Origin of the sequence: Citrobacter sp. NCU1, from assembly GCF_010231475.1 — a bacterium.
GTDB lineage: Bacteria > Pseudomonadota > Gammaproteobacteria > Enterobacterales > Enterobacteriaceae > Citrobacter_D.
The window spans coordinates 172,771-280,222 of sequence record NZ_NRDO01000006.1 but is presented as its reverse complement, the minus strand read 5'-3'; the positions used below and the strand labels follow the sequence as shown (position 1 = coordinate 280,222).

Here is a 107,452-nt window from a genome sequence, read left to right as displayed (position 1 = left end):
CAGCGCCGCCAGGTCCGCTGCCGGCACCGTGACTGCCCAGCGCATATCTGCCGTCACCGTGGCAGTATAGGTTTTGCCGTTCAGCGTAATGATGACGCGGTCGCCTTCCGCAGCACCGGTCACGTTACCGCTCAGGGTCTGGTCTGCCGCCACTTCGGCAGCATTGAGAATGTCATCACCCAGCGCATCAATGGTGATAACCGGGTTCCGGCTGTCCACGCTGAACGCATGCGTTGCCGTCGTGCTGTTACCCGCCGCATCCGTCGCCGTGGCCGTCAGCGTCAGGCCGCCTTCCGGCAGTTTCGCCACATCAGCCGCCGGAACCGTGACGGACCAGCTGCCGTTGCTGACGGTCGCGGTATATTCTTTGCCATTAAGCATCACGTTGATGCTGGCGACGTCAGTACCGCAGGTACCGCTCAGCGTCAGGTCAGCCCCTTTCTCCGCCGCGTTGACGGTATCGTCCGCCGTGACAGTATTGACCGTCAACGCTGGACCGGCCAGGTCTGTCGTAATGTTATGCGTCGCGCTGCCGCTGTTTCCCGCCACATCGCTGACAGCCGCCGTAATGCTACCGCTGTCGGCCAGCAGCGCCATATCCGCAGCCGGTACGCCCACACGCCAGTTTCCGCTGGCATCCAGCGTCGTGGTATACGTCTTGCCATTCAGCGTCACCGTCACAATGGCACCGGCCATCGCGCCTGTCGCGCTTCCGCTGATAATCTGCGCCACACCGTGCTCAGCGCTGTTAATCACATCATCGCTGGCAAATTTATCAATCGTAATGACCGGGGCACTGATATCCACCGTAACATTGCAGGGCTGGCTTTGTCCGGTCGCGCCATTACTGGCCGTAACCTGAGCACTGACACTGACGGTGCTGCCCTCTGTCAGTAAGGCTAAGTCGGTCTTCGGAACCGTGACCGACCAGGTAAAGTCAGCGTTTACCGTCGTGGTATATTTTGTGCCATTGAAAGTGACTTCTACGGTATTGCCCGGCGTGGCATTAATCACCTGCCCCGTGATAATTAAATCACTGGCCGCTTCTGTCGCATTAATACTGTTATCCGTCGCAACAGGGTGGATAACAATCGCCGGCGCGGTGTCATTATCCACCTGCACAGGATGCGGCGTAGCGTTTGTGCTGTTGCCCACAGCATCAGTTGCCACTGCAAAAATGGTGATATCCCCGGTCGGTATTGCACCGATTTCGCCTGGATTGAGCGCCACTGACCAGGTCGTGCCATCCACGACTGCATCATGTGAAATACCCGCAATAATCACCTTGACGGTAACCGTACCCGCTTCGCAGGTGCCATTAATCGTCAGAGTCTGTTCTTTTTCCACCGCATCAATCACATCATCGCCAGAAACCGTGCTGATAGTGACGGCCGGCCCGGTCAAATCAATGGTGATGTCATGTGAACCCTGCCCAATATTACCCACAGGGTTGACGATATCCACCGTGATAACCTGCATGCCATCCGCCAGTGCGGTGATGTCTTTCGCCGGGAGACCCACGCTCCATGTGCCGTCAGCTTTGGTAGTGGTGGTGTAATCTTTACCGTTCAGGTGAACTGTCACCAATGAACCGGCTGGCGCATTCGTCGACGAACCACTGATAATCTGGGCAGTTGCGTGTTCCGTGGCGTTGATGATGTCATCGCTGGCTACCGTGTTAAGGGTGACCGTTGGTCGGGTGGTGTCTACTGTTAGCGTGAGGGAACTCTGTGCAGTAATATCACTGCTGTTGGTGATGGAGGCCTGAATAATCTGAGTACCCTGGGACAGCGCCGACAAATCAGCGGAAGGAATGGAAATCGTCCAAACCAGCGCACCTTGTGCGCTTTCCGTCACTGTAGTGGTGTACTCACGCGCGCCGATTTTCACCGTTACGATATCGCCAGCCTTCGCGTTGAACACTTGACCGGACAGCACCTGACTCTCTCCAGCCTCGGAGGCGTTGAGGATATTGTCACCCGCAAAGGTATCAATAGAGATGGCTGGGGTAATGAAACTGTCAACATGCAGCAAACGGGAGGAGACGGTGCTGTTCTCTGTACTGTCGGTTGCTGTGGCAACAACGATCAGATCGCCGGAAGGCAGCGCGGCGGTTTGGGCTGCGCTCAACGTAACCGACCAGGTATTTCCGCTTACCGTGGCGGTATAGACTGCCCCCCCGATCAGAAGCGTAACACCGATGACGTCCGTCCCGCAGGAACCACTGATGGTCAGTGGTTCCTGTTTTTCAATAGCATCAATGATGTCATCTGTGGCCAGGGGATCGATGGTGACAGCGGGTCCCATCAAATCGACCTGTACATCATGGGTTGCCGTGCGAGTGTTACCTGCAGCATCCGTCACGGTGGCGCTGAGGGTAATTTTCCCCTCAGCAAACGCCTGCATATCCTCGGCGGGGACCCCCACTTGCCACTTGCCGTTGGCATCTACCGTGGTTGTGTATGTTTTACTGCCAATTGTGACACGAATACTGTCGCCAACCATTGCACCAGAAGTTGTACCGCTGATGACTTGCGCCTGCTGATGTTCATTTTTGTTGATGATGTTATCCGCAGTGATACTGTCAATCGCCACGGAAGGCGCCAGCGTGTCAATCATAAAGGAACCTGCGCCCTCACCACAGTTTCCGCAGTAGTTGACTACGCTGGCGGTATAGGACTGGTTGCCTTCAGCCAACGTGGCAAGATCCGCTGCAGGAAGAACAATCGCCCAGCTCAGGTCGTCCTGAATCACCGCCTGATAGGTATGTCCATTGAGTGTAAGAACCAGAATATCGTCTGGTCGCGCGCCAGCTACGCTCCCTGAGAGCGTTTGTCCCTGATGGATCTCTTGCGCGTTTAAAATATTGTCGCCGATACCTTTGAACGTAATCACTGGTAGACAGGTATCAACCACAAAAGAGGTTCCCGTCTGTGCGATCACTGTACTGGAATTCTGCGCGTCGAATGCATGTACGCTGACAGTACAAAGCCCATCAGAGATAGCACTGACATCCGCAGCAGAAAGCGTGACACACCACGATCCATCCGCACCCGACACGCAGCGATAGTCCTTACCGTTGACTGTCACGACAATAGGGGTACCTGCGGCTAAGTCGCTGGTGCCATTAAGAGTCAGCGGCTGATGCGAGAGCTCCGCATTGATGATACCGCCATGTTCAACCGAATTAACCTCAATCAGGTAAGCCTTACTCGTGCCGCCATTGTCCGGATCTTCATGATGATTATCACTGCTGTCACCACCACCGCCGCCACTACCGCCTCCAGCCGCAACCCCGACCGCGCCGCCAGCCAGAAGCCCCAAACCACCCCACAACCACATGGGGTCGATGCCACTATGTCCCGTTTCCATCAGGGGCGATAAGCCCTGAATAGTCTCCGTTTCAGACGGTAATGTGAGATTCCCTGTAACGGAATCTGGGACATCCGTTTTGAAAACAATCTGCTCAAATTCGGCATTCTGAGACTCAAAAGCCAGTCGGTTATCTTCAGACGCAAAGTAGTCCCGACACTCAATGACAGAACCATCTTCAAGATAAATGAGCAGGTCGCTGCCGCGACGCTCATAACGCAACACAGCCCCGGATAAAGCATGAACCAGCACAATGCTGTTAGGCGATACTGCCAGGGTGATGTCCCTGCCTCCTTCGAAATGGGTCACTTTCGCGCCATTACGCGGTACAATATCAACGAGATGTTTAGCCATTGCAGGTGAGGTTTTCATCATATTCATTTTCCGAATTCTGTGCTGAGTTCAAACGGTACGAGCCCTTAGGGCTCAATACGCAGTTGTTTGAGCAAGGTATTTGTGTTGATTGAGTAAGAAACAGCGGCTTGTTCAACGTCGAAAGTGGCTGAGGTCACCGCCTGTTCGGCCTGAAAGACATCCTGCTCCACGCTGAGCAGATCGTTCAGACTGCGCGCGTTCAATGTGTATTCATTACGGTAAACTTCCCGAGTCTTCAGGGCCGCTTTCAACTGTTGTTCGCTATTCGTTTTGCGTGCGATAGCACCTACCCAGTCATCGTGAAAGCTGTCAATACGTTGTTTTGCGTCCATTTTTTCCTGATTAACTCGGGCTTCCGCGCCCAACACATCACCTTGTGCCTGCTCAATCTGAGAAGAAACAATGCCTCCCTGATAGAGAGGGACGCTCACGTTTACCGTTATGTGGTCATCCCAGGAAGACTCTGAAGAAGAGCCGTTCTGACCATAGGAGTGATCGGCGCGAAGAGAAACGGACGGCATGTGCCCTGCTTTGGCGCGGTCGACGCCATATTCGGCAGATTTTTTGTCTGTTAGTGCCGCTTTTACCGCAGGCAACGTGTCGTAGTCGTCAGTATTGAAAGGGACAAGAGGGGTATTAAATACCTCGGGTATCGATGAAAGGCTCACAGCATTAATGCCGGTCAGGATGGCCAGTTGACGCATCGCCAGCACATGCTGATAACGAAACTCTTCCAGCGAGGTCTGCATGGCAATGGCGCGGGTCTGGGCCTGAAGGACATCGGAGGATGAACTCAACCCCGCGCCAGCACGCAATGTAGCCATTTTTTCAACGCTTCGTAATGAAGCGATATTTTCTTCCGCAACCTGAATAAGCTTCTGATAACGGTTTGCTCTTACATAGAGCAAGGTCACTTTTTCGGCGATGGTATTTAATGATGCCTGCAGTCTAAAGGTGTCCGCAGCCGCTGTCGTCTCAGCCTGTTTAATGGTATTTGTGGTTCGTCCAAAATCATAAAGTAGCTGAGAAACACTCACGCCATAACTTTCAGTATCCTGGTTGTCACTGGACACAAGATCGCGGCTGGCGCCATTAACAAACACCTGTGGCAACCATGCGCCCTTACTCTCGCTTATCTTTGCCGTATCAACATCCATGGTCGCCCTAATTTCTGCCATTTCAGGGCTTATGCTGATGGCTGAAACGATGCTGTCCTGCAGGGATATTGAGGCGGATTTGGGCTGATGACTCGCGGAGGAGGTGCAGTCAGGCAGGCACTCGTCAGATGGCAAAGAAGCGGCATGCGCTCTGCATGTCAGCACCAGACATAATGTAAATGTTGCAAGTGTGAAATTATCTTTAATAGCCTTAAAGATAATCCACCCAGTTTTCACTTTAATATTCTTCACTAAAGATTTCCAACATGAATTTATTACCGACATTAACCCCTCAATGCAACCTTTAAAAAACAAATGCAGTTATCAGGTAATGATATGTCGATGCAGGGCTTGTGCCGATGATTAACGTTTATTAGACATTCTCTGTTGGCGAATCTCAAACAATGGAGAGTCCAAAAATAGACAATTAACGAACCTAAAGAGTCCAAAAAAAGACCATAAAAAAATATTGTTCAGTGTTTCTATAAAATAACATTACGCTCCTGAAGAATAGTAAAAGCACCACCGACACATTAATATGTATTGTCAATTAATCAAATACAGTCACCCCGACTCAAAAAGAGCGTTCCGGGCAGGAAACGCCTTTTGCCTCAAACAGTAAAAGGTTCCACTAATGAATCAACACACTAGCCTGGTCGAGTCCTGGCTCACTGCAATGGTTTTTGTCGCAAGACATTACCGCCTGGATTATTCAGAAGAAAATGCCAGAGTGGCAATGCAGTGGGATAAGAGTCACGCCATCGGTTCAACGCTGGAAAATATGGCACGCCAGTTAAGTCTGGCTATCCATCTGACCGCCTTCAAACCCAAAATGCTTGATCCCTGGCGTATGCCGCTTGTGGTTGAGTTTTCAGAGGGGCAAGTTGGCGTTCTGACCAAAATGGATAATCAGGGAAACGTCAGTATCATTTTTGATGAAGACAATAGTCTGGAAAGTAATTTTAGTGCACAGGAAATCGCGTCCAGAATTAAAAGAGTCGCCATTCTCCGCCCGCTAACGTCCATCCCTGATGCACGCGTTGACAACTATATTAAGCCTTATCGCAGTAACTGGTTCTGGAAACTGGCATTGCGGGACTGGTCACGCTATTTTGATATTTTTGTAGCAGCGCTCGTAGCAAACGTGTTGGCACTGGCTGGAACCCTGTTCTCCATGCAAGTGTATGATCGGGTTGTACCGGCACAGTCGGAACCGACACTCTGGGTTCTTTTTTTCGGTGTTTTATTAGCTCTGGGTTTCGAATTTATGATGCGAATTATTCGTGTTCATATCGCCGATGTTATCGGTAAGAGAGCAGACTTAAGAATATCCGATCAGGTTTTTGGTCATGCATTACGCATCAAAAATAGTGCGCGGTCAAAATCAACTGGATCGTTTATTTCACAAATCCGCGAACTGGAATCCGTACGTGATTTAATTACCTCAACGACGATCAGTACCGTTACCGATCTTCCCTTCTTCTTTTTATTTTTTGCTATTATCTGGAATATTGGCGGTCCGCTTGCTTATGTTGTGTTAACAGCCCTACCGTTATTAATCATCCCTGGGATTATAATTCAATTTCCGCTTTCAAAATTATCCAGCGAAGGGATGCGAGAGTCCGCCATCCGTAATGCGGTTCTTGTTGAATCCGTTCAATGTATTGAAGATATTAAACTTCTGCGCGCCGAGCAACGTTTTCAAAATCAGTGGAATCACTCCAATAATGTTTCTTCATCCATCGGGATGCGACAACGCTTTCTGACCAGTCTTTTGATGACCTGGACCCAGGAAGTTCAGTCCATTGTCTATGCTGTTGTGTTGCTGGTCGGTAGCTTCCTGGTCATAAAAGGTGATATGACAACAGGGGCGCTGGTAGGTACATCCATGCTGGCCTCAAGGGCGATTGCCCCCCTGGCGCAAATTTCGGGAGTCCTTGCACGTTGGCAGCAGGCAAAAGTCGCGAGAAAAGGGCTGGACGAATTAATGCGTCGTCCTGTCGATCAGGAAGAAAGTAATAAGTTTGTTCATAAGCCTCTTCTTCAGGGACACTATCAATTACAGGACGCAGTATTTTATTACGATGAAGAGACCAAAATTCCTGACATTGCAATTTCTAAGCTGAATATTAATGCAGGAGAACGTATCGCCATTCTTGGAAAAAACGGTGCGGGAAAATCCACATTACTGCAGATACTATCGGGAATGCAGACCATTCAGCAGGGTGAACTACTTATGGACAATATTTCCATGCGTCACCTTGATCCTGCCGATGTTCGTCGTGACGTTGGCTACCTGAACCAAAATGCCCACCTCTTTTTTGGGTCGATTTACGAAAACCTGACGATGGGACGCCCGCAAGCAACAGATGAAGAAATTCACCAGGCTTTGCAGATAAGTGGAGCCCTGCCTTTTGTTCAACGCCAAAAAAATGGTTTGAACTACATGATTATGGAAGGCGGTTACGGATTATCCGGCGGCCAGCGTCAGGCATTGTTACTGGCCAGAACGCTGCTTTGTCAGCCCGAAGTCTTGCTGCTGGATGAACCGACGGCAGCCATGGATGAGGTATGCGAGCAGCATGTTATCGATCAACTGACATATTGGTTAGGGCATCGCACACTCATTGTTGCAACACATCGCCTGGCACTACTGCGCATGGTTGACCGCATTATTGTCATTGATAATGGTCGCGTCATCATTGATGACAGCAAAGAGAAAGTACTGAATCAATCGCAGTTGTCTGCCGCGGCAGCCAGCAATGTTGCTCTGCGGGGAGGAAAAAAATAATGGCGCAATCTTCTGCCGTCTCTCAGGATTTGATGACTCAGCCGAAGCTGGGGCGCTCAACATTGCTGGTATGGACAATTTTCATCATGCTGGCCGGTTTTCTTTTGTGGGCAAAATTTTTCACCCTGGATGAGGTCAGCACGGGAAGTGGTAAAGTTGTCCCTTCTTCACGTGAACAAGTCGTGCAATCTTTAGAAGGTGGCATCATTTATCAACTGAACATCCGTGAAGGCGATATTGTTGAACGTGGACAATTGTTGGCTGAACTGGACAGAACCAAAACGGAATCCAGCGTTAAAGAGAGTGCTTCTCGCCTGAAGGCGGGTATCGCACGCGCCGCACGTCTTGACGCAGAAGTGAATAGCCACGCGTTAATTTTTCCGGCTGAAGTGGCTGACGATGCCGTGCTGATCAAAACAGAAACCGATCTGTATAACACGCGAAAAGCAGCGCTTGAAGAGGGGGTGAGCGGATTAAAAGAAGGCATCAGCCTGGTCAGGCAACAATTGAACATGACTGAACCGTTGGTCAGGCAGGGGGCCGCGAGCAGTGTTGAAGTTCTGCGCCTTAAGAGCCAGCTAAACGATATGCAAAATAAAGCCTTAGACCTTAAATCCCAGTTTTTTGTCCGTGCCCGCGAAGAGCTAACCCGTGCGAATGAAGAGGTGGAAGCGCTGAGACCCGTGATGCGGGGTCGTGAAGATTCACTGACACGCATGAAGCTCTATTCCCCGGTTCGGGGTGTGGTAAAAAATATAGAAGTCACCACCGTTGGCGGCGTCCTCCCACCTAACGGCAAGTTACTGACATTAGTGCCGATCAATGATCAGATGCTGATTGAAGCTCGTATATCACCACGTGATGTGGCATTTATCCACCCAGGACAACAGGCCACCGTAAAAGTCAGCGCGTACGATTATTCCATCTATGGTGGATTGCCGGGGGAAGTAACGATGATTTCTCCTGATACAATTCAGGACGACGTCAGACGTGATGTTTATTATTATCGTGTCTATATTCGCACAAAAGCGAATTATCTTGAAAATCGTAAAAAGGAACATTTCCCTATATTCCCTGGTATGGTTGCAACCGTCGATATCAAGACAGGTAACAGAACCGTTCTGGATTACCTCATCAAACCGCTGAATAAAGTCGGAGAAGCACTCAGGGAACGTTAAGATTACACCTCTGCACACGCCGGTGAAGTTTGAGTGAGCGATCCTGCCTGCGCAATGTGGACACAGTCCTCTGCGAGGCTCAGGTTTTCAAACTGTTCCGGCTGAGATTCATACAGACTAAGTTGACGGGCTGCGGCGACAACACTCATGCGCTTCGCGAGTTTCCTGACGAAACTCTGGCAGGTGCTGCTTTTAGGGGGACTTATTGGTTGATACGGGTTTGCCATGAGCCGCCTCTGATTGAGAGTTTACTCATTGAGTCCTGTGTCCACTATTGGCGGGTAAGATAAGATCATTTCATCATATTCAGTGCTGGAACAACGGGATGGAATACGATCATGGCAAGCTGAAACGGATAATCAATGCGTTGTATGGGCATTCAAGAGACTTGCTCACATCCTGAGATCAACATCCATCCACGGTGAATGACAGTGCGATGAATTGACCATCGATACCTAATGGTGAAATTAACATTGGCTGGACTGAATGATATGTTCCTGTTTTCGACTTATCCGAGAAACAGATGGTGTAATCAACAACACCGTCTCTGTTCTTGTCTTTTTTCTCTATAACGCTAAATGTATAGATCCAGTCATTATTCTCCAGCGAGAACCCATTACTAAAATACTCAGGAGCAGGGAGCCCTGCCTGACGTAAATAGACCATTTCTTTCGTTCTCTTTGGCATCAGAGAACTTCGAAAAGTCGAGATGTTTAATTTATCGTATAGAGTTTGCAGTTCTGGCAGTGTGAGTATTTGATCTTTAGCTATGGCAGGAAATGAAAGCAGCAAAAAAGCGACACTTATAATTTTCATAGCAATCCTTTAAAGTATTTTTCTCCACACGAGTCTGATCGTAAGTTAAAAAGAAAAATAGGGCAAGCAGGATAAACCAGTGCATGCCCTACCCGTATGTGAAACGTCGGATTGCCATGATGTATAGCGTACCGCCATAAAGACACTAACAACCGCCGTTTCTTAAAAAATCATGATTTTTTTACCCCGCCACACCATTGCAACTCACGGTATACCAGGCAGGAAATGCTGATCAGCGCTGCACAATAGTGACGTTATTTTGTGAACCACTTTGACTCACATATGCTGAAGCTGCTGTATTTTGAGTAATATTCACGGAACTGCCTGTCGCACCGATTTGTTGAACGTGAACTGTTCTTGCATCACGAGAATCAGTACCTAAATCCATAGACCCCTGATTAATGGTAATATCACTGTTTGAGGTTGCGATATCCTGTTGCACATCAGCCATATCATTTCCACCATTCTGGGAGATCGACAGGCTATTATTATTACCATTTTGCTTGATATCTGCCGTATTCCCTGCATTTACCTGAGTAATCGAGACACGGTTATTTACGCCCCCCTGCTCGACAGTTGCCGTATGGCGAGAAGCGCTTTGCATATGGGTAGCTGCTCCACTCTGATAAATTTTAGTCGTTTTAACTACCGCCGGAGTCACCGTAAAATCTGCTGCCAATACACTGCCAGAAATAACAAATAAAAAAGCTGCAACCAGTTTAATAAAATGCATTGCTAATACCTGTCTGTTGACTGTTAGTAAATAGAAAGTGATGTTACTTTTCAAATGATATTATTTATACCTGATAAACAATATAAATTAACATAATCAAATACGCTTGACCAATCCATAATTAAAAACAAACTCAGTATTGCCGGGCGTTATTTTATTTATCAGGAATATTTTTATATGAGGGTACAACAGTATGAGAACGTCTTGTTAACTCATGTCGTTATATATTGAATTAGGTGGCTGAAGGTCTTGACCAATCACTTTTCATGATGGGAATAATATCACACTTTTTATTTTTTGCTCAAAAATAACACAGCACATGATGCGAAAACACTCTGAAAGTAGTATTGCCTTAATTAAATTAACTGAAAAATTGAAATAATTTACGCCCCATCGCTCGGATATCAGTGACTCAATGAAAATCAGCGTATAACTTCAGTTAAATATATCGCCACTCAACACTAAATTCCGTAATTTCAAGGGGGATGCTATTCCGGGATTGGGAATGCCACATCAACATGCCCACCAGGAGGTCGTTTTTCGCGTGTTGAGATTGAAACCACCTTTATGAATCAGCGGCGGCAAACAACCACCGCTGATTTCTCTTAAAACGCGAAACTATGCCTTCACAACGATCAAGGGTTCTATATCGCTCTCTTTCTTAATCACCAGTGATTCGTCGCCACGCAGGCAGGTGCCGCCATAGTTGCCACCAACGGTGAACGTACAGACCTGAATGTACTTACCCGCTACGTTTGGCAGACACCAAAGCTGCTGGTAAATGTTCTTCTGCTCTGCAAATTTGCCGCTGGTTTTATCCAGTAGCTCTTCCTGATGACTGACCAAATCGATGTTGCTGCCACAGCGGCCTGCGATCGGCTTCACCGCATATCCTGTCTGTACCAGTTCATCGTTAACAGTGAAATCTGTATCAAGCAGATAGCGATGATGTGGGAACAGTTGCCACAGAATCGGCAGGATAGCTTTGTTGCCGGGAATCATTGTCCACAACGGCTCGAAGACTAAAACTTCCGGGCGCAGTAGCACATCAATCAGTCGAACTTCCTGATGGGTATGTCCGGTGCGGATCGGTACCGCAGCGTATTCGGTTTCACTGACCTCACGCACCTGTTCAATGGCCGTTTCCCACGCCCAGGTTTTCCAGACACAGTTCACCAACCGATTATCGCCATCAATCAACTGACCGGCATCATCCCAACGCAGTTCATCCAGACCACGCAGGATCTTGCTTTCAAACCCCGCCTGATGCAGCGCTTGCTGCATAAACTGCGCATGATAGTTCTCCTCAATATCCTTATCCTGCATGATATGCACAAAAGGACGCGCATGGCTGTGCTTCCAGGCTCCCGCCAGTTCGTTGATCAACCCCTCCGCCGGATTATGCCCCGTCCCTTTATAGCCCTGCTCTGCCCATCTTTCGAGGATCAAACCGGCCTCGGTATGACACGACGCGGAATCAGCGTTGTATTCGTATACCTTCAGCCCACGTTCATCCATGCAAAAATCCATACGACCGGTGATCATATGGTGGCGACGACGTTGCCAGGAGAGCCGCAAACGCGGCCAGAGGATTTTCGGGATATCAAACAGTGCCAGCAGGTTGTCATCTTTCAGCACTTTGTCAGTCGCATGCAGGTACATCAAATGTAACTCATTGGTCGCTTTGATCAGCTCCTGCTCTGCGCTCTCAGTAATGGTGAAATACTGGTGCGGATCCTGATTGATCACATGACCGTTCGCCTGCACATAGGCTTTCTGCAGCGGATCCAGTTCATTGAGCCATTTACCGTCAAACTGCCCTGTGTCTTCCAGACGCGCACCACGGATCTTCAACGCGTCGTTGGCGATCTCAGGTTGCGGCAGGCTATAGCTCGTATCATCCGTTTGGATCATCCAGCCCAGAATGGTGGTGTCATCAAAGGTGTCTCGAAGGGTATAGCACCCGTTCTCTATCACCAACTCCAGTTCACGGGTCCACTGCTGACCCGGGGGAAGCGGTGTGTGGATCACGTTCTGTTCAGCAATGCGAACTTTGGTGCCCAATAGCTGAGTAATGATCGCCACATGGCCAGTGTCTTTGAACTCACCGCCTTTTTGCCAGATCAGCAGTGCGCCCGCGACCGGCGCCCGGGGAGAACCATTAGGAAAAGCCTGTAACGGCAGGATGTTGTCATTCACCACTTCACGCAGGAAGCGCAGCGAGAAGATTTCCCACGCCATTCCAACATCAGTGAACACAACACCATAATTAAGAAAGAGAAAACGGCGGGCGAACTCAACGCACTGCCATTTGTGGCCCATATATTCGTCGTCAATGTAGCTGCGAAAAGCAGCATCATCATCGTAGTCCCGTGGGTCGAGGGAGCTGTAATCTGAAGAGTAGATCGCCACGCCACCGGGGGCGTAGCCCAATAATGTCCCGAAAGGGGCATCCTGACTGGTCGTTCCTTTGCTCATGCACCTTACCTCAAAACAATACAGCCTGAGCAGCCTGGCGTGAATTTTTCGCTCTGATTGCCTGCTCTGCGACACTAACCGGACAGAGGTCGACTTATCATACACCTCAACGAAGCGGATGGCGTTCAGTGGCGAAAAATTCACAATCGGTGGCTATCTTAATGTCCCAATCGGTTAAATGCGGACGTGCTGAACTGCTACACTGCTTCAACACAACTCCTCAGAAGGCAGGTCAACATGTCCGATAACACTTATCAGCCCGCGAAAGTCTGGACGTGGGAAAAATCCAACGGCGGCGCGTTCGCCAATATCAATCGCCCGGTCTCTGGCCCAACCCATGAAAAAACGCTGCCTGTTGGCCAACATCCGCTACAGCTCTACTCCCTGGGAACGCCTAACGGCCAGAAAGTGACAATCCTGCTGGAAGAGCTACTGGCGCAGGGCGTAACCGGAGCAGAATATGACGCATGGCTCATTCGCATTGGCGAAGGCGATCAATTCTCCAGCGGTTTTGTCGAGGTCAATCCAAATTCGAAGATCCCGGCGTTATGCGATTATTCGCTGACCCCGCCTTGCCGCGTGTTCGAATCGGGCTCTATCCTGCTTTATCTGGCGGAAAAGTTTGGCTATTTCCTACCGCAGGATCTGGCAAAACGCACTGAAACCCTGAACTGGCTGTTCTGGCTCCAGGGCGCGGCGCCGTTCCTCGGCGGTGGTTTCGGTCATTTTTATCACTATGCGCCAGTGAAAATTGAGTACGCCATCAATCGTTTCACCATGGAAGCTAAACGTCTGCTGGATGTACTGGATAAGCAGTTAGCGCATCACCAATATGTCGCGGGGGATGAATACACCATTGCCGATATGGCTATCTGGCCGTGGTTCGGCAACGTTGTGTTAGGTAACGTTTATGATGCAGCGGAGTTCCTGGATGCGGGCAGTTATCAACACGTACAGCGTTGGGCGAAAGAGATTGCTGAGCGCCCGGCAGTGAAACGCGGGCGGATTGTCAACCGCACCCACGGACCGCTGAACGAACAGCTTCATGAACGCCATGACGCCAGCGACTTTGACACACAGACCGAAGACAAGCGTCAGAGCTAAACCAGAATGCCGGATAAGGCGTTTACGTCGCCGTCCGGCATGAGATTGCCTGATGGCGCTTTGCTTATCAGGCCGACAAGTTTGTCCTTGCACATCTGGCATTTACCGAAATCCGTGTTGCATGAGGATTTCCCCGGCTTGTGGTGAAAGCAGAAAGTCTGAAAACGGCTTACCCCGTTCACTCAAACACGCAAAACCGTACTGTACAACTGGGTTATAAGGCTCCGGTATCGCCATGATTTTTAGCGTATCAATCTCACGCAATCTGGGCGCATAGCTGGCGTAGCCGATAAAGATATCGGTGTAGTCGTTGTTGATTAACCACTCTGCAGCCAGCCTGCCCGCCGGAAGAGCTAATGTGTCCCTGCCGCCGACTAACGCCACCGCGCGCTTCCGGGCTCGTTCTCCTGCCTCGCCCATGAGTGAAAAGAGTTGTTGGGTGTAATCGCCAGAGGGATCGCATCCCGCCGTCGAAGTACCCATCCGCAAATCCGGGCGCGTCAGCAGTGACTCCCAGTCATCCTCTTCCCGCACAACCGCCTTTCGCACAGTCAGGCACAGGCGATTGGTGGTGAATGGCGCGATAAACAGCGCGCGCCCGGCATTCAACAGCGTCTGTGGATGCACCAGATTTGCCGAGGCAAAAAAGTCGCACGGCTCCCCCTCTTCAATCCGCTCACGCAGCAACCCCGCAGGACCAAAATCGCAGGATATATCCCGCCTTTCTTGCGTCTGAAAACACGCCATCAGCGGTCCCCAGGCAGCGCGTAAACTCCCCGCAGCCAGGATGCGCATCAGTTAATCCCCTGATAATCAGTACGATAAAAACGCTGATACCAGTCATTGGCTTCTTTACGCATATCAATATCCTGAAACTTCTGTGGATAGAGCTTTTTCGCCATCCACAATTCACCGATGCCCATCGCTTCCGGCATCGGGTAGCCCCAGGCTTTGGCGTAGTCCGGCATCAGGTATACGCGGTGATGTTTCACCGCATCAATCACCTGCCACTGTGGGCTTTGCAGGATCTCATCGACCACTTTCGGATAGCGATCCTGTACGAAGATCACCTGCGGGTTCCAGGCAATCACCTGTTCCATAGCCACCGGTTTGAAGCCTTTAATCGTGGCAGCCGCCACATTCAGCGCCCCCGCATGCGCCATCATCAGACCGGTATATTTACCGGAACCGTAGGTGGTCAAATCCGGGTTCGCCATATAGGCGCGAACACGCTGATTTTCAGGAATAGCCTGCAGACGATCGCTGACCTTTTTACGCCCTTCATCCGTTGCCGCAATCAGCGCCTTCGCCTCTTCCGGCTTGTTAACGATATCGCCGATAAGCGTAATACCTTCACACAGACCCCGATCGTAAGCCCGCTCTTCATCTGCCATCGTCGGATTCATTTTGGTCTGTTCAGCAGCGGTATCATGACGCAGAGAAATCGCCACTACCGGAATGCCGAGGTGGCTTATCTTATCGATCATCTCCTGTGGTGCGTAGTTCGTGACAAACACGACCTGTGGCTGCAGAGCCACCAGCATTTCGGCGTCCACATGGGTTAAATCCCCCAGGGCAGCTTTCTTTATCAGTTCCGGAGCCAGCCGCGCGTAACCATCGCCAAGCTGTTGTTTCCAGTTCGCCATCACGCCCACAATTTTGTCGGTGGCATTCATCTGTACCAGCAGGTTTAGCGTCTGATGCTGAAGCACGACCACGCGATCCACGGACTCCGGGACAGTCACCTGGCGGCCAAGTTGATCGGTAAATGTGCGGTCTGCCTGAGCCATGAATGGCAGGGAAAAAAGTAACGCCAGCAAGGAAAGCTGGCGTAAGGATTTAAGCATGGGAATGTCCTCACTATCGATATATAACAAAGTATACAGCGATATAAGAACACTTAAAAGATCGTCACATCAGGGGTTATCAGGCGCTGGTAACGTCATACTCCATACGGCGTAGTGCGTCTAATGTGGCTTTGGCTTCCTCTTCGTCGATGATACTCATCGCAAATCCCACATGCACCAGCACCCACTGCCCGACCAGCTCAGCAGGATCACCTTCACATATCAGCGCAATGTTGACATCACGCTTGATGCCACACACTTCAACCTGCGCAAGCTGGTGAATATCTTCACCGACGGCCAACACCTGACCCGGAACTCCAATACACATAGTTAACCACCTGGAATGTACAACGGGTTATTCAACTTCAATACTTTTTACTTTCAACGTATCACCGGTTTCAACACGCAGACGGTCGCCATGACAAAGCGGACACTGCGCGTCATGTTGGGAGATTTCAACTACCTGGCTACAATCCCAACACCAGGCCTGAGCCGGTTTGTAGTCGATGTGAAGTTCACATCCCTGCGCAACCGTACCCTGACAGACGATATCGAAACTGAAACGTACAGCACTCTCTTCAACGCAAGAGAGTGCCCCGATCTCCAGCCACACGCCGGTGACCCGCTTTACGCCATGTTGCTCAGCCTGCTGCACGATGATCTCAACCGCGCTCTGACACAGGGACAACTCATGCATTTTCGCAGTTCCGACGGCCCAGCAGCAGCGCACGGCGATTTAGCTGTGGCGCGTCAGGATTGCTGACCGGCAACGACAGCAGCATCCGCGCACAGTCGTCCGCCAGACGGACCCCTTCTTCAGCCGACATGCTGTGATTGAGCGGCGACATCAGCGAACAAGAGAGATACTGCGAAATGCCTTCCAGTTCGCCGACGGTAAAGGTCATTGTACCGTAAGGCAGTCGCAGCCCCATTTTTTCACTGACTTTACGCTGCGGCCAGAGTTGATCCGGCCCTGGGAAAATCAGCGCACTCAACATCCACGGGGTGATAACACACCCCGTCCACTGACCTTCAAATAGCGTGAAATCAGAGACGTACACCGGCATGTTCGGATGCAGAAAAGAGAGATCGTGCATCGAACGCTGAGCAATCTCCTCAAACGCGGCCTGAACCTGCGCCTTCGGGGCAGTCTGGAACCCTAACAACTCCTCAGACATGCGTCGCCTCCCGTGGGATGGCTTCAACACCTGATTCGCGCAGCGCGGCAAGAACCTGCTCTAAAGCAGGTTCAATCATCGCTTCCACTGTCGGCGTTAAGCCAATATGCGGTTCCAGCGATTCCGGAATAACACCAACCAGCGTCAGTTTCTTCGGAAATTCGTCGGTGAAGCGAAGGGCCGACAAGACGTCGGCCAGGCCAAGCTGGTGCGGTGAGATTTTGTTAGTAAACAGCGCCGGAATCTCTTCATCCCGTAGGATCATCATGGTTCCCGGTGTGTTTTTTCTCGACACAATGGCGTCAGCAATGATCAGATGATCTCTGTTCGCCATATCGCCGAGAAGCTCCATTCCCGCCGTGCCGCCATCGAGGATATCAACGAAATCCGGCAGCACATATCGCTGTTCTAACGCTTCAACGATACGTACTCCGATGGCTTCATCGGTCAGCAAAATATTGCCGACCCCTAAGACTAATATCCGCATTACAGAACCTTAACTGAGACGACTTCGTTCCCGTCAACGTCCACCACATGCACCGCACATGACATACAAGGGTCGAAGGAGTGAATGGTACGCACCACTTCCAGCGGTTTGTTCGGATCGGCGATCGGCGTCCCAACCAGCGAGCGCTCATACGGACCCACTTCGTCATTAAAGTTACGTGGGCCAGAGTTCCAGGTTGACGGTACAACCGCCTGGTAGTTGCTGATAATGCCGTCTTTAATCACCATCCAGTGAGAAAGCATACCGCGTGGCGCTTCCAGGAAGCCAACACCTTTGAATTCGCCGGTTGCCGGAATATTCGGTTTCACGAAGGTCGTGTGGTCACCTTTACCGATGTTCACAATCAGCGCGTTATACTGATTCTGCAACACTTTCTGCAGTTCACAGCAGTGAACGGTACGACCAATGATACGGCCCAGCGTCGAATGCAACTGCGCCACTTCGATCGTTTTACCGGTCAGCTTGGTGTAAATCGCAATGATTTCATTCAGCTTGGCATGGGTAGACTCGCGTTTTGCCGCCAGTTTACACAGCAGGTTGGCCAGCGGCCCCACTTCGACGGTTTTGCCGTAGAAGGTTGGCGCTTTAACCCAGGAGTATTTGCCATCATCTGACCAGCCGTTGTAGTCCGGAACTGTTGTCCCTTCCCACGGTGCTTGCGGTGCTTCGTCTTTGTACCACGCGTGTTTCGCACTCTCCTGAATCCCTTTGATCAGGTATTCATCGGAATGAGAGGTGATCGGACGATAAGTCGACAGATCCGCATCCGTGATGTACCCACCAGGGAACAGGAAGCTACCGTTCTTACCATCCGTCGGGAATTCCGGCGCGCTCAGGTAGTTCACCGCACCCTGGCCGCGTTCCAGCCACTCAGGATAGAACGCCGCAATCACGGCGGTATCCACCTTGTAAACCTGCTCAACAAAGTCGCTCAGCTTATCGATGAAGGACTTAATGTACATCAGGCGTTCAAGGTTCAGCACGCCCAGACCGTCCAGATTGATCGGGTTCGCAACCCCACCAACTGCCAGGTTCTGAATGTGCGGTGTTTTACCGCCCAGCAGCGCCACGACGCGGTTTGCATCACGCTGGCATTCCAGCGCCTGCAGGTAGTGCGCCACTGCAATCAGGTTCACTTCCGGCGGCAGTTGCATCGCCGGGTGACCCCAGCAACCATTAGCAAAAATGCCTAACTGACCGCTGGCAACCAGATCTTTAATCTTGTTCTGAACCTTCGTGAACTCTTCCGCGCTGTTCAGGTGCCAGGTCGACACGCCGTTCAGCATCGCCGAGGCTTTCGCCGGATCGGCTTTCAGTGCGGAGGTGATGTCCACCCAGTCCAGCGCAGACAACTGATAGAAATGCACGATATGGTCATGCGTGGTGTGCGCTGCCAGAATGATGTTACGGATGTACTGTGCGTTCACGGGAACATCAATATTCAGCGCGCTTTCTGCTGCACGCACGGAAGAGATAGCGTGAGTCGTGGTGCACACACCACAAATACGCTGCACAATCATCCACGCATCACGCGGATCGCGGTTTTTCACGATCTCTTCCATGCCGCGCCACATGGTGCCGGACGCCCATGCTTTTGATACCACGCCATTTTCGATTTCGCAGTCGATGCGTAAATGCCCCTCAATACGGGTTACCGGATCAATAGTAATTCTCTGGCTCATGCTTTGCTCGCCTCATGACGATTTTGATCGTTTTGCTTTAAAGGAGGAAGTATCGGCAGTAGACGAATGAGTACGATATATGCGCAAATCTCAATAGCCACAAAACCAATAGAAATCAACAGTTCTTCCCAGGTCGGGAAGTAGTGGTAGCCGCCGCCTGGATTGAATGCCACCAGCGAGTAGGACAGACGCCATGTTGCACAACCTAACAACGCGCTCAGCGCGGACAGGTACAACATGCGAGAGTCGTTACGCAGTTTCGCGACACGCAGCACCACCAGCGGGAAGACCATCAGAACAACTTCAAGCCAGAACATGGCGGAGTAAAAATCGCCCGCAAAGGCATACGAAAGTTTGTCCCGATAGACCAGTTCGCCAAAGCGCAGGACGAGGAAAATCGCCAGCAACACACTAATCGTGTTCGTCAGTTTCACGAACAGGCTTTTCTCATCCGGGCCGTTCCCTTTCAGACCTGCTTGTACCAGAGAACCCTCAAAGATGACGATCGAGAAGCCCATGATAAAGGCGGTCAATACCGAGAACAGCGGCAGCATTTCATAGCTTTGCCACAGCGGATGCACTTTAATCCCTGCAGAAATCATCAATGAACCCATTGAGGACTGGTGCATGGTCGGCAGCAGCGCGCCGAGGGCAATGATAAAGAACATCACTTTGTTCAGACGTTTGAGGGACACTTTCCACCCCAGACGTTCAAACAAGGCGGGGGCAAACTCCAGCGCCATGATGCCGATATAAATGGTCATACAGACTGCCGTCTCGAACAGTACCGAGTTCACGTTAAAGTGACCCGGAATGTAGAAGTACGGCAGGTTCCAGTAGCGACCAACGTCAATGGTGATTGACAGACCACCCAGGGAATAACCGAACAAGCTCGCCAGCAGTGCAGGGCGTACCAGCGGGTGATACTGTCCTTTATTAAAGACATATACCGCCCACGCCAGCGCCCAGCCGCCACAGGCGAAACCGGTGCCGATCAACAGGTCAAACGCGATCCACACGCCCCACGGGAATCCGCCATTCAGATCGGAGACTGACCCCAATCCGAAGACCAGACGTTTCACGATGAGGATCATGCAGAGGATGATAAGCGGCCCAAAAATAATGACCGGTTTGCTGACTATTTTTCCGCCCAGCGGTTTAGGATCATGACTCATGATCGTCTCCTCCGTCGTGATGGTCGTTTTTGGTGTTACGACGAACCAGCACGGTTAAGCCCGCCAGCACGGCCAGTGGTAGCATCATGCCTTTATACAGGGTGTGTTGAACATGTTCGGAACGTGCGCCCGTTGAAAGATCGGCCAGTTGTGGAAGATCCAGATTCTCATAAGGAACCCCCGTCAACACCAGTACCTGTGTACCGCCGCCCTCTTTTTCACCATACAGATGCGGGTAGTACTTCGGCACCGTATGCAGATAGGTATCGTCCGATTTCAACGTTTGGCGCGGATAGTGGTAGTCGCTGCCTGGTTTCAGTGCCAGACGTTTTTGCGCTTCCGCCATCAGCTCTTCACGCGTACCAAAAATGACCGCCCCGGCAGGACAAACTTCGACGCAACCTGGCAAACCGCCTTTATCAAGATGTTCAACACCTTTCTGGTTACACAGTTCACATTTATGAAGCGCACCAAACGGGTTGTTGTAGTCGTATTTCGGCACGTTGTAAGGACAGGCAACCATGCAGTAACGACAACCGGTACACACATCTTTGTCATAATGGACGATGCCGGTTTTAGGATCTTTTTTGAGTGCAGAGACCGGACACACAGAGACGCAGTTGGGATCGACGCAGTGCATACATTGTTTTTTAATGTACGCGTAGCCGTTCTCTTCCTGGTCCTTGTTAACGCCATCGCCACTACGCCACACCTGGATGATGTTATTGGTGTACGGCGACAGTTTGTCGTTATTAGACCAGGTCTGCTCCCCTTGCGGGTTACGCGCCGGGAAGTTGATATCCTGACACTTAGTCACACAAGCCTGACAGCCTACGCACAGCGTCGAGTCATACAACATCCCCAGCGATCCTGGGATTGGCGGGCGATTTTCGGCAGCTGCATAGCTGACAGACGGCGCGGCGCCTAGCAGCAATGCCCCGCTGGAGGCTGCTTTAATAAAGTTACGTCTGTTCACGGTTATTCTCCCCGTGAGTCAGCGTCATCTTTCTTTTGCTGACGCCCCAGTTCACGTACCGCCATCACGCTGACACCGGCAACCAGCCCAGCAACACCACCGAGCAACCCAATAGCGCTAGCAGAAACGTTGCCGCCCTCTTTCATGTTCACGTCAGGTTTTTCTGAACGCGGAGTTTGATTTTCCACATGAGCGAGCTGGTGGATACCTTTATGGAAACCAATGCCTTCTTCGTTACAACCGTAGCAAGGATGTCCAATCGCAACCGGCCACACACCGCCGACATCGCAGAACTGCAGCGTGGAGCAGTTACCCCAGGTTTCTGGTCCTTTACAGCCCAGATGGTAGAGGCACCAGCCTTCACGGTGGCCTTCATCGCCAAACTCTTTCGCAAAACGACCAGCATCAAAGTGCGGGCGACGTTCGCAATGTTCGTGGATCAAGCGACCATAGGCGAAGGTAGGACGATTTTTCGCATCCAGTTTTGGGGGTTTGCCATACGTAATAATGTGCGCAACTGTCGCAAGGAAGTTGTGCGGGTTAGGCGGACAGCCTGGGATGTTGATAATGGTTTTGCCCGGCAGCACTTCCTGCAAACCGACGGCACCCGTTGGGTTCACGCCCGCAGCAGCCACGCCGCCCCATGCAGCACAGGAGCCGATAGCGATAATCGCCGCCGCGCCTTCAGCCGCTCTGCGGATATGATCCACAATAGGCTCACCGGCAACCATGCAGTAAATACCGTTATCTTTTAATGGGATAGAACCATCGACGACCAACACATACTGCCCTTTATATTTCTCCAGAGCATTATGTTTGTTCTCCTCGACCTGATGGCCGAAGGCGGCGGAAAGGACCTCATGATATTCAAGAGAGATGGTCTCCAGAACAAGGTTTTCTACCGTTGGGTGAGTTGCCCGCAGCAGGGATTCGGTGCAACCCGTACATTCCTGAGCGCCAATCCAGATAACCGGTGGACGCTGAGGACGGGTAACCGACTCGGCCATTTCTGCGGCGGCTTTGCTACTCAGCCCCATCGTAGCGGCTAGTGCTGCACAAAGCTTCATGAAATCACGACGGTTAACGCCGTGAGAATTGGTGAGAGTATTATCTCCAGTCATTATATTGTTATTCCGTTGCAAAGACCTGGCTCTATTTTGCACCTATCGCAAAAACCATACTGCGATCGGTGCTCCATTTACCACACTTTCTTTATGGTTATGTATATTATGATACTGCGAGGGGACAATAAAACGAAGGTGTAAGGCAATAGTGTAATTAATTAAAGCAAGATAATACCCCTTTTGGATCAATCTTCGAGTCGATAGCCCGCCATGAAAAATCGAATTGTTGTATTCGACTGATTCTCTTTAAAGAAGTCCATCACCCTCTCTTTATCCAGTCCATAACGACGGGTCAGAATTCCCGCTTCCCAGGCGCTAAGTTGGCGATCGCCTGTTTTTTCAAACATGCGATGCGAAAAACCTAATACAAAACCACGTTTATAGTCGGAACAAAAATTCGCCACATTGCGTGCGCTGTCGGCATGTGATGCGTTTAACCCAGCCATCAAACCTTTGCCAAAATGATTTTTCATACAGCCTCCTAATCGCTATATGATTTATTATATAGCGATTTTTTAAACAAAGGCCAGTGGTATTGCGTACTTTCTTACGCCTGATTAAAAGGTTACCCACTCATCGGTTAAATCGGGAGCAGAAGCTCCGGTTTGGGTAGGGCCAGAGGCATTTTTTCCCGGCGGAGTCTGCGGCTCGCTATGGGAGAGGCGGAACCGTTGTACTGAGCGCTGCAACGCCTCAGTCTGACGTTCCAGCGCTGACGCGGCCGCTGAAACCTGCTCCACAAGCGCGGCATTTTGTTGGGTCACACTGTCCATCTGGGTGATCGCTACCCCCACCTGAGAGATGCCTTTGCTTTGCTCCTCGGAGGCCGATGCTATTTGCTTCATGATGGTCGTGACTTCCGTGACGCCCAGCAGTATGGCCTCCATGGTTGAACCGGTATCTTTCACCAGTTGCGCACCCTGCTCAACACGATGTGCTGATTCGGCAATGAGCGTTTCAATCTCTTTCGCAGCCCCCGCACTGCGGCTGGCCAGATTGCGCACTTCACCTGCGACGACCGCAAATCCGCGGCCTTGTTCGCCCGCTCTGGCGGCTTCAACGGCGGCATTTAACGCCAGGATGTTTGTCTGAAAGGCGATACTATTGATAACGCTAGTGATTTCGGCAATCTGTTTTGAACTTGCGGAAATACCGTCCATGGTATCAACCACTTCCGACACCAGCGCGCCGCCTTTTTCGGCGGTTGCCGATGCAATATCCGCAAGCTGGCTGGCCTGGCGCGCGTTTTCTGCATTCAGTTTTACCGTTGCAGTAAGTTGTTCCATGCTGGCAGCCGTCTCCTCCAGCGCGGCAGCCTGTTCCTCGGTGCGGGAAGAGAGATCGTTGTTACCGCTTGAGATCTCCGTCGCGCCGCGCCAGATATTGTCGCTGCCCGAGCGAATCGTGCTCACTGCTTCACGCAAACTGTCCTGCATTGCGCGGAGCAAAGGCATCAGTTGTCCCACGCAGTTACGCCCCAATTCCTCAACCGGCTGGCTGAGGTCTCCCTGCGCAATCTGGCGAAACTGCTGACGGATTCGCGCCAGCGGTTTCATCAGCAGTACCACAAGATAACGGTCAGTAAAAAGAAGTATCCCGATACCCAGAATCACGGCGGTGATGATCATCGTACGGATAACCGATGTTTTACCATCCACCATCACACGGGTGTGATCCAGTCGGGTCTCAGCTTCACGATTAAAACGTTCTACACTGGCACCAAACGCACGGCTTAAAGCAGGCGTCACGGTCGTTGCCTGCGCGCTCCAAGCCGCCTGAGAACCCTGCTTAGCCAGTTGCATTTGCGGCGTGATTCCCTTGTCCAGCAAGGCCTGCCAATTCGCCAGTACCGCAGCAGACACCTCCTGATCCATTGGACCCGGCGACAGCGTTTTCATCTCCTGGAGTTTTTTTCGCATATTATCAAGCGATTGCTGCGCAGGGGCGAAATCGGATATGCCGCCACCGATTTTAACGTCCATTGCACGGCTCAGACGGGTAACAAAGCGAAAATACTGATCGTTGCCCTGGCTAAGTACCGTCATCTGACGCACCAGATGTCGGTCAACTTCGTTCCCTTCCGTGACTTTAGATAAGGCATGGATGCTAAATACACCGACGCCCGACCAGAGCAGACAAAAAATACCCAGTATTGTCAGCATGACAATACGAATAGAGAGGTTTCGCAGTAAGTACATAAGAATTTCCTTGCCGTAAATGAAGGATTCGCCATCAGGCGTGACTTATGTTCGTTATCGGCAAAATGTGAAGAAGATATACTTACTTTTCATTTTTTATACTTTAAGAACATCCTCAATCACAATATTGAATAATATGCCAATGGAATGGAAACTATTATTATTCAATGTCAGGTCTTAATACTGACAAACAGATTCATAGCTTTCATCGTAAATACTTTTCGAACCAGGCCAATGTACGTTGCCAGGCAAGATCGGCGGCGGATTTGTCATAGCGCGGCGTCGAATCATTGTGAAAACCGTGATTTACCCCAGGGTAAATATACGCTTCAAAGACTTTATTATTTGCTTTAAGTGCCGTTTCATAGGCGGGCCAGCCCTCATTTATCCGCGTATCCAGCGCGGCATAGTGTAATAACAAAGGCGCGTTGATTTTGGGAACATCTGACACCGGAACCTGGCGCCCATAAAAAGGAACCGCGCAGGCCAGTTCCGGATACGCGACCGCCGCCGCATTCGAAACCCCGCCACCATAGCAAAAGCCGGTGATACCGACCTTGCCCGTCGCTGCGGGATGACGCTGCATAAACTCAATAGCGGCAAAAAAATCATTCATTAATTTTGTGGGGTCGACCTGTTGTTGCAATTCGCGACCTTTATCATCGTTGCCAGGGTAACCGCCCACAGAACTCAAGCCATCTGGCGCCAGCGCAATGTAGCCTGCCTTCGCCACTCGCCGCGCCACATCTTCGATATAGGGATTCAGCCCACGATTCTCATGAACGACCACCACAGCGGGGGTTTTACCTTCGGCCTTTGCGGGCCTGACCAGATAACCGCGCACGTCGCCATGCCCGTTAGGTGACGGATAGGTAATGTATTCCGCGACAATATCCGGGTCGGTAAATTCCACCTGCGTTGCCAGTGCATAGTTCGGTTTCAGCAGGTTAAACAACGCAAGCGCCGTCATCCCCCCCACAGCGTACTTCGCAGCAAGGTTGAGAAACTCACGTTTGGAGATCTTTCCATGCGCATAGTAGTCGTAGTAATCGAGCAGTTCTTGCGGAAAATCTTTGGCTGTTAATCTTGGCATAACCTCACTCCGACGCGGATGTTTTGTTAAGCAAAGCATAGCAGCGTATTTTTGCCCAATATTTCATCTCAATGTGACCTGGCGTACGGGACATACCTGATGCAGCCGCTAGAATAGAAACGGTGTTTTGAAATCCAACAGCTCTAAGGAGATTGCATGACCTGGTTAGCTAACCCTGAACGTTATGAGCACATGCTGTATCGCTATTGTGGGAGAAGCGGTTTGCGTTTGCCTGCGCTGTCACTGGGCTTGTGGCACAGTTTCGGTCACGTTCACGCGCTGGAATCACAGCAAGCCCTGCTGCGCAAGGCATTTGATTTAGGTATCACCCATTTTGATTTGGCCAATAACTATGGACCGCCTCCGGGCAGCGCGGAGGAAAATTTTGGCCGCCTGTTGCGCCGCGATTTTGCGAACCATCGCGATGAGCTGATCATCTCCACCAAAGCCGGATACGACATGTGGCCGGGTCCTTATGGCGCTGGCAGTTCACGTAAATACTTGCTGGCGAGTCTCGATCAGAGTCTGCAACGAATGGGACTGGATTACGTTGATATCTTCTATTCGCACCGGGTCGATGAAAATACGCCGATGGAAGAGACGGCTTCTGCACTGGCTCAGGCGGTACAAAGCGGGAAAGCGCTTTATGTCGGTATCTCTTCTTACTCCCCCGAACGTACTCAACAGATGGCTGACCTGCTGCGCGAATGGAAGATTCCGCTGCTGATCCACCAGCCCTCCTACAACCTGTTAAACCGCTGGGTTGATAAAAGCGGTCTGTTGAATACGCTGGAAGCCAACGGAACAGGTTGCATTGCCTTTACACCGCTCGCCCAGGGCCTGCTCACAGGGAAATACCTGAACGGTATCCCGGAAGGTTCCCGCATGCAGCGCGAAGGGAAAAAAGCCCGCGGCCTGACGGAGAACATGCTCACCGAAGAGAATATTACCAGCCTGCGTTTGCTCAACGAGATGGCGCAACAACGCGGACAGTCGATGGCGCAAATGGCATTAAGTTGGCTGCTGAAGGATCCCCGCGTCACATCCGTGCTGATTGGCGCCAGTCGCCCTGTACAACTGGAAGAGAATGTTCAGGCACTGAATAACCTGACGTTCACCGCTGAAGAACTGACGCAGATTGATAAACATGTCGCAGATGGCAAACTGAATCTGTGGCAGGCATCATCAGATAAGTAAAGACATTGCGCCGGGCGGCCTATTTCGCCTTACCCGGCCAGTGAGTGAACCCCGTTTCCGGCCATTCCTCCCCCCTCAGATTCACAGGCGCTCAAACGTCATCCGGTTTTACGGGTACGCGCTGATACTCAGGCCACACCAGCGCGACCAGGGAGGGATATGCCTCCAGGCTGAACTCCTGGAAACATTGCCGCAAATTGAGGACATCAAGATCAGAATGCGAGACCTTTTCTCCATTCAAACAACGTTTTTTAATATTGTCATAGTATTTGTACACCGCCGAATTAAGATCGCTACAACGCCTTTGTGCGTCAAACAAGCCTGGCGTTCCATTCAATTCAGCCACCGTCATCCGTTTTATCGTGGCGTGAAGAAAATCGATATATTCATGGTTAACTCGCCAGTACCATACTGGTGTAATAGCATTCATGAGCGATGAAAAATGATCTTCACCTTCTTCTTTCGTCATCGGTTCTTGCGGGTGGGTTGCGCTTGCTCCCGATTCAGAATAATTTTTATTAAGTCCTCGCATCAGGACAAGTACGCCAAAGGTAAGCAATAGCAGGGTTATAACAGAATAAAAAATACTGTTCATTTATTGACTCCATTTTTTTTGATTTTAAAATTACGCCATGTTATTGTCAATGAAACCTGCCTTATAAACACACTCGTCATACTATTGTCAGGAAAGGATATTACAGCATGCTTCCCGAGCATCTTGTCCCGTCTCGTTTTCATCTATCGCCTTCCCCCGCAGGCCCCAGCACCGCTGCAAAGAGTGAAAATTTAGCTCAGGGAAAGAAAACACTCAGCGATTATGAATCAGAAATTTTAATTAGTGCCAGCGCTACTGGCCAGTCCAGGAATATGCTACTTGAAGAACGCGACCGTCATTTAAAAGATCGACTGTATCGTGTTGCTAAAATTGAAACGTTTGCCCGCCTCATAAATGCACTGCAGGCTGAAGGGGAGATTGATGCGCAAACCGTCAAAAATATAATGGCAGAAACAACCGCAAGGATAAATGACGATGGTAATAAAATTTGGCTTAATTTAATTACCGGGGAGAAAAACACTCCTATCTTTTATTCACTGGAAGATGAGTAAAATGAAAGACGTTGAGGATAATAATGTTTATTTAGCTTTAGATAGCGATAAAAGTGATGAATTTATCTTAAAGCAAAATCTTGCAGCGCTTATTGCTAATAAAAATGCCATCCTTGAAAAGGTGGCGCAAGAGATGGTGTCAATTCCCGCAGAGCTTGTGCGGTTAAAATGGCAAAACCGCCGTGAAATTTATGCCCTTCAGGTAAAGGAAGAGATCTACGGCGCGATCATCAACACCCTCACAGAACAACGCCCGGAGCTGCATGCCAAAATCATGGCTCGCCTGGAAAGCAGTTGGCAGCACTTGCTGGAGCGGGAAACCGCCACATTACGTCTGACCCGTAAACTTTCCGATGGCAATTACCGGACAGCCAATGTTACGACGGTAGCGCTGGATGAAAATCGACGATAAACGCGAAAAGAGAAGTGTACAGGGGACGTTTTCAAGGTCAAATGTTGTGCGTAGCGTTGTGCCGGGCGACAACACCAGACCAGCCAACGAGCCACAGATAGCAGGCCGGACAGGTCTAATCACCGTCCGGCAAAACGATTACTTCGCTTTTGCAACCTCTTCACCAACCAAACCAATTTTCAGGTAACCCGCCTGGTGAAGCGAGTCCATTACCTTCATCATGGTTTCGTAATCAACGGTCTTGTCTGCGCGGAAGAAGATAGTGGTGTCTTTCTTTCCTTCGGTCAGCGTATTAAGCGCGTTGATCATGGTTTCATCCGTGACCTGATCGTTGCCAATGAACATGGAGTTATCGGCCTTCACAGACAGGTAAATCGGTTTTTCCGGACGGGGTTGCGGCACACTGGAAGAGGCAGGCAAATTCACCTTCACATCCACTGTCGCCAGAGGCGCAGCCACCATAAAGATGATCAGCAGAACCAACATAACGTCGATAAACGGCGTCACGTTGATTTCATGCATTTCACCATTATCGTCCAGATTTTCGTTAAGACGCATTGCCATGAAACATTATCCTACGCGTAATTTCTGCGCGGTACGTACCGGCTGGGCCGGGGCGCTCGCGTTCAAATCCAGATCACGGCTTTGCAGCAACAACACCTGTGCCGCCACGTCACCCAGCATCGCTTTATAGCTACCAATCTGACGAGCAAACACGTTGTAGATAACCACGGCAGGAATGGCCGCTACCAGACCAATCGCCGTTGCCAGCAGTGCTTCTGCGATACCCGGAGCCACAACAGCAAGGTTAGTGGTTTGCGTTTGCGCGATACCGATGAAGCTGTTCATGATGCCCCATACCGTACCGAACAGCCCCACAAAAGGAGAGATCGCACCGATAGTCGCCAGATAGCCGTTACCCCGTCCCATATGACGACCCACGGCTGCGACGCGGTGTTCCAGACGGAACCCAGTACGCTCTTTAATCCCTTCGTTATCTTCACTGCCTTCTGACAGTTCCAGTTCATTTTGCGCTTCGTTTATCAACATCGCGCTGTAGCTTTTCGCGTCAAACTCAGCCGCAATATTACTTGCCTGATTCAAAGAACGCGCTTCAGCCAGTTGCTCCTGCTCGCGCTTGAGTCGACGCTTCTGCGTGAAATGCTCAACGCTTTTGCTGAAGAAAATAGCCCAGGTGACCACTGACGCCAGAATCAGACCAATCATCACACACTTAACCACAATGTCGGCGTGCTGATACATACCCCAGACGGAAAGATCCGTCTGCATCAAATTATTACCCACTCTGTATCTCCAGGACGCAAATCACAAAATCTGAGCGTAATAATATCAAAACGACGTCGAATTGATAGTCGTTCTCATTACTATTTACATACTGCAGCACCTTTGGTTTCTTTTCCTTGCGCTTACGCAGTAAAAAAGTCACGAGAGGATATTTTGATAAAATTTTCTACTTTATCGAGATTCCTCTGGGTGCGTGATGCCGCATTCATGCTAGTTTAGACATCCAGACGTATAAAAAAACAGGTCGTGCGACATGGCAAAAAAACACCTTGATACTCAATTTGTGAATGCAGGACGCAGTAAAAAGTACACCCTGGGATCGGTAAACAGCGTGATTCAACGCGCTTCTTCCCTGGTATTCGAGACAGTAGAAGCGAAAAAACACGCTACCCGTAACCGCGCCAATGGCGAGCTTTTCTATGGCCGTCGCGGAACGTTGACCCATTTCTCTCTCCAGGAAGCGATGTGCGAACTGGAGGGCGGCGTCGGATGCGCCCTGTTCCCCTGTGGTGCGGCAGCCGTCGCCAACACCATTTTGGCTTTCGTCGAGCAAGGTGATCACGTGCTGATGACCAACACAGCCTACGAGCCAAGCCAGGATTTCTGCACCAAAATTCTCGCTAAACTCGGTGTGACCACGGGCTGGTTCGACCCTATGGTCGGCGCAGACATCGTAAAACATATTCAGCCCAACACCCGAATCGTTTTCCTGGAGTCGCCGGGTTCCATCACAATGGAAGTCCATGACATCCCAGCGATTGTTGAAGCCGTCAGACGAGTTGCGCCTGATGCGATTATCATGATTGATAACACCTGGGCCGCCGGAGTGCTATTTAAAGCGCTGGATTTTGGAATCGATATCTCTCTTCAGGCGGGGACAAAATATCTGATTGGTCACTCTGATGCGATGGTCGGTACGGCAGTTTCCAACGCTCGCTGCTGGGATCAACTGCGTGAGAACGCCTATCTGATGGGACAAATGCTGGATGCCGACACGGCGTACATGACCAGTCGCGGTTTACGTACATTGGGCGTGCGCCTGCGTCAACATCATGAAAGCAGCCTGAAAGTGGCTGAATGGCTGGCAAACCACCCGCAAGTGGCGCGCGTCAACCATCCTGCGCTCCCCGGCAGCAAGGGTCATGAATTTTGGAAGCGCGATTTTACAGGCAGCAGCGGTTTGTTTTCATTTGTCCTGAACAAAAAACTCAATAATGATGAGTTGTCAGCCTATCTCGACAACTTCAGCCTGTTCAGCATGGCTTACTCGTGGGGAGGGTTTGAATCCTTGATTCTGGCGAATCAACCTGAGCACATTGCCGCCATTCGCCCGGAAGGTGTGGTGGATTTCAGTGGAACACTTATTCGCTTACATATTGGTTTAGAAAATGTTGACGATCTGATTGAGGATTTAGCCGCAGGATTTGCCCGGATCGTGTAAAGTTGCCGCCAATGGACATAATTGCAGACACTTGCAGCAGAAAAGTCTGTGTTTGTTGCGTCCGGGATCAAAGCGTCCCGGGCAATTCAGGAGTACAATAGGCACTTAAACGCGGTTCCACAGGAAAGTCCATGGCTGTCATTCAAGATATTATCGCTGCGCTCTGGCAACACGATTTTGCTGCGCTGGCGGATCCACATGTTGTTAGCGTTGTCTACTTTGTGATGTTTGCCACACTGTTTTTAGAAAACGGTCTGTTGCCAGCATCCTTTTTACCGGGAGACAGCCTGCTGATACTGGCAGGAGCGCTGATTGCACAAGGTGTGATGGACTTTGTACCCACCGTGGCGATATTAACCGCAGCGGCAAGTCTGGGATGTTGGCTCAGCTATATTCAGGGTCGATGGCTGGGAAATACGCAAACAGTGAAAGGCTGGCTGGCGCAGCTACCGTCCAAGTACCATCAACGCGCAACCTGCATGTTCGACCGGCACGGTCTTCTGGCTCTGCTCGTTGGGCGCTTTTTGGCATTTGTTCGCACTCTGTTACCCACGATGGCGGGAATTTCCGGACTCTCTAACCGCAGATTCCAGTTTTTTAACTGGCTGAGTGGTCTGCTGTGGGTTGGCGTGGTGACCAGTTTCGGCTATGCGCTCAGCATGATCCCCTTCGTCAAACGCCATGAAGATCAGGTGATGACGTTTTTGATGATCCTGCCGGTTGTCCTGCTGACGGCAGGTTTGCTCGGCACACTGATCGTCGTCATCAAGAAAAAATACAGCAACGCCTGAGCACTTTCTCTTTCCCGGCTTCATCAGCCGGGAATCCGCTAACTTCCCTGTATCATCCGAATTCTCGCCGCATCTTCACCCGGCGTAACGCCAAAATAACGTTTAAATTCTCGGCTAAACTGCGACGCACTCTCATAGCCAACCCGCATCGCAGCGGCGCTCGCTTTCATCCCGTCATGAATCATCATCATACGCGCCTTATGCAGCCGGTAGGATTTCAGGTATTGCAGCGGCGAGGTGCTGGTGACCGATTTAAAATTATGGTGGAACGCGGAGACGCTCATATTTGCCTCTGCCGCCAGTTGCTCAACATTAAGGTTTTCGGTGTACTTATTTTCAATACGCTTTAGCACGCGGCTAATCAGGCTAAAATGTGTCTGGCGGCTCACCAGCGCCAGCAACGCTCCACCACGCGGTCCGGTCAACACATGGTAAAGTATTTCACGGATGATCTGTTTGCCGAGGATACGGGCATCCAGTGGCCGTTCCATGACGTCTAACAGCCTCTCCGCAGCGCAAAGGATCTCATCTGATAGCGTGGCGGAGTTAATCCCGCTCGCCGCTATCGACGGCTGAAAGAGATCGTCTTCGCCGATGTCCATCAGCAACTCCTGCAATTGCAGGATATCCACATTCAGGCGAATACCGGCCAGGGGGCGTTCTGGCGTCGCATAAGTTTCACATTCAAAGGGTAAAGGTACTGTCAGCAGCAGATATTCATTGGCGTCGTAGCGAAATACGCGCTCATTGATATAACCGATTTTATGTCCGGAGAAGAGAAATATGATGCCAGGCTCATACATCACCGGCGTACGCAAGCCAGGCTCAGTGCCATACAGCAAGCGGATATCAGGAAGCAATGCGCTAAGGCTCTTCTCATTGTTTTTCAGCTGCTTAATTTTATCTGTCAGCAGGAGACAGGTCTCTTCTCGGTTCATAACGCGCCATTTTGTCATCGGTTTACCACCTCTACATAGTGCGCATTTTTATCCGTTTTCTCCAGCCCTCTGGAGAAATAGGCAAGACATTGGCAGAAATGAGCATTGAGAGGCGCGCTGCTGAAGACCACAATATTCACCATCAGGCAGACATTCACCTGCCCTCTTTTCTACCCACATAAGGGAACGAACAATGAACAATTTTAATCTGCATACCCCCACCCGCATCCTGTTCGGCAAAGGCGCTATCACCAATCTGCGCCAGCAAATTCCGCAGGGTGCCCGTGTGTTAGTCACCTACGGCGGTGGAAGCGTGAAAAAGACCGGTGTTCTGGCCCAGGTACATGACGCCCTCAGCGGTCTTGATGTGCTGGAATTTGGTGGAATTGAGCCAAACCCGTCGTATGAAACGCTGATGAATGCCGTCAAAATAGTGCGTGATGAGAAGGTGACGTTCCTGCTGGCTGTGGGGGGCGGTTCCGTCCTGGACGGTACCAAATTTATCGCCGCCGCCGCACACTACGCAGAGGGCGTTGATCCGTGGCAAATTCTGGAAACCCGTGGCAGCGACGTGAAAAGCGCGGTCCCGATGGGCTCCGTTCTGACATTGCCCGCGACCGGTTCCGAATCTAACTCTGGCGCGGTTATCTCGCGCAAAACCACCGGCGATAAGCTGGCGTTTATGACGCCGTTTGTGCAGCCCGTCTTCGCTGTACTGGATCCGGTTTACACCTATACGCTGCCACCGCGTCAGGTTGCCAACGGTGTCGTCGATGCGTTCGTGCACACGGTAGAACAGTATGTCACCTACCCGGTCGACGGAAAAATCCAGGATCGTTTCGCGGAAGGTATTCTGCTGACACTGGTTGAAGATGGCCCGAAAGCGCTGCAAGAACCTGAAAACTATGATGTCCGCGCCAACGTGATGTGGGCGGCGACGCAGGCGTTGAATGGTCTGATTGGCGCTGGTGTCCCCCAGGACTGGGCAACCCATATGCTGGGTCATGAACTCACCGCCATGCACGGCCTCGATCATGCTCAAACTCTGGCTATCGTTCTGCCAGCGCTGTGGAATGAAAAACGCGACACCAAACGCGCCAAACTGCTGCAATACGCCGAGCGCGTCTGGAACATTACGGAAGGTTCTGAGGAGCAGCGTATTGATGCCGCTATCGCCGCCACCCGCAATTTCTTTGAGCAATTAGGCGTCCCTACCCGCCTCTCGGATTATGGTCTGGACGGCAGCTCTATCCCGGCGTTGCTGGCAAAACTCGAAGCGCACGGCGGTACAAATCTCGGTGAACATCAGGATATTACGCTGGACGTCAGCCGCCGTATTTATGAGGCGGCGCGCTAAGGTTTTTTCGCTTCAGGCTTTCGTTTTTGGGCATTTCGTCCAGACTTAAGTCACACAACCTCACCGGGGCTATGCTCCGGTGAGCTCATATGAAGGAGGAACGCATGGCTACACCAACCATTATCAAGCTTCAGGATGGCAATGTAATGCCGCAACTGGGCCTGGGTGTCTGGAAGGCGAGCAATGAGGAAGTGATCTCCGCCATTCATAAAGCGCTGGAAGTGGGGTACCGCTCAATTGACACTGCTGCCGCGTATAAGAATGAAGAAGGGGTCGGCAAGGCGTTAAAAAATGCGGGCATAGCCCGGGAAGATCTGTTTATCACCACGAAATTGTGGAATGACGATCAGAAACGTCCTTATGAAGCACTGCAGGAAAGCCTGGACAAACTGCAACTCGACTACGTGGATCTCTACCTGATGCACTGGCCTGTTCCTGCTATCGATCATTATGTTGCAGCATGGAAAGGAATGATCGACTTGCAAAAGCAGGGGCTGGTGAAAAGCATCGGCGTATGTAACTTTCAGGTCAATCACCTCCAGCGGTTGATCGACGAAACGGGTCTGGCGCCGGTGATCAACCAGATCGAACTACACCCTTTGATGCAGCAACGCCAACTTCACGCCTGGAATGCCACCCACAAAATCCAGACAGAATCCTGGAGTCCATTGGCGCAGGGTGGCGAAGGGGTATTTGATCGACCCATTATTCGCGAGCTGGCGGACAAATATGGCAAATCTCCCGCGCAAATTGTGATTCGCTGGCATCTGGACTGCGGTCTGGTGGTGATCCCGAAATCCGTCACACCTTCACGTATTGCGGAAAACTTCAACGTCTGGGACTTCCGTCTCGATAAAGATGAATTGAGCGAAATTGCTAAACTCGATCAAGGAAAACGGCTGGGCCCGGACCCGGATCAATTCGGCGACTAACGCATCCACTTTCCTTCCTGAAGCCCGATTTTCTGTCGGGCTTTTTTCATTTTGAAATACACCGAAACATTATCCGCCTGATTCTATGTATATTTCCTGTCAGCTCAGGTGCAGCATTATATTGTTAACCATTTAGTTACCCATGGAAACTATACTCACCATAACTGATAACAATATTTTATAGGTGGCTCATTGTGAAGGAAAACAAATCCCAGGGCGTCAAATGGCTCCCGCTCATTATCATTATGTTGATCACTGTTGGACTGTGGCAACTCCCCCCACCCACCGGGCTAACGGTACCCGCATGGCACTCGGCCATTATCTTTGTCGCCACTATCGCGTCGATTGTTGCAAAAGTATTACCCATTGGCGCTGTAGGTCTCATTGGCATTACGGTGTTTGCTCTCGTCTATGCCGCCGGGGATAAAACCGCCAGCGGCGCAATTACCACAGCACTGAGTGAACTCAACAGTTCGCTGATCTGGCTGATTGTCGTGGCATTTATGATCGCCCGGGGATTTATCAAAACCGGGTTAGGTCGGCGTATCGCTTTGCAGATGATCCGGCTGCTAGGCAAACGTACGCTGGGGCTCGCCTACGGCCTGGCCTGTGCCGATCTGATCCTCTCCCCAGCGATGCCAAGTAACACCGCTCGCTGCGGCGGGGTGATTTACCCTATCGCCGACTCACTGGCGCGCAGCTTTAATTCACGACCAGAAGATGAGTCCCGCAGTAAAATCGGCACCTTTCTGATCACCTGTATCGGGAACGTGAATGACGTGACCGCCGCGCTCTTCATGACGGGCTACACCGGTAACCTGCTGGCGGTCAAATTGGCGGCAAACGCCGGCGTCACGTTAACCTGGGGAAGCTGGTTTCTGGCGGCGCTGCTGCCCTGCCTGGTCTCGCTGCTTCTCGTCCCTCTTCTCGTCTACTGGTTGACCCGCCCGGAAATCAAACATACTCCCGATGCCCCCAATATCGCACGCAAAGAGCTGGCGGAAATGGGAAGCATGACGCGGGGTGAATGGTTGATGCTGGCAACCGTCGGCGTCCTGCTGGTGCTGTGGATTTTTGGTGATGTGTTGGGCGTGGATGCGACAACGGCCTCGTTTGTCGGTCTCTCCATTCTGCTGCTGAGCGGCGTCCTCAGTTGGGAAGATGTCAAAAGCGAGAAAGGCGCATGGGATACGTTGATCTGGTTTGCGGCATTGTTAATGATGGCAAACCAGTTGAAGAAATTAGGTTTCACCAGCTGGTTTGGTAATCTGATTGGTGACAGTATCGGCAGCACAATGCAGGGCACCAGTTGGGTGATCGTTCTGCTCATCCTTAATGCCGCTTATTTCTATACCCATTACTTCTTCGCCAGCGGTAACGCTCAGATCGCCGCACTGTATGCTGTATTTCTGGGTGTTGGCCTGCACCTGAATATACCGGCTGCGCCGATGGCGCTCATGCTGGCGTTTACCAGCAGCCTGTATTGCTCTCTCACCCAGTACACCCACGCACGCGGGCCGATCCTGTTTGGTGCAGGATATGTCCCAACGGGGGTGTGGTGGCGAACGGGTTTTGTCATCAGCCTGTTTAACCAGGCGGTCTTTTTGACCGTGGGCCTGGCATGGTGGAAAGTGCTGGGTCTGTACTAAGCGTATGAAGCGGGCCGGATGGCGGTGCACGCCCCTTTTCCGGCCTACCTATCGTAGAGTGAAACGAAAGCCCGATTAGCGTTAGCGCTACCGGGCAGCAGGGCTTAGCGCGCAGGTTTAGCGCGTTTTTTCGCCCCTTCAGACGGTTTGCGCGACGGTGTTGACGGCGCTTTCTTCTTGCTCACCGGTGTCTGACGCTGATGCTCCACTGGCGTGTGCTTGGTCAGCGCCGGGCGAGTATTACGGTTTTGACGACGCGCTTCGCGCATCTCTTCCAGCGTAGGTGCCGGCACCAGACACTCACGGCGACCGCCGATCAGATGCTTTTTACCCATCTCTTCCAGCGCCTGACGGATTAATGGCCAGTTAGCCGGATCGTGGTAACGCAGCAGCGCTTTATGCAGGCGACGCTGTTTGTCCCCTTTCGGCACCACCACATCTTCACTCTTATAACCAATTTTACCCAGCGGGTTTTTCCCGGTGTAATACATGGTGGTTGAGTTCGCCAGCGGCGACGGATAGAAGTTCTGCACCTGATCAAGACGGAAACGACGCTGTTTCAGCCACAGTGCCAGATTCACCATATCCTCATCTCGCGTACCGGGGTGCGCAGAGATGAAGTAAGGGATCAGATACTGCTCTTTGCCCGCCTGTTTCGAATAGGTATCAAACAGTTCCTTGAAGCGGTCATAGCTGCCCATACCCGGCTTCATCATCTTCGACAATGGGCCTTCTTCGGTATGTTCCGGCGCAATTTTCAGGTAGCCGCCGACATGATGGGTCGCCAGCTCTTTGATGTAACGCGGGTCTTCTACGGCGATGTCATAACGGACCCCGGACGCGATCAGGATCTTTTTGATGCCCTTCAAATCGCGGGCGCGGCGATAAAGATTAATCGTCGGCTCATGATTGGTATCCATATGGGGGCAAATATCCGGATAAACGCACGACAGGCGGCGACAGGTTTGCTCCGCGCGCGGTGACTTACAGCGCAACATATACATGTTCGCCGTGGGGCCGCCGAGGTCAGAAATGATGCCCGTAAAACCAGGAACGGTGTCACGAATCGCTTCGATCTCGTTGATGATCGAATCTTCCGAGCGGCTCTGAATAATGCGCCCTTCGTGTTCTGTGATCGAACAGAAGGAACAGCCGCCAAAGCATCCACGCATGATGTTGATCGAAAAACGGATCATCTCATAAGCCGGGATACGGCTGTCGCCATACGCCGGGTGCGGCACACGCTTGTACGGCAGGTCAAAAACACTGTCCATCTCTTCAGTAGAGAGCGGAATCGCGGGCGGGTTGATCCAGATATAGCGATCGCCATGTTTTTGCATCAGCGCACGCGCACAGCCAGGGTTGGTTTCATGGTGCAAAATACGCGAAGCATGCGCATACAATACTTTGTCGCCCTTCACCTTCTCAAAGGATGGCAACAGTACGTAGGTTTTCTCCCACGGCTTCGGACGCGGCGGCTGCACAGTCACTGCTTTTGCTTCCTGCTTTTTCGGCGCAACCGGTTTGTTATCCGCGCACAGCAAGTCTTCGCCATACGGATGCGGGATAGGATCGATTTTACCCGGCGTGTCCAGACGCGTGGAATCCACGCCGCTCCAGCCCGGGAGCGCTTCTTTAACCATAATCGCAGTGTTACGTACATCGCGGATCTGATCGATGGTTTCCCCCATCGCCAGACGGTGCGCCACTTCCACCAGCGGGCGCTCGCCGTTGCCGAACATCAGCATGTCAGCTTTGGAGTCCACCAGTACCGAACGGCGTACGGTATCCGACCAGTAGTCGTAATGGGCGGTGCGACGCAAGCTGGCTTCGATACCGCCGAGGATCACAGGCACATCTTTCCACGCTTCCCGACAGCGCTGGGTGTAGACCAGCGTAGCGCGATCCGGGCGTTTGCCCGCCACGTTATCCGGGGTATAAGCATCATCATGGCGCAGTCGGCGATCGGCGGTATAGCGGTTGATCATCGAGTCCATATTGCCAGCGGTAACGCCGAAAAACAGATTCGGTTTGCCCAAACGCATAAAGTCGTCTTTGCTATTCCAGTCCGGCTGAGCAATGATACCGACGCGGAATCCTTGCGATTCCAGCATACGACCACAAATTGCCATACCAAAACTCGGATGATCGACATACGCATCACCGGTAACCAAAATAATGTCGCAGCTATCCCAGCCAAGTTGGTCCATTTCGTCGCGTGACATCGGCAAAAAAGGTGCGGGACCAAAACAGGCTGCCCAGTACTGAGGCCAGGAGAAAAGGTCTCTGTCTGGCTGGATCAGGGATATTGCGCTCATAACACTTCCAAAAATGGTAAAAAAATAATCAAAGGCCGGCGATTATAAGCCGGAACGAATGAGAAATCGAAAGGTATTCTTATCTCGCCCTCACGGGCGAGAAGAGGATTACGGCGCGGGGTTCACCAGTAACTGCCCGATAGAACCACGGTCCGCCATTTCCAGGGTCTGGCTGGAAAAATAGAACGGGAAATGCGCCCAGGACGGTTGTCCGTAATACACCAGCAGCTCTACCTGGCCATCCACCCACACGGTGTCTTTCCAGCCTCTGTCTTCCGGGAACGGAATTGCGCCGTTCACGTTACGAATCAGGAAGGTAACACCCTCAATGTGGAACGACTGCGGCAGATCGGCGCGCACCGTCCAGCGCTCCCAGGTGCCCTGTTGAGCGGTAATATCAGTACGGTTGACATCCCACAACTGCCCATTAATACCCGGATCGTCGCCCAGACTGATATCCCGACTGCGAATCGGCGCACCGCTCAGGATTTCCGTCGGCAACAGGCGCATCGGCAGATTGTCAGTCACCAGCGGCAGAAGTCCCGTCGGACGCAATGTCAGCACCAGCGTCGACACCAGAATACTGGAAGGCTCAAAGAACCCACGGATCCGGTCGACAATGCTTGCCGCTTCGCCACAGGTAATCGACACCTCATCACCGTTGGTCATATCGACCAGGATCTCACGACGCTCGCCTGGCGCCAGCGACAGTTGTTTCACCGACACGGGTGCAGGCAAAAAGCCCTGGTCGCCCGAAATCACATGCAGTGCACGACCGTCACTCATCTGTAAAAGATAGCGACGTGAGTTGGACGCATTTAGCAAACGCAATCGCACCCAGCCACGAGAGACTTCCACATACGGGCTTTGTACGCCGTTAACCAGCAAGGTGTCGCCGACAAAGCCGCCGCTTCCCGGTTCGCTGTACTCTGGCGCACCAAAATTATCCAGCCGTTTGTCCTGGATGATGATGGGGAAATCATCCACACCGTAATGGTTAGGGATCGGCAGAGACTTGCTCACTTCATCTTCTACCAGCCACATCCCGGCCAGGCCGTTGTACACCTGTTGCGCGGTGCGGTTCGGCGTATTTGCGTGATACCACAAGGTGGTGGCGCTCTGGCGAATCGGCAGCACCGGTGCCCAGTCAGCATTCGGCGACATCATACGCGCCGGACCGCCCATCAGCGGCCCTGGCACCTGAAGACCCGCGATGGTCATCGAGACGTTTTCAGCCAGCCGGTTACTGTAGATAAGTTTGACGTCATCCCCTTTCCAGACGCGGATCGTCGGTCCCAAATAGCGGCCATTGATGCCCCAGACCGGTGCGCGAGTGCCTTGTGTAAAGGACCAGTGCGCGCGCTGCAACGTCATAAATAATGGTTGTCCACGACGGGACTCTAACAGTGGCGGAACAGGCAACGGTTGCTGCTGTCCGGCAGCATGTGCTCGCAGCGGAACAGCACCAGCACAGAGTGCGATCCCTGATGCCTGAATGAACTGACGCCGACTGAGTGACATATATGCTCCATGTAAAACTGGCTAAAATAATGCGCAGGAAATCATATTCCGCAAATCTCTCACTAACCGGCTCACACCTTGCCGGTCGCTTCCCGTTCTGCGACTTCTTTATCGAGCTCTTCGATTTTTTGTTCCATCAGTGTACGGCAATGTGCCGCGAGCTCCCGAACCTGATCTTTACCAAAGGCGCTGATATCAATCGGCGGCAACATCTCAACGATCACCAGACCATTGTTCAGTCGGTTAAGTTTAATCTTATTTGAGGTATTGGATACGCACACGGGAATAATAGGTACGCCTGCTGCAATCGCGGCATGAAACGCCCCCGTCTTAAACGGTAACAGACCACGCCCACGGCTGCGCGTGCCTTCCGGGAACATCCAGACGGAAATACGGCGTTTCTTAATATGGCGTACCACCTGCGCAATGGTACTGTGCGCTTTGGCCCGGTTATCTCGGTCAATCAATAAGTTGCCGGTTAACCAATACAACTGACCGAAAAACGGTATCCATAACAGGCTTTTTTTACCAACGGTAACGGTAGGCGGTTGCACAATATTCGCTGCCGTAACCATGTCGTAATTATTCTGGTGGTTAGCGATATAAATGGCATTGCCGTGGTTTTTTACATCGGCAGGCAAACGACATTCCACCTTCAGGCCATACAGAGGGGCCAGGCGACCAAACATACGACCAAATGTCGCGACGTGCTTAGGATTTCGCGGACTGAAGAGACAGTAAATACACCCAAAAATACAGACCAGAACACAGTAAATAACAGTAATAAAGAGACGAAAAATATATAGCATAACAACCTCTGAAGCCCTAAGAGCCTACTTTTGTACGTCACCTGCTATCAGGTTAGGGCTTTGTTAAGAGCGGCTCTCTGGAAAAGCGTATTGTTAATCGCAACGCACGAATAAACAACGGTTTCACGGGAATTTTTAACGTTTATTCTCCCTCCTTTCATGGAGGGAGAATAAGACGAGACCATTACTCTTCGCTATCGCCAGTGCTTGCGCGGCGAGGAGAGTCGATCTCTATACGATCGATACGCTGCAGGCCGCGCATCAGCGTACCGCGGCGACCACGCTCGCCCGTCACTTTTTGCAGCTCTTCAGGACGCAGTTTAATTTTGCGCTTACCGACATGAATCGTCAGCGTACTTTGTGGCGGCAGAACGTAAAGCTGCGCCAGGCCATCTTCGCCTTTCGCTGCTTCCGCTGAAGGAATATTGATGATCTTATTCCCTTTGCCTTTCGACAATTGCGGCAGATCGCTGACCGGGAACATCAACATACGGCCCGCATGTGTTATTGCCAGCAGCATATCGGTGTCATCTTCAATCACCACCGGCGGCATCACATGCGCATTTTCCGGTAACGTAATCAATGCCTTGCCCGCACGATTGCGCGCGACCAGATCATTGAAGGTACACACAAAACCGTATCCTGCATCAGACGCCATCAACAGTTTCTGCTCATCGCCTTCCATCAGCATATGATCCACTGTCGCCCCCGGCGGCAGCGTAAGCTTACCGGTCAGCGGTTCGCCCTGACCACGTGCCGACGGCAGCGTAATGGGATCGATGGCATAACTGCGTCCGGTCGTGTCGATGAATACCACAGGCTGGTTACTCTTGCCTTTCACGGCGGCTTTAAAACTATCACCCGATTTATAGTTCAGCCCTTGCGCGTCAATATCGTGGCCTTTGGCGCTACGCACCCAACCCATTTGGGAAAGCACAATGGTCACTGGCTCAGACGGCTGCATGTCATGCTCGCTCATCGCCTTAGCTTCGTCACGCTCCTGCAAAGGAGAGCGGCGATCATCGCCATAAGCATCAGAGTCAGCCTGTAACTCTTTCTTCAGCAGGTTATTCATTTTGCGCTCGGAAGCCAGAATGCCCTGCAACTGGTCACGCTCTTTCGCCAGCTCATCCTGCTCACCGCGGATTTTCATCTCTTCCAGTTTGGCAAGATGACGCAGTTTCAGTTCGAGGATGGCTTCAGCCTGCGTTTCAGTGATGCCAAAGCGCGACATCAACGCAGGTTTGGGTTCATCCTCGTGACGGATGATCTCAATGACTTCGTCGATATTGAGAAATGCCACCAGCAAACCTTCGAGGATATGCAGACGCTTAAGGACTTTCTCCAGACGATAGTTCAGGCGGCGGCGTACGGTGTCACGACGAAACGCCAGCCATTCGGTCAGGATCTCCAGCAGATTTTTCACTGCCGGACGACCATCCAGGCCGATCATGTTCAGGTTGATGCGATAACTTTTTTCCAGGTCCGTGGTGGCGAACAGGTGGTTCATCACCTGATCCATATCCACACGGTTGGAGCGCGGAACAATCACCAGACGGGTCGGATTTTCGTGGTCCGATTCGTCACGCAGATCGTCCACCATCGGCAGTTTTTTGTTGCGCATCTGGGCTGCGATCTGTTCCAGCACTTTTGCACCGGAAACCTGATGCGGCAGCGCGGTAATCACTACTGCACCGTCTTCTTTATTCCATACCGCACGCATACGCACGGAACCGCGCCCGTTCTCGTAAATCTTACGAATTTCAGCACGGGAGGTAATGATCTCAGCTTCCGTCGGGTAGTCCGGCCCCTGCACGATATCCAGCAGTTGATCCAGCGTCGTTTTCGGCTGTTCAATCAGAGTGATGGCCGCTTTAGCCACTTCGCGCAGGTTATGCGGAGGAATGTCAGTTGCCATCCCGACCGCAATACCGGTAGTGCCGTTGAGCAGAATGTTGGGCAGACGCGCAGGCAGCATTTTCGGCTCCTGCATCGTGCCGTCAAAGTTCGGCACCCAGTCTGACGTACCCTGCCCCAGTTCGCCCAGCAAAACCTCCGCGTACTTCGACAGGCGAGATTCGGTATAACGCATCGCTGCGAAGGATTTCGGATCGTCCGGCGCCCCCCAGTTTCCCTGGCCGTCAACTAACGGATAACGGTAAGAGAAGGGTTGCGCCATCAGCACCATAGCTTCGTAGCAGGCGCTGTCGCCATGAGGATGATACTTACCCAGCACGTCACCGACGGTACGGGCGGATTTTTTAAATTTGGCGCTGGCGTTCAGCCCCAGTTCCGACATCGCATACACGATGCGACGCTGAACCGGCTTCAGCCCGTCACCAATAAATGGCAACGCCCTGTCCATGATGACGTACATGGAATAGTTCAGATAGGCGTTTTCCGTGAATTCATGCAGCGCAAGGCGCTCTGCCATATCGCTCATTAATCGTGGTTCCTCAACGGTTAGCCTGAACAATACCCACTCTCTGCCAGGCAATATTGCCGCAGATATTACCCTATCTGGCGCGTTGAGTCACAAAGTCTGCCAGCTTTCCCCCATCCCATTGACAAGGACAGGAGTAACGCAACGCGTATGCGGTGATGTACAGTTCCTGGCTGTGGGTATCATCCTGCGGATTGTGAACAGGGAAACCGCTCATATACGGTTTAAGCCGTTTAATCAGCAGGGGATTAATAGAGAGGAATCAACGGTGCTTATTGATGAATGATCAGTGCCGTTTGTCCGCAACTTCACGTCCGCATCCAGCACTTTCGCCATTCGGAACAGAGAAAGAAAAGGGCCGCAAGCGCGACCCTGATGAGGATTATTTAGCAACTTTGGTGACCTGTTTTACATCGATCTCGACAGAGTTCCAGTCTTTATCAACCTCCCCCTGAATTTCCACAACGTCCTGCGGCGTCACGGTCACTCCGTTCCAGCGTTTGTGGTCGATATCCACATTCACGGTGCCGGTGGCATCTTTAAACAGATACAAATCGTCGGAAATACGTTCAACGATATTCCCGCGCAGCGTTACCCAGGTATCATCGCGCAGCGATTTAGCGCTTTCGACTGTCGTGCTGCTACCGTTCGGGCCAACAAACCCGCCGCTTTGACTTTGCGTCGCCGTCGGACCAGAAAATCCGCCCTGCTGAGCTGCCAGGACCGGTGCAGAACTCAATGCCATCACGGCAATCATTGCAGCCAATTTCTTCATGATTCTTTCTCCCTTTCATGTTGTTTCACGTCCATTAAATACATTAATCCTTAACAACTTCTTAAGCCCCAAAAAGAGATTTTTTTTCTGTACATCGCCCGCGACGACAGGGTTTACTGACAGCAGACTGATTCAATGCAGGGACGAATATCATGCGAATTTTACTGGTAGAAGACGACGTGCTGATTGGCGATGGCATCAAAGCGGGTCTGGGTAAAATGGGATTTAACGTCGACTGGTTTACCGAAGGTCGCCTGGGTAAAGAAGCACTCTACAGCGCCCCTTATGACGCGGTGATCCTCGACCTTACGCTGCCGGGAATGGACGGGCGGGAGATTCTGCGCGAGTGGCGTGAAAACGGCAAACGTGAACCGGTCTTGATTTTGACGGCGCGTGATGCGCTCGCGGAACGTGTTGAAGGCTTGCGTCTCGGCGCAGACGACTACCTCTGCAAACCCTTTGCGCTCATCGAAGTCGCCGCCCGGCTGGAGGCGCTGGTACGTCGCGCCAACGGGCAGGCCAGCAGCGAACTGCGTCACGGACAGGTGTCACTCAATCCCGGTAGCCTGATTGCCACGCTGGCGGGTGAACCTTTACCGCTCAAACCGAAAGAATTTGCGCTGCTGGAACTGCTCATGCGCAACAGCGGGCGAGTACTGCCGCGCAAACTGATCGAAGAAAAACTGTATAGCTGGGACGATGATGTCTCCAGCAATGCCGTAGAAGTACATGTCCATCATCTACGCCGCAAACTCGGCAGCGACTTTATCCGTACCGTACATGGAATTGGTTACACCCTGGGTGACGCATGAAATTAACGCAACGTCTCAGCCTGCGGGTCAGGTTAACCCTGATCTTTCTGATCCTGGCATCCCTCACCTGGGCAGTTTCCAGCTTTGTCGCGTGGAAGAAAACAACCGACAACGTAGATGAGCTGTTTGACACGCAACTGATGCTGTTTGCCAAACGCCTGAGCGCGCTGGATATCAACGACATCAACGCGTCAGCGCTCATGGCGCGTACGCCGAAAAAATTTAAACACGGCCACGTCGATGACGATGTTCTGGCCTTTGCGGTGTACACCAGCGACGGCAGAATGGTGTTGCACGATGGCGATAACGGGCGGGATATTCCCTACAGCTACCGGCGGGAAGGCTTTGACGATGGTCAGTTGAAAGGCGATAACGACAAATGGCGTTTTATCTGGTTAACCTCCGCCGACGGTAAATACCGTATTGTGGCAGGGCAAGAGTGGGAATACCGCGAAGATATGGCGTTGGCGATCGTCACGGCGCAACTCACGCCCTGGCTTATCGCCCTTCCACTGATGCTGCTGATCCTGATTGTGTTGCTCAGTTGGGAACTCAAACCGTTGAAAAAACTGGCGCAAACGCTGCGTTTGCGCGCCCCGGAATCGGAGGAGCCGCTGGATCCTAAAGGCGTCCCCAGTGAAGTACGCCCGTTGGTTGAAGCCCTCAATCAGTTATTTATCCGCACACACTCAATGGTGGTGCGTGAACGCCGCTTCACCTCAGATGCCGCCCATGAACTGCGCAGCCCCTTAACGGCGCTGAAAGTCCAGGCCGAAGTGGCGCAACTCTCTGACGACGATCCGAAGGCCAGGGAAAAAGCGCTTGCGCAATTGCATGCAGGTATTGACCGCGCCACGCGACTGGTTGATCAACTCTTAACCCTTTCACGACTCGACTCGCTCGACAATCTACAGGATGTGACAGAACTCTCTCTCGAAGAGGTTCTGCAATCTGCCGTGATGGAGATTTACCATCAGGCGCAGCTTGCCCACATTGATGTGCGCCTGAACATTAATGCACACCATGTCATGCGAACCGCGCAGCCTCTGTTGCTGAGTTTGCTGGTACGAAACCTGCTGGATAACGCCATTCGCTATAGCCCGCAGGGAAGCATCGTGAACGTGACCTTACATGCGCACTGTTTTACCGTTACCGATAATGGCCCCGGCGTGTCGCCCGACATTCTGCCCCACATCGGCGAACGTTTTTATCGCCCACCGGGACAGAGTGTGACAGGCAGCGGGCTGGGTCTGTCAATCGTCCGCCGGATTGCCGCATTACATGGTATGGAGGTGACGTTTAGTCATGTCCCCCAGGGAGGATTTGAAGCCACTGTGAAGTGGTAAGGCAGGATTATTGCTAATTAAGCAAAAGACTTTGCACATTTTGCTAATTTTACCAGGCCGCTCATCAGCGTAAAATTGCCTTCAAACGGATTCCTGTGAGGACAAATAATGAGCAACATTCTGATTATCAACGGCGCGAAAAAATTCGCACATTCCAATGGTCAGTTAAATGACACCCTGACCGAAGTCGCGGATGGCCTCCTGCGCGACCTCGGGCATGATGTTAAAGTCGTCCGTGCCGAAAGTGATTACGACATCAACACGGAAGTACAGAACTTCGTCTGGGCCGATGCGGTAATCTGGCAGATGCCAGGCTGGTGGATGGGCGCACCGTGGACGGTTAAAAAATACATTGATGACGTCTTCACTGAAGGTCATGGCATCCTGTACGCCAGCGATGGACGCACCCGTTCAGACGCGTCGAAGAAGTACGGTTCAGGCGGTCTGATTCAGGGTAAAAAATATATGCTCTCCCTGACCTGGAACGCACCGATGGACGCGTTCACGGATAAAGATCAGTTCTTCCACGGTGTGGGCGTTGATGGCGTGTACTTGCCGTTTCACAAAGCAAATCAGTTCCTTGGAATGGAAGCGCTGCCGACTTTTATCGCCAATGACGTGATTAAAATGCCGGACGTCCCACGTTATATCGCAGAATATCGCAAGCATCTGAGCGAGATTTTTGGTTAACTGGTAGCCTGGAATTAGAAGGAGTTAACCACATGCTTACCGTTATTGCTGAAATCCGTACGCGTCCAGGTCAACATCACCGCCAGGCGGTACTGGAGCAGTTCGCTAAAATCATCCCCACCGTATTGAAAGAAGAGGGTTGCCACGGCTATGCGCCGATGGTTGATCACGCCGCAGGCGTGAGTTTCCAGACAACTGCTCCTGATTCAATCGTGATGATCGAACAGTGGGAAACCGTGGCGCATCTTGAAGCGCATCTGCAGACCCCCCACATGAAAGCATGGAGTGAAGCCGTCAAAGGCGAAGTGCTGGAAACGACTATTCGTATTCTGGAACAAGGGATTTAAGTTCTGTGGTATTGCCGGGTAGCACTGTGTTTACCCGGCCCTGAAAACCCTAAAACTTAACCTCCAGGCCCGGTAAGCGCCACCGGGCCTTTTTATTACCAGTACAGCTTCCAGCTCTGTGTAAACCGCATCAGCGCCTCAACGTAGAAATAATCTCCCCAGCTTGCACACTCATCCACGCCCTTGTTGCTCGCCAGATGGTAAACCGAGTGCTTCAGCAGACCATTACCCTTCTCGTCTTTGCCCATCAGGTAGTGTTTCGTCAGCGATGACATGATCCCTTTCGCCCACGCCAGATAACGTTCCCGATCAGGATCGGTGACCGGCAGGTGTTTCACCAACTCCAGCAGCCCGCATACCGCAATCGCCGCCGACGAGGAGTCACGCAATGCGTCGGTACCGACCAGCGCCAGATCCCAGTGACAGACATCATCTTCCGGCAGACGGTTCAGGAAATAGTTCGCCAGCCGTTTCGACAGGGCGATCATTGTCTTGTCGCCGGTGTAGATATAACTCAACAGGAAGCCGTAAATTCCCCACGCCTGTCCGCGCGACCAGCAGGAGTCGTCCGCGTAACCCTGCTGCGTATTGCCGTAGCGCGGCGCACCGGTTTTCACGTCCATATAATAGGTGTGGAACGTGGACGCATCCTCACGAATCAGGTACGTCGCCGCCTGCATTACATGCGCTTTAGCCGCTTCTGCAAAGCGTGGATCGCCGGTCTGCTCCGTCGCCCAGTAGAGCAGCGGCAGATTCATATTACAGTCTATAATCATCCGTCCGGCCTGTTCAGGATCAGCCAGATCGCCCCACGCCTGGATGATCTTCGCCTTCTCGTGGAAGCGCTCAAGCAGGGCCTCAGCGGCAAGCAAAGAGAAACCGCGCGCCTCACGATTGCCCGTCAGACGCCAGGCCGCCACGCATGAGAGGGTATACAGAAAACCTAAATCATGGGTATTCGTGTCGTTGCGCCCGGCGATGCGCAGGCCGAACGAGCGGACATGTTTTTCCGCCATCGTACGGAATCTCTCATCACCGCTCATCTCCCACGCCAGCCACAGTTGGCCGGTCCAGAAGCTGGTGGTCCATTCGACGTTTTCGGTTAACGGGTAATAGCCGTCCTGGCAGGTTTCCGCCGGGAATTTTTCACCGAATTCCGTTAAATGACGGCTAATCAGTTCGAGGACATGGCTACGCGCGGAACATAACGCATCATTAAATGCGTGGGCATCCACGGGCGCTGGAATATCGGCCAGGCGTTCCTCTACGATACGACTTAACATATTTCGGTTCCTTCTTTGACAACGTAAATTAGCGTGATGGATGGTGTTCTACGACGTTCACGGCCTGCGCCCCGCGCCATTTGCTCTGGCAGGCGGATAACGTAAAGGCAGAAATCAGGGTAAAGATCAGCGCCGTGGCACCCATGATGATATAGGTCTGTTCAAAGCCAATGCGGTCGTACATATATCCGGCAGGGGATGACACCACCACGTTTCCGACATACAGCATCGCCTGATAACCTAATAAATACATAGTGGCGTTAACGCGTTTATCGAAATGCTCGGCGATGTATTTAAATACCGACACCAGCAGCAGACAGATTTCCAGACCATATAGCGGTTTAAGAATCGAAATTAACAAGTGTGAATCACACATGCCGGAAATAATCAGACGAGCGCCGACCACGCATCCAACAATTAGTAATCCCCGCTTGGCACCAATAAAATTCACAAACAGCGGGATCACCATGTACATCAGGAATTCCATCCCCGACTGCACCGTTCCCAGATAGCCAAAGACCGCGTTGCCCTGATGCACGTCATCGAAGAAGGTGACGAAATAGCGAGAGAACTGCTGTTCAGCGATAAACATCATCCACGCCACGCCTGCCACATACAGGCAGAAGGCCCAGAATTTGCGGTTACGCAGCAACGCATAAACGTCCGACGGCGCGATTTTCTCTTTGGTTAGTACCTCCCCGGCGTGAACGGAGTTAGTGTTCACTTTCAAATTCAGCAGGACAATCAGCATGATGACCGACGCGACGCTGCCCATAATGAAGTTATACGCCGGAGAGAGGTTAAACAGCAGGCCAGAGAACGAGGATGCCACCGCCCAACCGAGCGATCCCCACATCCTAATCTGGCCAAACTCCATCCCGTTCAGGCGGCTAAAACGGTCAGAATAGGATTCGCACGCCGCCACACCCGCATACCAGGCAAAGCTTAGATAGAGCGCACCGAGAATAATCCCGAGCAGAGTGTTGGACATTAATAGCGGCTGATAAACGTAAATAAAGAACGGTGCCATCAGAGCCGACATCGCTACCACAAAATAGAGCAGGTATTTACTCATACCGATCTTATCGAGGATATAGCCATAAATCGGTTTCAGAATAACGGCGAACACACCATTAACCGCAAATACCGTACCAATCACCGAACCACTCAGATTCGCTTTTTGACCCAGCCAGATAGCCAGCAGACCAATGCTCGCCGACCAGGTAAAGAAATAGAGAAAGATAAAACTGCTGATTTTGTAATATTCAGTTCTGTTATTCGTTGATGTATTTTTCATACCATCCTCGCCGGGAGATCCGAAGTTATTAGATAAAGAACGCCAATTGACGTTCGCTTCCCGGTTCGTGAATCACGACCTGGTTACTGTTAATGTGCAACTGTGGAATCACCGCGTAGTGCTTCTGTTCTCCGGAGGCAGTGACAGCGCAACAGAGCCAGCTTTTACCGACCGGGATTTCCGTGGCGAGGACCGGAATAGAGGCGCATTGTGCAAACATGATGCTGCTGTTTGGCGGCGTCACGACGCCGTCCGGCACGCGGACAATCGCAGGAGACAAATCAACAATCACGCTGCTGCCGTTTTCCGCCTGCAGAAAACAGCCGTTCTCCTGCAACCGATGTTCGGTTTTCATCACGGCAAAACCGCCTTCCACCGTTTGCAGGGTGCGCGCACTATCAATGTGATGCAGGCGCAGATGCCACTCGCCGAACGGCACCAGCCAGGTGTCGATATGTACGTCATGCCACGGTGACCAGCGTGAGAAAATGAAGTTCTCATCGACGCGGACTTCTGCACAATCGCGGCGACCTCGAAAATAGTTATCGCCATCGGCGAGCAATAGCATGGAGTCGCAGGCGGCATGCTTGATGCCGTAGCGCCCGCGCTCAATGGTGAAACCAAAGCGGCTGGAGTAGGCAAATTTGGTGTATTTCGCGTCAGTGTTGACGAAATTATTCAACTCCAGTTGCCCTGCGGTGAGCATCGTGACGTGCTGCGAATGCTCGGCATGAATCAAAATCTGCTGCGCATGGGGAATGACATGTTTTTCTGCACGTTCTGGCAGCGGCTGTTCGTCGGCCTGCCAGAACGGATGTGACTCCGGCAGCGCCAGAATCAGGTACGTTTTCAGCGCCCAGTACGGCGATCCCGGCGAGTTGTAGTCTTCGCACATCACGAGGTTAGGGTAAGCAAAACCGAGCGTCAGAATGCCATCGCGGTCGAGAATCGGCTGCTGCTGCCACCAGCGCAGATGACGCAGGATCACGCCTTTCACAATCCCTGGCGTGAACACATCCAGCCCGGAAAACGCCACCGCGCTCCAGAATGCCACCATCGCGAAACGATAGGTCAGGCTGCGACCAAAGGGGATCGATGCGCCATCGGCGGCAGACATGTAGATAAAATCGTCGGCAAACAGGCGCGCGCGTTCACGTAGTACCGCCGCTCTTTCATCGTCACCGCTGAGCGTGGCGTAAATCAGACCGTAGAAGTGGAACGCCATTGAGATGTAATAATCTTTCGGGCGGCCAGGACCGTCGGAATACCATCCATCGCCCAGGTAATATTCATCCATCATGGCGAAACGGCGATCGATCGCGCTCTGGTCAAACGGCATTCCGGCGCGTTTAAAACCGAGCTGGACCATAATGGCAAAATAGTTCCAGTTGCTGTCCGGCATCTGCGCATCGGTGATTTGATTCAGCCACGTGTGCAGGTTCTGTAACTCGCGTTCGCTAAACCTGGCAGTGAGCTTATCTTGCAACAGCGAAAGCCCCAGGCCATACGCCGCCATCTCCACCAGACGCTGGTCGTAAGGCGCAGTTTCGCCCCAGTAGCCTGCGCTTTGCGGATCGGTTCCCAGCGTGATAGCCGTGATGTATTTGTCGCTAAACGGTGCGGCGTCACCGGACGCCATCAGCGGGAACAGCCCCCACAGTGCGCGGGAAAGCCCCTCCATCTGCGCAATATCCGTGGCGTAGTGCGCGCCGGTATCGCCCAGAGAAAAGCGCGAACTCTCCTGCGGGAATTGTTTGTCCAGCGCGCCCAGCATCGCGTTTAACGCTGCCACGACATCCCGACGGGAAGACAACGGATTTGATTTTTCTTTATTTGCCGCCAACATACGCTCGTCCTCATAATCAATTGCGGCAAAGAATAATGAATCAGGACGGCGCAGAAATGTTAGCCATGTCACAGCTACGGTAGATGAATAAACCCGCAGTTGAGAAAATTTAAAAAGGTGGTTTATAAATACGAAGTAAGAGGTAAAAGTTGAGTTTTATTGCACTATGCGCGACACGCTAAAATCCGATCGTCTGGAGCTGATTGCCTTAAACGACACCACCGTGTCGTTCAGTCGGCTATTCGCCAATACCGTGCGCTATCACCACTGGCATCAGTGCCTGGAAATTCTCTATGTTGAAGAGGGATTTGGCGTGGTGATTGTCGATAATCGCCACTACACCATGCGCCCCGGACGGCTGTTTTTCTTCCCGCCGTTTACCCTGCATAAAGTGATGGTGGATGAGCAGGCTGTGGCGATTTACCGCCGCACCATTATTCATCTCGACCACCACGCAATATTGAAGACCCTGCGCGATTTTCCGCAAGCCCAACAACGCTTGCAGAAACTTTCCCGACGCGGCGGTGAGGCGTGGGTCGTGGATGTAGCGCATTCCCATCCTCACGTTGTCCATCTCTTTAACTGCTATCAGCCGCCGCTGAACAGTGAAAACATCGCCAGCCTGCTCATCGGTCTGTTTGCCATGCTGCCAGGTGATGACGACGGGGCGCCCGGCAATCGCCACGGTATTGCAAGCCTCGTGATGTTCTGGCTGGATGAAAACTATCAGCACAAATTCACGCTTGATGCGCTGGCGCAGGAGTTAGGTAAATCACGCAGTTACGTTTCACGGAAATTCCACGCTGAAATGGGTGAGAAAATTCACGATTATCTGAACACACTGCGATTACGGAAAGCCTGTGAAAGACTGCTTCACAGTGAAGATAGCGTGCGGGAGATTGCCGCCAGGGTCGGATTTTCTGACGTGACGTATTTTATCAGTGCGTTTAAAAAAGGTATCGGCGAGACGCCATTACAATACCGTAAGGCGCAAAAATCATAGTGTTGGATGGCGACATAAACGCCTTATCCGGCCAGTGAGAACTGCACAAATGACAGGCCGGATAGCGCGCTTTCGCGCCGCCATCCGGCACTAAAGCGCGAGTGCGATTATCCTTCGAGATCGGCGAGGTCGCCTTTCTCCTGCAACCAGTTGCGGCGATCTTCAGAACGCTTCTTAGCCAGCAGCATATCCATCATCGCGTTAGTACGCTGATCATCTTCGTCATCAATGATGAGCTGCACCAGGCGACGGGTATTCGGATCAAGCGTGGTTTCGCGCAGTTGCATCGGGTTCATTTCACCCAGACCTTTAAAGCGCTGCACGTTCGGCTTGCCTTTCTTACGTTTTAGTTGTTCCAGAACACCGGCTTTTTCTTCTTCCGTCAGCGCGTAATAGACCTCTTTACCAAGATCGATACGGTATAACGGCGGCAGCGCAACGTAGACGTGTCCATGCTTCACCAGCGTACGGAAGTGTTTCACAAACAGCGCGCACAGCAAGGTGGCAATGTGTAAACCATCGGAGTCCGCATCCGCGAGGATACAGATCTTGCCGTAACGTAGTTGGCTTAAATCGTCGCTATCCGGATCAATACCGATCGCCACAGAAATATCATGAACCTCCTGCGACGCGAGAACCTCGTCGGAAGAGACTTCCCAGGTGTTCAGGATCTTACCTTTCAGCGGCATGATCGCCTGATACTCACGATCGCGCGCCTGTTTTGCAGAACCGCCAGCCGAGTCCCCTTCCACAAGAAACAGTTCGGTACGATTAAGATCCTGCGCAGTACAGTCCGCCAGTTTTCCTGGCAGCGCAGGACCACTGGTCAGTTTTTTACGCACCACTTTCTTCGACGCCCGCAAACGGCGCTGAGCGCTGGAAATCGCCATTTCCGCCAGCTGTTCCGCTGCCTGCACGTTCTGGTTCAGCCACAGACTAAAGGCATCTTTCACCACGCCAGAAACAAATGCCGAGCACTGACGCGAAGAGAGGCGCTCTTTGGTTTGCCCGGCAAATTGCGGGTCCTGCATCTTCACGGAGAGCACGTACGCGCAGCGATCCCAAATATCCTCGGCGGACAACTTCACGCCGCGCGGCAAAATATTGCGGTATTCGCAGAATTCGCGCATGGCATCCAGCAGCCCCTGGCGTAAACCGTTGACGTGGGTACCGCCCTGCATTGTCGGGATCAGGTTGACGTAGCTTTCGGTCAGCAGCTCACCGCCTTCCGGCAACCACAGTAGCGCCCAGTCGATGGCTTCCGTTTCGCCTTCGAAATTGCCGAGAAACGGTTTCTCAGGAAGCGTGGGCAAACCGTTAACCGCTTCAGCCAGATAGTCGTTCAGACCATCCTGATAACACCAACGTTGTTCGCTATTGTTAACTTCATCTTTAAAGGTGATTTCAACACCCGGGCATAAAACCGCTTTGGCTTTCAACACGTGCGTTAAACGAGACACCGAAAAACGGGGGCTGTCGAAGAAACTTTCGTCCGGCCAGAAGTGGACGCTGGTGCCGGTATTGCGTTTGCCGCAGGTCCCAATCACTTGCAGATCCTGCACTTTTTCACCGTTCTCAAACGCGATGTTATAGACCTGAGCATCACGACGAACCGTCACTTCAACGCGTTTCGATAGTGCGTTCACCACCGAAATACCCACCCCGTGCAGACCGCCGGAGAACTGGTAGTTTTTGTTGGAGAACTTGCCACCCGCGTGCAACCGGCAAAGGATCAGTTCGACTGCCGGGACGCCCTCTTCAGGGTGAATATCCACCGGCATGCCGCGTCCATCATCAATGACTTCCAGAGATTGATCGGCATGTAAAATCACATCCACACGTTTTGCGTGGCCCGCCAGTGCTTCATCCACACTGTTATCAATCACTTCCTGCCCAAGATGGTTGGGACGGGTCGTATCGGTGTACATCCCTGGTCGGCGGCGTACCGGCTCAAGCCCAGTGAGTACCTCAATGGCATCAGCGTTATAAGTTTGCGTCATGGTTTAAATTAGCAATTCGAATTGATTGTCAGAAACTGTGCAGTCCAAGAAAATCGACAATCTGGTTGAAATAATCTTCGAAGCCCGTGAATGCGTGATTCCCACCTTCGATCACTGTCTGACGGCAGGAGGCGTAATTCGCCACCGCCTGGCGGTAGTCCAACACTTCATCCCCCGTCTGTTGCAGCAGCCAAATCAAATCCGGCGCTTCCAGCGGGTCAATCTGCATGACTTTAAGATCGTAAATATGGCGTGACTCTAGCACATATTGCTGCCCCGTGTAGGGGTTCTCGTTCTGACCCAGGTAGTCGACCAGCAGTTCGAAGGGTTTTACTGCAGGGTTCACCACCACGGCCGGCAACATAAAACATTGTGATAGCCAGGTGGCGTAATAACCGCCAAGTGAGGAACCGACGATGCCCAGCGATTCTCCGCCATGTTCAAGCACGATAGATTCCAGCAGTTCTGCCGCGTCGGCAGGATACGGCGGTAATTGCGGCACCACCATTTCAACATGAGGATGGTGCTCCGCCAGCCAGCTTTTAAGCAGGCAAGCCTTTGCCGAGCGAGGTGAACTATTAAATCCGTGGAGATAAAGAAGCGTAGACATCAATAGCCTTCTGAAGCGGTATCAGGGCGGAACTGGGTCCCCTGTAGACGACAGACTTCTGTTTTCAGCGTACCGTCGGCAAACAGTTCCAGCGTACGCCAGCCCGGACCAATCGTGTCCAGCGTAAAATTAGCGCAATGTGGCTTAAACTGAACGCATGTCGATGGGGTTGCCATCAGGCGACGGCCGTTCCAGTCCAGATCCTGCTCCTGATGAATATGCCCGCACAACAAATACTTAACGCGAGGATAGTTCACCAGTATGTTGTCCAGTTCTGCGGCGTTGCGCAGACTGTGCTGGTCAAGCCAACTGCATCCCGCAGGCAGCGGGTGGTGATGCAGAAGCAACAGCGTGTGGCGTTCGGGAGCATCCGCGAGTTTACGCTCCAGCCATTCAAGCTGGAACTCACTTAACTCGCCGTGGGGAACGCCAAAAACCTGGCTGTCCAGCAACAAAATTTGCCACTGCTCGCCAATCCAGACGCGTTTGGCCGGGGAGATCCCCGCATCCTGTAATGCGCTGTACATCGCGGGTTGAAAATCATGGTTGCCAGGCAACCAAACGCAAGGCGCACGAAAGCTTGCGATGCCTTCAGCAAAATGCTGATAGGCCGCAGAACTTTGGTCCTGAGCCAAATCGCCCGTTGCCACGATCAAATCGAACTCAATCTGCTGCGCATGAATCGCATCCAGTACGGCCTGGTAGCTTTCCCAGGTGTTCACGCCCAGTAGTGTTTCGTGCTTTGCGGCAAACAGGTGAGTGTCTGTAATTTGTAAAATCCTGACTCTGGCCTCACCAGCCAAAGGAAGGGTTAACAGGCTTTCCAAATGGTGTCCTTAGGTTTCACGACGCTAGTAAACCGGAATCGCCATCGCTCCATGTGCTAAACAGTACCTTAACCAATCAGCTAAAAACTGATTAATTTGATGCTTTTCGTCGCGTTGATGCAACTTTTTATTTGGATAATCATACCGCGCTTTGAAGCGAAAGATCTGCTGACTTGAACACACTTCAGCCACCATCGCATCATGATACAGGCGCACCGTTAGCGACGGCAGGCTCCAGTAGGTGATGGCAGGCGCGGTCTGCTCAATCGCCACCAGCGTAGTGTATCGGGTCGATTCTACAATCGTTAACCGATATTGTGCGTTTGCCACCTGATAGCTCACTGTTTCGCCGGGTGCGTCATTACGTGGCAGCAGGCGGCGCAATTGCGAAAAGTTGGTTTCGCACAGGCGCATCATCTCAGGAAAGTCAGGTGTATAACGCTTCATTTTTTCCACTCGTTTTTTAACTCTTGATAGTGCAGTTGCAGCCATTGCAAAGCGATGACAGACGCCGCGTTGTCGATTTTCCCCTCTTCCACCCACTGGTATGCCTGCTCCCGACTTACCACATGAACACGAATATCTTCGTTTTCATCCGCCAGACCGTGAATCCCGCTTGCGGTCGTGGCATCCACTTCACCCACTAAAATTGACAGGCGCTCACTGGTGCCGCCGGGGCTTGCCAGATAACTCATCACCGGCTTCGTCCGTTTGACATCAAGGCCAGCTTCTTCCATCGCTTCACGGCGGGCGACATCGTCTGCGGTTTCGCCCTCTTCAATCATACCGGCGACCATCTCCAGCAACCACGGGCTCTCACTGGTGTCATATGCCGCGATACGGATCTGTTCTACCAGCACAACTTCGTCGCGCTCAGGGTCAAAGGGTAGCAAGACTGCGGCGTGCCCGCGCTCAAAAATTTCACGCTGAACCTCACCACTCATTTCCCCATTGAATAAACGATGGCGAAAACGATAAAGGTCCAATGAAAAAAAACCGCGATAAAGCGTTTCTCGTGCAATAATTTCTACATCGTTTTTAGAAAAAGTCATCGGCGAACTGTCTTGTTTATGCATTGTTCTGTCCTGGTTTCCAATAGTGGTTAGAATGTGAATTTCAAGGCCGTTTGAATACTGTTTCACCTGGCTTGTGATAAATTGGTGCAAATTAACGCCGTATGGCACATAACGCCAACTTTTCGCAGTGGCGGATTCTGCTAGAATCATCAATTATTTTACAATTTGATCAGCGCTAAATACTGCTTCACAACAAGGAATGCAAATGAAGAAATTGCTCCCCATCCTTATCGGCCTGAGCCTGTCGGGGTTCAGCACTTTGAGCCAGGCAGAAAACCTGATGCAAGTGTATCAGCAAGCACGCCTGAGCAACCCGGAATTGCGTAAATCCGCCGCCGATCGCGATGCTGCATTCGAAAAAATTAACGAAGCGCGTAGTCCTTTACTGCCGCAACTGGGTTTAGGTGCCGATTACACCTATAGCAACGGCTACCGTGACGCCAATGGTATCGACTCCAATGAGACCAGCGCCTCTTTGCAATTGACTCAGACTCTTTTCGATATGTCGAAATGGCGCGCGCTGACATTGCAAGAAAAATCCGCAGGTATTCAGGACGTTACCTTTCAGACAGACCAGCAAACGCTGATCCTCAATACCGCAACAGCCTACTTCAATGTGCTGAGCGCCATTGACGCGCTCTCCTTCACCGAAGCGCAGAAACAGGCGATTTACCGTCAGTTGGATCAAACCACTCAACGCTTTAACGTGGGTCTGGTTGCTATCACTGACGTTCAGAACGCCCGTTCACAATACGATACCGTGTTAGCGGACGAAGTTACCGCACGTAACAACCTCGACAATGCGGTTGAAACGCTGCGCCAGGTCACCGGCAATTACTACCCGGAACTGGCATCCCTGAATGTTGATGGTTTTAAAACCAACAAACCTCAGGCCGTGAATGCACTGCTAAAAGAAGCGGAAAACCGCAACCTGACGCTGTTGCAAGCCCGCCTGAGCCAGGATCTGGCGCGTGAGCAAATCCGTCTGGCGCAAGACGGTCACTTGCCAACGTTGGATTTAAACGCCTCGACGGGGATCTCAGATACCTCGTATAGCGGTTCGAAAACCAATTCTACTCAGTATGACGACAGCAACCTGGGTCAGAACAAAATTGGTTTGAGCTTCTCCTTACCGTTGTACCAGGGTGGACAAGTCAATTCTCAGGTGAAACAAGCGCAATACAACTTTGTTGGCGCGAGTGAGCAACTGGAAAGCGCACACCGTAGCGTCGTACAGACCGTGCGTTCCTCCTTCAACAACATCAATGCATCTATCAGCAGCATTAACGCGTATAAACAAGCCGTTATCTCTGCACAAAGTTCATTAGATGCCATGGAAGCCGGTTATTCCGTCGGTACGCGTACCATCGTGGATGTGTTGGATGCGACCACCACGCTGTACAACGCCAAGCAACAGCTTTCCAGCGCACGCTACAACTACCTGATTAATCAGCTGAACATCAAATCTGCACTTGGTACGCTGAACGAACAGGACCTGGTTGCGCTGAACAACACGCTGGGTAAACCGATTTCCACTACGCCAGACATCGTGGCACCGGAAAACGTACAGCAGGACGCCAGCGCTGACGGCTATACTGCCGATAACGCCGCCCCGGAAACGCAACCTGCGTCAGTACAAACAACCAGCAGCAACGGCAACAATCCATTCCGTAACTGATGAAATTGCCGATGGCGCTTTGCTTACCGGACCTACAAACGCGTAGGTCCGGTAAGCGCAGTACCCGCTGGCGCTAAATTGCTGGCCGAACGTAAGGCAACGTAAAGATCCCGCGATTTCCCCGCATTCTCGCCTCTTCTCGCTTCATTTTCGACCAGCCATCCTCTATCCTGAGCATTATTTGCCATATACACCACTGGGTCCTGGAAGACGAAAATGAAACGGACAAAATCCATACATCACGCTTCGTTCCGCAAAAGCTGGAGCGCTCGCCATTTAACGCCAGTCGCACTGGCGGTCACCGCTGTCTTTATGCTGGCGGGCTGTGAACAAACCGATGAAACGGTTTCGCTTTATCAAAATGCTGACGACTGTTCTGCGGCAAACCCAGGTAAAAGCGCGGAATGTACGACTGCATTCAACAATGCAGTGAAAGAAGCAGAACGTACCGCGCCCAAATACGCCACGCGAGAAGATTGCATCGCCGAATTCGGTGAAGGTCAGTGCCAGCAAACGCCTGCCCAGGCAGGTATGGCACCCGAGAATCAGGCGCAAGCACAACAATCCAGCGGCAGCTTCTGGATGCCGTTGATGGCAGGTTACATGATGGGTCGCATGATGGGCGGCGGCGCAGGTTTTGCGCAACAACCCCTGTTTAGCTCGAAAAACCCGGCCAGCCCTGCTTACGGTAAATACACTGATGCCAGCGGCAAGAACTACGGCGCCGCACAGCCAGGTCGCACCATGACCGTACCGAAAACAGCGATGGCGCCTAAACCGGCAACCACATCAACCGTTACACGCGGTGGTTTTGGTGAATCTGTGGCGAAACAAAGCACGATGCAGCGTAGCACCAGCGGCACCACAACGCGTTCGATGGGTGGTTGATTCACATGGAAAGAGTCAGTATTACTGAGCGCCCGGACTGGCGCGAAAAAGCCACAGAATACGGTTTTAATTTTCACACCATGTACGGCGAGCCCTACTGGTGTGAGGATGCCTACTACAAGCTGACGCTCGCCCAGGTTGAGAAGCTGGAAGAGGTCACTGCTGAACTGCACCAGATGTGCCTCAAGGTCGTTGAGAAGGTCATCGCCAGCGACGAACTCATGACGAAGTTTCGTATTCCGAAGCACACCTGGGGATTTGTTCGCCAGTCATGGCAAACGCGGCAACCTTCGCTCTATTCCCGCCTTGACCTGGCGTGGGACGGCACCGGTGAACCCAAACTGCTGGAGAACAACGCTGATACCCCGACCTCGCTGTATGAAGCGGCCTTTTTCCAGTGGATCTGGCTGGAAGATCAGCTCAATGCAGGCAACTTGCCGGAAGGCAGCGATCAGTTTAACAGCCTGCAAGAAAAGCTGATTGAGCGTTTTGCGGAACTTCGTGAACAGTACGGTTTTCAACTTCTGCATTTAACCTGCTGTCGCGACACGGTTGAAGATCGCGGAACGATTCAATATCTGCAGGATTGTGCGGCCGAAGCCGAAATCGCCACTGAATTCCTCCACATTGAAGATATCGGTCTCGGTGAAAAAGGTCAGTTCACGGACTTACAGGATCAGGTTATCGCCAACCTGTTCAAGCTGTATCCGTGGGAGTTTATGCTGCGCGAAATGTTCTCCACCAAGCTGGAAGATGCTGGCGTACGCTGGCTGGAACCGGCATGGAAAAGCATCATCTCCAACAAAGCACTGTTACCGCTGCTGTGGGAAATGTTCCCGAACCATCCAAACCTGCTGCCTGCGTATTTTGCCGAAGATGACTATCCGCAGATGGATAAATTCGTCGTGAAGCCTATCTTCTCTCGTGAAGGTGCCAACGTCTCGATCATTGAGAACGGCAAAACGATCGAAGCGGTGGAAGGTCCGTACGGTGAAGAAGGCATGATCGTGCAACAGTTTCATCCGTTGCCGAAATTTGGCGACAGCTACATGTTGATCGGCAGTTGGTTGATTAACGATCAACCCGCCGGGATCGGCATTCGCGAAGACAGAGCGCTGATCACACAGGATCTTTCCCGTTTCTACCCACATATTTTTGTTGAGTAATTCGTTGTGCCGGGTGGCGGCTTCGCCTTACCCGGCCAACGGCGCAGACGGTAGGCCCGATAAGCATAGCGCCATCGGGCATTAATCACCCCACCTGTACCGACAGCATACTCAGACTACCCATCTCAATGCCGTCCACCGGTATCGACATTGGCTCCTTGCCATCCCACGCGCCTAGCACATACAGCAATGGCAAATAGTGATCCGGCGTTGGATTCGACAATGAACCCCCTTCATGCTCGAGATAGTTGACCAGCGGGTGCTGCTCAACAGGTCCCTGCCACGTCAAATTCGCCTTCACATAATCATTGAACGATATCGCCCACGGATACGGCGTATTTTCGCCGTGCCAGCGCGCCGTACGCAGGTTATGCACCACGTTACCACTGGCGACCAGCATAATGCCTTCATCGCGCAGCGCGGCCAGTTTACGTCCCATTTCAAGGTGCCATGCGGCGGGTTTTGTGCTGTCGATGCTTAACTGTACCATCGGGATATCGGCATTGGGATACATCTTGATCAGCACCCCCCAGGAGCCGTGGTCAAATCCCCAGGCCTCTTTATCAAGCGTAACAGGAACAGGAGACAGCAGTTCCACCAGACGTTGCGCCAGCTCAGGCGAACCGGGTGCCGGATAGTGGGTGTCGTAAAGCGCCTGCGGAAAACCGCCAAAATCATGAATGGTTTTCGGGGCTTCCATTGCTGTCACGCCAGTCCCGCGGGTGAACCAGTGAGCCGACACCACCACAATCGCTTTGGGACGCGGTAATGCCTCCCCCAGATGCTGCCAGGCACGGGTATAGACGTTATCTTCCAGAACATTCATAGGGCTGCCGTGTCCCAAAAACAATGCTGGCATACGCGTTGAAGACATGATGATATCCTTACAGAGGGAGGTCATTTTGATATCCTCACAATACGCTTTTTCGGTAGATGAAGAACTCAGATAACCATGATGAAGATCATCAGTTATTTTGAAGGTCAGGCCCGGACAGCAGAATCATAAGGAGTTGTCGATGTCAGTACCTTTAATTCTGACCTTATTGGCGGGTGCCGCCACTTTTATTGGTGCCTTTCTTGGCGTGCTGGGACAGAAACCCTCAAATCGCGTACTGGCGTTTTCGCTGGGATTTGCGGCAGGCATCATGCTACTTATCTCGCTAATGGAAATGCTGCCGGCGGCGCTGGCTGCGGAAGGGATGTCCCCTGTCTTAGGCTACGGCATGTTTATTACTGGACTGCTGGGCTATTTCGGGCTGGATCGCCTGCTTCCTCATGCCCACCCGCAAGATTTAGTCCAGAAAACAACGCGGCCGCTGCCCGGCTCCATTAAACGCACCGCCATGTTATTGACGCTGGGCATCAGCCTGCACAACTTTCCGGAAGGGATCGCGACGTTTGTTACCGCCAGCAGCAATCTTGAGCTGGGCTTCGGTATTGCTTTGGCGGTTGCCTTACACAATATTCCCGAAGGTTTAGCGGTGGCCGGACCGGTTTATGCCGCAACAGGTTCGAAACGCACGGCCATTTTCTGGGCTGGCATTTCTGGTATGGCGGAAATTTTCGGCGGCATATTAGCCTGGTTAATTCTGGGTAGTTTGATTTCGCCTGTCGTAATGGCGTCGATTATGGCGGCGGTAGCGGGAATAATGGTGGCGTTATCCGTAGATGAATTAATGCCTCTGGCAAAAGAGATCGACCCTAATAATAACCCCAGCTACGGCGTACTGTGTGGAATGTCGGTGATGGGACTCAGTCTGGTGATTCTTCAATCGATGGGAATCGGATAAAGCAACCGCAGATGTTGTCCTCATCATTCAGGACAACATCATGCTTTCCCATCAAGAAAATATGAGAATAGAAGTTATTCCCGATCCCTGGCAACACGGCTGTCTTCATCTGTGCGGCGAAATAGCGTATTGCGGGCCTCGAGCAGCGCGTCCCTGTCTTGCCTGAACGCTCTGCAATAACGTTTCATATGGCAAAAATAACCTACAACGACAAGAACAATTAATACAATCCAATACCACGCGATAAACATCCTTTTACCCTTAAAATTTAACATTGCCAAACATTTAACGTTAAAATTTTACATACCTATCTCTAGGTATATTCATATACTGGCACAGTACGAAATTGAGAATATGATTTTGATCATAGAGAAAAAGATTGAGCTTTTATTAAAGGTCAGACCGCCTGCAAAATTAAAATATATGGGATAAACAGGATATTTTTTCGAACCGATAAAAACAAAAAACCGAAGTCAGTAAACTGGCTTCGGTTTCTTTCATTGCGTTATACCACCCGACGGGCGGCACGCCAGTCAGCTGGCCATACGCGCGTGCGCCTGGCGGTAAGCCACCAAATCTTCGATGGTGACGACGGCCATATTGTGTTCACCCGCAAACTTGATGCACTCCGGCGCGCGAGCCATTGTGCCGTCATCGTTGGTCAGTTCACACAGAACACCTGCAGGTTTAAAACCCGCCAGCGTCACCAGATCGATGGTCGCTTCCGTATGACCGCCGCGAGTCAACACCCCACCAGCCTGAGCACGCAGCGGGAAAACGTGTCCTGGGCGGTTAAGGTCAGAAGGTTTAGCGCCATCGGCAATGGCAGCACGCACGGTGGTAATGCGGTCAGCCGCGGAAACACCGGTAGTCACACCCTTAGCAGCCTCAATCGTCACGGTAAAGCCCGTGCCATAAGCGCTGGTGTTATTTTCCACCATCATAGGCAATTCGAGCTGCTTGCGGCGATCTTCAGTGATGCACAGGCAAACAATGCCGCTACCGTGACGGATAGTCAGCGCCATCTGCTCAACGGTCATTGTTTCGGCAGGGAAAATCATATCGCCTTCGTTTTCACGGTCTTCGTCGTCAAGCACCATCACACCGCGTCCTTCACGCAGCGCAGACAGAGCGTGTTCGACACGATCAAAAGGCGTACCAAAAGAGGAAAGTAGCGTCTGATTCATGGTAAAAAAACCTCACTAAATTTATGGTTACCAGAATCAGGGCAGTCTTAGGAGTGCCGCCATGCGGCAAAAAAATAACGTGAGCGGGTCCATGCCCGACTGGATCGTTACTCTCTCCCATCCGGACTCTAACCGTCGGCTCCGGAATTACACCGGATCTGCTGACCTTTGAGTTTGCACCCAAAGCGCTCGCGGGCTTTCAACATAGGTTGATTTACCGCCGGTGGGGAATTTCGCCCCGCCCTGAGAATAAGCGATATAACTATAACGCTATTGATTACCTTCATCAATGCCTTTACTCCGCTACGCATCACACAATTCTGGTTTATGCCTTACGCATATCGCACTACAATGTGCCTCAACACTTACCAGTTCAGGGAAACCACAATGATTGACCCGAAAAAAATTGAGCAAATCGCTCGCCAGGTTCACGAGTCGATGCCGAAAGGGATCCGGGAGTTCGGGGAAGATGTCGAGAAGAAAATCCGTCAAACGCTGCAATCACAGCTGACGCGTCTCGATCTGGTGAGCCGCGAAGAGTTCGATGTACAAACTCAGGTGTTACTGCGTACCCGTGAAAAGCTGGCACTGCTTGAGCAGCGCCTCAGTGAACTGGAAGCGCGCCAGTCGCCTGTCGACGTCAAACCTGCGCCCGCCATCCCGCCAGTGGATACTCAAGAGTAAAAAAAGAGACGGGCCTTTTGGCCCGTCTCTTTTTTCAGTGTTCGAGTTCTAATTTTTTTGCTCGTGTTGCCTGTTGGCAGTAAAGCGCATAGCGCTTGCAGAACCAGCTACGGTGCTCTTCATCCATGTTTCCGGTGACAGCACGGATATCGACAGGACGACCTTCAGCCTGCATTCTGGCAAAACTACGGGCCAGAAAATCGAAATTGTTCAACGAATACACATTGTTGTGGTTCATGAGCATACCCTCCAGTTAGCGAGTTTCTGATAAGGCCATATGCTTTTTCTGATTCCAGTATTCGCTTCTGGGCGCAACTTATTTGTACATTATGTGCGCAAATCACCAGCCGGAAGTCACACTTTTCCAGGAAATGTAAAGGGGTACACGGAAATGATAATGGAACGCTTATCAGGCCAGCATCGCGTGGAGGCTCACTGGCCTGATAAGGTGTCTGAACTTACTGGTAGATCAATTACTTGTCGCTGTCTTTCTGGATCTTTTTGATGATATTGGTCGTTGAGCAACCGTCTTCGAAGTTCAGCACCAACACTTCGCCACCGTTGGCCCAAACCTCTTCACTACCCGCAATCTGTTCCGGTTTGTAGTCGCCGCCTTTCACCAGCAGATCAGGCAGCACACCTGCAATCAGACGCTGCGGGGTATCTTCTTCAAAAGAGACCACCCAGTCGACGGACTCCAGCGCGCCCAATACGATCATGCGTTGTTCAAGCGGATTGACCGGGCGCGTTTCGCCTTTCAGACGTTTAGTGGAGGCATCGCTGTTCACCGCTACGATCAGGCGGTCGCCCAGTTTGCGCGCATTTGCCAGATAAGAGACGTGTCCGGCATGCAGGATATCGAAGACGCCGTTGGTCATCACCACTTTCTCACCGCGTTTACGCGCGCTGGCAACAGCCTGTTTCAGCTCGTTTTCCGTCATCACGCCAAAGCCCGTGTCGGCACGACCGCGTACCGCATTTTCCAGCTCAATTGGCGAAACGGTAGATGTCCCCAGCTTACCGACAACCACACCAGCCGCCGCGTTAGCGAAATAGCAGGCTTCTTCCAGCGATTTTCCTGCCGCCAGCGTCGCTGCCAGCACACCGATGACCGTATCGCCCGCACCGGTGACGTCATACACTTCCTGTGCCTGAGTCGGCATATGCAGCGGCGCTTTGCCCGGTTGCAACAACGTCATACCTTGTTCGGAACGCGTCACCAGTAGCGCAGAGAGATCGAAATCTGCAATCACTTTCATGCCGCGAGTGACAATCTCTTCTTCGCTTTTACACTTACCGGCCACCGCTTCAAATTCCGACAAATTCGGGGTCAGCAGCGTGGCGCCACGGTAACGTTCAAAATCGGTGCCTTTCGGGTCGATCAATACCGGTACGCCCGCTTTACGCGCCAGCGCGATCATCTGCTGAACGCTGGCCAGTGCGCCTTTCGCATAGTCAGAGAGTACCAGCGCGCCAATCGAACCCAGCGCCTGATTAATGCGCTCATGCAGCGGTTGCGGATCAACCCCCTCAAAGCCTTCTTCAAAATCCAGGCGGATCAGTTGCTGGTTTCGCGAAAGTACGCGCAGTTTGGTGATGGTCGGATGCGTCGGGACAGAAACAAAGTCGCATTTCACATTTACATCGGCCAGTGTTTTGCTGAGTGCGCGCGCGGCATCATCAATTCCGGTCAATCCGACCAGACGTGAATTGGCCCCCAGGGACGCAATGTTCATCGCCACGTTAGCCGCGCCGCCCGGACGTTCCTCAATGGTGTCCACTTTGACAACGGGTACTGGCGCTTCCGGTGAAATACGGCTGGTCGGCCCGTACCAGTAGCGATCCAGCATCACGTCACCAACAACCATGACTCCTGCACGTTCAAACTCTGGCAGCGTTACTTTCATTCCTGTCTCCTGAGAGATTCAAAATTTGCGCGCGATAATAGCACACTTCACTCGGCAACCAGCCACTTCTGCCAGCTGGCCCGTACCCGTTCACGCTCTTTGCTAAACGACGCCTGCGCCACGTGTCCCGGTAACTCCTGCAACGCCAGGTGATGAAGTTCATCACGCAACGTGGTGTAGGCGAGCGTCAACGCCTGCGCTTCCTGTTCTTCCATAATGTCGTTTTGCGCCAACAGTTCCAGAATACGCACATTATCCGACCAACGCGTCAGCTTCGGTTTTTCATGCGCGTAGCGCAGCACCAGATATTGCGTAATAAACTCAATGTCAGTGATCCCGCCCTCGTCAGCTTTGATATCAAAGCGATCGCGATGCTTATTCCCCAAATGCGCACGCATCTTTTCACGCATTTCACGCACCTCGGTTTGCAGCGTTTTGCCGTCGCGAACGAGGGTCATGATTGTACGCCGCACGGCGTCAAATTGCGCAGTCAGTTGCGGGTCACCATAGACCACACGCGCTCGCACCAGTGCCTGATGTTCCCACGTCCAGGCTTCGTTTTTCTGATAATCGGCGAAGGCTTCGGCTGAGGTCACTAACATTCCAGCCGCGCCGGACGGGCGTAATCGCGCATCCACCTCATACAAAATACCCGAGGAAGTACGGGTGCTGAACAGGTGCATAATCCGCTGCGATAAGCGCAGATAGAACTGCCTGCCGTCAATTTCACGCTCGCCATCGGTCATCACGTCCATCGGGCAGTCGTGAAGGAAAATCAAATCCAGGTCGGAGCTGTAACCCAGTTCCCAGCCGCCCAGCTTACCGTAACCGACCACGGCAAACCCTCGCCCCTGGCGCTCGCCAAGATGCGTCGGCTGACCGTAACGCGCCACCATTTGCGTCCATGCCTGTTGCACGACAGCGTCGATGATGGCTTCCGCCAGCCAGGTCAAATGGTCGCTGACTTTCATCACCGGTAACGTGCCTGCAATATCCGCCGCCGCGATACGCAGCAGTTGAGTTTGCTTAAACTGTCGCAACGCTTCCAGTTGCTGTTCTTCGTCATCTTCCGGCACACGCAACAAATACTGACGCAACTCATCGCGGTAAGCGTCTGTCGCGGTCGGCTGATACAGCGTGTTCGGGTCGAGCAATTCGTCGAGCAGCAGTGGGTAGCGCGCCAGTTGGCTGGCGACCATCGGAGAGGCGGCACACAGCGAGATCAGATGTTTTAGCGCCCCCGGAAATTCACTCAGCAATTCGAGGTACGTCGTGCGGGTCACGATGCTCACCAGCAACGGCGTAATACGCGACAGCGGCACGGAGGCATCTTCACGGGAACAGACGTCACTGAGCAGATGCGGCATCAGATGATCGAGGACCTGACGGCCGCGCGGGCCAATGGTACGTTTATCCAGCTCTTTGCGAAAATCAGCAATTAGCGCCAGCACGCGCCCCCGCCCCTCATCGGTGAGATGGGCCAGGACTGGCGTGGAGTCATCTTCCTGTAGCGCATCCTGCCACAGTTCGCGCCACTGTTCCGACAATGACTCTTCCTGCGTCTCGGTTTCGTCATCACCAATCAATTCATTAAACACCCGGCGCACATTTGCCATATGGCCGTCCAGCTCGTCAGTAAGCTGCGACCAGTCATCCGCATCCATTCCCCACGCCAGACGCGCCCGATTCAGCTCATCCCCTGGCAGTGTCTGCGTCTGCTCATCATTGATGCTTTGCAGCAGGTTTTCCAGGCGGCGCAGAAAGAGATAAGCGATGCGCAACTGTTCCGCGTCGTTCTCAGATAGCAGATGCAGCGCGGCTATCGCATTCAATGTGGGTAAAAGTGAGCGTGACTGTAGTGAAGGTTCGCGGCCCCCGCGAATGAGCTGGAACACCTGGACAATAAATTCGATTTCGCGAATGCCACCCGCGCCGAGTTTAATATTGTCTTTCAACCCCCGGCGGCGAACTTCACGGGCAATCATGCCTTTCATGTTTCGCAGTGACTGGATCACGCTGAAGTCGATGTAGCGGCGGAAGACGAAAGGCCGCAGCATGGCACGCAATTCGTCAACATAAACGCCATCGGTATCGCCCATGATCCGCGCTTTAACCATCGCATAGCGTTCCCAGTCGCGCCCCTGCTCCTGGTAATAATCTTCCAGCGCGGCAAAACTCAACACCAGCGGGCCGCTGTCGCCAAACGGGCGCAAACGCATGTCCACACGGTAAACGAAACCATCCTGCGTAGGTTGATCCAGCACCTTGATGAGTCGTTGCCCCATCCGTGTGAAGAACTGCGCGTTATCCAGCTCACGTCGTCCACCTTGCGTGGAACCGTGCTCCGGCCAGGCAAAGATCAGGTCGATATCGGAGGAGAAATTCAGCTCGCCGCCACCCAGTTTCCCCATCCCTAAAATCAGCAGCGGCTGCGGGACGCCACTCTGGCTGCACGGTGTTCCCCACTCACGGCAACAGGCGGCGTACAGCCAGTCCCGCGCGGCGATGATCAACGTTTCAGCCAGATGGCTTAATTGCTGCAAAATACTCTCTTCTTCCACAAGCCGCAGCGCCTGCGCCCAGGCGATGCGTACCATAATGCGACGGCGAAACACCCGAAGTTCCCGCATCAACGCCGCTTCGTCAGCGACTTGTGCCAGTGCCTCCTGCAACCAGGTCGCATAATGTTGCCACTCGTCGGCCTGCGGCGACGCGCTTTCCAGCTCAGCGAGCCACTCAGGATGCGCAATAACGCTGTCCCGAACAAAATCGCTGAAGGTAAGTACTGACTTCGCCTGAACACCCGGCGTTGCCTCTAAGATTGCTGCTGGCAGGTGCTCAACAACGGTCTGCCAGTACTGCTGTAAGGGTGAAGAGAGCGGCTTCATAAAAGAAGTATCCTTGCCAGATTATCGTTTTCCGCTGTGTAGCCAGAACGGTTCCTGAGAAATCGCTTCGTTGCGGAAATGTTCAATTTCAACATATTGGCGGATCGCAATCGCATAGCGCAATCCCTGCCAGTTCGCCAGCCAGCCCTGCACCACATGGGTGTCGTAATAACCGGCCAGTAATAAGATGCAATCAATGTTACGGTTCAGGCGCGGAAGCTGATCGTTATACTGATCACCTAAAGGCTGGCCGAAAACCGATTTCAGATCAGCGGCATGCCGTGAGAGGTGTGTATCCGCAAAACGTTTAAACGAATCTGAAATTTTGTCCTGCGCTTTGGCATCAAGAAACGGCTGCCAGGCTTTGGTTACCAGCCATTCCGTCAACGCCAGTTTGGCCGTTGCCGTTTGTGTACTGTAAACCGCCGTCACCGCTGAAACCGCTGAGGTGATCGTCGCTTCTGACTGGGTGAACAAATCACGTAAGTGAGCGCTTGCTTTGCGAGGAACAATCCCGCCGAACAGCATGATTGCGTGGCGAACCAGTCCCATCGCCGCCAGGACATCGGCTTTGGCCTTTTTCTCACCGCGAACCCATAACTCTTCATGGTATTGCCACTGTGACAATGCTAACTCCAGCGCGGCCTCAAGCCCCTGCTCAACGCTGGCTTTCGCCGGCACTTTCAGAACTTCTGTCGCTTTGATTTCACGCGGAGGGTTTCCCTGCGCCAGATGGTAACCACGGGCCGCTTTGCTCAGGCTGCCCTGCCGTAATCCGGACTGGGAAACCAGTTGGTTTGCCAGTTTCAGCACACTGTGCATATCGCCTTTTAACAGCTCAAGCTCCAGTTCACAGATCGGCTCAGCAAACTCTCCCGCCTTCACATCACCCAGATCGAGTGCGATTTCAATTTGGCTACCTTCAACCTCAACCACCCATTTTTCACGATAAAAATCAGTGCGAAACAGCGGTTGTACTTGTGAGGCGAGATCGGCCGGCAGTTCGCCGTTAGGCCAGATTTCCGGGGGAAGTTTGGCGAGATCCAGCGTCGGTTCGGTCAGCGGTACATTATATTCCGGACGCTGATGCAGTCCCCCTGTCACCCGACCGGCGATTTTCAGGGTCATTTCATAATGACCGTTCTCGCCCCGAATACGCAGCCCCATATCGTGACTACGCAGCCAATTATCTGCTGTTTCGTAGTAAATATTCAGCAATTGACTGGGGGCATGATGCTCCCCGCCTAACGTGTGCAGATGGTCACGCAGTGCGTCTACCGCTTCGCGATTGACGATAAACTTTAATTCGATTTCCTGAGCCATGGCCTTGTACTTATGGGTTATGTCACATATGGGAAGAATGACGGCGAACTTAATGCGTTCTTGTTTGTCAGTACATAGTATTTTGCGCCAAATAGCCATACAACGAGCAATTTGACGGGCGTAAAAGTTTGAAACAGTGGCATAGATGACACAGAAGATTCCGATAGATGTCGAATGTTTTGCGTAGAGACACTGATGCCACTACTATCGTTCCACTTTCCATGACAATAACGACAGCCTGATGCCAAAATTACGCCTGATTGGATTAACTTTACTTGCACTTAGCGCCACTGCCGTCTCCCATGCCGAAGAAAAGCGCTATGTTTCTGATGAACTGAACACCTGGGTCCGTAGCGGTCCGGGGGACAACTATCGCCTCCTGGGTACGATAAACGCCGGTGAGGAAGTGACTCTGTTACAAACCGACGCCAATACTAATTACGCTCAGGTAAAAGACAGTACCGGTCGTACTGCCTGGATCCCGATGAAAGAGTTGAACAGTACCCCCAGCCTGCGTATTCGCGTACCGGATCTGGAAAATCAGGTCAAAACGCTGACCGATAAGCTCAACAATATTGATACGACCTGGAATCAGCGCACGGCTGACATGCAACAAAAAGTGTCGCAGAGCGACAGCGTGATTAACGGGTTAAAAGCAGAGAACCAGAAGCTGAAAAATGAGCTGATCGTCGCGCAGAAGAAAGTCGATGCCGCCAGCGTTCAGCTTGATGACAAACAGCGCACCATTATCATGCAGTGGTTTATGTATGGCGGTGGTGTGCTGGGGCTCGGTCTGCTGCTCGGCCTCGTCCTGCCGCACATGATCCCAAGCCGTAAACGCAAAGACCGCTGGATGAACTAAATCGCCTTCTCCTCCGCACTGACATATCATTGAGAGATGATGTTTTTCAGGAGAGGAAGTGGCGTGAAGATTTATCTGGTCGGTGGTGCTGTTCGGGACGCGTTGTTAGGGCTACCGGTTAAAGATAAAGATTGGGTGGTGGTTGGCGCCACGCCTCAGGAGATGCTTAACGCGGGCTACCAGCAGGTAGGCCGCGATTTTCCCGTCTTTCTTCACCCGCAAACACGTGAAGAATATGCGCTGGCGCGCACCGAGCGTAAATCGGGTTCAGGTTATACCGGCTTTACCTGTTATGCCGCCGCCGACGTGACGCTGGAAGACGATTTGCAACGTCGTGACCTGACGATCAACGCCCTTGCGCGTGACGACGACGGCCAGATCATCGACCCGTATCACGGGTGTCGCGATCTGGACAACCGCTTGTTACGCCATGTCTCTCCCGCTTTCAGCGAAGATCCGCTGCGCGTCCTGCGCGTGGCGCGTTTTGCCGCCCGCTATGCCCACCTCAGCTTCCGTATTGCTGATGAAACTATGACGCTGATGCGTGAGATGACGACCGCCGGTGAACTAGAACACCTCACGCCGGAAAGGGTGTGGAAAGAAACCGAAAATGCCCTGACCACCCGCAATCCGCAGGTCTTCTTCCAGGTTCTCCGCGACTGTGGTGCGTTGCGCGTACTGTTCCCCGAAATTGACGCCCTGTTTGGTGTCCCCGCCCCGGTAAAGTGGCACCCAGAAATCGATACCGGGATCCACACGCTGATGACGCTGTCGATGGCCGCCATGCTCAGTCCGCAAGTCGATGTGCGCTTCGCCACGCTGTGTCACGACCTGGGCAAAGGATTAACGCCAAAAGAGTTCTGGCCGAGTCATCATGGTCATGGCCCGGCGGGCGTTAAACTGGTGGAGCAGTTATGCCAGCGTTTACGCGTCCCCAATGACATTCGCGATTTGGCCAAACTGGTGGCGGAGTTCCACGATCTCATTCACACCTTCCCCATTTTGCAGCCAAAAACGATCGTTAAACTGTTCGATTCGATTGATGCGTGGCGAAAACCGCAACGGGTGGAACAAATTGCACTAACCAGCGAAGCGGATGTTCGCGGGCGTACGGGCTTTGAAGCGTCGGACTATCCGCAAGGCCGCTGGTTACGAGAAGCCTGGCAGGTGGCGCAGGCCGTACCGACCAAAGAGGTGGTTGAAGCAGGATTCAAAGGCCAGGCGATTCGTGAAGAGCTGACCCGACGCCGGATTGAAGCCGTGACGGAGTGGAAAGCATTGCGCTGTCCTAAGCCAGAATAATGGCCGGAGAGTCGCGTAAACGGCTTCTCCGGCAATCTGAAATCAGAAGAACACCACGTAAACGGCCGCTGCAACGATAAAACGGTAAATCGCAAACGGAATGAACGAGATGCGTTTGATCAGTTGCAGGAAGGTCTTGATCGCCACCAGCGCAACGACAAAAGCGGTGACAAAGCCGACGGCAAACATCGGGATGTCGGCAACCGTCAGAAACGACCAGCTTTTATAGAGATCCAGCGCAGTGGCCCCCATCATCATCGGCACGGCCAGCAAGAAGGAGAATTCAGAGGCAGCATAACGGCTCACGCCCATCAGCATACCGCCGGAAATCGTGGCCCCTGAGCGAGAAAAGCCAGGCCACAGCGCCAGGCACTGGAAACAGCCGATCATAAATGCCTGACGATAAGTCATGTCGTCGAGACCCGGTGCGCGCGGCTCTTTCGGCTTCAGACATTCCGCCGCAATCAGCAACAAACCACCGACCACCAGCGCATACATCACGTTAACCGGGTTAAATAGCGATTTAATGGTGTCGTGGAATACCAGTCCCAGCACCACGGCAGGGATCATCCCCAACAGAATATGCCCCAGCGTCAGACGCCCTTTTCCGGTGCCTTCATGCGGTCGCTGGCCAAAATGAATGCCGATCAGTCCGAATAAACGTCGCCAGAACACCACAACGACAGCGAGGATAGATCCCAGTTGAATCACCACTTCAAACGTCTTCGCGGTATCGCCTTCAAACCCCAAAAGATGACCAACGATAATCATGTGCCCGGTACTGGATACGGGCAAAAACTCCGTTAATCCTTCGACCACACCCAAAATTGCCGCTACCAGCAGCGAGTGCATATCGCTCATCAATAAACCCCTAAATGTAAAAAATTATGCAGCAAAAAATGGATCCTGCGTTAAGACCCATTTATACCCAGTTGGTTTAAAAATTATAAAGTTAATTATTTTCTTTCAGATTATTGCCACGCTCAATGATGACGCCCACATTTGCCGCGCGCGCCACAGCGCCAGGTTTACTGAGTTTGATGCGTACCCACGGAGAATTAAAGCGTGCCAGCAGCAGTTCGGCAACCTCTTCCGCCACCCGCTCAACCAGTGCAAAACGAGCGCCTTCCACGTGATTGACAACCGTTTCGGCAATGTCTGCATAGCTTAGACAATCCGCCACATCATCGCTTTTGGCTGATTTTCGGTTGTCCCACGCCATTTCGATATCGAACACCAGTTTCTGTTCAATGGTCTGTTCCCAGTCATAAACACCGATTGTGGTGATGACCGAAAGTTGCTCTATAAATACAATATCCATCACGACCTGCTCGCTTTTTGGCTAACCCGGATACCACTTCCGGCGAATTATGCGTATTATCCACAGAAGTAACGTTTAACACGACATTTTCAAAACGGAACAGCTTATGAGTGCAATCGCGCCTGGAATGATCCTCTTCGCGTACCTCTGCGGCTCAATTTCCAGCGCCATTCTGGTCTGCCGCATCGCTGGACTGCCCGACCCGCGTGAGAGCGGTTCCGGTAATCCGGGCGCGACCAATGTGTTACGAATCGGTGGCAAGGGAGCGGCCGTAGCGGTATTGGTTTTCGACGTCCTGAAGGGCATGTTACCCGTCTGGGGCGCATACGCGTTAGGCGTCAGCCCTCTCTGGTTGGGGTTGATTGCGATCGCAGCCTGTCTGGGGCATATCTGGCCGGTCTTCTTTGGCTTTAAAGGTGGCAAAGGTGTCGCTACCGCCTTTGGCGCGATAGCGCCGATTGGTTGGGACTTAACGGGTGTCATGGCGGGCACCTGGTTGCTCACCGTGTTGTTGAGTGGCTATTCGTCGCTTGGCGCTATTGTCAGCGCCCTGATCGCGCCGTTCTATGTCTGGTGGTTTAAACCGCAGTTCACCCTTCCGGTCTCCTTACTGTCGTGCCTGATCTTGCTGCGTCACCATGACAACATCCAGCGGCTGTGGCGTCGCCAGGAAACGAAGATCTGGACAAAACTGAAGAAGAAAAGCGAAAAAGATCCCGAGTGATCTGATTCTCTGCCCGTCGTCAGCGCAGGCTGGTAACCTTCATCGGACCTGCCTGGCCGCTGGCACCATACCCGTCCCTCTTTCCATAAGCTTCTCATATGACCGTTTTGCCGGAGCGCTGAGGCATACTTTTTGCCATGCACACACCCTCATGCAGATAAGGGAAACGCTCTGGACACGGTTGCGCAAGAGACTCTCACTCGGGGCTGGCAGGCCAAACTGGATCTGCGGTTTACCCGTGCCGCGCACAAGACAGTGCTTCTTTCGGCTCGCCATCTGGGCCCGCTGACGGTGCAACGTCCGTTTTATCCGGAAGATGACGTCTGCCACCTTTATTTGCTCCACCCTCCAGGCGGGGTTGTCGGCGGTGACGAGTTACACCTCTCCGTCGCTCTCGAAACGAACAGCCATGTCTTAATCACCATGCCTGGCGCGGGAAAATTTTATCGCAGTTGCGGTCCCCAGGCCCGCTTGCGCCAGGATTTTAGACTGGCTCCCAACGCCACGCTGGAGTGGCTACCGCAGGATACGATCCTCTTCCCCGGCGCAAATGCCACTATTCATTCGGTGTTTCATCTTACGTCAGAGAGCCGCCTGCTGGCCTGGGATCTACTTTGTCTCGGGCGGCCAGTCATGCAGGAAAGATTCAGCCACGGTGAACTGCATAACCGACTTGAAGTGTGGTGTGACGGTGTTCCGCTGCTGATTGAACGACTGCATCTGGGTCATGGCGAGTTGTCAGTCATCGCGAATCACCCGTGGTGCGGCACCCTGCTGTGCTACCCGGCAACGGAAACTATGTTGGACGGCACGCGCGAACGACTGACGCCTCTCGGCGATTATGCGGGAGCGACGCTGGTCGACTCGCTGCTGACAGTCCGTTTTCTCGCCGATGACAACCTGGTCGTACAGCGCGTGATGCGTGACATCTGGCACTTTCTGCGCCCGCTGTTGACGGAAAAACCCCCCCACCCACCCCGTATCTGGCAAACCTAAGAGACTCACTATGGAACTGACCCCGAGAGAGAAAGACAAGCTGTTGCTCTTTACCGCCGCACTGGTGGCGGAGCGTCGCCTGGCCCGTGGCCTTCAACTGAATTACCCGGAATCGGTGGCATTGATTAGCGCATTCATTATGGAAGGCGCGCGTGATGGAAAAAGCGTGGCCTCACTGATGGATGAGGGTCGCCATATCCTGACGCGCGATCAGGTGATGGAGGGCGTGCCGGAAATGATCCCGGATATTCAGGTTGAAGCCACCTTTCCGGACGGCTCAAAGCTGGTCACCGTCCACAATCCGATCGTGTAAGGAGCAACGATGATTCCTGGCGAATACAAGATCTCCGCAGGGAAGATAGCGATCAACGAAGGACGGGAAACCTGCACCGTCGTGGTGGAAAATCATGGCGATCGCCCGATCCAGATCGGATCGCACTACCACTTTTACGAGGTGAATCCGGCGCTGCGCTTTACCCGCGAGGCTGCGCGCGGTTTTCGCCTGAATATTCCCGCAGGCACCGCGGTGCGATTTGAGCCGGGGCAAAAGCGGGAGGTCGAACTGGTGCGCGTGGCCGGCGCGCAACGTATTTTTGGCTTTCGCGGTGAAGTCATGGGGCCACTGGAGGTGGGCGATGAGTGAGATTTCCCGACAGGCATATGCCGATATGTTCGGCCCAACAACCGGCGATAAAGTGCGTCTGGCTGATACCGAATTGTGGATCGAAGTGGAAAACGATCTCACCACCTATGGTGAAGAAGTAAAGTTCGGCGGTGGCAAAGTGATCCGCGACGGTATGGGGCAGGGCCAGATGACCGCTGACGCATGTGTGGATCTGGTGATCACTAATGCGCTGATCGTCGATCACTGGGGGATCGTTAAAGCCGATATCGGCATTAAAGACGGCAGGATCTTCGCCATTGGCAAAGCCGGTAACCCGGATATTCAACCTGATGTCACGATCCCTGTCGGCGTCGGAACTGAGGCGATCGCCGGTGAAGGCAAGATCGTCACCGCCGGCGGGGTGGATACGCACATCCACTGGATCTGCCCCCAGCAAGCGGAAGAGGCGCTGGTGTCTGGCGTGACGACAATGATCGGCGGCGGCACCGGCCCCGCAGCGGGCACCAATGCCACCACCTGTACGCCAGGTCCGTGGTATATCGCCCGAATGCTACAGGCGGCAGATACGCTACCGGTGAATATCGGTTTGCTCGGCAAAGGCAATGGATCGCATCCCGACACGCTTCGCGAGCAGATCGCCGCTGGAGCTATCGGCCTTAAGATCCATGAAGATTGGGGCGCTACGCCCGCAGCGATCAACTGCGCACTGACCGTGGCCGAAGAGATGGACATTCAGGTGGCGCTGCACAGCGACACGCTGAACGAGTCCGGTTTTGTCGAAGATACGCTGGCCGCGATTGGCGATCGCACGATTCATACTTTTCACACTGAAGGGGCGGGCGGCGGTCATGCGCCGGATATCATCACCGCCTGCGCGCACGCCCATATTCTCCCCTCCTCCACCAATCCGACGTTGCCGTATACCGTCAACACCATCGACGAGCATCTCGACATGCTGATGGTCTGCCACCATCTCGACCCGGATATCGCCGAGGATGTGGCATTTGCTGAATCGCGCATTCGTCGGGAGACCATCGCCGCCGAAGATGTACTGCATGATATCGGCGCGTTTTCTCTGACCTCGTCCGATTCTCAGGCGATGGGGCGCGTCGGCGAAGTGATCTTGCGCACCTGGCAGGTGGCGCACCGAATGAAGGTGCAACGCGGCCCCCTTGCTGAAGAATCGGGAGACAACGATAACCTGCGCGTTAAACGCTATATCGCCAAGTACACCATTAACCCGGCGCTGACCCACGGCATCGCGCATGAAGTGGGTTCTATCGAACCCGGCAAGCTGGCGGATTTGGTGCTCTGGTCGCCGGCCTTTTTCGGCGTTAAGCCCGCAGCGATCGTGAAAGGCGGGATGATTGTCTGCGCGCCGATGGGCGACATCAACGCCTCGATTCCGACACCGCAGCCCGTGCATTACCGCATGATGTTTGGGGCGCTCGGCGCCGCACGTCATCACACCCGCCTGACATTCCTTTCGCAGGCCGCCGCAGAAAATGGCGTGGCGCAACGGCTCAATTTGCGCAGCGCAACCGCCGTAGTGAAGGGCTGTCGGACAGTGAAAAAAGCCGACATGATCCACAACAACCTGCAACCTAACATCACCGTTGATGCCCAGACCTACGAGGTACGCATTGACGGTGAACTTATTACCAGCGAACCGGCTGACGTACTGCCGATGGCACAACGCTATTTTTTATTTTGAGGAGACGAGATGCTGTTTCTGACGCAACGTATTGAAACACCTGCTGCGGTGACTGCCACGCTGACGCTACCCATTGATATGCGTGTGAAAAGCCGGGCGAAAGTACAGCTAAACGACGGGCGAGAAGCGGGATTATGCTTGCCGCGTGGCCTGCTACTGCGCGGCGGCGATCGCCTGAGCACGGATGACGGCACCGACGTCGTGGAGATCATCGCCGCAAACGAAGCCGTTTCGGTGGTGCGCTGCCTCGATCCGTTCCTGCTCGCCAAAGCCTGTTACCACCTCGGTAATCGCCATGTCCCGTTGCAGATCCTGCCGGACGAGTTGCGTTATCACCACGATCACGTGCTGGACGATATGCTGCGCCAGTTCCAACTGGAGGTCACCTTCGCCCATCTGCCGTTTGAACCCGAGGCAGGCGCGTATGCCAGCGGCACCCACAGCCATCACTCGGGCCATGCGCACTGATGCGTGAAACTCAACAGCTCCGCCTGATGCAGCTCGCCAGCAGCAGTTTACCGGTGGGCTCATTTACCTGGTCCCAGGGACTGGAGTGGGCCGTGGAAACCGGCTGGGTAACAAACGTGGACGAATTTACCCGCTGGCAGACGCAGCAAATGGAGCACAATTTTTTTACTGTCGATCTACCGCTGTTCGCCCGGATATTCCGTGCCTGCGAACAGGACGATATCGCCGCCGCCCGCCGCTGGACGGCGTATCTGCTGGCCTGTCGGGAAACCCGGGAACTGCGTGCAGAAGAGCGCAGCAGAGGTGCTGCGTTCACAAAACTGGTGGTGGACTGGATTCCAGACTGCCCGCCACCGTGGCGCGCGCTCATGGCTGACAGCCAACTTTGCGGTATGGCCTGGCTCGGCGTGCAGTGGCGGATTCCGCTCCCGGATCAGGCGTTAAGTCTCGGATACAGCTGGATAGAGAGCGCCGTGATGGCCGGGGTTAAACTGGTGCCGTTTGGTCAACAGGCGGCGCAGCGTTTGATTCTTGCGCTTTGCGAACACTTCGCGCAGGGCATGGCCCAGGCGTTGTTGTGCCCTGATGAAAATCTGGGTTCAACAACACCGCTGGCCGCTATCGCGTCTGCCCGTCACGAAACCCAATATTGCCGTTTATTTCGCTCCTGAGGAGAGACAATGACTGAATATAAACATCCCCTGCGTGTGGGCGTGGGCGGCCCGGTCGGTTCCGGTAAAACTGCCCTGCTGGAAGCGCTATGCAAAGCCATGCGCGAGACGTATCAGTTGGCCGTGGTGACGAACGACATTTATACCAAAGAGGATCAGCGCATCCTCACCGAAGCGGGCGCGCTGGCGCCGGAGAGGATTGTCGGGGTCGAAACCGGCGGCTGTCCGCATACCGCTATCCGTGAAGACGCTTCGATGAACCTCGCGGCGGTAGAAGCGTTAAGCGAAAAATTCGGCAATCTGGATTTGATTTTTGTCGAGAGCGGCGGCGACAACCTGAGCGCCACCTTCAGCCCGGAATTAGCGGATCTGACGATCTACGTGATTGATGTTGCCGAAGGTGAAAAGATCCCGCGCAAAGGCGGTCCGGGGATCACTAAATCCGATTTTCTGGTGATCAACAAAACCGATCTGGCCCCTTACGTGGGCGCGTCGCTGGAGGTCATGGAGCGAGACACCAACCGCATGCGCGGCGAGCGTCCGTGGACGTTTACCAACCTGAAAGCAGGTGACGGTTTAGCGACGATTATTGAATTTTTAGAAGAAAAAGGGATGCTGCGCGTGTAATTGCCCCGTGGAGACGCTGGTCGGGGCTGCCGTTTTTGTTAGCCGGATAAGGCGCTTGCGCCACTATCCGGCTAACAAACATTACGCCGCAGGTAACTCCGCCAGAGGCCAGCGTGGACGCACGGTCACGCCGAGATCTGCCGTAGCTCCGGCTTTAAAACGCACCATCCCGGCATAAGCGATCATCGCGCCGTTATCCGTACAAAACTCCGGACGCGCATAAAAGACTTCGCCACGACGCTTTTGCATCATCTCGGCAAGCTTAGCGCGCAGTGTGCGGTTGGCGCTCACGCCACCCGCCATCACCAGACGTTTGAAGCCTGTCTGATCCAGTGCGCGTTTGCACTTGATCATCAACGTATCCACTACCGCATCTTCAAACGCACGGGCGATATCAGCACGGGTCTGATCGTCATCGCCATTGCTGCGAATCGTGTTAGCCGCAAAGGTCTTCAGGCCGGAAAAGCTGAAATCCAGCCCCGGACGATCGGTCATCGGGCGTGGGAACACAAAACGCCCCACAGTCCCCTGGGCCGCCATTTTCGACAACATCGGGCCGCCAGGATAATCGAGCCCCAGCAGTTTGGCAGTTTTATCAAAGGCTTCACCCGCCGCATCATCAATGGATTCGCCCAGCAGTTCGTACTGGCCGACCCCAGTCACGCTAATGAGCTGAGTGTGACCGCCAGAAACCAGCAGCGCGACAAACGGAAATTCCGGCGGATTCTCTTCCAGCATGGGTGCCAGCAGATGACCTTCCATATGATGCACAGGGATGGCAGGAACATTCCACGCAAAGGCCAGTGAACGCCCAACGGTTGCGCCGACCAGCAGCGCGCCGACCAGACCCGGTCCTGCGGTATACGCCACCGCATCAATTTCTTTCGCCGTTAAACCCGCTTCTTTCAACGCCGCCTGGATCAGCGGTACGGTTTTGCGCACGTGATCGCGCGAGGCCAGTTCAGGCACCACGCCGCCGTAGTCAGCGTGCAATTTCACCTGACTATACAATTGGTTGGCCAACAGACCCGTTTCATCGTCGTAAATGGCGATGCCGGTTTCATCGCAGGATGTCTCAATACCCAATACACGCATGACTTATTCTACCTCGCTCTATTACCGCGCAGTGTAGGACCAATGCGGGTTGATGTAAAACTTTGTTCGCCCCTGGAAGAAGCCTCGTGTATACTCCTCACCCTTATAAAAGTCCCTTTCAAAAAAGGCCGCGGTGCTTTACAAAGCAGCAGCAATTGCAGTAAAATTCCGCACCATTTTGAAATAAGCTGGCGTTGATGCCAGCGGCAAACCGAATTTATTAAAGGTGAGAGTTACATGCCGGTAATTAAAGTACGTGAAAACGAGCCGTTCGACGTAGCACTGCGTCGCTTCAAGCGTTCCTGCGAAAAAGCAGGTGTTCTGGCGGAAGTTCGTCGTCGTGAATTCTATGAAAAACCGACTACCGAACGTAAGCGCGCTAAAGCTTCCGCTGTGAAACGTCACGCGAAGAAACTGGCTCGCGAAAACGCACGCCGTACTCGTCTGTACTAAGTCTTCTGAGGGTCGCGGCCCTCAATTCAGACCGAGTTGTAGTTGTAAGGCCGTGCTTCCGAAAGGAATGCGCGGCTTATTTTCGTTTATGAGTTTTAAAAAATAAACGGGGCCTATGGCTGGACGAATCCCACGCGTATTTATCAATGACCTGCTGGCGCGCACCGACATCGTCGATCTCATCGATGCACGGGTGAAGCTAAAAAAACAGGGCAAAAATTACCATGCGTGCTGTCCGTTCCATAACGAAAAAACCCCCTCTTTCACCGTAAACGGTGAAAAACAGTTTTATCACTGCTTTGGATGTGGCGCGCACGGCAACGCCGTCGATTTTCTCATGAACTACGACAAGCTCGAGTTTGTGGAAACGGTCGAAGAGCTGGCCGCGATGCACAATCTTGAAGTGCCCTATGAAGCAGGCAACGGACCCAGTCAGATAGAGCGCCATCAACGGCAAAGCCTTTATCAATTGATGGACGGTCTGAACACATTTTATCAACAGTCTCTGATGCAACCCGCCGCTACCCCCGCGCGCCAGTATCTGGAAAAGCGAGGATTAAGTCGCGATGTGATCGCCCGGTTTGCCATTGGTTTTGCGCCCCCCGGCTGGGACAACGTCCTGAAACGGTTTGGCGACAATACTGATAATCGCAAATCGCTGGTTGATGCGGGTATGTTGGTTACCAACGATCAGGGACGCAGTTACGACCGCTTCCGCGAACGGGTGATGTTCCCCATCCGCGATAAGCGTGGACGGGTGATTGGTTTTGGTGGTCGTGTATTGGGCGATGCCCTGCCGAAATACCTGAACTCCCCGGAAACCGATATTTTTCATAAAGGTCGTCAGTTGTATGGCCTTTATGAAGCCCAGCAGGATAACGCTGACCCACAGCGCCTGTTAGTGGTGGAAGGTTATATGGATGTGGTAGCGCTGGCGCAATACGGCATTAACTACGCCGTGGCGTCTCTGGGGACATCGACCACTGCCGATCACATCCAACTGTTATTCCGTGCGACGAACAACGTCATTTGCTGTTACGACGGTGACCGTGCCGGACGCGATGCCGCATGGCGAGCGCTGGAAACCGCGCTGCCTTATATGACGGATGGTCGCCAGTTACGCTTTATGTTCTTACCTGACGGTGAAGATCCTGACACGCTGGTGCGTAAAGAAGGTAAAGAAGCGTTCGAAGCCCGGATGGAGCAGGCATTACCGCTCTCCGCGTTTTTGTTTAACAGCCTGTTGCCGCAAGTGGATTTGAGTACTCCGGACGGACGCGCCCAGCTCAGTACGCTGGCGCTGCCGTTAATCACGCAAGTGCCGGGTGAAACGCTGCGTATTTATTTGCGACAGGAACTGGGCAACAAGCTCGGCATTCTGGATGACAGCCAGCTTGAACGTTTAATGCCAAAACTGGCAGAAAATGGTGCTTCCCGGCCAGCTCCGCAGCTAAAACGCACGACCATGCGTATACTGATAGGATTACTGGTACAAAACCCAGATTTAGCACCGTTAGTGCCACCGCTGGGTGGGCTGGATCCAAAAAAATTGCCAGGACTTGGCTTATTTGTAGAACTGGTCAACACTTGTCTGTCTCAGCCAGGTCTGACCACCGGACAACTTTTAGAACATTATCGCGGCACAAATGATGCGGCGACCCTTGAAAAATTGTCGATGTGGGACGATATAGCAGATAAGGATATCGCAGAAAAAACCTTCACCGACTCACTCAACCATATGTTTGATTCGATGCTTGAGCTGCGCCAGGAAGAGTTGATAGCTCGTGAGCGCACACACGGTTTAAGCAGCGAAGAACGCCGGGAACTCTGGACGCTAAACCAGGAACTGGCCAGGAAATAAACAAAAGACAAAATCATTCACGTTGTATCAAGGTAGCTAGAGAACGAATTCCTGGGAGCGTACATCAGTACATGACCAGGATGAGAGAATGTCGCTAACACAGAGACCACGTGAAGGATGAAGTATTTAACGGCTTAAGTGCCGAATATCGTTCGGGAAGCCCCCGACAGCCGCACTGAGAGGCAGCGGCACAAATATAAGTATGCCCTCGTTTTGCCGTTGGCGGTTTAACCGCCCAACACCAATCAAACGAATTAAGTGTGGATACCGTCTTATGGAGCAAAACCCGCAGTCACAGCTGAAGCTTCTTGTCCAACGTGGTAAGGAGCAAGGCTATCTGACCTATGCCGAGGTCAATGACCATCTGCCGGAAGATATCGTCGATTCAGATCAAATCGAAGATATCATCCAAATGATCAATGACATGGGTATTCAGGTGATGGAAGAAGCACCGGATGCCGATGATCTGCTGCTTGCTGAAAACACCAACAGCACCGATGAAGACGCGGAAGAAGCTGCGGCACAGGTTCTCTCCAGCGTGGAATCTGAAATCGGTCGTACAACAGACCCGGTTCGCATGTATATGCGTGAAATGGGCACGGTTGAACTGTTAACCCGTGAAGGCGAAATCGACATCGCCAAACGTATCGAAGACGGGATAAACCAGGTTCAATGCTCCGTTGCCGAGTATCCGGAAGCCATTACCTATCTGCTTGAACAGTACGATCGCGTTGAAGCTGAAGAAGCGCGTCTGTCCGATCTGATCACCGGTTTTGTTGATCCGAACGCGGAAGAAGACCTGGCGCCTACCGCCACTCACGTCGGTTCTGAACTCTCTCAGGAAGAGCTGGATGACGACGAAGACGAAGACGAAGAAGACGGCGACGACGACAACAGCGACGACGACAACAGCATCGACCCTGAACTGGCGCGCGAAAAATTCGCGGAATTGCGTACACAATACGAAGTCACCCGCGACACCATCAAAGCGAAAGGCCGCAGCCATGCAGCTGCACAGGCTGAGATTCAGAAGCTTTCTGAAGTGTTCAAACAGTTCCGCCTGGTGCCAAAACAGTTCGACTACCTGGTAAACAGCATGCGCGTCATGATGGATCGCGTCCGTACCCAGGAACGTCTGATCATGAAGCTCTGCGTCGAGCAGTGCAAAATGCCGAAGAAAAACTTCATCACCCTGTTCACCGGCAATGAAACCAGCGAAACCTGGTTCAACGCCGCAATCGCGATGAACAAACCGTGGTCTGAAAAACTGCACGACGTGGCAGATGACGTTCACCGCGGCCTGCAGAAACTGCAGCAGATTGAAGAAGAAACTGGCCTGACTATCGAACAGGTAAAAGACATCAACCGTCGTATGTCCATCGGTGAAGCAAAAGCCCGCCGTGCGAAAAAAGAGATGGTTGAAGCGAACTTGCGTCTGGTTATCTCCATCGCCAAGAAGTACACCAACCGTGGTCTGCAGTTCCTCGATCTGATTCAGGAAGGCAACATCGGTCTGATGAAAGCGGTCGATAAGTTTGAATACCGTCGCGGTTACAAGTTCTCCACCTATGCAACCTGGTGGATCCGTCAGGCGATCACCCGTTCTATCGCGGATCAGGCGCGTACCATCCGTATCCCGGTGCATATGATTGAGACCATCAACAAGCTCAACCGTATCTCCCGCCAGATGCTGCAAGAGATGGGTCGCGAACCGACGCCGGAAGAACTGGCTGAACGCATGCTGATGCCGGAAGACAAGATCCGTAAAGTGCTGAAGATCGCGAAAGAACCTATCTCCATGGAAACGCCGATCGGCGACGATGAAGATTCGCATCTGGGTGATTTCATCGAGGATACCACCCTCGAGCTGCCGCTGGACTCTGCCACCACCGAGAGCCTGCGTGCCGCAACGCACGACGTGCTGGCTGGCCTTACCGCGCGTGAAGCGAAAGTGCTGCGTATGCGTTTCGGTATCGACATGAACACCGACCACACGCTGGAAGAAGTGGGTAAACAATTCGACGTAACCCGCGAACGTATCCGTCAGATCGAAGCGAAGGCGCTGCGTAAACTGCGTCACCCGAGCCGTTCTGAAGTGCTGCGTAGCTTCCTCGACGATTAATCGTTTTTCATTGTTCTTAAGCCCTCCTCGTGAGGGCTTTTTTACAGGAGTAACCCCCATGCAACAAGGATGCTATTCACTCCCTGCACTGGTCCGCGCGCTCGATAACAATCAGCATGTTGAATACCTGTGGTTCTGGGGACATCAACCCTCCGCCGACGGAACGATTACCGCCTCTTGTTTCAGTCAGTGGTGGCAGAATTCGCCTTTCAGTCATAACGGTGTGGTGTATGCCACGGCAGAGCACTGGATGATGGCCGGCAAAGCGCGTCTGTTTGGCGATGAGGCCATGCTGACAAAGATCCTCGCAGCGCAAACGCCCGCAGAAGCCAAAAAGCTGGGCCGCAAAGTCGCAGGATTTGACGAACGCCGCTGGCAGGAGAGCTGTTTCGAACTGGTTTGCGAGGGCAATTACCATAAGTTTAGCCAGCACCCGCCACTCAAATCATTTCTTCTCAGTACCGCCCCTCGTGTTCTGGTGGAAGCCAGTCCGGTCGATAAAATCTGGGGGATTGGTTTAGCAAAAGATCATCCGGATGCCGCAACCCCGTCGCGCTGGCAGGGTGACAATCTGTTGGGATTCGCCCTCATGGAAGTCAGGGATCGCCTGGCGAAAGAGTCATGATTCAACTTAACCCCGGCTTGCGTCGGGGTTTTCACGTCATACTTAACGTCCGTGCCCCCTCAGCGCCTCATCCAGCTCCCGATAGGCTTCGACCAGCTTATCAAGTGTGATCCGACTTAGCCCGCTGGTATTCGGTAACACCCATATCTGGGTCGTGCCAATACTCATCGCCTGTTTGCCCCACTGTACGCCACGCTGGCTAAATCCCTGTTCAAAAGCCTGCTTACCAAGAATTGCCAGCGCCTGTGGCTGATAACGCTCGATCTTCTCAATCAGGTTGCGACCGCCGCTGTGCAACTCCTCTCGCGAGACTTCATTCGCTTGTACCGTCGGTCTGTCGACTAGTTTGGTCACGCCGCAACGGAAATCCAGCAGGTGTTGCGCCTCCTCCGGTTTGAGTTGGCGATCGGTAAACCCGGCCTGGTGAATCACCTTCCAGAAACGGTTAGCAGGATGCGCAAAGGGAAACCCCGTCCCCGAAGAAGACAGTCCTGGGTTGATGCCGCAAAACACGACACGAAGCCCCAACGCCATTATGTCCTTAACCATGATATCTCTCCAGGCAATACAATAGAGGGGAAGTATAACGAATTGAAAATACGTTGTTTATAAAAACAGCATATGTACGGTTATGGCTGGATTGCCGCACAGAGTTACTTTATAATCCCTCGCCACGGCCCCTTAGCTCAGTGGTTAGAGCAGGCGACTCATAATCGCTTGGTCGCTGGTTCAAGTCCAGCAGGGGCCACCAAATTTCAAAGAGTTACGTGAAAAACCAAGTTTCGTACTTTTCTAGGATACTCATAGGATACCTTGGAAAAGTATTAGTAAGTAAGAATTGGCGTATGCCTACAGTACAGTTGGGTCGTAGCAGCCGTTCATCTGCGAACAAGAAAGTGCTACGGGTCTGAACTTTTGCCCCCAACTCTTCATGAGACCGGCAAAGACCCCGACGGAGGTGTCAATGGATACTTTTGAAAAGGGCTCAGACCTGCTGTCAGCACGTGTGATTGCCGTTACCGGTTTAATTACGGTACTCGCCAACATCGGTCTAGGCCCATTTGTCGCAGTACTAGTGTGCGTTGCTTTGATTTTTTTATTGAAGTAACGGCAGCGTAACAAGCCCGGCCCGGCGAAAGCCGGGCCTCCCATACTCAGACTATTTCATCCTCACTTAACATTTGTGGCGGCAGATCCAAAAGCTCTGATACTTCGTTCAGTCTCTTCTTAGAAAACATCCACGCTTTCCCCCCCCAACGAACAGAGATCCATTTCCCACCCAAGCCTTTTAGCTCTTGTGCATGGTCACTTGTATCTCCTATCACTACAAATGCTTTGTCGGTGTAATCAATTAAGCGAATATCACTACTGATGATAGGATTTTTTACTTCAGCTTTTACATTTGGATTTGCCAAAGCTGGTTGATTTCCATAAATTTGTTCATCTTCGTGGCTTTTGGCCGCCTTGACAGCTCTAACGTCCACAACTGTGTTAACTGAAACTTCTCGCAAAACGATTGTTAACTGACGCGATAGCTTCACTTTAAGCTCATCAACATTCGTATATTGTTCTTGTATCCCTTTGTCTCTGATGCTTTTTTTAAATTCTTTTAATTTTTCAAGTTGTTGAGTATCAATAAGATCGAGATCCACTTGTTTTTTTGAATAGTAAAGCATCACTGGTTTTTGTTGTTTCAAAAACCACTTAATCTCCTCAACGGTACCACTTTCTTCAACACCTGTTGGAGACCCTAAACGAGTCCAAAAAGCACCAATTAACATGTCGCAGTTTCTAACCACCTGATTGTTAATAATGCCCTGCGGCCTATCTCCCATTACTGGAGCACTGTGGGACTCCCACCTTACCGGTAACAATACAAAACCAGTCGTTTGTGAATTTAAGGCATTCCATTCATAAAGGCTCTCTGTAATAGCTTCTCTTTCTTCAGGTACATCCGATGGTGATGCAATTAGCACATTCAACACAGTTGCTGAAAATGACATTTTAATTTCCTCATCGATCTAAATATGCAGTAACGAGTAACGTTTTTACATTCATGCTTTCCGTTTAAATTAACATCAAATGCATTCTATATACCATTGAACTTCAACAATCTTTCTTTGTGAGACATACTCATATCATAAGCAAAATCCTCATGCTCAGCCTGGAAGGTACCGAATGCCATAAGTACAGAAACAGCCGGGTCTATCTTGTTTGAGGATTTCTTTTTGTTGGGCTTGATGTTGGCATTGGCGTCAAATCCCATCACTACGTTACCAATAGCCTAGGCCAGAACCGGATCGCCACGATGGCGCACCACCTTGCGGTTAACGAATACTTCAAAGGATTTCGCTACCGGGCTGAATTTCAGGTAGGTTTGCGGGAACGGCTCCACATCAAGGCCCGCTCCCTGCAACTGGGTACGTAAGTGCGTGGCGTTCCACGTATCGAAGCCCACCAGCCGGATATTGAATATTTCAGCATCCCGCAGAATATCGTCACGGATACGGTCATAGTCGATACAGTCGCCGGGAGTGGTATGGTCTTACCCAGCCATAGTGGACACGCTGAACGCATATAAATCGTCAATCTCCTGGCTGATGTCCTGGGAGTTCATATCCAGCGCGAACAGGTAAATGATCTTGCATTCGATCTCATCAGGCAGCGTGGTCTGATGCTTTTTCACTCACTGGGGTTCAACAGTGCCATTACGATCGCGCGGCGTCACCAGTTGGAAGCTGCCGGTTAGCGCTTTAATGGTCTTTTTACGGTTGGCTTTCACATTCTGAGACAGATGGGGGTCACGTTCAGCAACCTGAGCCCTCTGGAATAAAGTCGTTGAATACCGTCTTTGCCGGTTAATGCCTGCCGGACTGGAGTGCCTTGAGCACTTTGTCAAAATCGAAGGGTTGGGACATGTGTCATTCCTTTTTTATATGTTACTGGAATAACACAGAATTTCTAAAACGCCCGAATCTTACAACATATACCAGGCAGCACTCACTGCACTGCCTGGCATCCTGCTTAGCTTATTGACCCATGGTGTCTTTTTTGCCCATCTCGTCCTTTTTCATGTTGTCCATTTTGCCCATCTCATCCTTTTTCATATTGTCCATTTTGCCCATTTGGTCTTTCCCCATGTGATCCTTGCTCATGGCATCTTTGCACTTGCTGTCTTTGCACATACTGTCATGCGGTTTGGACATGGTGTCTTTCGCCATACTGTCTTTGCTCATGGAGTCTGCTGCCTGCACGTTGGCCATAAACAGAGCAGAAAGCACAGTAGCCGCGATAATCATCTTTTTCATGGTGTTGCCTCGTTGTTTACGTTGTTGTATTAACTGCCACCAAACCAGTTGTAACCCTGATCTTCCCAGTAACCGCCCGGGAAACGATTGGTGATTTCAATAACCTGAATATGCTTGGGATTTTTGTATCCCAGCTTGGTTGGGATGCGTAACTTCATGGGATAGCCATATTCCGGGGGAAGGATCTGGTTGTCCCACGTCAGCGCCAGCAGCGTCTGCGGATGCAGCGCGGTGGCCATATCAATGCTGGTGTAGTACTCGTCCGCACAGCGGAAGCTGACGTATTTAGCGCGCATATCGGCACCAATCAGCGTCAAAAAATGGCGAAACGGTACACCACCCCATTTGCCGATAGCGCTCCATCCTTCAACGCAAATATGACGGGTAATCTGATTCACCTGCTGCATACGATACAGTTCAGACAGGCTCCAGCGGCGGGTGTCGCGCACCAGCCCACGGATCTCCAGTTGGTAATCGCGGCCATCAATCTGCGGGATATCTTCCCGCCCGTAGAAGGCGTTAAACGGGAAGGCGCGGGAAATATCAGCGGATGTGTATTCCTGTGCCAGATTGCGGTCGCTAAACAGAAAACCCTGTACCCGGTCGTTAAAGCGAGACATCCGTGACAATACGTTTTCCACATCCGCATTATCGGAGATGTCACAACCGGTCAGCATCATAATGCCGCCGAGCGTCAGTCCCTGGCGTAGCAAACGACGGCGCTCCGGGCTCAGTAATTTTTCGGCATCCCTGACCAGATCCCGGGCATCGCTGTCGGAGAGAAAACGTGTCTTTTTCATGAATAGTTCCTTAGCGTCCACGCAGCATAGCCAGCAGTGTGCGCGGTACCAGCAGTACCATCAGCAGATGAATGACAGCAAACAGCGCCATTGCGCTCATACAGAAAAAGTGGATATAGCGTGCTGCTTCGTAGCCGCCGAGCAGCGTACTGAGCAACGGAAACTGCACGGGTTTCCACAGCACCAGGCCAGAAAACAGCAGGCCAATACCGTCAATGAGGATCAGCAAATAGGCGATTTTTTGCACCATGTTGTACTGGCGCAGGTCTGCGTGCTGTAGCTTGCCGCGCAGCGCCTGGGAAAGCGTCTCTTTCAACGAACACCATGACAGCGGGAAAAATTTGCGCCTAAAGCGCCCACTCACCCCCCCAGCGAGAAATAGACGGCGCCGTTGATAATCAGTACCCACATCAGGGCGAAATGCCATTGCAATGCGCCGCCGAGCCAGCCGCCCAGGGTGAACTGCGCCGGAAAGGTAAAAGGAAATAAGGGAGAGGCGTTATAGATGCGCCAGCCGCTAAACAGCATGCCCGCAATGGCCACGGCATTAACCCAGTGACAACAGCGCAGCCACAGCGGGTGTACCGGTTCTGAAGATGATGATTGCATGGTGCGCTCTCCGTGAAAAACATGAGCGCATCATGGCGGTTTTATGATCACCACATCCTCACGGAAGTTTAAATAAAATGTGATAACTTGCCGCGCCCACCTGCGGTAAGCTTTTATTAAAGACATCGTGGGTGAATAGCTATGAGTGACGCAAAGAAAATACTGCTGGTGGAAGATGATCGCGATATCGCCACGTTGCTGCAATTGAATCTGCGGGATGAGGGGTATCACATTACCCATGAAGCCGACGGTGCGCAGGCCCTGACGTTACTCGAGAAACAGGTTTGGGATGCGGTGATCCTCGACCTGATGCTGCCCAATGTCGATGGTCTGGAGATTTGCCGTCGCATCCGTCAGATGGCTCGCTACCTGCCTGTTATCATCATCAGCGCCCGTACCAGTGAAACTCACCGCGTGCTGGGGCTGGAAATGGGCGCGGATGATTACCTGCCGAAACCCTTTTCAGTGCTCGAGCTTGTTGCCCGCGTTAAAGCGCTGTTTCGCCGCCAGGAAGCGATGGGGAAAAATATCCGCCTGGAAAGCGGTATGCTCGCATGTCATGGCCTGGCGCTTGACCCACTGGCGCGCGAGGTGCGTCTACGCGGTGAGCTGGTCGATCTCACCCCACGTGAGTTTGACCTGCTGTACTGGTTCGCCCGTCACCCCGGCGAAGTCTTTTCCCGCCTGTCGCTGCTGGACAATGTCTGGGGCTATCAACATGAGGGGTACGAGCATACGGTGAATACACACATTAACCGCCTGCGTATCAAAATTGAGCGTGACGCCGCCGAGCCAGAGATAATCCTTACGGTCTGGGGCAAGGGGTATAAATTCGCCGTCGACAAAGCGGGGCCGCAGCCATGATTCGCCGCCTGACGTTGAGCCAGCGACTAACGCTGGTGTTTACCGCTATTTTGCTGCTCTGCGCCGTCGCAGCGTGCGGTGTTCAGCTTTACAGCAGCAACCAGTATGGCAATGCGATGGTACAGCGTTTATCGGCCGGGCTGGCGCAGCAAATCGTCATCAGCGAACCGCTGCTGGACAACGATGGGCAGGTTAACCGCGACACGTTGAAAACCCTGTTTGACCGGTTGATGACACTGAATCCCAGCGTGGAACTCTATCTGATTTCGCCGGAGGGAGAGTTACTGGCTGATGCTGCGCCGCCAGGGCACCTGAAACGCCAGCAGGTCGATGTCGCGCCGCTGCAAAAGTTTCTCGCCAGTAACGCCTGGCCTATTTACGGTGATGATCCACGAAGCGCTGATAAGCAAAAAGTGTTCAGCGTGGCGCCAATTCGTCTGGACGGCGAGTTGCGCGGGTATCTGTATATCATTTTGCAGGGCGAAGAGCTAAATGCTCTCGCCGATACGGCGTGGCAAAAGACACTGTGGAATGCCTTATTCTGGTCGCTACTCCTCGTGACCCTGTTTGGTCTGTTGGCGGGAATGCTGGTCTGGTATTGGGTTACGCGCCCGGTAAAACAGCTGACGGCGGATGTCAGCAGGATAGAGCAAGACAGCATGAGCGCCATCAAACAACTGGCACTGCAGGAGCCGGATCCGCAGCCGGGTAATGAGGTGGCAGTGTTGCGTAATACCTTTATTGAGCTGGCGCGTAAAATTGCCTGTCAGTGGGATCAACTGTCCGATAGCGATCGGCAGCGCCGTGAGTTTATCGCCAATATCTCCCACGATCTGCGTACGCCATTGACCTCGCTCCTCGGGTATCTGGAAACGCTGTCAATGAAAGCGGATGCGCTGTCGCCGGAGGACAACCGTCAGTATCTGGCAATAGCCCTGCGCCAGGGGCATAAGGTGAGACATTTATCCCAGCAACTTTTTGAACTGGCGCGCCTTGAGCATGGCGGTATCAAACCCCAACTGGAGCGTTTTGCCATTGGCGAACTGATTCAGGATGTGGCGCAAAAGTTCGACCTGTCGATAGAAACCCGGCAACTGCACCTACAGGTCGATATGCCCCTCTCCCTGCCACTGATCAACGCTGACGTCTCAATGATCGAACGCGTCGTCACGAATTTACTGGATAACGCCGTACGCCACACACCGCAAGGAGGCACTATCCGGCTGAAAGTATGGCAAGAAAATGCGCAGTTGCAGGTCGAGGTGGCCGACAGCGGGCCGGGGGTGGAAGAGGAAATGCGCGAGCAACTGTTCCAGCGACCCTCGGCGCTCAGCCAAAAAGCGTCGCGCGAGGCGCGGGGCGGATTGGGCCTGCTTATCGTGCGCCGGATGCTGGAGCTACATGGCGGCGGCATCCGCCTGATGGACGCTGCACCCGGTGCCTGTTTTCGTTTTTTTGTGCCTTTATGACGTCGGAAAGAGTGCCGTGCGCTGGATTTTCGCGAGGTGTTTCTGCACCAGACTTTCGCGACCTCACGAAAGCGCATGACCATCGTTTCCTTTCTGATGGGTCATACAGACATTGAAATCGGAGAACTGCGCGAAGAACTGGATGCTCCCACATCGGAGGCGAGAGCATCGGGAAAAGTTGATTTTTGGAGTGGGTTCAGCCTATACCAGCGCCTGCAGTTGCTCACGCATATAGGAAGAAAAATATTCAGGGTTTTTGATCAGTACACGCTCTCCTGACGCAATTTTTTCAGCCCATCCAGCCACTTTCTTAGTGAATTCGGCGTTCCACCCCTCCTGTTCGCCTCGTGCAGTAATCTCGGCCGCGCTGGCTGGCACACCTAACTCATTCAAATATTTTAAAATTCCCTTAGTGGTACTTTCATCCATTGAGTCTGGAGCGGCGACGGATGTATTCATACCGTTAATAAAATCCAGTGCTTTCTCAATTGCTGTTGGCATGCTCTTATCCTTAAAATTAACCACGTGAAATTCACATCTACACTATGACCTTAAACCGATCGTAATATCAAAGAAATCATTAAAATTATGTCGGTTTACGCCGTTCATTCCTTGGTTTCTGTTTTATTGGTGCGAAACGGTACTCGTGCTCTGGTGATGCCGTTTCTAAGCCGATAGCACCAACGTAACACACGTGCGAATTGTCAATCTGTCCGTGGCCTGCACATCAACAGCCCCTTATTGCGATCACGCCTGGCTAGGGGAACAGTGGTGTTATGACTGATGAGTTAATCGAGCGATGGCTTGTTGTGCCAGTAGGCCACCGCTCGCACCCGACGAGGATCAAACGCCCTGCCCTCGAACCGTTGACTGAGGTCTTTGACAACCGCCCCTTCCCCGGTGATCCAGATGAAATAATCATCTACAGGAATCGAAAGCTGGGATAATCGCGCATCCACCACCTGCTCGTCCTGCCCTACAAACCACTCGATCGCAAATCCATCAAGATGGGAGAGGTAATCCTGATACGCCGCGTTCTGCACGCTGACCAACGCCGTGATATTTGGGCGCACCGTCAGACGACTGATCGCCTCCAGGCGGCGGCGCAATGCCGGCATTCCCGATTCATCACAGACATACACCTGGTACGCGTAATCTTCTGGCACCACCAGCGAACCGCGCGGCCCGCCAATCGTGAGCGCGTCCCCCTCGCGGGCCTGCTTCGCCCAGGTGCTCGCCACCCCGCCATCATGGAGATAAAAATCCAGCGCCAGTTCATGGCGCGCCTCGTCGTACAACGGTGTGTAATCACGCGTTGTCGGACGAACGCCATCTGCCCAGACGATACCTTCGTCAGTCACCGTCGGCGGCACAAAGCGGCTGCCCGGCGCCGGGAAAAAGACCTTGGTATGATCGTCAAAGCCCTGCGAGCTAAAGCCTTCCAGAGCATCACCACCCAGCACAATACGCTGAAAACCCGCGCTTATCCGTTCAACACGCAGGACGGTCAGTTCGCGAAAGCGCAGTTCATTACGAACGCGTTGCGGGTAGGGGGAGGTTTTATTTGTCATTCTTTTCGCCTTCGTGAGTGTATTACGATATATCTAAATCAACTATCGCAAATGATAATGATTGTTAACTGGAGATATTGCAAGATTTTTTTGATATACCTCCCGCACTCCACTCCAGCATTACAATAAACATAAATATCAATAAATTCATTAAATTAGAAGCGATTCATTTGACAGGCTTGCATAACATGAAAATTTAGATATAAATTAGATATATCTAAACAACATCAGGAGATGATCATGCGACACCCACATGAGGGTTGCTGTAAAGGCGAAGGACACCAGCACGAAGGCTGCCATCACGAACATCAACAAGAGGGCTGCTGTAAAGGCGAAGGACACCAGCACGAAGGCTGCCATCACGAACATCCTCAAGAAGGCTGTTGTAAGGGTGAAGGACATCACGGCCATGAACATGGCTGCGGGCATCGCCACGGTCGGGGTGGAGGCGGACGCCGCCAGCGATTTTTCGGCCACGGTGAGTTACGTCTGGTGATTATGGATATCCTGACCCGCGACGCGAGCCACGGCTATGAACTCATCAAAGCCATTGAAACGCTGACACAGGGTAACTACACCCCCAGTCCGGGTGTGATTTATCCGACGCTGGATTTCCTGCAAGATCAGGAATTTATCAGCATCAGCGAAGAAGAAGGCAGCAGAAAGAAGATAACCATCACCCAGACCGGACAACAGTGGCTGGATGAAAACAATGAACAACTCGCGCGCATTCAGGAACGCGTAAAAGCACGCTGTGTGGGTTTCGAATTACGTAAAAATCCGCAGATGAAGCGGGCGCTGGATAACTTCAAAGCCGTGCTGGACCTGCGGGTGAATCAGGGCGATATCAGTGAAGCACAGATCAAAAAAATCATTGGCGTAATTGACCGCGCAGCGCTGGATATCACCCAACTCGATTAAGCGGGTTACGTCTCCATTCCGCTGACTGCGTCCCTGCCCCCGCCTCCCAATGGAGGTGAGAGAAACCACTTCAGGGACGCGGACTCAGTGCAGAACCGTGACGGCATCTTCCAGTCGGCTGGCGCGATGTTTTACCATTGCTGAAACTCTGGCGCTTTCTTCCACCAGTTCGGCATTCTTATGCGTGATGTTGTTCAACTCATCCACCGCCAGCGTCAGGCTGGAAAGCCCGTCTGACTGCTCCAGCGTCGAATGACTGATTTGGGCGATAAGTTGGGTCACATTTTGTACCTGCGCTACAATGTCATCCATCGTTCTCCCCGCCGCATGAACCTGCTCTGAACCCGACTGCACCCGGGAAGCACTGGCATCAATTAGCTTACGAATATCATTCGCCGCACTGGCGCTTCGGCTGGCAAGGTGGCGAACCTCCCCCGCGACGACGGCAAACCCTTTACCTTGTTCACCCGCTCGCGCGGCCTCGACGGCGGCATTCAGCGCCAGAATATTGGTCTGAAACGCGATATCGTTAATGAGTGCGGTGATCGTGCCGATCCGTTGCGTGCTGTCGGCAATGTCATCCATCGTTTTGATGACAGTCTCCATCGCTTCCCCACCCTGAGTTGCCGCACCGCTGGCCGCGATGGAAAGTTTGTCGGCAGCCGATGCCGTGGCGGTATTTTTCTTCACCGACTCCGCCATCTGGTTCATGGTCGTTACGGTTTGCTGCACATTTTCCACCGTCTGGCGGGTATGTTTGTTCAGATCGTCGTTCCCTTTCGCCAGGGTTTCGCTGCCATTTCTGACGCTGGAGACCTGACTTGAGACATCATTGATAAGCCAGCGGCACATCAACCCGAGCTGACCCACGGCCCGCAGCGTCAACCCCAACTCGTCGCTGCGATTCAGATGCGTCACACTGTTACGATCCCCTGTTGCCACCTTCAATGCCTGGCGGGCCACATTTTCAATCGGACGTACAATTTGCCACTCAAACATCGCCGTCCCCAACAGCATGGCCAGCGCGCTGATCATGAGCGATGTTACAGAGGCATTCTGCTGCATCAGACTCGTTGCCAGTACAGCGAAGATGAATGCCATTACACAACGCACCCGCCAGCGAATGGGAAGTGCCGGAAGTTTACCTAACCACCCCTTGCGCACCACCAGCCCTTTGTAGAGGCGTTTACGACAACGTCCTTCATTCAGGGCCTGATACAACGGCTCAACCGCCGCAATTTCATCTTCCGTCGCGCGGATACGAATGGACATATACCCGGTTACTTTTCCCTCACGAACCATCGGCACCGCATTGGCGCGGATCCAGTAGTGATCGCCATTCTTGCAGCGATTTTTCACGATGCCGCTCCACGGTTCCCCTTGCTGCAGGGTGTACCACATATCCGCAAATGCCGCTTTCGGCATATCAGGGTGACGCACAAGATTATGCGGCTGCGCCTGGAGTTCGCTCAACGAATAGCCGCTCACCTGCACGAAGGTGTCATTCGCATGCGTGATATAGCTGTGTAAGTCAGTCGTGGACATGAGGGTCGTATCGTCGTCCAGCACAATGCTTTTCTGGCTGACGTAGAGATGAGAAGACATGATCGCGTCCTATGCAGGTTATTTTGGTGTTAACTTTTCTGTCAGATGTTATTTCGGCGCTAATCGATTTATCTTTAGTTGTTAAAATTGATTTGGATCGCAATTTGCGATTAAACCTCAATATTTGTACGCAATCTAATCCATTGATTTAAAATACTTTCATTGTGTAACTATCAAGACACACTGAATCCTCTGCCCTGGTTCTGGGCATTTTTTGCACTTTTTTGGGGCGCCTGGCGGGTAAAAAGAGACGCGTCAACGTACGTTAAGTCGGTTATGCCGTCTCGATTGTTAACAAATAAGATTAAATGTTGCACAAATGCGATTATTCCTGGTGTTTATCCCGATTTTCGTGAACGCCTTCGGGATGGCGCAATCCCTGCAATACTTAAATCGGTATCATGTGATACGCGATCCCCGGGAGCACATTTTGAACAGGTTACCTTCCAGCGCCTCAGCGTTAGCCTGCAGCGCGCACGCACTGAATCTCATCGAGAAGCAAACGCTTGATCATGAGGAAATGAAAGCACTGAACCGAGAGGTGATTGAGTATTTCAAAGAGCACGTCAATCCGGGATTTTTAGAGTACCGAAAATCAGTGACTGCTGGCGGGGATTACGGAGCCGTAGAGTGGCAAGCAGGAGGTTTGAATACGCTTGTCGACACTCAGGGACAAGAGTTTGTTGATTGCCTGGGTGGTTTTGGAATTTTCAACGTGGGGCACCGTAATCCAGTTGTGGTTTCCGCCGTACAGAATCAGCTCGCGAAACAACCTTTACATAGTCAGGAATTACTTGACCCGCTTCGTGCCATGCTGGCGAAAACACTCGCCGCTCTGGCGCCCGGTAAACTGAAATACAGCTTCTTCTGTAACAGTGGGACAGAGTCTGTGGAGGCCGCGCTGAAACTGGCGAAGGCATATCAGTCACCGCGGGGCAAATATACCTTCATCGCCACCAGCGGCGCGTTCCACGGGAAATCGCTGGGTGCGCTTTCCGCCACGGCAAAATCCACCTTCCGTAAACCGTTTATGCCGCTGCTTCCGGGGTTCCGTCATGTGCCTTTTGGTAATGTTGAGGCCATGCGTACCGCGCTGAGCGAGTGTAAAAAAACCGGTGACGATGTGGCCGCCGTCATTCTGGAACCTATCCAGGGCGAAGGCGGGGTGATCCTGCCGCCGCCGGGGTATCTGACCGCCGTGCGTAAACTCTGCGATGAGTTTGGCGCGCTGATGATTCTGGATGAAGTGCAGACCGGTATGGGACGCACGGGCAAAATGTTCGCCTGCGAGCATGAGAATGTGCAGCCCGACATTCTGTGCCTGGCAAAAGCGCTGGGAGGCGGCGTGATGCCGATTGGCGCCACGATCGCAACCGAAGAAGTGTTCTCGGTGTTGTTCGACAACCCCTTCCTGCATACCACGACGTTTGGCGGTAACCCGCTGGCCTGTGCGGCAGCGTTGGCCACCATTAACGTGCTGTTAGAGCAGAACTTACCGGCTCAGGCGGAACAGAAAGGCGACATTCTGCTGGACGGTTTCCGCCAGTTGGGTCGGGAATATCCGGACCTGATCCAGGAAGCGCGCGGGAAAGGGATGCTGATGGCGATTGAGTTTGTCGATAACGAGATCGGCTACAACTTTGCCAGCGAGATGTTCCGCCAGCGCGTGCTGGTTGCCGGCACGCTCAACAACGCGAAAACGATTCGTATCGAACCTCCGCTCACGCTGACCATTGAACAGTGTGAACTGGTACTAAAAGCGACTCGCAAGGCGTTGGCTTCAATGCGAGTCAGCGTGGAGCAAGTGTGACAGATGCCGGATGGCGGCGACGTTCTGATTCGGCTTACGAATGCACCACACCGTAAGCTGGATAAGATACGTTAGTCTCGCCATCCGGCCTGGTCACGCCACTTACACAATCCGAACACCGGCGGGCATCACACGTTCCGGTGTTAACAGGACGCTTTCGCTACCATCGTCGGTTTCGGCGCACAGCAACATACACTCCGAAGTTTCGCCGCGCATTTTCGCTTTGGCGAGATTACACAGCACCACGACCGTTTTTCCTGCCAGCTCTTCCTCACTGTAGTAAGGCACCAGGCTGGTGACGGTTTGCAATATTCGCCCGCCGACATCGACCTGAACGATATACAGCTTATCGGCGTTTTCATGGCGCTTAACCTGAGCAATTTTTCCGACACGCATTTCCAGCCGGGCGAACTCTTCAAATGCAACAGTCTCCATTTTCCCTCCATTAGTAAAAGTTTACTAAATCATAGCAAAATATTTTCCTTTCGCGGCACGTCAAAAAGGGAAAATGACGCGCTTATCACACTCTGAAAGCGAGGATTTACCCTGAGACAGTCAAATAAACACGCTTTATTTACTGAAAAAAGATGAATAGATAAGCGCTTCCTTTACAATGAAAACGCTACTCAGGGAAAAGTCGAAAAAGGTAATTATGGCAACACTTAAAGATATCGCACTCGAAGCTGGCGTATCCCTGGCGACCGTGTCGCGGGTTTTAAACGATGACCCCACGCTGAATGTCAAAGAAGAGACCAAGCATCGCATTCTGGAGGCTGCGGAGAAGCTGGAGTATAAAACCAGCAGCGCCCGTAAGAGCCAGTCCGCCTCGGTGAGTCTGCAACATATTCTGGCGATCTACAGCTATCAGCAGGAGCTGGAGATTAACGATCCTTACTATCTCGCGATCCGTCACGGGATTGAAACACAATGCGAAAAACTCGGGATCGAGCTGACCAACTGTTATGAGCACAGCGGGTTGCCGGAAATCAGGAACATCACGGGCATTTTGATCGTCGGTAAACCGTCAGGCGAACTGCGCGACGCGGCGATCGCACTGACTGACAATATCTGCTTTATCGACTTTCATGAATCCGGCAGCGAGTATGACGCCATTGATATCGATTTGGCGCGAATCAGTAAAGAAATCATCGACTTTTTCATCGCCCAGGGCATGAACCGTATCGGCTTTATTGGCGGGGAAGATGAGCCTGGCAAAGCAGATATCCGCGAAGTCGCATTTGTGGAATATGGCCGTCTGAAGAAGGTTGTCCGTGAAGAGGATATCTGGCGCGGGGGTTTCTCCAGTTCATCGGGGTATAAGCTGGCAAAACAGATGCTCACCACAGACGATTTCCCCAGTGCGCTGTTTGTTGCATCCGACTCTATCGCCATTGGCGTTTTGCGTGCCATCCATGAGCGCGGGCTGGAGATCCCCCGCGACATTTCACTGATTAGCGTCAATGACATCCCGACCGCGCGATTTACCTTTCCTCCACTTTCCACCGTGCGGATCCACTCTGAAATGATGGGTAGCCAGGGCGTCAACCTGTTGTATGAAAAAGCCCGCGACGGGCGCGCGCTCCCGCTTTTAGTCTTCGTTCCCAGCAAGTTAAAGCTGCGCGGCACCACCCGCTAATTCCCCTTTTCTCCCGTCCGGCGACTCAGCACGCCGGGCGCGCATTTTCATTCATCCGCAGTCCGCTTACACACTGGTTTTGTGATCAAGTTAAAGTTAATCATCTTTACCGCTATATTTTAGTAAAACTTTTACTAAAATCACCTCCAATAACACTTACTCACCATCGACATGCATGGTTCCGATTTTTCTCCACCGGGAGGCCCTATGAATCGCTGGGAAAACATTCAGCTCACCCACGAAAATCGACTGGCGCCACGTGCGTACTTTTTTTCTTATGATTCCGTAGCCCAGGCTCGCTCTTTTGTACGCGAAACCAGCAGTTACTTTCTGCCGTTAAGCGGTCAGTGGAATTTTCAGTTCTTTGACCATCCGCTGCAGGTGCCGGACGCGTTTACCACTGAGTATATGAATGATTGGGGATCCATTACGGTTCCCGGCATGTGGCAGATGGAAGGCCACGGAAAGCTCCAGTACACCGACGAAGGGTTCCCGTTCCCGATCGATGTGCCTTATGTTCCCAGCGATAACCCTACTGGCGCTTACCAGCGTATTTTTACCCTTAGCGAAGGCTGGAAAGACAAGCAGACGATTATCAAGTTTGACGGTGTCGAAACCTATTTCGAGGTCTACGTTAACGGCCATTATGTTGGGTTCAGCAAAGGCAGTCGTCTGACCGCCGAGTTCGATATTAGCGCAGTCGCCACGACGGGCGACAACCTGCTGTGCGTACGGGTTATGCAGTGGGCGGACTCCACCTATATTGAAGATCAGGATATGTGGTGGTCTGCGGGGATCTTCCGCGACGTTTATCTGGTCGGCAAGCATGCGACCCACATTCAGGATTTTACCGTCCGTACCGATTTTCACGACAACTACCGCGATGCCCGCCTGAGCTGCCAGATTACGCTGGAAAACCTCGCCTGCGCCCCTGCGCTCACCTCGCTGGAATATACGCTGTTTGACGGTGAGAGTGTCGTTCACACCGGCGTTATCGAAACGCTAAAGGTAGACAAGCTCACCCACGCTGATTTTGCGATTGAAGTGAACGCGCCGCAACAGTGGTCCGCTGAGTCGCCGTATCTCTACCATCTGGTGATGGTGCTGAAAGACGCCAACGGTAATATTCTGGAAGTGGTGCCGCAGCGCGTCGGGTTCCGCGATATTAAAGTCCGCGACGGGCTGTTTTACATCAACAACCGCTATGTGATGCTGCACGGCGTCAACCGTCACGATAATGATCATCTCAAAGGCCGCGCGGTCGGGATGGATCGCGTCGAAAAAGATCTGCTGTTGATGAAGCAGCACAACATCAACTCGGTACGTACCGCGCACTACCCTAACGATCCCCGTTTTTACGAGCTGTGCGATATCTACGGCCTATTTGTGATGGCGGAAACCGATGTCGAATCACACGGATTTGCCAACGTCGGCAATATCAGCCAGATAACCGACGATCCGGCCTGGGAACATGTGTATGTCGAGCGCATTGTGCGCCACGTCCACGCGCAGAAAAACCATCCTTCGATCATCATCTGGTCGCTCGGTAACGAGTCCGGATACGGCTGTAATATCCGCGCCATGTACCACGCCGCCAAAGCGCTGGACGACACGCGACTGATTCACTACGAAGAAGATCGCGATGCGGAAGTGGTGGACATCATCTCCACCATGTATACCCGTGTGCCGCTGATGAACGAATTTGGTGAGTATCCTCATCCCAAGCCGCGCATTATCTGCGAATACGCCCACGCAATGGGTAATGGCCCAGGCGGTCTGACGGAGTATCAGAACGTTTTTTACCAGCATGACTGCATCCAGGGACACTATGTCTGGGAATGGTGCGATCACGGTATTCAGGCAAAAGATGACAACGGTAACGTCTGGTACAAATTCGGCGGCGATTACGGTGATTACCCGAACAACTACAACTTCTGTCTCGATGGTCTGATTTATTCCGATCAAACACCGGGGCCGGGTCTGAAAGAGTACAAACAGGTCATCGCACCGGTAAAAGTTCACGCCGTGGATCTGGCGCGTGGCGAGCTGCGGGTGGAAAACAAGCTGTGGTTTACCACCCTCGACGATTACACCCTGCACATTGACGTTCGCGCAGAAGGCGAAACGCTCTCCACACAGAGCATCAAACTGCACGGTGTCGCACCAAACAGTGACGCGACCGTGACATGCGCACTGCCGGAACTGGACGCACGCGAAGCGTTCCTCAATATCACCGTGACAAAAGATTCCCGTACGCTTTACAGCGACGCCGGGCATCACATCGCCACTTACCAGTTCCCGCTGAAGGCTCGCACCAGCGCACCGGTACCGTTCAGCCAGAATAATGCGCGCCCTCTGACCCTGGAGGAAGATCGCCAGCACTGTACCGTGCGTGGTGTTAACTTCTCGCTGAACTTCTCAAAACTGAGCGGGAAACCCACCTCCTGGCAGGTTAACGGTGAGGAGCTGATCACCCGCGAGCCGAAGATCAACTTCTTCAAACCGATGATTGATAACCACAAGCAGGAGTTTGAAGGTCTCTGGCAGCCGAACCATTTGCAGATCATGCAAGAGCATTTGCGCGATTTCACTATTGAGCAGGCTGACGACGCAATTCTTATCACCAGCCGCACCCTCATCGCGCCGCCGGTGTTTGATTTCGGGATGCGCTGCACCTATCGCTGGCGCATTGCGGCAGACGGTCAGGTGAATGTCGAGCTTTCGGGCGAGCGTTACGGCGAGTATCCGCACATCATTCCGTGCATCGGTTTCACGTTAGGCATCAACGGCGCACTCGACCAGGTCGCCTGGTATGGCCGTGGTCCGGGTGAAAACTACGCCGACAGTCAGCAGGCCAATATCATCGACATCTGGCGTTCCACCGTGGATGAGATGTTCGAGAACTATCCCTTCCCGCAAAATAACGGCAACCGTCAGCATGTGCGCTGGGCTGCGCTCACTAACCGTCACGGCAATGGTTTGCTGGTTGTCCCGCAACAGCCGATAAACTTTAGCGCCTGGCACTACACGCCAGAGGATATTCATTACGCACAGCATTGTAATGAACTACAGCGTCGCGATGACATCACGCTGAATCTGGACCACCAGGTGCTCGGTCTTGGCTCTAACTCCTGGGGAAGCGAAGTGCTTGATAGCTGGCGCGTCTGGTTCAGCCCCTTCCGTTACGGTTTTACACTGCTGCCGGTATCTGGCGGAGAAACCACCGCTCAGACCTACGCTTGTCACGCCTTCGGCACGGGTTTCTTTTCCACGAATTTGCACAGCGAGAATGAAAAATGAGAATCCTCGATAACTTAGAACAGTTCCGACAGATCTACGCCTCCGGTCGGAAATGGCAACGCTGCGTCGAAGCGATCGAAAATATTGATAACATTCGTCCTGGTGTCGCCCATTCCATCGGCGATTCACTCAGTTATCGCGTGGAAACAGATTCAGCGACCGATGCGCTATTTACCGGACATCGCCGTTATTTCGACGTGCATTATTATTTACAGGGACAGCAAAAAATTGAATTTGCGCCCAAGGATGAATTACAAATTGTTGAATATTACCGTGATGAAACCGATCGCGAATATCTGAAAGGGTGCGGAAAAACCGTTGAAGTGCATGAAGGTCAAATCGTTATTTGTGATAACCATGAGGCTTACCGCTTTATTTGCAATAACGCTGTCAAGAAAGTCGTACTCAGAGTAACCATTGAAGACGGTTACTTCCATAACAAATAAAAAAACGGGCGATGTCAGAATGGCATCGCCCAACCCTACAAATGTTCGGAGATGTGTTATGTCTGATACCAAACGTAATACAATCGGTAAATTCGGTTTACTGTCACTCACGTTTGCTGCCGTTTACAGTTTCAATAACGTCATCAATAATAATATTGAGCTAGGGCTGGCATCCGCGCCGATGTTTTTCCTGGCGACGATTTTTTATTTTATTCCCTTCTGCTTAATCATCGCGGAATTTGTCTCGCTGAATAAAAACTCAGAGGCAGGGGTCTATGCGTGGGTAAAAAGTTCACTGGGCGGTCGCTGGGCGTTTATTACCGCCTACACCTACTGGTTCGTTAACCTGTTCTTTTTCACTTCGCTGCTGCCGCGTGTTATTGCTTATGCCTCTTATGCGTTTCTCGGCTACGAATATATTCTGACGCCGGTAGCGACCACCGTTCTGAGTATGGTGCTGTTCGCCTTCTCGACCTGGGTCTCCACCAACGGGGCAAAAATGCTGGGTCCCATCACGTCAGTCACTTCTACGCTGATGCTGCTGCTCACCTTGTCCTACATTTTGCTGGCAGGCACCGCGCTGGTTGGCGGCGTCCAGCCTGCCGATCCGATTACCGTTGATGCGATGATCCCGAATTTCAACTGGGCATTCCTCGGTATTACCACCTGGATCTTCATGGCGGCAGGTGGTGCAGAATCCGTTGCCGTTTACGTTAACGACGTTAAAGGCGGTTCGAAATCATTTGTCAAAGTGATCATCATTGCCGGGATCTTTATCGGTGTGCTGTATTCCATTTCATCGGTACTGATCAACGTCTTTGTCAGCAGCAAAGAGCTGAAGTTTACCGGCGGTTCTGTGCAGGTATTCCACGGTCTGGCCGCGTATTTCGGTCTGCCGGAACTGATCGTCAATCGTTTTGTCGGTCTGGTGTCCTTTACCGCCATGTTCGGCTCTTTGCTGATGTGGACTGCAACGCCGGTGAAAATTTTCTTCTCTGAAATCCCGGAAGGGATTTTCGGCAAGAAAACCGTCGAGCTTAACGAAAATGGCGTACCGGCGCGCGCCGCCTGGATCCAGTATCTGATCGTTATTCCGCTGATGATTATTCCGATGCTCGGCTCCAATACCGTGCAGGATCTGATGAACACCATCATCAATATGACTGCTGCAGCCTCCATGCTCCCGCCACTGTTTATTATGCTGGCGTATCTGAATCTGCGGGCAAAACTGGATCATTTACCGCGCGACTTCCGCATGGGATCACAACGCACCGGTATTATTGTGGTTTCCATGCTGATTGCGCTTTTTACCGTCGGATTTATCGCCTCTACCTTCCCGACCGGCGGAAACATCATGACCATTATTTTTTATAACGTCGGTGGCATTGTTATCTTCCTCGGCTTTGCCTGGTGGAAATACAGCAGATACATAAAAGGGTTAACCAAAGAAGAGCAAGAAATCGAAGCCGCCCCCGCGTCAAACATTCAGTAACGACCATAACACTAAAAAAAGCACTATCTCCGGTTTGCTCCCCCTTCAGGGGGAGCCTCTTTTTTGAATCCCATCACAATCATTACATTCCTCTTTTCCCTTTTGCACGCCGACAGCTAAATTAGAACTCATCCGACCACATAACAATAATTTTACATACTGGACACCCTTATGAGCTATCCGTCGCTGTTCGCCCCACTGGACCTGGGTTTCACCCAGCTTAAAAACCGCGTGCTAATGGGTTCAATGCATACCGGCCTCGAGGAGTATCCCGATGGCGCTGAACGTCTGGCGGCTTTCTACGCCGAGCGCGCGAAGCATGGCGTCGCGCTGATCGTCAGCGGCGGTATCGCCCCTGCGCTCTCCGGTGTGGGAATGGAAGGCGGTGCAACGCTGAATGACGCCAGACAATTACCGCACCATCGCGTAATCACCGATGCCGTGCATGATGAAGGCGGTAAAATCGCCCTTCAGATCCTGCACACTGGGCGCTACAGCTACCAACCGCATCTGGTGGCGCCCTCCGCGCTACAGGCACCCATTAACCGTTTTACGCCTCATGAGCTGACGCATGACGAGATCCTGCAACTGATTGACGACTTCGCGCGTTGCGCGCAACTGGCGCGCGAAGCAGGATACGATGGCGTGGAGGTGATGGGCTCTGAAGGGTATCTGATTAACGAGTTTCTCACCGTACGCACCAACCAACGCCAGGACCAATGGGGCG

The 107,452-nt window shown here is 52.4% G+C and carries 98 protein-coding genes, 1 tRNA gene, 3 pseudogenes and 1 riboswitch (1 of these 103 cut by a window edge); of the genes and pseudogenes, 46 read left to right on the top strand and 56 right to left on the bottom strand.

The features are described 5' to 3' along the window. Together CJP72_RS03635 and CJP72_RS03630 are read right to left on the bottom strand one after the other, a co-directional pair. Positions 1-3,753 (bottom strand): Ig-like domain-containing protein (locus CJP72_RS03635; protein ID WP_162379530.1); only part of this gene is annotated, 3,753 nt, incomplete at its 3' end. A gap of 38 nt (positions 3,754-3,791) precedes the next feature. Further along, positions 3,792-5,156, bottom strand: coding sequence for a TolC family outer membrane protein (locus tag CJP72_RS03630; RefSeq protein ID WP_162379529.1), 1,365 nt, complete (start codon positions 5,154-5,156; stop codon positions 3,792-3,794). Between the two features lie 382 nt (positions 5,157-5,538). Here CJP72_RS03630 and CJP72_RS03625 point away from each other — a divergent pair, with 382 nt between their 5' ends. Both CJP72_RS03625 and CJP72_RS03620 read left to right on the top strand, forming a co-directional pair. Continuing rightward, positions 5,539-7,695, top strand: a complete 2,157-nt coding sequence (locus CJP72_RS03625) for a type I secretion system permease/ATPase (RefSeq protein ID WP_162379528.1) — start codon at positions 5,539-5,541, stop codon at positions 7,693-7,695. Further along, positions 7,695-8,873 (top strand): HlyD family type I secretion periplasmic adaptor subunit, encoded by a 1,179-nt coding sequence (locus CJP72_RS03620; RefSeq protein ID WP_162379527.1) that lies wholly within the window; start codon positions 7,695-7,697, stop codon positions 8,871-8,873. The genes CJP72_RS03625 and CJP72_RS03620 overlap by 1 nt, the downstream gene beginning before the upstream one ends. A gap of 405 nt (positions 8,874-9,278) precedes the next feature. On the opposite strand, the gene CJP72_RS03615 is transcribed toward CJP72_RS03620, so the two are convergent. The 3 genes from CJP72_RS03615 to gss form a co-directional block, all read right to left on the bottom strand. Continuing rightward, entirely contained in the window at positions 9,279-9,689 is a 411-nt protein-coding gene (locus CJP72_RS03615; RefSeq protein ID WP_162379526.1) for a hypothetical protein, read from the bottom strand. 232 nt (positions 9,690-9,921) lie between these two features. Further along, complete coding sequence (locus tag CJP72_RS03610) at positions 9,922-10,422, bottom strand: hypothetical protein (RefSeq protein ID WP_162379525.1); 501 nt, start codon at positions 10,420-10,422, stop codon at positions 9,922-9,924. Between the two features lie 618 nt (positions 10,423-11,040). Beyond that, positions 11,041-12,900: a bifunctional glutathionylspermidine amidase/synthase gene (gene gss, locus CJP72_RS03605; protein WP_162379524.1), complete on the bottom strand. Its 1,860-nt coding sequence runs from the start codon at positions 12,898-12,900 to the stop codon at positions 11,041-11,043. A gap of 237 nt (positions 12,901-13,137) precedes the next feature. On the opposite strand from gss, the gene yghU reads away from it, so the two are divergent. Next, positions 13,138-14,004, top strand: coding sequence for a glutathione-dependent disulfide-bond oxidoreductase (gene yghU, locus CJP72_RS03600; RefSeq protein ID WP_162379523.1), 867 nt, complete (start codon positions 13,138-13,140; stop codon positions 14,002-14,004). A gap of 102 nt (positions 14,005-14,106) precedes the next feature. Here the strand turns inward: yghU and CJP72_RS03595 are convergent, their stop codons facing one another. The 13 genes from CJP72_RS03595 to yghX form a co-directional block, all read right to left on the bottom strand. After that, positions 14,107-14,799: a molybdate ABC transporter substrate-binding protein gene (locus CJP72_RS03595; protein WP_162379522.1), complete on the bottom strand. Its 693-nt coding sequence runs from the start codon at positions 14,797-14,799 to the stop codon at positions 14,107-14,109. Further along, positions 14,799-15,851, bottom strand: coding sequence for an ABC transporter substrate-binding protein (locus tag CJP72_RS03590; RefSeq protein WP_162379521.1), 1,053 nt, complete (start codon positions 15,849-15,851; stop codon positions 14,799-14,801). Before CJP72_RS03590 ends, CJP72_RS03595 begins: the two co-directional genes overlap by 1 nt. Before the next feature lie 79 nt (positions 15,852-15,930). Beyond that, on the bottom strand, positions 15,931-16,179 hold the full coding sequence (gene hybG / locus CJP72_RS03585; protein ID WP_162379520.1) for a hydrogenase maturation factor HybG: 249 nt from the start codon (positions 16,177-16,179) through the stop codon (positions 15,931-15,933). A 27-nt stretch (positions 16,180-16,206) separates the two neighbouring features. Next, complete coding sequence (gene hypA / locus CJP72_RS03580; RefSeq protein ID WP_162379519.1) at positions 16,207-16,548, bottom strand: hydrogenase maturation nickel metallochaperone HypA; 342 nt, start codon at positions 16,546-16,548, stop codon at positions 16,207-16,209. After that, positions 16,541-17,029, bottom strand: a complete 489-nt coding sequence (hybE, locus tag CJP72_RS03575; protein ID WP_162379518.1) for a hydrogenase-2 assembly chaperone — start codon at positions 17,027-17,029, stop codon at positions 16,541-16,543. The genes hypA and hybE overlap by 8 nt, the downstream gene beginning before the upstream one ends. Beyond that, positions 17,022-17,516 carry a HyaD/HybD family hydrogenase maturation endopeptidase gene (locus CJP72_RS03570; protein WP_162379517.1) on the bottom strand — a complete coding sequence of 165 codons (495 nt, stop codon included), beginning with the start codon at positions 17,514-17,516 and terminating at the stop codon, positions 17,022-17,024. The genes hybE and CJP72_RS03570 overlap by 8 nt, the downstream gene beginning before the upstream one ends. Continuing rightward, positions 17,516-19,219: a hydrogenase 2 large subunit gene (hybC, locus tag CJP72_RS03565; protein ID WP_162379516.1), complete on the bottom strand. Its 1,704-nt coding sequence runs from the start codon at positions 19,217-19,219 to the stop codon at positions 17,516-17,518. The genes CJP72_RS03570 and hybC overlap by 1 nt, the downstream gene beginning before the upstream one ends. Then, a complete protein-coding gene (gene hybB, locus CJP72_RS03560; protein ID WP_162379515.1) occupies positions 19,216-20,394 on the bottom strand; it encodes a Ni/Fe-hydrogenase cytochrome b subunit in 1,179 nt (392 codons plus the stop codon). Before hybB ends, hybC begins: the two co-directional genes overlap by 4 nt. Further along, positions 20,384-21,370, bottom strand: coding sequence for a hydrogenase 2 operon protein HybA (gene hybA / locus CJP72_RS03555; RefSeq protein WP_162379514.1), 987 nt, complete (start codon positions 21,368-21,370; stop codon positions 20,384-20,386). Before hybA ends, hybB begins: the two co-directional genes overlap by 11 nt. Positions 21,371-21,372: 2 nt before the next feature. After that, on the bottom strand, positions 21,373-22,491 hold the full coding sequence (gene hybO / locus CJP72_RS03550) for a hydrogenase 2 small subunit (protein ID WP_162379513.1): 1,119 nt from the start codon (positions 22,489-22,491) through the stop codon (positions 21,373-21,375). Positions 22,492-22,679: 188 nt separating this feature from the next. Then, on the bottom strand, positions 22,680-22,967 hold the full coding sequence (locus CJP72_RS03545) for a DUF2623 family protein (protein ID WP_162379512.1): 288 nt from the start codon (positions 22,965-22,967) through the stop codon (positions 22,680-22,682). An 84-nt stretch (positions 22,968-23,051) separates the two neighbouring features. Next, positions 23,052-24,692: a methyl-accepting chemotaxis protein gene (locus CJP72_RS03540; protein WP_162379511.1), complete on the bottom strand. Its 1,641-nt coding sequence runs from the start codon at positions 24,690-24,692 to the stop codon at positions 23,052-23,054. Positions 24,693-24,897: 205 nt separating this feature from the next. Then, positions 24,898-25,785: a YghX family hydrolase gene (yghX, locus tag CJP72_RS03535; RefSeq protein WP_162379510.1), complete on the bottom strand. Its 888-nt coding sequence runs from the start codon at positions 25,783-25,785 to the stop codon at positions 24,898-24,900. A 156-nt stretch (positions 25,786-25,941) separates the two neighbouring features. Between yghX and CJP72_RS03530 the strand changes: the two genes are divergently transcribed. Next, complete coding sequence (locus tag CJP72_RS03530) at positions 25,942-26,982, top strand: aldo/keto reductase (protein WP_162379509.1); 1,041 nt, start codon at positions 25,942-25,944, stop codon at positions 26,980-26,982. A 91-nt stretch (positions 26,983-27,073) separates the two neighbouring features. Here CJP72_RS03530 and CJP72_RS03525 read toward each other — a convergent pair whose 3' ends face one another. Continuing rightward, positions 27,074-27,577: an ESA_00282 family adhesion-associated protein gene (locus CJP72_RS03525; protein ID WP_162379508.1), complete on the bottom strand. Its 504-nt coding sequence runs from the start codon at positions 27,575-27,577 to the stop codon at positions 27,074-27,076. Between the two features lie 107 nt (positions 27,578-27,684). Between CJP72_RS03525 and CJP72_RS03520 the strand changes: the two genes are divergently transcribed. Then, positions 27,685-28,089 (top strand): hypothetical protein, encoded by a 405-nt coding sequence (locus CJP72_RS03520; protein WP_162379507.1) that lies wholly within the window; start codon positions 27,685-27,687, stop codon positions 28,087-28,089. Between the two features lies 1 nt (position 28,090). Next, positions 28,091-28,501, top strand: coding sequence for a cytoplasmic protein (locus tag CJP72_RS03515; RefSeq protein ID WP_162379506.1), 411 nt, complete (start codon positions 28,091-28,093; stop codon positions 28,499-28,501). A 138-nt stretch (positions 28,502-28,639) separates the two neighbouring features. Here CJP72_RS03515 and exbD read toward each other — a convergent pair whose 3' ends face one another. Both exbD and exbB read right to left on the bottom strand, forming a co-directional pair. Further along, positions 28,640-29,065 (bottom strand): TonB system transport protein ExbD, encoded by a 426-nt coding sequence (gene exbD / locus CJP72_RS03510; RefSeq protein WP_162379505.1) that lies wholly within the window; start codon positions 29,063-29,065, stop codon positions 28,640-28,642. 6 nt (positions 29,066-29,071) lie between these two features. Next, the gene (gene exbB, locus CJP72_RS03505) at positions 29,072-29,806 is read right to left on the bottom strand and encodes a tol-pal system-associated acyl-CoA thioesterase (RefSeq protein WP_162379504.1); all 735 of its coding nucleotides are present in this window, start codon (positions 29,804-29,806) and stop codon (positions 29,072-29,074) included. 253 nt (positions 29,807-30,059) lie between these two features. On the opposite strand from exbB, the gene metC reads away from it, so the two are divergent. Together metC and yghB are read left to right on the top strand one after the other, a co-directional pair. Then, positions 30,060-31,247, top strand: coding sequence for a cystathionine beta-lyase (gene metC / locus CJP72_RS03500; RefSeq protein ID WP_162379503.1), 1,188 nt, complete (start codon positions 30,060-30,062; stop codon positions 31,245-31,247). 131 nt (positions 31,248-31,378) lie between these two features. After that, positions 31,379-32,038: a DedA family general envelope maintenance protein YghB gene (gene yghB, locus CJP72_RS03495; RefSeq protein ID WP_162379502.1), complete on the top strand. Its 660-nt coding sequence runs from the start codon at positions 31,379-31,381 to the stop codon at positions 32,036-32,038. 38 nt (positions 32,039-32,076) lie between these two features. Here the strand turns inward: yghB and CJP72_RS03490 are convergent, their stop codons facing one another. Continuing rightward, entirely contained in the window at positions 32,077-32,976 is a 900-nt protein-coding gene (locus CJP72_RS03490; protein WP_162379542.1) for an AraC family transcriptional regulator, read from the bottom strand. A 193-nt stretch (positions 32,977-33,169) separates the two neighbouring features. Between CJP72_RS03490 and yqhD the strand changes: the two genes are divergently transcribed. The 3 genes from yqhD to CJP72_RS03475 all read left to right on the top strand — a co-directional run bounded on the left by yqhD (position 33,170) and on the right by CJP72_RS03475 (position 36,914). Further along, on the top strand, positions 33,170-34,333 hold the full coding sequence (gene yqhD / locus CJP72_RS03485; protein WP_162379501.1) for an alcohol dehydrogenase: 1,164 nt from the start codon (positions 33,170-33,172) through the stop codon (positions 34,331-34,333). A gap of 104 nt (positions 34,334-34,437) precedes the next feature. Further along, entirely contained in the window at positions 34,438-35,265 is an 828-nt protein-coding gene (gene dkgA, locus CJP72_RS03480) for a 2,5-didehydrogluconate reductase DkgA (protein WP_162379500.1), read from the top strand. 245 nt (positions 35,266-35,510) lie between these two features. Further along, positions 35,511-36,914, top strand: a complete 1,404-nt coding sequence (locus CJP72_RS03475) for a DASS family sodium-coupled anion symporter (RefSeq protein ID WP_238339990.1) — start codon at positions 35,511-35,513, stop codon at positions 36,912-36,914. A 104-nt stretch (positions 36,915-37,018) separates the two neighbouring features. Here the strand turns inward: CJP72_RS03475 and CJP72_RS03470 are convergent, their stop codons facing one another. The 5 genes from CJP72_RS03470 to CJP72_RS03450 all read right to left on the bottom strand — a co-directional run bounded on the left by CJP72_RS03470 (position 37,019) and on the right by CJP72_RS03450 (position 44,780). Then, positions 37,019-39,232 carry a YgiQ family radical SAM protein gene (locus tag CJP72_RS03470; protein ID WP_162379498.1) on the bottom strand — a complete coding sequence of 738 codons (2,214 nt, stop codon included), beginning with the start codon at positions 39,230-39,232 and terminating at the stop codon, positions 37,019-37,021. 108 nt (positions 39,233-39,340) lie between these two features. Next, positions 39,341-40,753: a cell division protein FtsP gene (gene ftsP / locus CJP72_RS03465; protein ID WP_162379497.1), complete on the bottom strand. Its 1,413-nt coding sequence runs from the start codon at positions 40,751-40,753 to the stop codon at positions 39,341-39,343. A gap of 71 nt (positions 40,754-40,824) precedes the next feature. After that, a complete protein-coding gene (gene plsC, locus CJP72_RS03460) occupies positions 40,825-41,562 on the bottom strand; it encodes a 1-acylglycerol-3-phosphate O-acyltransferase (RefSeq protein ID WP_162379496.1) in 738 nt (245 codons plus the stop codon). Between the two features lie 184 nt (positions 41,563-41,746). Then, on the bottom strand, positions 41,747-44,005 hold the full coding sequence (gene parC / locus CJP72_RS03455; RefSeq protein WP_162379495.1) for a DNA topoisomerase IV subunit A: 2,259 nt from the start codon (positions 44,003-44,005) through the stop codon (positions 41,747-41,749). A gap of 382 nt (positions 44,006-44,387) precedes the next feature. Continuing rightward, entirely contained in the window at positions 44,388-44,780 is a 393-nt protein-coding gene (locus tag CJP72_RS03450) for a YgiW/YdeI family stress tolerance OB fold protein (RefSeq protein WP_162379494.1), read from the bottom strand. Positions 44,781-44,932: 152 nt separating this feature from the next. Between CJP72_RS03450 and qseB the strand changes: the two genes are divergently transcribed. From qseB to CJP72_RS03430, 4 genes are all read left to right on the top strand, one after another. Further along, positions 44,933-45,592 (top strand): quorum sensing response regulator transcription factor QseB, encoded by a 660-nt coding sequence (qseB, locus tag CJP72_RS03445; protein WP_162379493.1) that lies wholly within the window; start codon positions 44,933-44,935, stop codon positions 45,590-45,592. Further along, a complete protein-coding gene (gene qseC / locus CJP72_RS03440) occupies positions 45,589-46,938 on the top strand; it encodes a quorum sensing histidine kinase QseC (RefSeq protein ID WP_162379492.1) in 1,350 nt (449 codons plus the stop codon). The genes qseB and qseC overlap by 4 nt, the downstream gene beginning before the upstream one ends. Before the next feature lie 108 nt (positions 46,939-47,046). After that, the gene (locus CJP72_RS03435) at positions 47,047-47,628 is read left to right on the top strand and encodes an NAD(P)H-dependent oxidoreductase (RefSeq protein WP_162379491.1); all 582 of its coding nucleotides are present in this window, start codon (positions 47,047-47,049) and stop codon (positions 47,626-47,628) included. Positions 47,629-47,660: 32 nt separating this feature from the next. Further along, positions 47,661-47,975, top strand: a complete 315-nt coding sequence (locus tag CJP72_RS03430; RefSeq protein ID WP_162379490.1) for a putative quinol monooxygenase — start codon at positions 47,661-47,663, stop codon at positions 47,973-47,975. 95 nt (positions 47,976-48,070) lie between these two features. Here the strand turns inward: CJP72_RS03430 and CJP72_RS03425 are convergent, their stop codons facing one another. The 3 genes from CJP72_RS03425 to CJP72_RS03415 are packed head-to-tail and all read right to left on the bottom strand — an operon-like array spanning position 48,071 to position 52,401. Beyond that, a complete protein-coding gene (locus CJP72_RS03425) occupies positions 48,071-49,258 on the bottom strand; it encodes a glycoside hydrolase family 88 protein (protein WP_162379489.1) in 1,188 nt (395 codons plus the stop codon). 28 nt (positions 49,259-49,286) lie between these two features. Beyond that, complete coding sequence (locus tag CJP72_RS03420; protein WP_162379488.1) at positions 49,287-50,555, bottom strand: oligosaccharide MFS transporter; 1,269 nt, start codon at positions 50,553-50,555, stop codon at positions 49,287-49,289. Between the two features lie 28 nt (positions 50,556-50,583). Next, entirely contained in the window at positions 50,584-52,401 is a 1,818-nt protein-coding gene (locus CJP72_RS03415; protein ID WP_162379487.1) for a DUF2264 domain-containing protein, read from the bottom strand. Positions 52,402-52,567: 166 nt separating this feature from the next. On the opposite strand from CJP72_RS03415, the gene CJP72_RS03410 reads away from it, so the two are divergent. Next, a complete protein-coding gene (locus tag CJP72_RS03410) occupies positions 52,568-53,404 on the top strand; it encodes a helix-turn-helix transcriptional regulator (RefSeq protein ID WP_162379486.1) in 837 nt (278 codons plus the stop codon). A 107-nt stretch (positions 53,405-53,511) separates the two neighbouring features. On the opposite strand, the gene parE is transcribed toward CJP72_RS03410, so the two are convergent. Genes parE through nudF form a run of 5 tightly spaced genes read right to left on the bottom strand, consistent with a single transcriptional unit; the run spans position 53,512 to position 57,917 of the window. Next, positions 53,512-55,404, bottom strand: coding sequence for a DNA topoisomerase IV subunit B (gene parE, locus CJP72_RS03405; protein WP_162379485.1), 1,893 nt, complete (start codon positions 55,402-55,404; stop codon positions 53,512-53,514). Between the two features lie 28 nt (positions 55,405-55,432). Beyond that, a complete protein-coding gene (gene yqiA / locus CJP72_RS03400; RefSeq protein ID WP_162379484.1) occupies positions 55,433-56,014 on the bottom strand; it encodes an esterase YqiA in 582 nt (193 codons plus the stop codon). After that, positions 56,014-56,841 carry a 3',5'-cyclic-AMP phosphodiesterase gene (gene cpdA, locus CJP72_RS03395; protein ID WP_162379483.1) on the bottom strand — a complete coding sequence of 276 codons (828 nt, stop codon included), beginning with the start codon at positions 56,839-56,841 and terminating at the stop codon, positions 56,014-56,016. The genes yqiA and cpdA overlap by 1 nt, the downstream gene beginning before the upstream one ends. Positions 56,842-56,865: 24 nt before the next feature. Next, positions 56,866-57,288: a DUF1249 family protein gene (locus CJP72_RS03390; RefSeq protein WP_012135164.1), complete on the bottom strand. Its 423-nt coding sequence runs from the start codon at positions 57,286-57,288 to the stop codon at positions 56,866-56,868. Continuing rightward, positions 57,285-57,917 (bottom strand): ADP-ribose diphosphatase, encoded by a 633-nt coding sequence (nudF, locus tag CJP72_RS03385; protein WP_162379482.1) that lies wholly within the window; start codon positions 57,915-57,917, stop codon positions 57,285-57,287. The genes CJP72_RS03390 and nudF overlap by 4 nt, the downstream gene beginning before the upstream one ends. A 199-nt stretch (positions 57,918-58,116) precedes the next feature. On the opposite strand from nudF, the gene tolC reads away from it, so the two are divergent. From tolC to CJP72_RS03365, 3 genes are all read left to right on the top strand, one after another. Beyond that, positions 58,117-59,595 (top strand): outer membrane channel protein TolC, encoded by a 1,479-nt coding sequence (gene tolC / locus CJP72_RS03380; protein WP_162379481.1) that lies wholly within the window; start codon positions 58,117-58,119, stop codon positions 59,593-59,595. A 216-nt stretch (positions 59,596-59,811) separates the two neighbouring features. Further along, positions 59,812-60,483, top strand: a complete 672-nt coding sequence (locus CJP72_RS03370) for a DUF1190 family protein (RefSeq protein WP_162379479.1) — start codon at positions 59,812-59,814, stop codon at positions 60,481-60,483. A 5-nt stretch (positions 60,484-60,488) separates the two neighbouring features. Then, complete coding sequence (locus CJP72_RS03365; RefSeq protein ID WP_162379478.1) at positions 60,489-61,649, top strand: glutathionylspermidine synthase family protein; 1,161 nt, start codon at positions 60,489-60,491, stop codon at positions 61,647-61,649. An 85-nt stretch (positions 61,650-61,734) separates the two neighbouring features. Here the strand turns inward: CJP72_RS03365 and ygiD are convergent, their stop codons facing one another. Continuing rightward, on the bottom strand, positions 61,735-62,523 hold the full coding sequence (gene ygiD / locus CJP72_RS03360; RefSeq protein WP_193568571.1) for a 4,5-DOPA-extradiol-dioxygenase: 789 nt from the start codon (positions 62,521-62,523) through the stop codon (positions 61,735-61,737). Positions 62,524-62,665: 142 nt separating this feature from the next. Between ygiD and zupT the strand changes: the two genes are divergently transcribed. Then, complete coding sequence (gene zupT / locus CJP72_RS03355; protein WP_162379476.1) at positions 62,666-63,439, top strand: zinc transporter ZupT; 774 nt, start codon at positions 62,666-62,668, stop codon at positions 63,437-63,439. A gap of 74 nt (positions 63,440-63,513) precedes the next feature. Here zupT and CJP72_RS25980 read toward each other — a convergent pair whose 3' ends face one another. Continuing rightward, positions 63,514-63,690, bottom strand: coding sequence for a hypothetical protein (locus CJP72_RS25980; protein WP_446714961.1), 177 nt, complete (start codon positions 63,688-63,690; stop codon positions 63,514-63,516). Between the two features lie 282 nt (positions 63,691-63,972). After that, on the bottom strand, positions 63,973-64,626 hold the full coding sequence (ribB, locus tag CJP72_RS03350; RefSeq protein WP_162379475.1) for a 3,4-dihydroxy-2-butanone-4-phosphate synthase: 654 nt from the start codon (positions 64,624-64,626) through the stop codon (positions 63,973-63,975). Between the two features lie 105 nt (positions 64,627-64,731). Beyond that, positions 64,732-64,881: riboswitch (FMN riboswitch) on the bottom strand. 132 nt (positions 64,882-65,013) lie between these two features. Here ribB and ubiK point away from each other — a divergent pair. Further along, positions 65,014-65,310 (top strand): ubiquinone biosynthesis accessory factor UbiK, encoded by a 297-nt coding sequence (gene ubiK, locus CJP72_RS03345; RefSeq protein WP_162379474.1) that lies wholly within the window; start codon positions 65,014-65,016, stop codon positions 65,308-65,310. Between the two features lie 34 nt (positions 65,311-65,344). Here ubiK and glgS read toward each other — a convergent pair whose 3' ends face one another. The 4 genes from glgS to CJP72_RS03325 all read right to left on the bottom strand — a co-directional run bounded on the left by glgS (position 65,345) and on the right by CJP72_RS03325 (position 71,428). Beyond that, positions 65,345-65,554: a cell surface composition regulator GlgS gene (gene glgS, locus CJP72_RS03340; protein ID WP_162379473.1), complete on the bottom strand. Its 210-nt coding sequence runs from the start codon at positions 65,552-65,554 to the stop codon at positions 65,345-65,347. 229 nt (positions 65,555-65,783) lie between these two features. Beyond that, positions 65,784-67,217 carry a bifunctional D-glycero-beta-D-manno-heptose-7-phosphate kinase/D-glycero-beta-D-manno-heptose 1-phosphate adenylyltransferase HldE gene (gene hldE / locus CJP72_RS03335; RefSeq protein ID WP_162379472.1) on the bottom strand — a complete coding sequence of 478 codons (1,434 nt, stop codon included), beginning with the start codon at positions 67,215-67,217 and terminating at the stop codon, positions 65,784-65,786. 47 nt (positions 67,218-67,264) lie between these two features. Continuing rightward, positions 67,265-70,105, bottom strand: a complete 2,841-nt coding sequence (glnE, locus tag CJP72_RS03330; RefSeq protein ID WP_162379471.1) for a bifunctional [glutamate--ammonia ligase]-adenylyl-L-tyrosine phosphorylase/[glutamate--ammonia-ligase] adenylyltransferase — start codon at positions 70,103-70,105, stop codon at positions 67,265-67,267. Positions 70,106-70,126: 21 nt separating this feature from the next. Beyond that, positions 70,127-71,428 carry a CYTH domain-containing protein gene (locus tag CJP72_RS03325; protein ID WP_162379470.1) on the bottom strand — a complete coding sequence of 434 codons (1,302 nt, stop codon included), beginning with the start codon at positions 71,426-71,428 and terminating at the stop codon, positions 70,127-70,129. Positions 71,429-71,669: 241 nt separating this feature from the next. On the opposite strand from CJP72_RS03325, the gene CJP72_RS03320 reads away from it, so the two are divergent. Both CJP72_RS03320 and CJP72_RS03315 read left to right on the top strand, forming a co-directional pair. Next, a complete protein-coding gene (locus CJP72_RS03320) occupies positions 71,670-72,290 on the top strand; it encodes a TIGR04211 family SH3 domain-containing protein (RefSeq protein WP_162379469.1) in 621 nt (206 codons plus the stop codon). 63 nt (positions 72,291-72,353) lie between these two features. Beyond that, positions 72,354-73,592 carry a multifunctional CCA addition/repair protein gene (locus CJP72_RS03315; RefSeq protein WP_162379468.1) on the top strand — a complete coding sequence of 413 codons (1,239 nt, stop codon included), beginning with the start codon at positions 72,354-72,356 and terminating at the stop codon, positions 73,590-73,592. Positions 73,593-73,634: 42 nt separating this feature from the next. Here the strand turns inward: CJP72_RS03315 and bacA are convergent, their stop codons facing one another. Further along, positions 73,635-74,453, bottom strand: a complete 819-nt coding sequence (bacA, locus tag CJP72_RS03310; protein WP_162379467.1) for an undecaprenyl-diphosphate phosphatase — start codon at positions 74,451-74,453, stop codon at positions 73,635-73,637. 91 nt (positions 74,454-74,544) lie between these two features. Continuing rightward, positions 74,545-74,913, bottom strand: a complete 369-nt coding sequence (gene folB / locus CJP72_RS03305) for a bifunctional dihydroneopterin aldolase/7,8-dihydroneopterin epimerase (protein ID WP_162379466.1) — start codon at positions 74,911-74,913, stop codon at positions 74,545-74,547. Positions 74,914-75,019: 106 nt separating this feature from the next. Between folB and plsY the strand changes: the two genes are divergently transcribed. The 8 genes from plsY to ureG all read left to right on the top strand — a co-directional run bounded on the left by plsY (position 75,020) and on the right by ureG (position 80,738). After that, positions 75,020-75,637, top strand: coding sequence for a glycerol-3-phosphate 1-O-acyltransferase PlsY (plsY, locus tag CJP72_RS03300; RefSeq protein ID WP_162379465.1), 618 nt, complete (start codon positions 75,020-75,022; stop codon positions 75,635-75,637). A 171-nt stretch (positions 75,638-75,808) separates the two neighbouring features. Beyond that, positions 75,809-76,633 carry an urease accessory protein UreD gene (locus CJP72_RS03295; RefSeq protein ID WP_193568576.1) on the top strand — a complete coding sequence of 275 codons (825 nt, stop codon included), beginning with the start codon at positions 75,809-75,811 and terminating at the stop codon, positions 76,631-76,633. 10 nt (positions 76,634-76,643) lie between these two features. After that, positions 76,644-76,946 carry an urease subunit gamma gene (locus CJP72_RS03290; RefSeq protein WP_162379464.1) on the top strand — a complete coding sequence of 101 codons (303 nt, stop codon included), beginning with the start codon at positions 76,644-76,646 and terminating at the stop codon, positions 76,944-76,946. Positions 76,947-76,955: 9 nt separating this feature from the next. Then, positions 76,956-77,276: an urease subunit beta gene (locus tag CJP72_RS03285; protein ID WP_162379463.1), complete on the top strand. Its 321-nt coding sequence runs from the start codon at positions 76,956-76,958 to the stop codon at positions 77,274-77,276. Beyond that, complete coding sequence (gene ureC, locus CJP72_RS03280; RefSeq protein WP_162379462.1) at positions 77,269-78,972, top strand: urease subunit alpha; 1,704 nt, start codon at positions 77,269-77,271, stop codon at positions 78,970-78,972. Before CJP72_RS03285 ends, ureC begins: the two co-directional genes overlap by 8 nt. A gap of 9 nt (positions 78,973-78,981) precedes the next feature. After that, positions 78,982-79,440 (top strand): urease accessory protein UreE, encoded by a 459-nt coding sequence (gene ureE / locus CJP72_RS03275; RefSeq protein WP_162379461.1) that lies wholly within the window; start codon positions 78,982-78,984, stop codon positions 79,438-79,440. Beyond that, positions 79,440-80,111, top strand: a complete 672-nt coding sequence (locus CJP72_RS03270; protein WP_162379460.1) for an urease accessory protein UreF — start codon at positions 79,440-79,442, stop codon at positions 80,109-80,111. The genes ureE and CJP72_RS03270 overlap by 1 nt, the downstream gene beginning before the upstream one ends. Before the next feature lie 9 nt (positions 80,112-80,120). After that, positions 80,121-80,738: an urease accessory protein UreG gene (ureG, locus tag CJP72_RS03265; RefSeq protein ID WP_162379459.1), complete on the top strand. Its 618-nt coding sequence runs from the start codon at positions 80,121-80,123 to the stop codon at positions 80,736-80,738. 81 nt (positions 80,739-80,819) lie between these two features. Here ureG and tsaD read toward each other — a convergent pair whose 3' ends face one another. Next, entirely contained in the window at positions 80,820-81,833 is a 1,014-nt protein-coding gene (gene tsaD, locus CJP72_RS03260) for a tRNA (adenosine(37)-N6)-threonylcarbamoyltransferase complex transferase subunit TsaD (protein WP_162379458.1), read from the bottom strand. Between the two features lie 237 nt (positions 81,834-82,070). Here tsaD and rpsU point away from each other — a divergent pair, with 237 nt between their 5' ends. The 4 genes from rpsU to CJP72_RS03240 all read left to right on the top strand — a co-directional run bounded on the left by rpsU (position 82,071) and on the right by CJP72_RS03240 (position 86,894). Next, a complete protein-coding gene (gene rpsU, locus CJP72_RS03255; RefSeq protein WP_001144069.1) occupies positions 82,071-82,286 on the top strand; it encodes a 30S ribosomal protein S21 in 216 nt (71 codons plus the stop codon). Positions 82,287-82,401: 115 nt separating this feature from the next. Next, positions 82,402-84,147, top strand: coding sequence for a DNA primase (gene dnaG / locus CJP72_RS03250; RefSeq protein WP_162379457.1), 1,746 nt, complete (start codon positions 82,402-82,404; stop codon positions 84,145-84,147). A gap of 274 nt (positions 84,148-84,421) precedes the next feature. Continuing rightward, positions 84,422-86,269: an RNA polymerase sigma factor RpoD gene (rpoD, locus tag CJP72_RS03245; RefSeq protein ID WP_162379456.1), complete on the top strand. Its 1,848-nt coding sequence runs from the start codon at positions 84,422-84,424 to the stop codon at positions 86,267-86,269. A 58-nt stretch (positions 86,270-86,327) separates the two neighbouring features. Further along, positions 86,328-86,894 carry an NADAR family protein gene (locus tag CJP72_RS03240; RefSeq protein ID WP_162379455.1) on the top strand — a complete coding sequence of 189 codons (567 nt, stop codon included), beginning with the start codon at positions 86,328-86,330 and terminating at the stop codon, positions 86,892-86,894. Positions 86,895-86,936: 42 nt separating this feature from the next. Here CJP72_RS03240 and mug read toward each other — a convergent pair whose 3' ends face one another. Further along, entirely contained in the window at positions 86,937-87,443 is a 507-nt protein-coding gene (gene mug, locus CJP72_RS03235) for a G/U mismatch-specific DNA glycosylase (protein WP_162379454.1), read from the bottom strand. Between the two features lie 126 nt (positions 87,444-87,569). Between mug and CJP72_RS03230 the strand changes: the two genes are divergently transcribed. Together CJP72_RS03230 and CJP72_RS25190 are read left to right on the top strand one after the other, a co-directional pair. Beyond that, positions 87,570-87,645 (top strand) — tRNA-Ile (locus CJP72_RS03230). Positions 87,646-87,858: 213 nt separating this feature from the next. Next, positions 87,859-88,002: a hypothetical protein gene (locus tag CJP72_RS25190; RefSeq protein WP_193568569.1), complete on the top strand. Its 144-nt coding sequence runs from the start codon at positions 87,859-87,861 to the stop codon at positions 88,000-88,002. 46 nt (positions 88,003-88,048) lie between these two features. Here CJP72_RS25190 and CJP72_RS03225 read toward each other — a convergent pair whose 3' ends face one another. The 6 genes and pseudogenes from CJP72_RS03225 to CJP72_RS03200 all read right to left on the bottom strand — a co-directional run bounded on the left by CJP72_RS03225 (position 88,049) and on the right by CJP72_RS03200 (position 91,611). Beyond that, on the bottom strand, positions 88,049-88,897 hold the full coding sequence (locus tag CJP72_RS03225; protein WP_162379453.1) for a DUF4062 domain-containing protein: 849 nt from the start codon (positions 88,895-88,897) through the stop codon (positions 88,049-88,051). An 86-nt stretch (positions 88,898-88,983) separates the two neighbouring features. Further along, positions 88,984-89,433 (bottom strand): annotated as a pseudogene (locus CJP72_RS03220) (terminase TerL endonuclease subunit); the annotation flags it as partial. Between the two features lie 18 nt (positions 89,434-89,451). Then, positions 89,452-89,812, bottom strand: a pseudogene (locus CJP72_RS26090) (transposase); the annotation flags it as partial. Between the two features lie 111 nt (positions 89,813-89,923). Continuing rightward, positions 89,924-90,202: a pentapeptide MXKDX repeat protein gene (locus CJP72_RS03210; protein WP_162379452.1), complete on the bottom strand. Its 279-nt coding sequence runs from the start codon at positions 90,200-90,202 to the stop codon at positions 89,924-89,926. Positions 90,203-90,231: 29 nt separating this feature from the next. After that, the gene (locus CJP72_RS03205) at positions 90,232-91,002 is read right to left on the bottom strand and encodes a molybdopterin-dependent oxidoreductase (protein WP_162379451.1); all 771 of its coding nucleotides are present in this window, start codon (positions 91,000-91,002) and stop codon (positions 90,232-90,234) included. A gap of 10 nt (positions 91,003-91,012) precedes the next feature. Further along, positions 91,013-91,611 (bottom strand): annotated as a pseudogene (locus CJP72_RS03200) (cytochrome b/b6 domain-containing protein). 141 nt (positions 91,612-91,752) lie between these two features. Here CJP72_RS03200 and CJP72_RS03195 point away from each other — a divergent pair. Continuing rightward, positions 91,753-92,475 (top strand): response regulator transcription factor, encoded by a 723-nt coding sequence (locus CJP72_RS03195; protein ID WP_162379450.1) that lies wholly within the window; start codon positions 91,753-91,755, stop codon positions 92,473-92,475. Continuing rightward, positions 92,472-93,944: a sensor histidine kinase gene (locus CJP72_RS03190; RefSeq protein WP_162379449.1), complete on the top strand. Its 1,473-nt coding sequence runs from the start codon at positions 92,472-92,474 to the stop codon at positions 93,942-93,944. The genes CJP72_RS03195 and CJP72_RS03190 overlap by 4 nt, the downstream gene beginning before the upstream one ends. 201 nt (positions 93,945-94,145) lie before the next feature. Here CJP72_RS03190 and CJP72_RS03185 read toward each other — a convergent pair whose 3' ends face one another. Then, entirely contained in the window at positions 94,146-94,469 is a 324-nt protein-coding gene (locus CJP72_RS03185; protein WP_162379448.1) for a DUF1889 family protein, read from the bottom strand. 263 nt (positions 94,470-94,732) lie between these two features. After that, entirely contained in the window at positions 94,733-95,515 is a 783-nt protein-coding gene (locus tag CJP72_RS03180) for a siderophore-interacting protein (RefSeq protein ID WP_162379447.1), read from the bottom strand. 237 nt (positions 95,516-95,752) lie between these two features. Here CJP72_RS03180 and CJP72_RS03175 point away from each other — a divergent pair, with 237 nt between their 5' ends. Beyond that, the gene (locus CJP72_RS03175; RefSeq protein ID WP_446714962.1) at positions 95,753-96,436 is read left to right on the top strand and encodes a helix-turn-helix transcriptional regulator; all 684 of its coding nucleotides are present in this window, start codon (positions 95,753-95,755) and stop codon (positions 96,434-96,436) included. Between the two features lie 84 nt (positions 96,437-96,520). On the opposite strand, the gene CJP72_RS03170 is transcribed toward CJP72_RS03175, so the two are convergent. Continuing rightward, complete coding sequence (locus tag CJP72_RS03170; protein ID WP_162379445.1) at positions 96,521-98,041, bottom strand: methyl-accepting chemotaxis protein; 1,521 nt, start codon at positions 98,039-98,041, stop codon at positions 96,521-96,523. 430 nt (positions 98,042-98,471) lie between these two features. Here CJP72_RS03170 and ygjG point away from each other — a divergent pair, with 430 nt between their 5' ends. Beyond that, a complete protein-coding gene (gene ygjG, locus CJP72_RS03165; RefSeq protein WP_193568567.1) occupies positions 98,472-99,851 on the top strand; it encodes a putrescine aminotransferase in 1,380 nt (459 codons plus the stop codon). 102 nt (positions 99,852-99,953) lie between these two features. Here ygjG and CJP72_RS03160 read toward each other — a convergent pair whose 3' ends face one another. Further along, positions 99,954-100,286, bottom strand: a complete 333-nt coding sequence (locus tag CJP72_RS03160; RefSeq protein ID WP_162379443.1) for a tRNA-binding protein — start codon at positions 100,284-100,286, stop codon at positions 99,954-99,956. 217 nt (positions 100,287-100,503) lie between these two features. Between CJP72_RS03160 and ebgR the strand changes: the two genes are divergently transcribed. The 5 genes from ebgR to CJP72_RS03135 form a co-directional block, all read left to right on the top strand. Next, positions 100,504-101,487 (top strand): transcriptional regulator EbgR, encoded by a 984-nt coding sequence (gene ebgR, locus CJP72_RS03155; protein WP_162379442.1) that lies wholly within the window; start codon positions 100,504-100,506, stop codon positions 101,485-101,487. A gap of 207 nt (positions 101,488-101,694) precedes the next feature. Continuing rightward, the gene (gene ebgA, locus CJP72_RS03150) at positions 101,695-104,787 is read left to right on the top strand and encodes a beta-galactosidase subunit alpha (RefSeq protein ID WP_162379441.1); all 3,093 of its coding nucleotides are present in this window, start codon (positions 101,695-101,697) and stop codon (positions 104,785-104,787) included. Next, positions 104,784-105,233 carry a beta-galactosidase subunit beta gene (locus CJP72_RS03145; protein WP_162379440.1) on the top strand — a complete coding sequence of 150 codons (450 nt, stop codon included), beginning with the start codon at positions 104,784-104,786 and terminating at the stop codon, positions 105,231-105,233. Before ebgA ends, CJP72_RS03145 begins: the two co-directional genes overlap by 4 nt. 58 nt (positions 105,234-105,291) lie before the next feature. Further along, positions 105,292-106,725, top strand: coding sequence for an amino acid permease (locus CJP72_RS03140; protein WP_162379439.1), 1,434 nt, complete (start codon positions 105,292-105,294; stop codon positions 106,723-106,725). Between the two features lie 171 nt (positions 106,726-106,896). Then, positions 106,897-107,452 carry the 5' portion of an NADPH-dependent 2,4-dienoyl-CoA reductase gene (locus tag CJP72_RS03135; protein ID WP_162379438.1) on the top strand. The gene runs 1,463 nt beyond the window's last position, so the window shows 556 of its 2,019 coding nt (coding positions 1-556); its start codon is at positions 106,897-106,899; the stop codon falls past the right edge of the window.

Coding starts and splice junctions, on each gene's coding strand:
- CJP72_RS03625 (WP_162379528.1), top strand. CDS start 5,539: ATGAATCAACACACTAGCCTGGTCGAGTCCTGGCTCACTGCAATGGTT.
- CJP72_RS03620 (WP_162379527.1), top strand. CDS start 7,695: ATGGCGCAATCTTCTGCCGTCTCTCAGGATTTGATGACTCAGCCGAAG.
- CJP72_RS03615 (WP_162379526.1), bottom strand. CDS start 9,689: ATGAAAATTATAAGTGTCGCTTTTTTGCTGCTTTCATTTCCTGCCATA.
- CJP72_RS03610 (WP_162379525.1), bottom strand. CDS start 10,422: ATGCATTTTATTAAACTGGTTGCAGCTTTTTTATTTGTTATTTCTGGC.
- gss (WP_162379524.1), bottom strand. CDS start 12,900: ATGAGCAAAGGAACGACCAGTCAGGATGCCCCTTTCGGGACATTATTG.
- yghU (WP_162379523.1), top strand. CDS start 13,138: ATGTCCGATAACACTTATCAGCCCGCGAAAGTCTGGACGTGGGAAAAA.
- CJP72_RS03595 (WP_162379522.1), bottom strand. CDS start 14,799: ATGCGCATCCTGGCTGCGGGGAGTTTACGCGCTGCCTGGGGACCGCTG.
- CJP72_RS03590 (WP_162379521.1), bottom strand. CDS start 15,851: ATGCTTAAATCCTTACGCCAGCTTTCCTTGCTGGCGTTACTTTTTTCC.
- hybG (WP_162379520.1), bottom strand. CDS start 16,179: ATGTGTATTGGAGTTCCGGGTCAGGTGTTGGCCGTCGGTGAAGATATT.
- hypA (WP_162379519.1), bottom strand. CDS start 16,548: ATGCATGAGTTGTCCCTGTGTCAGAGCGCGGTTGAGATCATCGTGCAG.
- hybE (WP_162379518.1), bottom strand. CDS start 17,029: ATGTCTGAGGAGTTGTTAGGGTTCCAGACTGCCCCGAAGGCGCAGGTT.
- CJP72_RS03570 (WP_162379517.1), bottom strand. CDS start 17,516: ATGCGGATATTAGTCTTAGGGGTCGGCAATATTTTGCTGACCGATGAA.
- hybC (WP_162379516.1), bottom strand. CDS start 19,219: ATGAGCCAGAGAATTACTATTGATCCGGTAACCCGTATTGAGGGGCAT.
- hybB (WP_162379515.1), bottom strand. CDS start 20,394: ATGAGTCATGATCCTAAACCGCTGGGCGGAAAAATAGTCAGCAAACCG.
- hybO (WP_162379513.1), bottom strand. CDS start 22,491: ATGACTGGAGATAATACTCTCACCAATTCTCACGGCGTTAACCGTCGT.
- CJP72_RS03545 (WP_162379512.1), bottom strand. CDS start 22,967: ATGAAAAATCATTTTGGCAAAGGTTTGATGGCTGGGTTAAACGCATCA.
- CJP72_RS03540 (WP_162379511.1), bottom strand. CDS start 24,692: ATGTACTTACTGCGAAACCTCTCTATTCGTATTGTCATGCTGACAATA.
- yghX (WP_162379510.1), bottom strand. CDS start 25,785: ATGCCAAGATTAACAGCCAAAGATTTTCCGCAAGAACTGCTCGATTAC.
- CJP72_RS03530 (WP_162379509.1), top strand. CDS start 25,942: ATGACCTGGTTAGCTAACCCTGAACGTTATGAGCACATGCTGTATCGC.
- CJP72_RS03525 (WP_162379508.1), bottom strand. CDS start 27,577: ATGAACAGTATTTTTTATTCTGTTATAACCCTGCTATTGCTTACCTTT.
- CJP72_RS03520 (WP_162379507.1), top strand. CDS start 27,685: ATGCTTCCCGAGCATCTTGTCCCGTCTCGTTTTCATCTATCGCCTTCC.
- CJP72_RS03515 (WP_162379506.1), top strand. CDS start 28,091: ATGAAAGACGTTGAGGATAATAATGTTTATTTAGCTTTAGATAGCGAT.
- exbD (WP_162379505.1), bottom strand. CDS start 29,065: ATGGCAATGCGTCTTAACGAAAATCTGGACGATAATGGTGAAATGCAT.
- metC (WP_162379503.1), top strand. CDS start 30,060: ATGGCAAAAAAACACCTTGATACTCAATTTGTGAATGCAGGACGCAGT.
- yghB (WP_162379502.1), top strand. CDS start 31,379: ATGGCTGTCATTCAAGATATTATCGCTGCGCTCTGGCAACACGATTTT.
- CJP72_RS03490 (WP_162379542.1), bottom strand. CDS start 32,976: ATGAACCGAGAAGAGACCTGTCTCCTGCTGACAGATAAAATTAAGCAG.
- yqhD (WP_162379501.1), top strand. CDS start 33,170: ATGAACAATTTTAATCTGCATACCCCCACCCGCATCCTGTTCGGCAAA.
- dkgA (WP_162379500.1), top strand. CDS start 34,438: ATGGCTACACCAACCATTATCAAGCTTCAGGATGGCAATGTAATGCCG.
- CJP72_RS03475 (WP_238339990.1), top strand. CDS start 35,511: ATGTTGATCACTGTTGGACTGTGGCAACTCCCCCCACCCACCGGGCTA.
- CJP72_RS03470 (WP_162379498.1), bottom strand. CDS start 39,232: ATGAGCGCAATATCCCTGATCCAGCCAGACAGAGACCTTTTCTCCTGG.
- ftsP (WP_162379497.1), bottom strand. CDS start 40,753: ATGTCACTCAGTCGGCGTCAGTTCATTCAGGCATCAGGGATCGCACTC.
- plsC (WP_162379496.1), bottom strand. CDS start 41,562: ATGCTATATATTTTTCGTCTCTTTATTACTGTTATTTACTGTGTTCTG.
- parC (WP_162379495.1), bottom strand. CDS start 44,005: ATGAGCGATATGGCAGAGCGCCTTGCGCTGCATGAATTCACGGAAAAC.
- CJP72_RS03450 (WP_162379494.1), bottom strand. CDS start 44,780: ATGAAGAAATTGGCTGCAATGATTGCCGTGATGGCATTGAGTTCTGCA.
- qseB (WP_162379493.1), top strand. CDS start 44,933: ATGCGAATTTTACTGGTAGAAGACGACGTGCTGATTGGCGATGGCATC.
- qseC (WP_162379492.1), top strand. CDS start 45,589: ATGAAATTAACGCAACGTCTCAGCCTGCGGGTCAGGTTAACCCTGATC.
- CJP72_RS03435 (WP_162379491.1), top strand. CDS start 47,047: ATGAGCAACATTCTGATTATCAACGGCGCGAAAAAATTCGCACATTCC.
- CJP72_RS03430 (WP_162379490.1), top strand. CDS start 47,661: ATGCTTACCGTTATTGCTGAAATCCGTACGCGTCCAGGTCAACATCAC.
- CJP72_RS03425 (WP_162379489.1), bottom strand. CDS start 49,258: ATGTTAAGTCGTATCGTAGAGGAACGCCTGGCCGATATTCCAGCGCCC.
- CJP72_RS03420 (WP_162379488.1), bottom strand. CDS start 50,555: ATGAAAAATACATCAACGAATAACAGAACTGAATATTACAAAATCAGC.
- CJP72_RS03415 (WP_162379487.1), bottom strand. CDS start 52,401: ATGTTGGCGGCAAATAAAGAAAAATCAAATCCGTTGTCTTCCCGTCGG.
- CJP72_RS03410 (WP_162379486.1), top strand. CDS start 52,568: ATGCGCGACACGCTAAAATCCGATCGTCTGGAGCTGATTGCCTTAAAC.
- parE (WP_162379485.1), bottom strand. CDS start 55,404: ATGACGCAAACTTATAACGCTGATGCCATTGAGGTACTCACTGGGCTT.
- yqiA (WP_162379484.1), bottom strand. CDS start 56,014: ATGTCTACGCTTCTTTATCTCCACGGATTTAATAGTTCACCTCGCTCG.
- CJP72_RS03390 (WP_012135164.1), bottom strand. CDS start 57,288: ATGAAGCGTTATACACCTGACTTTCCTGAGATGATGCGCCTGTGCGAA.
- nudF (WP_162379482.1), bottom strand. CDS start 57,917: ATGCATAAACAAGACAGTTCGCCGATGACTTTTTCTAAAAACGATGTA.
- tolC (WP_162379481.1), top strand. CDS start 58,117: ATGCAAATGAAGAAATTGCTCCCCATCCTTATCGGCCTGAGCCTGTCG.
- CJP72_RS03370 (WP_162379479.1), top strand. CDS start 59,812: ATGAAACGGACAAAATCCATACATCACGCTTCGTTCCGCAAAAGCTGG.
- CJP72_RS03365 (WP_162379478.1), top strand. CDS start 60,489: ATGGAAAGAGTCAGTATTACTGAGCGCCCGGACTGGCGCGAAAAAGCC.
- ygiD (WP_193568571.1), bottom strand. CDS start 62,523: ATGTCTTCAACGCGTATGCCAGCATTGTTTTTGGGACACGGCAGCCCT.
- zupT (WP_162379476.1), top strand. CDS start 62,666: ATGTCAGTACCTTTAATTCTGACCTTATTGGCGGGTGCCGCCACTTTT.
- CJP72_RS25980 (WP_446714961.1), bottom strand. CDS start 63,690: ATGTTTATCGCGTGGTATTGGATTGTATTAATTGTTCTTGTCGTTGTA.
- ribB (WP_162379475.1), bottom strand. CDS start 64,626: ATGAATCAGACGCTACTTTCCTCTTTTGGTACGCCTTTTGATCGTGTC.
- ubiK (WP_162379474.1), top strand. CDS start 65,014: ATGATTGACCCGAAAAAAATTGAGCAAATCGCTCGCCAGGTTCACGAG.
- glgS (WP_162379473.1), bottom strand. CDS start 65,554: ATGCTCATGAACCACAACAATGTGTATTCGTTGAACAATTTCGATTTT.
- hldE (WP_162379472.1), bottom strand. CDS start 67,217: ATGAAAGTAACGCTGCCAGAGTTTGAACGTGCAGGAGTCATGGTTGTT.
- glnE (WP_162379471.1), bottom strand. CDS start 70,105: ATGAAGCCGCTCTCTTCACCCTTACAGCAGTACTGGCAGACCGTTGTT.
- CJP72_RS03325 (WP_162379470.1), bottom strand. CDS start 71,428: ATGGCTCAGGAAATCGAATTAAAGTTTATCGTCAATCGCGAAGCGGTA.
- CJP72_RS03320 (WP_162379469.1), top strand. CDS start 71,670: ATGCCAAAATTACGCCTGATTGGATTAACTTTACTTGCACTTAGCGCC.
- bacA (WP_162379467.1), bottom strand. CDS start 74,453: ATGAGCGATATGCACTCGCTGCTGGTAGCGGCAATTTTGGGTGTGGTC.
- folB (WP_162379466.1), bottom strand. CDS start 74,913: ATGGATATTGTATTTATAGAGCAACTTTCGGTCATCACCACAATCGGT.
- plsY (WP_162379465.1), top strand. CDS start 75,020: ATGAGTGCAATCGCGCCTGGAATGATCCTCTTCGCGTACCTCTGCGGC.
- CJP72_RS03290 (WP_162379464.1), top strand. CDS start 76,644: ATGGAACTGACCCCGAGAGAGAAAGACAAGCTGTTGCTCTTTACCGCC.
- CJP72_RS03285 (WP_162379463.1), top strand. CDS start 76,956: ATGATTCCTGGCGAATACAAGATCTCCGCAGGGAAGATAGCGATCAAC.
- ureC (WP_162379462.1), top strand. CDS start 77,269: ATGAGTGAGATTTCCCGACAGGCATATGCCGATATGTTCGGCCCAACA.
- ureE (WP_162379461.1), top strand. CDS start 78,982: ATGCTGTTTCTGACGCAACGTATTGAAACACCTGCTGCGGTGACTGCC.
- CJP72_RS03270 (WP_162379460.1), top strand. CDS start 79,440: ATGCGTGAAACTCAACAGCTCCGCCTGATGCAGCTCGCCAGCAGCAGT.
- ureG (WP_162379459.1), top strand. CDS start 80,121: ATGACTGAATATAAACATCCCCTGCGTGTGGGCGTGGGCGGCCCGGTC.
- tsaD (WP_162379458.1), bottom strand. CDS start 81,833: ATGCGTGTATTGGGTATTGAGACATCCTGCGATGAAACCGGCATCGCC.
- rpsU (WP_001144069.1), top strand. CDS start 82,071: ATGCCGGTAATTAAAGTACGTGAAAACGAGCCGTTCGACGTAGCACTG.
- dnaG (WP_162379457.1), top strand. CDS start 82,402: ATGGCTGGACGAATCCCACGCGTATTTATCAATGACCTGCTGGCGCGC.
- rpoD (WP_162379456.1), top strand. CDS start 84,422: ATGGAGCAAAACCCGCAGTCACAGCTGAAGCTTCTTGTCCAACGTGGT.
- CJP72_RS03240 (WP_162379455.1), top strand. CDS start 86,328: ATGCAACAAGGATGCTATTCACTCCCTGCACTGGTCCGCGCGCTCGAT.
- mug (WP_162379454.1), bottom strand. CDS start 87,443: ATGGTTAAGGACATAATGGCGTTGGGGCTTCGTGTCGTGTTTTGCGGC.
- CJP72_RS25190 (WP_193568569.1), top strand. CDS start 87,859: ATGGATACTTTTGAAAAGGGCTCAGACCTGCTGTCAGCACGTGTGATT.
- CJP72_RS03225 (WP_162379453.1), bottom strand. CDS start 88,897: ATGTCATTTTCAGCAACTGTGTTGAATGTGCTAATTGCATCACCATCG.
- CJP72_RS03210 (WP_162379452.1), bottom strand. CDS start 90,202: ATGAAAAAGATGATTATCGCGGCTACTGTGCTTTCTGCTCTGTTTATG.
- CJP72_RS03205 (WP_162379451.1), bottom strand. CDS start 91,002: ATGAAAAAGACACGTTTTCTCTCCGACAGCGATGCCCGGGATCTGGTC.
- CJP72_RS03195 (WP_162379450.1), top strand. CDS start 91,753: ATGAGTGACGCAAAGAAAATACTGCTGGTGGAAGATGATCGCGATATC.
- CJP72_RS03190 (WP_162379449.1), top strand. CDS start 92,472: ATGATTCGCCGCCTGACGTTGAGCCAGCGACTAACGCTGGTGTTTACC.
- CJP72_RS03180 (WP_162379447.1), bottom strand. CDS start 95,515: ATGACAAATAAAACCTCCCCCTACCCGCAACGCGTTCGTAATGAACTG.
- CJP72_RS03170 (WP_162379445.1), bottom strand. CDS start 98,041: ATGTCTTCTCATCTCTACGTCAGCCAGAAAAGCATTGTGCTGGACGAC.
- CJP72_RS03160 (WP_162379443.1), bottom strand. CDS start 100,286: ATGGAGACTGTTGCATTTGAAGAGTTCGCCCGGCTGGAAATGCGTGTC.
- ebgR (WP_162379442.1), top strand. CDS start 100,504: ATGGCAACACTTAAAGATATCGCACTCGAAGCTGGCGTATCCCTGGCG.
- ebgA (WP_162379441.1), top strand. CDS start 101,695: ATGAATCGCTGGGAAAACATTCAGCTCACCCACGAAAATCGACTGGCG.
- CJP72_RS03145 (WP_162379440.1), top strand. CDS start 104,784: ATGAGAATCCTCGATAACTTAGAACAGTTCCGACAGATCTACGCCTCC.
- CJP72_RS03140 (WP_162379439.1), top strand. CDS start 105,292: ATGTCTGATACCAAACGTAATACAATCGGTAAATTCGGTTTACTGTCA.